Source organism: Sphingopyxis sp. H053, assembly GCF_001468225.1.
GTDB lineage: Bacteria > Pseudomonadota > Alphaproteobacteria > Sphingomonadales > Sphingomonadaceae > Sphingopyxis.
In genome coordinates this window covers 337,742-453,084 of the sequence record NZ_LNRU01000002.1, presented here as the reverse complement: position 1 = coordinate 453,084, position 115,343 = coordinate 337,742, and the positions used below count along the sequence as shown (strand labels likewise).

The following is a 115,343-nucleotide window of genomic DNA, read 5'->3' as shown; positions in this document are numbered from 1 at the left end:
GTCAGCGCTTCGCGCTGCCACCTCCCCATGCCTGCGGCACAGGGAGGATCCAATCTCCGCATTGCTGTTGCCATTCTGCCACCCCCAGGCACCAAATAACCCGCCGCCGCCGCGCCGCACTTGAACCGTAACATTCGCGCGCCTATCCGGGCCGGCTATGCTGCATCAGGCCGCCCCTCTGACCGCGGAAACACCGCCGAGCCTCCGCGCCGAATTCCGCGCGACGCTGGCGCTTGCGGTGCCGCTCGCGGCCGCGAACCTGTTGCAAATGCTCGTCCACGCGATCGACGTGATCTTCGTCGCGCGGCTCGGCGACGCGGCGCTCGCCGCCTCGTCGCTCGGCGTCGCGATTTTCGGGCTCCTGCTGTGGACCGGCTCCGGCCTCATCGGGGCGTCGGCGCCGCTGATCGCCGCCGAGCTCGGCCGCCGCAAGCATGCGGTGCGCGAGGTGCGGCGCACCGTGCGCATGGCGCTGTGGCTCAGCGCGCTGGTCTCGCTCCTCTTCATGGGCATCTGCGCCGCGGGCGGGCCGATCATGCTCGCGACGGGGCAGCCGGCCGAAACCTCGGCGCGTGCCGCGGGCTTCCTGCTGATCCTGATGTGGGGCATGTTCCCGATGATCGCCGCGGCGGTGCTGCGCATCTTCGTCTCGGCGCTCGGGCGGCCGACGATCGCGACCGCGATCACCTTCGGCGCGCTGTTCGTCAATGCGCTGGGCAACTGGGTGCTGGTGTTCGGCCACCTCGGCATGCCCGCGCTCGGCCTCCACGGCTCGGCGATTTCGAGCGTGATGACCAGCTTCCTGATGCTGATCGCCTATGTCGTCGTCATCCAGAGCGACCGGCGGCTGCGGCGCTATCATCTGTTCGGCAACTGGTGGCGGTCCGAATGGACGCGCTTTTTCGACATGCTGCGCATCGGCACGCCGATCAGCCTGACCATCCTGGCCGAGGCGGGGCTGTTCACCGGCGCCGCCTTCCTGATGGGCCGCATCGGCGAAACCGAGCTCGCCGGGCACACGATCGCGCTGCAGGTCGCGGCGCTCGCCTTCCAGATCCCCTTCGGCGTCGCGCAGGCGGCGACGATCCGCGTCGGTCTTTTCTATGGCGCGCGCGACCATCGCGGTATCGCGCACGCGGGGCAGGCGTCGCTCATCCTCGGCATCGGCTTCATGGGGCTGACCGCGCTCATCATGTGGCTGTTCCCGTCGCTCGTGCTGTCGATCTATGTCGACGTCGATGCCGCGCGCAACGCCGCGCTCGTCGGTTTCGCGATGCAGTTCCTCGTCGTCGCCGCCGCCTTCCAGCTCTTTGACGGGGCGCAGGCGGTGGCGGCGGGCGTGCTGCGCGGATTGCAGGACACACGCACCCCGATGATCATCGCGATCTGCGGTTACTGGATCGCGGGCTATGGCACCGCCATCTACCTCGGCTTCTGGACGCCGCTCGCCGGAGTCGGGGTGTGGATCGGGCTGGCCGTAGGGCTGATTGTCGTCTCTGCCGTGCTGCTGCTCCGCTGGCGGATGCGCGCGCGTCTGGGCCTGCTTCCGGCCTGACGCAAAAACTTCGCGAGAATCTTGTACCCCTGCGCTTGACGCCTATCTGACTCCCACCCATATGGCCGACTGTTAGCACTCGCGTCCTGTGAGTGCTAAACGACATCATTTCCATCTCTGGAGGGATTTCCATGCAATTTCGTCCGCTGCACGACCGCGTGCTTGTTCGCCGTATCGAAGCCGAAGAAAAGACGGCTGGCGGCATCATCATCCCCGACACCGCCAAGGAAAAGCCGCAGGAAGGCGAAGTCGTCTCGGTCGGCACCGGCACCCGCGCCGATGACGGCAAGGTGACCCCGCTCGACGTCAAGGCGGGCGACCGCATCCTGTTCGGCAAATGGTCGGGCACCGAAGTCAAGGTCGACGGCGAAGAGCTGTTGATCATGAAGGAATCGGACATCCTCGGCGTCATCGCCTGAGCGATTTCATCGAATTCAGTGTGAAGTTACGCAGTTTTCTGCGGATTTTAAAGGAACAAGCCCATGGCTGCTAAAGACGTAAAATTCAGCCGCGACGCGCGTGAGCGCATTCTGCGCGGCGTCGACACCCTCGCCGACGCGGTGAAGGTGACCCTCGGTCCCAAGGGCCGCAACGTCGTGATCGACAAGAGCTTCGGCGCGCCCCGCATCACCAAGGACGGCGTCACCGTCGCCAAGGAAATCGAACTTAAGGACAAGTTCGAGAATATGGGCGCCCAGATGCTGCGCGAAGTCGCATCGAAGGCGAACGACAAGGCCGGCGACGGCACCACCACCGCGACCGTTCTGGCGCAGGCGATCGTGCGCGAAGGCATGAAGTCGGTTGCCGCCGGCATGAACCCGATGGACCTGAAGCGCGGCATCGACCTCGCGGTCACCAAGGTTGTCGAAACGATCAAGGCGCAGTCGAAGCCCGTTTCGGGCACCGCTGAAATCGCGCAGGTCGGCATCATTTCGGCCAATGGCGACAAGGAAGTCGGCGACAAGATCGCCGAAGCCATGGAAAAGGTCGGCAAGGAAGGCGTGATCACCGTCGAGGAAGCCAAGGGCCTCGATTTCGAACTCGACGTCGTCGAAGGCATGCAGTTCGACCGCGGCTACCTGTCGCCTTACTTCATCACCAACCCCGAAAAGATGCTCGTCGAGCTTTCGGATCCGTACATCCTGATCTTCGAAAAGAAGCTGTCGAACCTCCAGTCGATGCTTCCGATCCTCGAAGCCGTGGTGCAGTCGGGCCGTCCGCTCCTCATCATCGCCGAAGACATCGAAGGCGAAGCGCTCGCAACGCTGGTGGTCAACCGCCTGCGCGGCGGCCTGAAGGTCGCGGCCGTCAAGGCGCCGGGCTTCGGCGATCGCCGCAAGGCGATGCTGCAGGACATCGCGATCCTCACTGCCGGTGAAATGATCAGCGAAGACCTGGGCATCAAGCTTGAGTCGGTCACGCTGAACATGCTCGGCCAGGCCAAGCGCGTCACGATCGACAAGGACAACACCACCATCGTCGATGGTGCTGGCGACCATGATGCGATCAAGGGCCGCGTCGAACAGATCCGCGCGCAGATCGAAACGACGACCAGCGACTACGACAAGGAAAAGCTGCAGGAACGTCTGGCGAAGCTCGCCGGCGGTGTTGCCGTGATCAAGGTCGGCGGCGCTTCGGAAGTCGAAGTGAAGGAACGCAAGGACCGCGTTGACGACGCGCTCCACGCGACCCGCGCTGCGGTCGAAGAAGGCATTGTCCCCGGCGGCGGTACGGCGCTTCTGTACGCGACGAAGGCTCTCGACGGCATGTCGGGCGTCAACGAAGACCAGACCCGCGGCATCGACATCATCCGTCGCGCGCTGCAGGCTCCGGTTCGCCAGATCGCTGAAAACGCTGGCTTCGACGGCGGTGTCGTCGCGGGCAAGCTGTTCGACCAGAACGACAGCAACTTCGGCTTCAACGCCTCGACCGACGTCTATGAAGACTTGGTCAAGGCGGGTGTCATCGACCCGACCAAGGTCGTGCGCACCGCGCTGCAGGATGCTGCCTCGGTTGCCGGTCTGCTGATCACCACCGAAGCCGGCATCGCCGAAACGCCCGACGACAAGCCCGCCATGCCCATGGGCGGCGGCGGCATGGGCGGCATGGGCGGCATGGACTTCTGACGACCCCAACAGGTCGTCACCCCGGCGAAGGCCGGGGTCGCATGCCGACTTGCCGAACGGCCAAGTCAAAAAAGAAGGGCCGGGGGAGCAATCCTCCGGCCCTTTTCTTTGTGCAACTTATCTTCATCGTCACCCCGGACTTGATCCGGGGTCCATGCCACGGGCGGCGTCATGGATGCCGGATCAAGTCCGGCATGACGAAAATGGCATGACGAAATAGGGCAGGCGGGACATTGCCAGTTCAGGCGATGCGGCATAGCTAGGGCAGCGATGATCTTCGTCCTCGCTCTCGCCCTGCTCGCCGATCCTCCGGCCGCGGCAACGCCCGCGCCGCCGCCGATCGAGCGCTGCGGCTACCGCATCGTCGAAACCTTCCCGCACGACGCGACCAGCTTCACCCAAGGCCTCTTCTGGGACGAGGGGCATCTGTACGAGGCCACCGGTCAATATGGTCAGTCCCGCGTGGCGCGGCTCGACCTCAAGACCGGCAAGGCGCTGGCGCAGACAAAGCTGCCGGCGGACCAGTTCGGCGAAGGCATCACGCGCTGGGGCGATCAGATCATCGGCGTGACCTGGCAGGGCGGCGCCGGCAATCGCTGGTCGATCAAGGATCTGAAACGCGTCGGCACCTTCAAATATGAAGGCGAGGGCTGGGGCGTGACGATGGTCGAAGGCAGCCTGGTTCTCAGCGACGGCACGACGGAGCTCCGCTTCTTCGATCCCGCGACAATGAAGGAGCAGAGGCGTGTCACGGTGCGCTTCGGCGGCCGGCCGATCTCGATGATCAACGAGCTGGAGACGATCGACGGCCAGATCTGGGCGAATGTGTGGATGACCGACTTCATCGTCCGCATCGATCCCGCCACCGGCAACGTCGTCTCGCTCGTCGACCTGACGGGGCTCAAGGCCGACGCCGGTGTCAGGGGGACCGACAGCGTGCTCAACGGCATTGCATGGGACGCGAAAACGAAGCGCTTGTTCGTCACCGGAAAATATTGGCCGAAACTTTACGAAATCGCACTCGCGGGCTGCCGTTAGGGTCCAGACCCTAACCGCCCGACAACGCCGCCTCCATCCGCGCTGCCGCGGCGTCATAGACATGCTCTTTCAATCCCGCGGTGATCGCCTTGGGCGCGCGGTCGGGATGGCCGCCGGGGAAGGGCGGCGCGGGATCATATTCGATCGCGAGCTGGATCGCCTGCGCGACCGCATCGCCGCGCAGCCGGGCAATGAGCGTCAGCGCGAAATCAAGCCCCGAGGTGACGCCGCCGCTGGTCACGACATTCCCGTCCTCGACGACGCGTGCTTTCACCGGCTCGGCGCCGACGAGCGGCAGCAAATGGGTATAGGCCCAGTGCGTCGTCGCGCGCTTGCCGTCGAGCAGCCCGGCGCGTCCGAGCAGGAAGGCGCCGGTGCAGACGCTCGTCACCCATTGCGCGCCCGCGGCCTGGCGCGCGATGAAATCGATCGTCGCGGCATCGCCCAGCGCGTCGGCGACGCCGTGCCCGCCGGGGATGCAGAGGATGTCGCCCTGCGGCGCACTCGCGAAATCATGCGTCGGCACGATCGCGAAGCCGCTGTCGGTCATGATCGGGTCGAGGCTGGCCGCGGCGCCCGCGAGTAAGGCGCCGGGCATGCGCGAAAGCGCCTGCGCGGGAGCGGTGAAATCGAGCTGGGTGATACCGGGAAAGAGCAGGAAGACGACGGTGGTGCTGGGCGTATCGGTCATGCGGATGTCCTTGCGCTGGCGATGGATCACCCAGGCGCGCGGCTCCTGTCGACCTGTCGGTCCGCCCCGCTTCCCGATGGGACTCCATCTTCAGCGCCAGTTGCGGGGCGAGAGCAGCCTAACGCCCTGATGCGGCGAGGGGAAGGCGCTATTTGACGGTCTTTTCGGCGTCGCCGTCCGGCTTGTCCGCGGCGGCTACCGGCGCGCTATCGCGGCTTTCGAGCATTTCGGCGGCATCGTCGAGCGCTTTGGCCTCGCTGACGGTCACGCCGCCGGGGCCGGGCTCATTGTCGGTACGGCTGCATCCCGTCGTCAGGATCAGCATCGCGAGCGCGGCGCTCGTCATCCGAAGGTCGATCATCGCATGCGCTCCCATGAAAAAGGGCTCCATCCGTGGTGGATGGAGCCCCCGATATCAGCCCGAAGGCGTGCCGACGACTTACTTCTTGTCGTTGGCTTCGGCCTTCTTGGTTTCTTCGGCAATATTGGCGCCGGCCTTGTCGGCGGCTTCGCCAGCGGCGTTCACGGTGCCTTCGACGGCGTTGCCGGCCTTGTCGGCGGCGGCGGCGGTCGCATCGGCGGCTTCGTCGGCGGCAGCAGCCGTCGCGTCGGCAGCGCCAGCGGCAGCATCGGCAGCGGCATCGCCAGCGGCGGCGGCGTCATCGGCGGCCGAAGTGGCGGTTTCCGAAGCGGCGTCCTGGGTCTTTTCCGAGCAGGCGGCGAGGCTGAAGGCCGCGGCGGCCATCGAGGCGATGATGATCTTGCGCATGATATTCCTTTCGAATGCAATGGCCGGGCGACGGCCATAGGGACTGAGAGTTAACGGCGGATCAGGGGCTTGGCAACTGCGCCGATTGATACCTGTCCCGAATGAAAAAGGGGCCACCGGCGAACCGGCGACCCCCCTTTGCCTGTGGCATTTCTTCGGCCTGAAAGGCCGAAAAGACGCTTACTTCTTGGCTTCTTCCATCGCGCCCTTGGCGGCGTCGGCAGCTTCCTTGGCAGCATCGGCAGCTTCGGTCGCCTTGTCGGCAGCCTTGGCAGCGTCGCCCGAGGCAGCGGCATCGCCAGCGGCGTCGGCAGCGGCGCCGGCTTCGCCAGCAGCAGCTGCGGTCGCGTCGGCAGCGCCTTCGGCCGCTTCCATCGCGCCATCAGCAGCGCCTTCGACGGTCGCGGCTGCGTCTTCGGTTGCAGCAGCCGTGTCGTCGGCAGCCTTTTCGGCGCAAGCAGCGAGGCCCATCGAGGCGGCGAGGACGAGCGACAGAGTGATCGATTTCTTCATTTGGGAATACCCCTCTCGGTTTGAACTGACCGATCGGCACAGGAACTGATCGATCCCGAAATTTGCCAATCGCGCGCAGAATTACCCCCTCGCCAAATGGCACGCAACGCCCTTTTTGCCAGAGCCCCGCTGTTTCGTCGTAATTCGGTCCCGGCTGAAGGGTGCGTGGCGGAAATAGGGGAGCGGCGCTTGGTTGACCGGATATAAAGAAAGCTTTATATGTTGCCCCATGAGCGAGCTGATCGACATTTTCCGTGCCCTCGCGGACCCGACGCGATTGCGAGTCGTCGCGCTTTTGCGCGAGATGGAGCTCGCGATCGGCGAATTGGCGGTCGTGCTCGACCAGAGCCAGCCGCGCGTGTCGCGCCATGTCCGGATCCTTGTCGAGGCCGGGATCGTCGAGCGGCGGCGCGAAGGAAGCTGGGTTTTCCTGCGCATCGCGAACGGCGGGCCGGTCGCCGACATTATCGGCCAAGCCGAAAAATGGCCCTTCTCTGCGCGCGAGACGCGGGTCATCGCGCATGATGCGCGGCGGCTGGCGGCGGTGCGCGACGAGCGCGCGGCGTCCGCCGAACGCTATTTTGCCGAACATGCCGCCGAATGGGATGCGATCCGGTCGCGCCACGTCGCCGAAAGCGAGGTCGAGGCCGCGATGCTGGCGATGATGCACAACCGCCGGCTCGGGCACTTGCTCGACATCGGCACCGGCACCGGCCGGATGGCCGAAATCTTCGCGCCGACCGCGCGCCGCATCACCGCACTCGATCGCAGCCCCGAAATGCTGCGCATCGCGCGCACCAAGCTGGCGGAGCAATCGGTTCCGGTCGACCTGCTCCAGGGCGACTTCCTGAACCTGCCGGTCGATGATGCGAGCATTGACAGCATTGTCATCCATCAGGCGCTGCATTTCGCGCACGAGCCCGACCGCGTGATCGCCGAGGCGAGCCGGGTGCTGCGCGGCGGTGGCCATTTGCTCGTCGTCGATTTCGCGCCGCACGAGGACGAAGAGTTGCGCAATTTTGCGGCGCACGCGCGCCTCGGCTTTTCGGACGCGCAGATCCGCGGCTGGTTCGCGTCGGCAGGGCTGCTGCTGGAAAATACCCAGACGCTCGAAGGCGGGGAGCTGGCCGTGAAGCTGTGGCTCGGCCGCCGTCGCAGCGATGAAGATCAACCCCCCGTCATCGGTGACGGACAAAGTAAAAGGCTTGCGGCATGACGTCGAATTTGAATTCGCTGGCAGAGGCGCGCCGCGCCGCGGCCTCGCCGCTGTTCGCCAATCTCGAAGGCGACATCGGCGTCAGCTTCGAATTCTTCCCGCCCAAGACCGAGAAGATGGAGGCGCAGCTGTGGGACACGTTCCGCACGCTCGAGCCGCTGGGCCCCAGCTTCGTGTCGGTCACTTATGGCGCGGGCGGTTCGACGCGCGAGCGCACCCATGCGACCGTCGCGCGCATCGCCGCCGAAAGCGCCGTTCCGCCCGCCGCGCACCTGACGTGCGTCGAGGCCTCGCGCGCCGAGATCGACGAGGTCGCGCATGCCTATTGGGATGCCGGAGTGCGCCATATCGTCGCGCTGCGCGGTGACGTCCCGGGCGGCGCGCCGTACCGCGCGCATCCCGACGGCTATGCCAATGCGATCGAACTCGTAGCCGGATTGAAGGCGATTGCGCCGTTCGACATTTCGGTCGCCGCCTATCCCGAAACGCATCCCGACGCCGATTGTCCGCAGTCCGACCTCGACAATCTGAAGCGCAAGCTCGACGCGGGCGCGACGCGCGCGATCACGCAATTCTTCTTTTCGCCCGACAGCTTCCTGCGTTTCCGCGACGCGGCTGCGGCGGCGGGGATCACCGCACCGATCATCCCGGGCATCCTGCCCGTGTCGAACGTGTCGCAGACGCGGCGCATGGCCGATATGTGCGGCACCGCGATCCCCGCGTGGATGATCTCGCTGTTCGAGGGGCTCGACGACCTGCCCGCGGCGCGCCAGCTTGTCGCCGCAACGATCGCCGCCGAAATGTGCCGCCGCCTCTATGCGGGCGGGGTGCGCGACTTCCACTTCTACACGCTCAACCGCGCCGAGCTGAGCTATGCCATCTGCCACCTCCTGGGCCTCCGCCCGGCGGTGGCGCCCGCGACGGAGAAAGCCGCATGATCAGCGCACGCGAAGCCCTGCAGGCAGCGGCAAAGGAACGCATCTTGTTGACCGACGGCGGCTGGGGCACCCAGATCCAGCTCCGCAAGCTGGTCGAGGCCGACTATGCCGGCTCGCTCGGCCTGACGCACGACCAGAAGGGCAATAACGACATCCTCGCGCTGACGCGCCCCGATGTCGTCACCGCGATCGGCGAAGCCTATCTGGCGGCGGGTTCGGACATCGTGTCGACGAACACCTTCAGCGCCAACACGATCAGCCAGGCGGATTATGGCGCCGAGCATCTGGTCGCCGACATCAACCATGAAAGCGCGCGGCTGGGGCGCGAAGCGGCCGATCGCTATCAGGAGCGCGACGGTCGCCGCCGCTTTATCGCGGGCGCGGTCGGGCCGACGAACAAGACTTTGTCGCTGTCGCCCGACGTCAACAACCCGGGCTATCGCGAGATCGATTTCGACGAGCTCAAGAATGTCTATCTCGATCAGGTCGTGGCGCTCGCCGAAGGCGGCGCCGACTTCATCCTGATCGAGACGATCTTCGACACGCTGAACGCCAAGGCTGGCATCGCCGCGACGCTCGAGGCCGAGGCGAAGGTCGGGCGCGAGCTGCCGCTGATGATTTCGATGACGCTCACCGACCTCAGTGGCCGCAACCTGTCGGGGCACACCGTCGAGGCCTTCTGGTATGCGGTCCGCCATGCCAAGCCGCTGACGATCGGGCTGAACTGCTCGTTCGGCGCGTCGCAGCTTCGCCCGCATGTCCGCGTGCTGTCGGACATCGCCGACGCGCTGGTGATGGTCTATCCGAACGCGGGCCTGCCGAACGAACTCGGCGAATATGACGAAATGCCCGACACGACCGCGGGGCTGGTGCGCGAATGGGCCGAGGATGGCCAGGTCAACATCCTCGGCGGCTGCTGCGGGTCGACCCCCGCGCATATCGCGGCGATGGCCAAGGCGGTTCAGGGTCTTGCGCCCCGGCATATTCCCGAGGTGCCGGTGCGGACGCGGCTCGCGGGGCTCGAGCCCTTCACCATGGCGGCCTGAACCGATGACCGACAATCCGACATGGACGATCCGGGAAGCCGGAGCCGACGATGCGTCGGCGCTCGCGCTGATCGGCGCCGCGACCTTCCTCGAAACCTTCGCGGGCATCCTCGACGGCGATGCGATCGTCGGTCATTGCGCCGCGCACCATAATGAGGCGGCGTACAAGGCCTATCTGGCGGCCGGCGCGCGCGCGTGGATCGCCGAGGCGCAGCCCGGCGGCGCGCCGATCGGTTTCGCGCTGGTCGGTAAGCCCGACCTCGCCGCGGCGCTTGAAGGCGATATCGAGTTGAAGCGCATCTATTCGCTGTCGCGCTTTCACGGCAGCGGGCTCGGCGCGGCGTTGATGAAGCAGGCGCTGGAAGCGGCGAGCGGCCATCGCCGCCTGCTTCTGGGCGTTTATGCGAAGAACGAGCGCGCGCTCGCTTTCTACCGCAAGCAGGGGTTCGCCGACCTCGGCACGCGCCAGTTCAATGTCGGCGGCAAGCTTTACGACGATCTCGTCCTCGCCCGGCCGCTCGCTGCCTAATACTCAGTTTCAGGATACCCCGATGACCACCGCCGCCTCATCCAGCTTCGTCAATATCGGCGAACGCACCAACGTCACCGGATCGGCGGCGTTCAAGAAGCTGATCCTCGCCGACGATTATACCGCGGCGGTCGAGGTCGCGCGCCAGCAGGTCGAAAACGGCGCGCAGGTCATCGACGTCAATATGGACGAGGGCCTGCTCGACGCCGAATATGCGATGACGACCTTCCTCAAGCTGATCGCCGCCGAGCCCGACATCGCGCGCGTGCCGGTGATGATCGACAGCTCGAAATGGAGTGTGATCGAGGCGGGGCTGAAATGCGTTCCCGGCAAGCCGATCGTCAATTCGATCAGCATGAAGGAAGGCGAGGAGCCTTTCCTCGAACATGCGCGCAAGTGCATGGCTTATGGCGCCGCGGTCGTCGTGATGGCGTTCGACGAGGTCGGGCAGGCCGACACCAAAGAGCGCAAGATCGAGATTTGCGAGCGCGCCTATAAATTGCTGATGACGATCGGCTTCCCGCCCGAGGATATCATCTTCGACCCCAATGTGTTCGCGGTCGCGACAGGGCTGGAAGAGCACGACAATTATGCGGTCGATTTCATCGAAGCGGTGAAGATCATCCGCGTCCGCTGCCCGCACGTCCATTTCTCGGGCGGCCTCTCGAACCTGTCCTTCGGTTTCCGCGGCAACGAGGTCGTGCGGCGCGCGATGCACAGCGTCTTCCTCTATTATGCGATCCCCGCCGGGCTCGACATGGCGATCGTCAATGCGGGGCAGCTCGACGTCTACGACACGATCGACCCCGAACTGCGTCAGGCGGTCGAGGATGTCGTGCTCAACCGCAAGGTCGAGGGCGAAGCCGAAAGCCCGACCGAACGGCTGATCGCGCTCGCCGAACGCTATAAGGGCACCAGCGCCGCGCAGGAAAAGGCCGCCGAGGAATGGCGCGGCTGGCCGGTCGCCAAGCGGCTCGAGCATGCGCTCGTCAAGGGCATCGACGCTTATGTCGTCGACGACACCGAGGAAATGCGCCTGCTGATGCCGCGCCCGATCGAGGTGATCGAGGGGCCGCTGATGGACGGCATGAACGTCGTCGGCGACCTGTTCGGGTCGGGCAAGATGTTCCTGCCGCAGGTGGTGAAATCGGCGCGCGTGATGAAAAAGGCCGTCGCGCACCTGCTGCCCTTCATCGAGGCATCGAAGGAGCCGGGCGCGAAGGGCAAGGGCAAGGTCGTGATGGCGACCGTGAAGGGCGACGTCCACGACATCGGCAAGAATATCGTCGGCGTCGTGCTCCAGTGTAACGGGTTCGAGATCGTCGACCTCGGGGTGATGGTGCCGTGGTCGAAGATCCTCGAAGCCGCGAACGAGAATGATGCCGACATGATCGGCCTCTCGGGCCTGATCACCCCCTCGCTCGACGAGATGGTGACGGTGGCTGAGGAAATGCAGCGCGCGGGCATGACGATGCCGCTGCTGATCGGCGGCGCGACGACATCGAAAGTCCACACCGCGCTCCGGATCGATCCCGCCTATCAGGGCCCGGTGCTCCACGTCCTCGACGCCAGCCGTGCGGTGGGCGTCGCGACCTCTCTGGTCAGCGATACCGGGCGCGAGGCGTATGTGCAGGGGTATAAGGACGATTATGCCCATATCCGCGACGTGCGCGCGGGCAAGGGGCAGAGCGTGCTGCACACTCTCGAAGAAGCGCGTGCCAATTATTACGACGCCTATCTCAGCGACAAGCCCGCGCCGCCGCTGCAGCCCGGGCTGCACCGCTTCGACGACTGGTCGCTCGACGATTTGCGCGAATGCATCGACTGGACGCCCTTTTTCCGCGCGTGGGAATTGCACGGCACCTGGCCGTCGATCATGGACGACGACGTGGTCGGCGAAACGGCGCAGGCGCTGAAGGCCGATGCCGATGCGATGCTCGACAAGCTGATCGCGGAGAAGTGGCTGACCGCACGCGGCGTCTGCGCCCTCTGGCCGTGCGCGCGCGACGGTGACAGCGTCACCATCCACATCGCCGAGGAGGAGCGCCATGTGACGCTTCCTTTCCTGCGTCAGCAGGTCAAGAAGAGCCGCGACCGCGCCAATATGTGCCTCGCCGATTTCATCGATCCGGCGGGCGACTGGATGGGCGGCTTCGCGGTCGGCATTCATGGCATCGAGCCGCATTCGGAACGCTTCCGCGCCGACAAGGACGATTATTCCGATATCTTGCTGAAGGCGCTCGCCGACCGCTTCGCCGAGGCCTTCGCCGAGCGGCTGCACCAGCATGTCCGCACCACCCTGTGGGGCTATGCGCCCGGCGAGCAGCTGACCAACGAGGCGCTGATCAAGGAAGAATATCGCGGTATCCGGCCCGCCCCCGGCTATCCGGCATGCCCCGACCACAGCCTGAAGCCGATCCTGTTCGACTTGCTGGCGGCCGGCGACAATGCCGGGCTGGTGTTGACCGAAAGCTTTGCGATGTTGCCGACGGCGGCGGTCAGCGGCTTTTATTTCGGGCATCCCGAAAGCCAGTATTTCGGTGTCGCCCGGATCGGAAGCGACCAGCTCGAAGATTATGCGGAGCGGCGCGGCGTCGACATCGAAACCGCGACGCGCTGGCTGCGGCCGAACCTGGACTAAGTTCCGTCGCCCCCGCGAAGGCGGGGGCCGTAGTCGTCCCGATTCGACGTTGCTTCAGGGCGCGGCGGCCCCCGCCTTCGCGGGGGCGACGATTAATTGGTGCGTTCGCGCCTGTCCGAAAGCGAGACAGGCCGGGAATTAACCAGCTTCGCCAACGACTAGGCGCGCGAAAGCCGCTATGGGCAGCGGCATGTTCAAGGCACTTCTTCGCCGGCCCTTGTTGCCGCTGCTCGCCCTCCCGCTGCTTCTCGCGCCGGTGCCGCTGCCCGCGCAGACCGGGGGCGCACCTTACAGCGTCGATGGCCGCAGCTTCGGACGGCTGCAGGACGCCGTCGATGCGATCGGCGAAGGCGAGGGCACGATTCGCGTCGCCCCCGGCTATCATCGCGACTGCGCGGTACAGACCGCGGGCCGTATCGCCTTCGTCGCGGTCGAGCCCGGCCGGGCGATCTTCGACGGCGTGACGTGCGAGGGCAAGGCGGCGCTGGTGCTGCGCGGCGCCGGCGCGCGCATCGACGGGATCGTGTTCCAGAATATGCGCGTCCCCGACGGCAATGGCGCGGGCATCCGCCTCGAAAAAAGCAATCTCGACGTCGTGAACAGCCTGTTCCGCAACAGCGAGGAAGGGATCCTCACCGCCGACGACCCCGCGGCGACGCTGACGATCGACCGCTCGACCTTCTCGCGCCTCGGCCGCTGCGACCGCGGCCTCAGCTGCGCGCACAGCGTCTACACCGGCGTCTATGGCCGCGTCGTCGTCACGCGCACGCGCTTTGAAAAGGGCAGCGGCGGCCATTATCTCAAGACCCGCTCGCCGCGCGTCGAAATCCGCGACAACAGCTTCGATGATACGCAGGGCACCGCGACCAATTATCTGATCGACCTGCCCGCGGGATCGACCGGGCGGATTGCAAACAACCTGATGATCCAGGGACGCGACAAGGAAAATTACGGGGCGCTGATCGCGATCGCAGCCGAGGCGCGCGACAATCCGTCGCGCGGGCTGGTGATCGAAGGCAATCGTGCGAGCGTTCCGCAAGGCACCGGCCGCAAGACGATCTTCGTCGCCGACTGGAGCGGCGAGCCGCTGGCGATCGGACCGAACGAACTGGGGCCGGGGCTGACCCGCTTCGAAAAGATTTAGGGCTTACGCCTCGCCGCGCGTTTCGATGAGCGACGCGGCGAGCGCCTCGGCGGGCGACTTGCCGCCCCACAGCACGAACTGGAACACCGGGTAAAAGCGCTCGCACTCGTCGATCGCGCTTTCGATCAGCGTTTCGGTGAGGTCGAGCGGCAGCGATGCGTCGGCGCCGAGCAGCATGCCGTGGCGGAACAGGATTGTGCCGCTGTTCGACCACAGCTCGAAATGACCGAGCCACAATTGCTCGTTGATCAGCGCGAGCGCCTCGTGCGCGGCGGCGCGCTTGTCCTCGACGACGCGGATGTCGGGAAAGGCGAGGAGCTGGATGACGCCGTCGTCGGCGCGCCACACCGCGCGCAGCTCATAGGTCGTCCAGCTGCCCTGCGCGGTCGCGACGATCTCGTCCTCGCCGACCATCTCGTGCGGCCAGTCGTGCGCGGCGAAATAGGACGCCAGCATCTCCATCGGTGCCGCATCCTGGCCGTCATCGTCGTCGTAAATATCGTCACTCATGCGCGCGCCTTTAGCGGCTCTCGCGCATCGTGGCGAGTCCGCGAATATTCGTCGCCCCTGCGAAGGCAGGGGCCGCTATCGGCATTGCGCAAGGTTGCCAGCGGCCCCTGCCTTCGCAGGGGCGACGCATTACTTGGCCTTCGGCTTTGCCGCGGCTTTGGTTGCCGGTTTCGCAGCAGCGGGTTTCGCGGCCGGCTTCGCAGCGGCAGGTTTCGCAGCCGCTTTCGGCGCCGCCGCGGGCTTCGCCACGCCTTCGAGCTTGTCGAGGCGCGCTTTCAGCGCTTCGGCTTCGGCGCGCGCGGTCGCGGCCATTTTCTTCACAGCCTCGAATTCCTCGCGGCTAACGAAATCCATGCGGCCAACCCATTCCTTGGCGCGGTCGCGCATCGCGGACTCGGCTTCGCGGCCGGCACCGGCGACGGTTCCGGCAATGCCGTTCACCATCTTGGCCAGATCGTCGAAAAAGCGGTTTTCGCTCTGCATGTCTCATATTCCTTCGTCGGGGTCTGTCCCCTTGCCGTCACCCTATTTGGGTGCTGGCGGCGGCGGGGACAAGGGTTTCGGCATCGGGATTGCGCTGATCGATCTGGAAATTGAGGATCGCGGCAAAGCTGAGCCAGATCATATAGGGCACGAGCAACCACGCCGCGGCCTTGCGGATCGGCGCAAAGGCAAAGGCGGTGGCGACCGTCACCATCAGGATGAAGATGATCACATAGAGCGCGGTCGTCACCTGATGCTGCCCGAAGAACAAAGGCGACCAGGCGAAATTGGCGATCAGCTGGACGAAGAAGAGCAGCAGCGCAAAACCGCGCCCCTTCGCGCCGCGGGCGTGGAGGATCATCGCGAGCGACAGGCCGAGGCAGATATAGAGGAGCGGCCAGACGGTGCCGAACACCCAGCCCGGCGGCGTGATCGGCGGCAGGTCGAGCGACGCGAACCAGCGATTGCCATAACCGCTGTTCGACAAGAGGCCCGACAGGCTCCCCGCAAGCACGATCGCCGGAACCGTGACGAGCGCCCAGCGCAGATAGGACATGCGAAGCTGCCCCGGCGTTGCGATTTCGGTCATGTCCGCATTATCCCCCACACGCGAATCCGTTGCATGGTGTCGCGATTGTGCGGCGCAGCGTCAAGCGGCTCGCTTCACCGCAGCGATCAGAAATTCCACATTGCCTTCGGGGCCGGTGATCGGGCTTTCGACAAGGTCGATAACGTCCCAGCCTTCGCCGGTCAGCCAGCCCTGCACGTCGGCGCAAACGCGCGCATGCACCGCGGCGTCGCGAACGACGCCTTTCTTGCCCACCTCATGCCGCTCGGCCTCGAACTGCGGCTTGATCAGTGCGACGATGCGCGCGCCGCCCTTCGCAAAGGACATCGGCACGGGAAGCACTTTCGACAGCGCGATGAAGCTCGCGTCGCAGACGATCAGGTCGATCGGTTCGGGGATATGTGCGGGCGTCAGGATGCGCGCGCTCGTCTGTTCGTGGACGATGACGCGTTCGTCCTGCCGCAGCTTCCACGCGAGCTGGTTGGTGCCCGAATCCACCGCATAGACGCGCGCCGCGCCGCGGCTGAGCAGCACATCGGTGAACCCGCCGGTCGACGATCCAACGTCGATCGCGACCGCGCCCGTCACGTCCCAGTCAAGATGGGTCAGCGCGTGGTCGAGCTTGATCCCGCCGCGCGACACCCACGGATGGTCGCGGCCCTTGACGCTGATCTCGGCATCTGCCGCGACCTGCTGTCCCGCCTTGTCGATCTTGCGGTCGCCGACAAAGGCGAGCCCCGCAAGGATCAGCGCCTGCGCGCGCGTCCGGCTTTCGGCGAGGCCGCGGTCGACGAGCAGCTGGTCGGCGCGCTGCTTCGCCATCAGCCGCCAACCTTGTCGGTGAGCAGGCCCGGGGTCAGAATCTGCGGCAGGATTTCGGGTTTCGCGGCGCCCGGCGCATACCAGAGGTAGAGCGGCACGCTGTTGCGGCCATGCTCGGCGAGGGTGCGCGTGATGACGGGGTCGCCATTGGTCCAGTCGCCGACAAGCGTGACGACACCCGCCTTGTCGAACGCCTCCTGCACCGCCTCGCGATTGATCGCGCCGGCTTCGTTCGCTTTGCACGACAGGCACCAGTCGGCGGTGAAATAGACGAAGACAGGTTTGCCGGTGGCGCGCGCCTTGGCGAGCGCATCTGCAGAGAAGGTCGATCCGGCGCCGTCGGCAGTGCGTTCGGCCTCGGCGACTTCGGTCACCGTGCCCGCGAGGCTGACAAGCAAGAGCAGCCCCGAGGCGTAGAGCAACCACGACCGCCGGTCGCCGCGCTGGATCGAGCCGTAATGCGTGAGCAGGACAAGCGCCATGGCGACCGCGAGGATCGGCCATATGAGCTGCTCGCCGCCGCCGAGTTGCCGCCACAGCAGCCATGCCAGCGCGAGCGTGGTGAGCCCCATCGGCAGCGCCATCCATTTGCGGAAACGGTCCATCCACGGTCCCGGCTTCGGCAGCCGGTTGCGCAGTGCGGGCACAAAGCCGATCGCGAGGAACGGCAGGGCGAGGCCCAAGCCGAGCCCGCCGAAGATCGGCAGTGCTGCCCACGCTGGCAGCACCAGCGTCGCGCCGAGCGCCGCCCCGAGCAGCGGGCCGCTGCACGGCGTTGCAACAAAGGCCGCGAGCGCGCCGGTCCAGAATCCGCCCGCCGCGCCGCCCTTGTCGACGAGCGCCTGTCCGCGGCCGAAGGACGGCAGTTCATAGGCGCCGAGCAGATTGAGCGTGATCGCCAGCGCGAGGATCAGCAGCGCGAGCACGCTCACAGGATGTTGCAACTGGAACGCCCAGCCGACCTGCTCGCCCGCCGCGCGCAGCGCGAGCAGCACGCCGCCGAGCAGCAGTGCGGTGACGATGGCACCGGCAGTGTAGGCGAGCGCCTCGATCTTCGCCGACCGCGCATCGCCGCCCGAGCGCGCAAGGCTCAATGCCTTGAGGCTCAAGATCGGGAAGACGCACGGCATCAGGTTGAGGATCAGCCCGCCCAAGATAGCCCCGCCGAGCGCGGTCCAGAACAACCCCATATCGATGCCGCCGGCTTTACCGGCGATCGTCTCGCCCGCCGCGGGGACCGCGCCGGGGTCGAGCGTCAACGACAGCCCGCGCCCGCCGCCGAGCTTCAGCAGCGCCGAAACCGGCCCTGCTTTTTCGCCCTTGAAGCGCGTTTCGACGACGATGTGGTCGCCATTGCGGCTGAAGCGTTGCGGTGCGGCATAGTCGACGACATCCTGCGTCTCGACGAACAGGTGCGGCGCGTCGATCGCGGTGCTGGCGGGGAGGGGGATGGCAAAGCGCACGATGTCGCCGCGCTTTTCCCAAGTGCCGTGGCGGTCGAGCGGCTGCGGCAGCAGCGCACGCCAGCCGTCGAAGCGGGTGCGCTCGGCGGGCGCGATCTTGCCGTCTCCTGCCTTCAGCGCGACCGAAATCACCGCTTTTTCGGGCACGCACACCTTGTCGGTGCAGGCGAGCCAGTTCGCGACCCCCGATAGCGTCAGGTCGGTCCCGGGCGCGACTCTCTTGTCGACCTGCACCTCGGCGAGCAGCGCATAGGGATGCTCATAGACATGGTTCATCATGCCAAAGAGGATCAGCGCGTCGGGCACCGGATAGCGGAACGGCGCAATCGTCACCCCCTCGGGCGCGTTCCATTCGACCGACAGGCCGAAACCCGCGTCGCCGCCATTCGCCCAATAGCCGTGCCAGGTCGGCTCGGGCGCCATCGTCAGCGCAAGTGTCGTGCTGCTGCCGGGGGCGGGCGCCGCCGACTCGGCGACCAGTTTTGGCTGGATATGCGTCGATTGCGCGTGCGCAGGGCCGACGACGACGATGGCCAGCGTCAGCAATGCCAGCACGGTTCGCCATGCGCGTGTCACAAAAGCCTCACTTGTCAAATTCATGCTCTGCCCGCGCCCGTTCATCGTTCGAAGGCTTGCCATATAGGCGGCTTTCGACGAGAGGACAGCCCGCGCTTTTTGGGGCGATGCCCCGCCATCATTTGGAGAAGCCGTCCGTGAAGCTGAAATATCTGTCCACTGCCATCGCTACCGCGCTTTGTGTTGCCGCCGCCGGAACCGGTCTCGCGCAGAATTCGGCGCCGCCGGTACAGAAAATTACCGCCACGACCCCGGCGCCGAAGCTCGTCGTGATGATCGCGGTCGATCAGTTTTCAGCCGATTTGTTCGCCGAATATCGCGGGCGTTTCACCGGCGGCCTCGCGCGGCTCGCGTCGGGCATCGTCTTCCCGTCGGGCTATCAGGCGCACGGCGCGACCGAAACCTGCCCCGGCCATTCGACGATCCTGACCGGTAATCATCCGGCGCACACGGGGATCGTCGCCAATAATTATTTCGACCTGTCGGTCGCGCGCGCCGACAAGCGCGTCTATTGCGCCGAGGACGAAACGGTCGCGGGGACGACATCGAAAAGCGGCGCATATGCGCCGTCGGTGAACCATCTGCTCGTGCCAACGCTCGGCGATCTGATGAAGGCGCGCGACCCGAAGGCGCAGGTCGTCTCGGTATCGGGCAAGGATCGCTCGGCGATCATGATGGGCGGCCGGCAGGCCGACGAACTGATGTGGCTCGCGCCCACCGGGCTCACCAGCTATCGCGGCACGACCTTGTCGCCGGCGGCGCAGCAGGCGGGCACCGCGATCGCCGCCGCGATTAACCAGCCGCGCCCCGCGCTGACGCTTCCCGCCGATTGCACCGCGCACGACATCGCGATCCCGCTCGAAAAGGGCGGCTCGGTCGGCACCGGCCGCATGGCGCGCGACGCCGGCGACTTCCGCCGTTTCATGGCGTCGCCCGAGGCCGATGGCGCGGTACTCGCGACCGCCGCCGCGCTGCGCCAGGTGCGCAAGATGGGTGAGGGTAGCGGCACCGACCTCTTGATCGTCGGGCTGGCAGCGACCGACTATGTCGGCCACAGCACCGGCACCGAAGGCAGCGAGATGTGCATCCAGATGGCGGGGCTCGACCGCGAGCTCGGCGATTTCTTTGCGCGGCTCGATGCGACGGGGATCGATTATGTCGTCGCGCTGACCGCCGACCATGGCGGCCACGACCTGCCCGAACGCAACCGCCAGAACGCCTGGCCCGACGCGCAGCGCGTCGACAAGGCGCTCGACCCCGAAGCAATGGGCAAGGCGGTGGCCGAAAAGCTCGGCCTGCCGCAGCCCCTGCTCTATGGCGATGGCGGCGACTATTATCTGGCGAAGACGCTGACCGCCGCGCAGCGCAAGGCCGTGCTCGCCGAACTGCTTCCGCGCCTTCGCGCGCATCCGCAGATCGAGGCGGTGGTGACGCGCGAAGAACTCGAGGCGCATTCGATTTCAAAACGCGCCCCTGACACCTGGACCCTGATGGACAAGCTGCGCGCCTCGTATAATCCGCAGCGTTCGGGCGATTTCATCATCGCGCTGAAGCCGCGGGTCACGCCGATCCCCGAATCGGGCATCGGTTATGTCGCGACGCACGGGTCGGTGTGGGATTATGACCGCCGCGTGCCGATCCTCTTCTGGCGCAAGGGGCTGGCCGGTTTCGAACAGCCCAACGCCGTGATGACGGTGGATATCATGCCGACACTCGCCTCGCTGATGGGCCTGGCCGTGGACGCGAACAAGATCGACGGACGCTGTCTCGACCTGTTGTCGGGGCCCGAGAGCAGCTGTCGATAAGGACAGAAAAGTAGGACCTATGACCAAAGCATTGCGGAATTTCTCCGGCCGATTCCTGTTAGTCGGCTGCGGCAATATGGCGGGCGCAATGCTCGATCGCTGGCTGGCGGCGGGTCTCGACCCGGCGCTGGTCGCGATCGTCGATCCCTATGCGGCGCCGCGCGCGGGCATCGCCCAGCACGCGTCGCTGGGTGAATGGCAGGCCGCGGGCGGCAGCGCCGACTGGATCATGCTCGGCATGAAGCCGCAGCAGCTGGGCGACGTCGCCGATGTGCTGGCGCCGCTCGCGACGGGCGGCGTTCATCTGCTCTCGATCCTCGCCGGCGTGTCGCTCGCCGATCTGGCCGCACGCTTCCCCGATGCGGGCGCGCAGGTTCGCATCCTGCCGAACCTCGCCGCGCGCATCGGCGCCGGGGTGTCGGCGGTCGCGACGCTCGGCGACGCCGACGATGCGGCGATCGACGCATTGCTCGACACATTGGGCCAGACGGTGCGGCTTGCCGACGATTCGACGATGGATCTTGTCACCGCCTTTACCGGCAGCGGCCCCGCTTTCGTCTTTCGCCTGATCGAATCCTATGCGGCCGCGGGCGAACGCCTCGGCCTGTCTGCCGAAGACGCGCTGGCACTCGCGACCGCAACGTTCGGCGGCGCGACCGCGCTCCTCGCCGACAGCGGCGAAAAGCCGGGCGTGCTGATCGCGCAGGTCGCGAGCAAGGGCGGCACGACGCAGGCGGGGCTCGACGTGCTCGACAGCGACGGCCAGCTTGCCGCGCTGTTCACCAATGTGCTGCGCGCGGCGCGCGACCGTGGGCGCGAGCTTGCCGATATCGCGCGCGGCGAGGGGTAAGGACAACGTCGCCCCCGCGAAGGCGGGGGGCGCTGTCGTCTTGGTGCCGAGGGTGCAGTATAAGCTGCTAGCGGCCCCCGCCTTCGCGGGGGCGACGCCTTTGCTCAGCCCGTATCTTTCCCCAGCATCGCGATCCGGCGGCGTTCGCGGGCGGGGACAAGCGCCTCGCTGACCTGCCAGAACCCCGTCACCGCCTGCTGCCCCGCATGGGTATAGGCGCGGCTCATCGTGTCGCGCAGCATGCCAAAGATTACCGTCTCGACGGCGCGGCCGGTATCGGTCAGGCGCAGCTCCTTTTGCCGCCGGTCGCGATTGCCGGGGCGCGTCGTCAGATATTCGCGCGCCTCCAGCTCCTTCACCACCCGGCCGAGTGACTGTTTGGTGATGCCGAGCAAGGCGAGCAGGTCCGAAATCGTCAGCCCCGGTTGCCGCGCGATGAAATAGAGCGCGCGGTAATGCGCGCGGCCCAGTTCCTTTTCGGCGAGCCGCGCATCGATCGCGCGCCACAGCGAGGCGTGGGCGAAAAAGAGGAATTCGATGCCGCGGCGCACTTCGTCTTCGCGCAAGAAAAGAGCAGAGGCGGCGGGTACTTGTGAAAGAAAATTCTCATCCGGCATAGTCGCTACCGTTGCGCGCGCCGCCGGTCTTTGGCAAGAGGCCCGCTCCACAAACCAGCAAACACAGGTGTTTTCGCATGTCCGCTCCCGCCTTCACCCATCTGCCGCACCCCAATCTGATCGCGGACGATGTACGGGCGGCGGCGATCGCCGATCCGGCATTCGGGCGCGTCTTCACCGATCATATGGTGTCGATCCGCTATACCGAGGGACAGGGCTGGCACGATGCGCAGGTGATGCCGCGCGGCCCGCTGTCGCTCGATCCCGCGACCGCGGTGCTCCATTATGCGCAGGAAATCTTCGAAGGGCTGAAGGCGTATCGCCTCGACGACGGCTCGATGGCGCTGTTCCGCGTCGAGGCCAATGCCGCGCGCTTCAACGCCAGCGCGCGCCGCATGGCGATGGCCGAACTGCCCGAGGAACTGTTCATCGCCGCGGTCAAGGAAGCCGTCGCCGCCGACGCGCACTGGTTCCCGCAGGTCGACGGCGGCGCGCTGTACCTCCGCCCCTTCATGTTCGCGAGCGAGGTGTTCCTCGGCGTGAAGCCCGCGGCCGAATATCAGTTCCTCGTCATCACCTCGCCGGTCGGCAATTATTTCAAGTCGGGCGCCCCCGCGATCTCGCTCTGGGTGTCGGAGGATTATACCCGCGCCGCGCCCGGCGGCACCGGCGCCGCCAAATGCGGCGGCAATTACGCCTCCAGCCTCGTCGCGCAGCGCGAGGCGATCGCCAAGGGGCACGATCAGGTCGTCTTCCTCGACGCCGCCGAGCGTCGCTGGATCGAGGAACTGGGCGGCATGAACATGTTCTTCGTCTTCGACGACGGCAGCATCGTCACCCCGCCGCTGACCGGCACGATCCTGCCGGGCATCACGCGCGAAACGATCATCACGCTGGCGCGCGACGCCGGGCTGACGGTGCGTGAGGAACCCTATGCGATCGACCAGTGGCAGGCCGATGCGGAAAGCGGCAAGCTGACCGAAAGCTTCGCCTGCGGCACCGCCGCCGTGGTGACCCCGGTGGGCAAAGTGACGCGCGGCAATTCAAGCTTCACCATCGGCGCCGGCGGCCCGGGACAAGTGACAACGAAGCTCAAGGACAAGCTAGTCGACATCCAACGCGGCCGCGCCGCCGATCCGCATGGCTGGGTTACCCGGCTCTGACTGGCTAGCTTGCCAAGCGGCCGAGAGGCGCTATAGACGCGCTCGCACCGGCCTGTTGGGGCGTCGCCAAGTGGTAAGGCAGCGGCTTTTGATGCCGCCATTCGCAGGTTCGAATCCTGCCGCCCCAGCCAGCCGGATCTTCGCGATTTGGCTGAAAACAGGGAGATTCCGGTGCAAAGCGGAGTCTGTCACGACGACAGTCCGCCAGGTGCGGGCCAATCGGTTGGCGCCCGAAGGCATGACGAACTCCCGCCTTTCCACCGCCGCGCCGTTAGATCGCGCCTTCCCTCAGCAGCTTGGCGGCGTGATCCGCGGCGCGCGCCGAGAGCGCCATATAGGTCGGCGACGGGTTCTGGCAGCCCGACGCCCGTCCCGCAGTAGCCGCCGGTAACCGGCTCCCTTTCGGGCCGACCAATGTCTTCGCCGATTGGCGAGGGACGTCGGCTCGCCGCGTCCGTAGCACGGCCGGGCAACATCGCATTTGGCACGCGGTCGTGCGATGCGGCACGGGCGGGCATATTTGTTCGACAGGAGCGCTTCATGCACAAATCCTTCGGCCCGATCGCAGCGCTATTCCTTGCGAGCGCGATACCGCTCGCTGGCCCCGCTGCGCAGGCGCAGGCGCCAGCGCCGGCACCTGCCGCTTCGCTGGTCGTGGGTGCCAAGGTTTATGACCAGAATGGCGAAGAAGTTGGCCAGATCGCCAAAGTGTCAGGAGACAGGGTGGCCGTGTCGATTGACGGCAACGGGCTGGTGGTTCCGAAGAATGCCTTTGTGAAGAGCGCGAAGGGCCCGGCGCTGAAGGCCCCGAAGGAGAAGATCGTCGCCGTTCTGAGGCAGGCCGAGGCCGATGCGGCGGCGGTTGACGGAGCCTTGAAACCGGGCGCCGAAGTGCGGAGCGCCGACGGTGCCGCTGTGCTCGGCAAGGTTACGGCGATGGCGTCCCAGGGCGCGGTGCTGGCGACCAGCGAAGGCAATATCACCATGCCGCGCGCCGCATTCTTCCTCTCGGAGAGAGGATTGGCGATGAAGGTCAATGAAAAGCAGTTTCTCGCGGGCGTCCGGGCTGCGCGGGCGCAGAAGAAGGGCGGTTGATCCCGCGCGCGCTTGAAGGGAAAGTGAGATGGCGCTCGAAAAGGAGCTTTATGACATCGAGCGAGGATTTTGGCTCGACGGCAAAGATCATTTCCTGAAGCATGTCGACCGCCAGTGCCTGCTCGCCTTTCCGCAGGCGGGAGAAATGCATGGCGTGCATTCGCGCGAAGAGGTCGCGGCGACGGCGACCAACGCCAACCGCTGGCGTGACCTGACGATGGGGGATCGTCAACTTCTGGATAATGACGAAGATTTTGCGATCATCAGCTACCGGGCGGATGTGACGCGCGCCGATGGCGAACCCTATGCGACGCTCGTCAGCTCAGCCTATGTGCGGCGCCCCGATGGTTGGAGGCTGGTGTTTCACCAGCATTCGCCGATATGATCGGTGACTAATCGCGGGCCATCGGTGCCCAGAGGCGGCGAAGCGGAGCATTTGGAAAGGGCGGCGCGAGAGGGACCAGTCTGCTCGCGCCGCCCCGCCGTTGCCGTGCGTGTGGGGACGCCCGGCATCGATTGATCATCTGCCCAACCGATTACGATATTCCTGCGTTCTGGTGATACGAAGGCCGGGGATGCCCGCGCGATCGATCGACCGCCGCCAGCCGGCAAGTTCCTCGACGCTCAGCCGGTATCGCGCACAGGCCTCGCTCTGGCTGAGCAATCCGCCATCGATCGCGGCCAGCACTTCGGCTTTGCGGCGGCTGACCCAGTGCGCCGTGGACGAGGACGGCAGATCGTCGAGAGTGAGCCGGCCCAGCGGCCCCATGACCGATGCCGGCCTTGTTTCATATTCGAGCACTGCGAACTCTCCATTCGCGCGGCCTGTGCCGCTTTGTGCCCCCCGCCCGACATCTGCAGGAAGGGGGTTAACAAAAACTTGCCCGAAGGCGCGCGATGCGGTGAACCGTTCGTCGCCGCTGAGGCGGACGGGCCTTGTCGTGCTTGCCGCGACCATCCTCGGCGGTGTCGCAGGCTCGAACTGCCTCAGCGTTTCCGTTCGCCGACAGGCAGCTATCGGCCGGGCGTTGCTGAAGGAGCCTAGCTATCGATGACGGGCCGGGTTGGCATTTGGATGAGGTTGGAGAACGCCATCACGACCGCGCCCTCCTGGTTGGTAACGGTCATTCGCATGGTCAGCACCCCCCGGTCCGGCTTGCTTTTGGAATGCGCGATGTCGACGACCTCGCGCGTGATGCGAAGCACATCGCCGGGCCGCACGGGTACGCGCCACGTCAGATCGTCGATTTTGAGGCCAAGAAGCGGCGTGTTCCCGAACGGGGCGGCTTCGACAAAATCGCGCATCACGACCGACGCGACGTGCCAGCCGCTGGCGATAATGCCGCCAAAGCGTCCGCTCGCGGCCGCCGCGGTGTCGATGTGCATCGGCTGGGGATCATATTCGCTCGCGAAGCGGATGATATCTGCCTCGGTCATTTCGATCGGGCCGCCATGCCATTGCTGGCCGACCTGCAAATCATCCAGGAAAAGCGATTTCGACATGGGGGCTCCGTTGTTCCCGGGGCGGTTGGGGCCCGCAGCGGGACACCGGCCGTGAGAGTTTCGCGGCCGCCTATAGTCCATGCTGGGGCCCGCCTCAATCACACAGACCCGGGCGTGTGCCACGCCTGCCTTTTCCGTTGTCGGACGGGTCGATTTTCATTCAACCCGAGCGACACCCTGGACCGCTCAACAAAAAAAGGGAGGGCCACCGGTGCCCTCCCTTTTTCTTTCGTTCGTCCCGTGTCACTTCATCCTGAAGCGCACGCCCACACGGAAGCTGCGGCCAAGCAGGTCCGAATAGGTGCTGTTCGCGGCGAGGCCGGTTTCGGGCAGCAGGATCGGGTCGGCGTCGAACACATTGGTGACGTTGACGAAGAATTCGGCGTCGCCCTTGGCCATCGCGTCGAACTTGAACGTCGCGTTGAGGTCGACGTAGGTCGCGCCGTCGATGCTGTTGTCCTCGTAGGTCGGGAACTGGTTAGTCGAGATCGGGCAGCTGGTCCCACACTCGATGCCGGTGGCATCGTACCTGCCGTCGCTCACGCCTCGCGCCGTCGCCGTCAGCGAGAAATCGTCGGTGTCGTAGGACGCGGTGAAGCGGTAGATCCACTTCGGCGTGATCGATTGCGTGCCGGTGCCGACACCCAGCGTCCCGACGGAGTTGAGCGGCACGAAGCCGGGCACCCCTGTTGTGACGATGTTGTCGATATAGCGCGTCGCCAGGCCGCGCAGGGTGAAATTGCCCCCGGCGAGGGGCATCCGATACGCCGCTTCCAGATCGACGCCGCGCATGACGAGGCTGGAGAAATTGACCGGCTGGCGGCTGATCAGGACGCGCGAAGGATTGGCTGGGTCGGGCGTGATCGCCGCGCAGAAGTCCGCCAGCCCCTCGAAACAGCGGTTGACGATGTCGTCCGCGCTGAGGCTGTCGATCGCTTGTTTCACCTTGATGTCAAAATAGTCGGCCGACACGCTGAAGCCGGGAATGAAGCGGGGTGTGAAGACCGCGCCGACGTTCCACGAATCCGCCTTCTCCGGTCTCAGATCCAGATTGCCCGTGATCGTGCCCAGGTATGAGAGGCTGGAGCCATAAGTGCCGGTCCCCGGCCCCACTCCCGGGAAGAACGGGTTGGTGACGGTGGAGGTGTTGGCGGTACCCGCCTGGAACAGCTCGTTAAGGTTGGGCGCGCGAATGTCGCGCGAGCGCGTGGCGCGCAGTCGAATGTCGTCGATGGGCTGCCAGGTCGCACCCAGCTTCCATGTCGTGACATAGCCCGAGGTCGAATAATCGGTGGCGCGCACCGCCCCGTTGAACTCGAGTCCAAAGCCCAACGGCACGACCGTTTCGAGGTAGGCCTCCTTGACGTCGTAGCTGCCCTTGCTGGGGCGGTAGTTGCCGACCGACCAATTGCTGGTCGATGCGCCGGTGGCTGGGTTGAAGACGGGTTGGAACTCGGCGGGCACGAACCCGTCGATCTCCTCCTTGCGATACTCGGCGCCGACCGCGATGCTGACGTCGCCCGCCCAGGTCGCAAAAGGCGTGAGCGACAGGTTGGCGCCAATCACTGTCTGTTCGAGCGTCTGATCCCGGAACGGATCGCCGAGGACATAATCGACCGCCGCCGGATCGGCGACGCCAATGCCCAGCAGGTTGAGCGGGCGGCAGTTGGGATCGTCGTCCGCCGCGCTGGCGTTGACGTTGATAAGGCACTGGATCGAACCGACCGGAAGACCGCGCGGGTTGCCGGCCGGCGCGAACACGGCGGCGAGCGCGTTGTTTCTCCGCACCGTTTGCTGGATATTGGTCAGTTGCTCGTGCAACTCGGCGCGGCCGTACTGGGCATAGACGTCCCAGCCCGCCGGTTTTCCGAAAGCCTCGAAATCACCCTCGGCGCCGATCAAATAGCGCTGCACCTTGCGCTCGTTGTTCGAGCCGCGGCCGGGCAAGTCGACGGCGGTCGTCGCCAACGTAACGCCGGTTATGCCCACCAGCTGTGCCGGACCGAGCGTGTTGTACAGGAACGCGTTGCACGTCGTCGGAGCCGCCGCCGCGGTCGCCGCCGTGCCGCAACCGGTCGCATTCAGCGAAAGTCCGGTCATCAGGTTCGGGCCCGCGTTGAACAAGGTCTTCTGCCGGTTATATGACGCCTGGGCGAAGAGGGTGACCCCGTCGCTGACCTCGAAGCTCAGCCGGCCGAAGAGGCCATAGCGGTCTTCTTCCGGGCTGAGGCCGATGCGGCGGCCCGAATCATTGACCTGCCAGTCGCCACCTTGCGTCAGCTGCGGCACGGCGGAGCAGGCCGGCGAAGGGAAGGTCAACGCGCCGAACTGGTACTGGTTGATCGACCCGCCCTGTCCGAAATAGGTTCCGCACAGGCGATTTGCCGTGCCTCCGGCCGAAGCGGTGATGAGGCCGCCCGGCGTCGAGTTTGCCGCGCCGACCTGGGTCCGGAGCAGGTACCGGGGCACGGTGCTGTTGGCGGTCCAGGCCGGATTCTGGATTCGCACGAAGCCGGTGTGATTCCAGTCGCGATCGACCTGGAAGATGCCATCCGTGTGGGCGATCTCGCCCGCCACGATCAGGCGGCCACGACCGTCGGCGAAGCCGAAGCCGGCGGCAATGTCCGCCGAGTAGTTGAAGCCGTCGCCCTCATCAGTCACGCCGATATCGCCGGATAATTTCAGCCCGCTAAAGTTTTTGTTGAGGATGAAGTTGGTCACCCCCGCAACCGCGTCGGAGCCATAGGCGGCCGAGGCACCGCCCGTGACCACTTCGACGCGTTCCACCAGTGACTGTGGGATCGTGTTGATGTCGACCACGCCGTTGGCGGTCGAACCCACGGACCGCCGCCCGTCGATCAGCACGAGCGTACGTACGGTGCCCAGGCTGCGCAGGTTGAGCGCATTGATGCCGGCGATGCCGTTACTGAGCTCAAGGCGCGAGTTCGACGGACGGATGGACGCCGCGAGTGCCGGCAGCTGGTTGACGAAGTCCGCGATGTTGTTGGTTGGTGAGGTGTTCTGGATATCTTCCTGCGTCAGCACCATCACCGGCGTCGGCGCCTCGAAGCCGTCGCGCGTGACGCGCGAGCCGGTGACGACGATCTGTTCAACGGGCGCCGCTTCGACGCTGTCCGGGGCGGCGGTCGCCTCCTGCGCCAACGCCGGGGCGCTATGGACCAGCGCGATGGCGGTCATAGCCACGCCGAGGCGGCCCTTGCGGCCGAGCGGTCGACGAATATGTTCAAAATTACGCATATCAGCAGTCCCCTTTTTACCCAGAGCCGAGCCGCACGCCGCCCGAGGCGTGCCCCGGCGCGGTGCCGGGCTGGCTGCCCTATTTGTCCCACCTGACCATTTGGCGGATGCTTGGCCCGCCTTCTTATATTTCGTGATGTTCGTTATACGGTCCGGCCATCGTCGCAGCCGAAGCGCGCAGACAGCCGGTTTCGTGACAACGAGGTTACAGGGTGGTTGCGGGGGGTCAACAGCTTGGCCACTAACCTGGCGATATGGACATATAGCCCGAAGATATGGCGCCGCTGAATAGCTTGTAGTTATAGGACGCAGCCCGCTTGCTATGGCCCTGCGGTGCGATGCTGCGATAGGGTCGCGTTTCGTCATTTCATATCTGATCGGGGAGGGCCTGTTGATCCAGCGCCGCGCGTTTCTGCTGGCTTCGGTCGCGCTTGTCGCGGTGCCGGGAAGCCTGTTCGCGAAACCCCGGATCAAGGGCGCCGCGCAAACGATCAGCCTGTCCGGCGCGCGCGCGCCGGTCGAGGTGGTCGAAGACGAGCTGGGCGTGCCGCATGTCCGCGCGGCCTCGCTGCACGATGCCTTTTTCGGGCAAGGCTATCTCGTCGCGCGCGACCGGCTGTTCCAGATCGACATGGAACATCGCCGCGACATGGGGCGGATGGCCGAGGCCTTCGGACCGCGTTTCGTCGCCGCCGACAAGGCGGCGCGGCTCTTTCTCTATCGCGGCGACATCGATGCCGAACTCGCGGCGCTGCCGGCGGACGTGCTCGAATGCGCGCGCGGTTATGTCGCCGGCGTCAACGCCCGGATCGCGGAACTCGCCGCCGATCCGGCGCAGCTGCCGCTCGAATATGGCATATTGGGGATCAGCCCGCTGCGCTGGGAGATGGCGGATCTCGTTCGCAATCGCGGCATCGGCATGGGCGACGCCGACGACGAGGTGCGCCGCGCACAGCTGCAAGCGCGCGGACTGCTCGACGTCGACCAGCTGATGGTGCCGCTGCGCCCCGCCTGGTCCTTCACCGTGCCCGAAGGGCTCGACGTCGCGGCGGTGAGCGACGCCGACCTCGGCGTCCTCGATCCGGCAAGCCGCCCGATGGATTTCGATCCGGTGCAGGAAGCATCGCTCGACCCCGAACAACGTTGGACTGATCGCTTCGCGCTGGGCAGCAATGCGTGGACCGTTTCGCCGTCGCGCAGCGCCACCGGACGGCCGATTCTCGCCAACGATCCGCACCTCGGCATCGGCCGCGCCAGCCCGCGGCATATGTGCCATCTGTCGGCACCGGGGCTCGACGTCATCGGCGCGGGCGCGCCGGGGCTGCCCGGCATCATGCAGGGGCACACCGACCGCTTTGCCTTCGGCCGCACGAACTTCCACATCGACCAGACCGACCTGTTCGTCCTGCGCACCAAGGAGGGCGATCCGGGCCGCTATTGGCACAAGGGCAAATGGAAGGCGTTCGAGACCTTCGAGGACGAGATATTAGTCAAGGGCGCGCCGAGCGAACGCGTGACGCTGCGCTATGCCGCGGGCCGCCCGATCGTGTCGGACGACGTCGCGCGCAATCGCGCCGTTGCGTTCGCCACGGTCAGCATGCTGCCCGGCGCCAACCAGCGGTTCGCGATCATCGCGATCAACCTGTCGAAGGACTGGGCGTCGCTGCGGCAGGCATTCAAGCTGCACGTGTCGCCGACCAACCTCCATTATGCCGACATCGACGGCAACACGGGCTGGCAGACGATCGGTTTCACCCCGCGCCGGCCGAAACATGACGGGCTGTTTCCCGCGCCGGGCGATGGCGATTTCGACTGGACGGGTATCTTGCCCGTCGAGGATATGCCCCACGTCTATAACCCGCGCGAAGGCTGGTTCGCCTCGGCAAACCAGATGAATCTGCCGGCGGGCTATCCGTATCGCGAGCGGATCATCAGCTTCAGCTGGAGCGATCCCTTCCGCTACGATCGCGTCGCCGAGGTGCTGCGCAGCCAGCCGAAGCACCGGATCGAGGACAGCATCGCGCTTCAACACGACGTCCAGTCGCTTCCGGCGCGCGCGCTGCTGAAGCTGCTCCCTACCAATCCCACGGCGGCGGCCGCCCCCGCCGCCGCATTGCTGCGGCGATGGGATTGCGGGATCGAGGCGGATAGCGCGGCGGCGCTGCTGTATGAAATGGTGATGCCGGCGCTATCGACGGCCTTTTACGACCGGATCGTGCCCGCGGGCGCGCGCGACCTGATCGCGTCGGTCAATCTGTCGGAAATGCTGCGCCTCCTCGCGGCGGCCGACAAAAGGCTGGGCGACGATCCTGTCGCGGCGCGCGACGCGCTGGTCGACGGCGCGCTGGCGGCCGGATGGACAAAGGCGGTCGAACTCGGCGGCCCCGATCCGGCGCGCTGGAAATGGGGCGACCTGCACCGCGTCACGATCGCGCATCCGCTGTCGTCGAACCCGGCGATCGCGGCGGCATTCCCCCGGATCGAGGGCGGCAGGTCGGGCGGCGACGGGACGACGCCGATGGCGCGCGGCTTCAATCTCAAGCGGGGCTTCAACGTGTCGCACGGCGCGAGCTATCTGTTCGTCGCCGACGTCGGCGCGTGGGACAACAGCCGCTTCCTGCTGCTCCCCGGCCAGTCCGCCGATCCGCGCTCGCCGCGCTACCGCGACTTTTATCCCTATTGGCTGGCAGGCGCGATGCAGCCCTTGTGGTTCAGCAAGGTAGCGGTTGACCGGCATGCCGTGGGGCGGATGATCCTGACGCCTGCGGCTGGATGAACTAAGCCACGACCAAATCCGCTCGCATCGAGCGAAGTCGAGATGCCCCTCGGCCTTACGCGACCCCGACCAGTGTCTCGACTTCGCTCGACACGAACGGATACAAAATGGTTGCCTAAAGCGCCTCGGCGATCGCCACGAGCGCGCGGTCGACCGCGGCGGTGGCCTGCGCATCGGTGTCCTCGGGCATGTCGTTCGCCAGCGCCGAGAAGATCAGCGTCTTGCCGCTGCGCGTCGTCAGATAACCCGACAGCGCGCGCGACGCATTGAGCGATCCGGTCTTGGCGAACAATTTGCCCTCCAAAATCGTGCCCTTGAAACGGCTCTGCAGCGTCCCGTCGCGCCCGGCGATCGGCAGCGTTCCGCGCCACGCCATGCCCCACGGCTGGCGCGCGATCCAGCCGAGCAGGCCGACCGCGGCGCGAGGGGTGATGCGATTATACGACGACATGCCCGAGCCATCGGCAAAGAAATAGCCGGTCGCGGGCAGCCCCGCCTGCGTCATCACGCGATGCATCACCGCCTGCCCGTCGGCGATCGAGCCGCTGCCCGCCTGCCGCGCGACGCGGCGCAGCATCAGTTCGGTGTGGAGATTCTGGCTCTCCTTGTTGATCCGCACCATATTTTCGGCGAGCGACGGCGCGGGCAATTCGGCAAGCATCGCGGGTTCGGCGGGCAGGGTGGCCGTCGTGCCCTTGCGGTTCTCGGGATCGTCGGCGGGCGTCAGCGGCCGGTGGCGTGCTTCGATTTGGCCATCGACGCGTACACCGCGCGCGCGCAGCAATTCGCCAAGGCGCCACGCGGCATAATGCGCCGGATCGTCGATGCCATAGCGCAGCGTCAGGGGCGCGACCTCGGCGCCGACGGTGCCCGTCAGGCGAAGGACACGGCTGTTCGGCATGCGGTCGGCCTCGATCGCCTCTTCCTTGCCCGCGACGGTCGTGACCCGATTTTCGATGATATAATAGCCCGATGCCTGCACACCCGGCGCGGCGCCGACCACGCCCGGCGTCAGCTTCACCACCAGCTCATTGTCGTCGAGCGTCAGCGCCGAGGTGCCGGTGCCGTAACGCGACTGGATATTGTTCCAGCTCATCCCCGGGCCCCAGCGCTCGTCGGGGAACCAGCTGTCGTCGCCGATGATGTTGCGGACCTGGCGCGTCTTCGCCGCGACCGCGTCGGCGAGCGTCTGAAGGCAATCGACCTTGCAGTCGTCGACGCTCGACAGCAGCGCGTCGCCGCGGCCGTGCAGCACGACGTCGACCTTGCCATCGGCGCCCGTTTCGAGCCGCACGCCGGTGCCCTTTGCCGTCCGCTGGAGCAACGGCAGCTCGGCATAGGCGATCGCGGTCGTGAACATCTTGGTGTTCGAGGCGGGGATGAAGCGCTGGTCGGGAGCGATCGACAGCAGCACTTCGCCATCGAGCGTGGTGACGAGCAGGCCGAAGCGCGACCCCGCGGGTCCCTCGGCCAGTTTCTGTTCGACCGTCGTCAGCAGTGGCAGGGGCGCCGGGGTCGTCTGTGCGTGGGCCGCGGTCAGCGAAAGCGACAGCGCGAGAGCCGATGCGAGCGCGAAGCGTCCAATCGATGTCGTCATATTAATTTCGTTCGTCCCAAGCTGTAATGACCCGCTCGCCCACCGCGGGGCGCAGGATCGTGATGCCGCTGTCGGCGTGGCGGGTCGGATGGACCCGGTTGGTGAGTAAGGTCCACGCAACGCCGCGCTCGAAATCGATCCACAGCCCGGTGCCGGTAAAACCCGTGTGACCGATCGTGTCGGCCGAACAGGCATCGCCGCCATGCCATCCGGCAAAGGCGCGCTCCCACCCACAAGTGCGATGGCGTTCGTCCGCTGTGCGCACCTCGGCCAACATCGCGGGCGACAGCATCGAGCCATCAAGCATCGCGCGCGCGAACCCCAGCACGCCATCGACCGTGCCGAACAGCCCCGCATGACCCGGCGCGCCGCCGAGCGCGAACGCATTTTCGTCGTGCACCTCGCCCTTCATCACGCGCCCGCGCCAGCTGCAATCCTCGGTGGCGACCGCCGGGCCGGGCGGCGGGCCAAAGCCGAGCCCCGCGCCGAACGGCCAGTCCGACAGCGGCGCGCCCGTGAGGCGCTCGATCGCGATGCCGAGCAGGATGAAATTGATGTCCGAATAGACCGGCGGTCCGTGCCGCCATTCGCGCTGCAGGACAAACGCGCGCAGCCGCGCCGGATCGTCGCCATAGGTGTATATGGGCTCGACCGCGGGCAGGAAGGTCCTGTGCATCAGGCAGTCGCGAAAAGTCAGCCGGCGTTCGGCAGCGCCCGCGACGTCATATTGGCGGAGATCGGGGATCGCATCGGTCAGCGGCCGGTCGAGGTCGAGGCGTCCCTGTTCGGCGAGTTTCATGATGATCGTGGTCGTCGCGATCACCTTGCTGAGCGAGGCGAGGTCGAACCAGTGATCGCGTGTAAGCGCCTCGCGCTCGGAGACAAGCGCGGCCATTCCGGCGAAGTGCACCGCGCGCTCGCCGTCGGCGGACACGATCCCCAGCGCAGCGCCGGGAATGCGGCCGCTTTCGACCGCTTCGAGCGCGGGCGCAAAGCCCCCTTCGCAAATCGCCTCGATCGTCATGTCGGCACGCGGCCTTTCACCCGCACGATGATGGGTAGCAGGAAGATCGCGGCAAAGCTCAGCGCGCCCGAAAGCAGAAAGAAGCCGTCATAGCCGATCTGCGTCTGCATCGAGCCCGACGCGCCCGCGAGCAGACGCGGGAGCAGGAAGGCAAAGCCCGACAGCAGCGCATATTGCGCGCCCGGATAGGTCGGGCTGACGAGCATCGACAGGTAAACGACGAACACCGCACCCGCGAACCCGTTGCCGAACTGGTCGACCGCGACCGAGGTATAGAGGACAAAGGCCGACGGCTCGCTGTGCCACAGCCAGACATAAATCCAGTTGCCCGCCGCCGCCGTCACCGCGCCGATCCCGAGCGTCCAGCCGAGCGACAGCCGCGTCGACAGAAAGCCGCCGAGTGCGACGCCGAGCATGCTTGCGGACAGCGCGACGACGCCATCGGCAATGCCGATCTGGTGCAGGCTGTAACCCTTGTCGTTCCACAGCGGGTGCGACAGCGTCAGCGTGAGTACGTCGCCCATGCGATAGAGCGAGACGAAGGCGAGCACCGCGAGCACGGGCGTGCCATAACGCCAGAACAGTTCGACATAAGGCGCGGCGAAGGTCGATACGTTCGAAAGGGCATCGGCGGGCAGGCGGCGAATGCGCGGCAAGGCGAGCGCCAGCGCGACGAAGGGCAGCAAGGCGATCGCCAATACAAACGGCGTGACGTTGGTCTTCGCCGAAATGCCCGCACCTTGGACCGCCGAGAGCAGCGCCCAGCCGATCACAGCGGTGACGATTGCGGTGGCGAGTATGACGAACAGGCTGGTGAGCGTTCCCGCGACGAGTGCCTGCGTCCGGCCCCCGGTGCCTTCGCGTTCGGGCCGCATCGCCGCGAGGATCGGGAAGGGCAGGAAGGCGGCGACAGCGATCACCAGATAGGCCCAGGTCCAGTCGGCCCACGCCGCAACGAGGATCGCGCCGCTCCCCGCCGCGACCATCGCGCTGCGATAGCCCCACAGGTTCGCGGCGACGATTGGCGCCTGTTCGGCCTGCGTCGGCGCAAGCTCGATGCGCCAGCCGTCGGCGGCAACCTCCAATGTCGTTGTCCAGAAGGCGAGCACGACCGCGAACAGCGCGGTCAGCGGCAGGCTCTTGTCGCTCGAGGTGAAGGCCATCGCGACCATCGACAGGAAGATGCCGAGCTGCGACAGCATGATCCACCCGCGCCGGCGCCCCCAGAAACGCGAAAATCCGGGCACGTCGTAGCGCTCGATCAGCGGCGCCCAGGCGAATTTGAACGTCGGCAGCAACGCGATCCACGCGAAGAAGCCGATGATGACGATATCGACGCCGTGCCGCGCGAGGCGCAGCGTCAGCACCGCGTTGAACATGTAGAAAGGCAGCCCCGCCGAAAAGCCGAGCAGCAGGTAAAGGCCGAGCAGGCGCCGTGCCGATGGCCTGGCGGGCAGGTCGCCTGCGAGGGCCCCCGCCACGGCCTCGGCCGCCGCTGTGGTCACGCCTTTTCCTCCGGCTCGACGGCTTTTTCCCAGCGCGCGACGACGCTGGTGATCGTGAGGTTCGCACTCGCGCTTGCGACGGTGCGCGTCATGTCGAGCAGCCGGTCAAAGGGCAGGACGAAGCCGACGACGAGAGCGGTCTGCTCGGGCGAAACTCCGGCTGCGGAGAGGACGGCGGCGAGCATGAAGAGCGATGCCGACGGGATCGGCGCCGTGCCGAACGCGGCGAGCGCGCCGGTGAGCAGGACGATCGCGAGCATCGGCAGGTCGGGTTCGACGCCGACCGCCTGCAACGCGAAAATGCTGAGCAGCCCGACGTACATCGCGGTGCCGTCCTTGCCGATGCTCGCACCGATCGGCAGCACGGTCTTGGCGACCCCGGGCGCGATCCGCAAATCCTCGAGCGCGATGCGGAGCGCGACGGGCAGCGTCGCGGCCGAGGAGGCGGTCGAAAAGGCGACCGCCAGCGCGTCGATAATCGTGCGATAGAAACGGAGCACCGGCCGCCGCGCGACAAAGGCGATCAGCGGCACGTGGACGAGCAATATCTGCAGGATGACTCCCGCCGCGACCCCGACTGCCAGCCAGCCGATGTTGGCGAACACCGCAACGCCATTGTCGGCGACCGCCTTCGCGATCAGCGCCAGCACGCCGAACGGGGTGATTTCCATGACGATCCGCACCAGCTGGAACAGCACTTGCCCTGCCGACTGCAACAGGTCTGCCATCGGGCGCCCCGGCTCCCCCGCGAGAATGACGCCAAAGCCGAAAAGCATGGAAAAGAAGATGATCGCGAGCATGTCGCCTGCAACGAGCGCCTCGACGATATTGACGGGGACGATGCCGATCAATTGGTCGTGCAGCGACTTGGGCTCACCCAGCGCGTGCGGCGTGGCGGTGCCCAGCGCGGCGCCCTGCCCGGGTTCGAGCAGCAGGCCCACGATCATGCCGATCGACACCGCGCAGAAGGTGGTCGCCGCGAACAGGCCGACCGTCCGCGCGCCGACCGACCCCAGCTTTCGCGGGTCGGCGAGCGCGGTGACGCCCGACGCGATGCTGATGAAGACGATCGGGACAACGAGCATCCGGATCACGCGGACGAACAATTCGCCGATGAAGGCGATCGCGCCCGTCGCGGCAGGCCACAGGAGCCCCAGCAGCACGCCGACGACCATCGCGCCCAATACGCGTTGCCACAGCGGCACTGCGAACCAGCCGCGAAGAAACCCCGTCATCCGTCCCCCTGTTTTATCGTATCAAATACCGCCCCAGAAACCGGGCCGCGGCGGCGCCATGATACCGTTCGCCGCGCTGACCCCGCCCGAGCGATCCTCTGCAAGCCAGAGCGGTCCGTCAAGGTCGACGAAGCTGCTCGTCGCCGCGATGGCCCAGGCGGGCGCGATCGAGAGCGACGAACTGATCATGCAGCCGGTCATCACATCGAGCCCGCGCGCGCGCGCTGCTTGCGCGAGATCGAGCGCGGCGGTGAGCCCGCCGGTCTTGTCGAGCTTGATGTTCACGACGCCATAGCCGTCGGGCAGGCTGTCGAGATCGGCCGCGACATGCACCGCCTCGTCGGCGGCAATCGGGATCGCCGACCGGAAACCGATGAGGTCGCGGTCGGCGTCGGCGGGGAGTGGCTGTTCGAGCAGGTCGATGCGCAGATCGGTCATCAGCCCCTGCAAGTCGCGGACCTCCGATATGGTCCAGCTTTCATTGGGATCGACGATCATTTTCGGCTTGGGCGCCGCAGCGCGGACGGCCCCCAGCTGTGCGGCCGGATCGCTGCGGTCGACCTTGACCTTGACCAGCGGCGCGTCTGCGAGTGCGGCGGCAGCAACCGCCATGCGGTCGGGGGTGTCGAGGCTGACCGTCATTGCGGTGACGATCGGACGGAGCGGCTTTTCAAGTCCCAGCGCCGCCGCGAAATCGCTTCCCGCGAGGCGCAGTTCCAGATCCCACAGCGCGCAGTCGACCGCGTTGCGCGCGGCACCCGCGGGCATCAGTTGCAGCAACTCCTGCCGGCCCACGCCGCGCTCGATCGCGCCGCGCGCCGCTTCGATCGCAGCGATCGTGCTTTCGACATTCTCGCCATAGCGGGGGTAGGGGACGCATTCGCCGCGGCCGGTGACCCCATCCTGCGCGATGGCGACGGTCACGACCTCGGCGGCGGTCTTGACCCCGCGCGAGATGCGAAACGGCGTGTGCAGCGGCAGGGTCTCGCCGGCGACGGTCAGGATGCGGGGCATCGCCGGGCGATCAGACGGTTTCGGCGGTGGCGGGCGCGTCCAGCAACCGGTCGAGGATTGCCTCGACCCCGAAGCGATAGGGATCGCTGGTAGGCAGCCCGAATTCTGCTTCGGTTCTCGCGCACAGCGCCTTCGCTTCATCTTCGGACATCGCCGAGGTGTTGAGCGCGATGCCGACCACTTGCACGTCGGCATTGGTCAGCCGCGCCACGCGCAGATTGGCCTCCAGCGTTTCGGCAATGCCGGGCAGCGGATAGTGCGGCAGGCCGCGCATATGCGGGCGCACCGGGTCGTGGCAGAGGACGAGCGCGTCGGGCTGCGCGCCGTGCAGCAGCCCCGTCGACACGCCGGCGAAGGAGGGATGATAGAGCGAGCCCTGCCCTTCGATCAGGTCCCAGCCGTCGTCGCTGCGCGCGGGCGAAATTTGCTCGATTGCGCCCGAAATGAAGTCTGCGACCACGGCGTCGAGCGGGACGCCGTCGCCCGCGATCAATATGCCGGTCTGCCCGGTCGCGCGGAAATCGGCGGCCACGCCGCGCTTTTCGAGTGCGCTGGCGAGGCAGAGCGTCGTGTACATCTTGCCGACCGAACAATCGGTGCCGACGGTCAGCAGCCTTTTGCCCGCGCGCGGCTTGCCGTTGCCGATCGGAATGTCGGGCCGCGGGTCGCGCACGTCGTGGAGCTTGCGGCCGAGCCGCGCCGCGGCTGCAATCAGGCGCGGTTCGGCGTTCAGCCGGTGGTGGAGCCCCGATGCGATGTCGAGCCCGGCGTCCATCGCGGCGAGCGCATCGACGATCAGATCCTCACCCAGCTTGCCGCCCGCATTGGCGATGCCGAGCACTAGCGTCCGCGCACCGGCGTCGTGCGCTGCGGCGAAATCCATGCGTGGCAGGTCCAGAGTCAGCGGGCAATCGTCGTGGCGATATTCGCCGATGCTGATGTCGGGCCGGAACACCGCGAGCCCGCGCGAGGTCTTGATGTCGGCGGGGTCGCTCGAGTGGCCGAGGTAGAGAAGATAGGGCGTTTCGATCATGGATCCGGGAAACCTGCGAGATGATGAGAGGCCGATATTATCCCTTGCTGCCGTAACGCCCCAATATCTAGCGCCCCATATCCTATAGCTTGACGCTATAGCCCCTCGATCACCGTCGCGAGCACCGCGAGGAACGCCGACGCCGTTCGCGACGGCGGGCGGTTCTGCAGATAGACCGCGTTGATGTCGAAGGTGATCGCGGGCTGCAGCGGCCGGCTCGATAGCCCGGGGGGCAGCGCGGCATGCGCGGTGAAATTGTCGACGATCGCCATGCCGACCCCCGCACCCACCAACGCCGCGGCGACATAATAGGTGCGCGCCGAAACGACCTCGTCCAGCTCGACCTCGAGTCGGCTGAGCTCGCTCGACAGCATCCGTCCGATCGGGCCGCCTTGCACCGGGCTGATGAACTTGTGCCCGCGCAGCTCGTCGAGGTGCAGGCGCGGCGGTGCGCCGGGCATGTCCCCTTCACGATAGATGACGACCAGCTCGCCCTCGCCGATCACCTGATGCGCGACGGGCGCCGACAAGGGCACTTCGAAACTGATCGCGATGTCGGTTTCATGCTCATAGAGTTTGCGCACCATTTCGTCGTGATGCAGCGTCTGGAGGTCGAACATGATGTCCGCATGATCGCCCATGAAGCGGGCGACGGCCTCGGGTATCGCGCCGAGCCCGAGCGAGGGAAGCGCCGAAATGCGGAGCAGCCCGCCGCGCCCGTGGCGCAAATTCTGGCACGCCTGGCGCAGCGAGCGCACCCGGTCCTGAATGTCGGAGACTTCGGCGAACAGCGTGTGCGCGTCCTGCGTCGGGATCAGCCGCCCCTTCGACCGTTCGAACAGGGTCAGGCCGATCGAGCGTTCGGCATGGCGCAGCACCTTGGTCACCGACGGCTGCGACACGTTGAGCGACCGCGCCGCGGCGCTGACCGTGCCGTGCAGGAAGACCGCGTGGAATATCTCGATCTGGCGCAGGTTCATTCCATTAGGATCCCGAAGTTGCGACACCGGGGCGTGCGATTGCCCCTTGTTTTGGCCGGATATTGTTGTGGCTTTGATCTCTATGCCATCGGGTTATAGGGGGTGCAACAACGCTGTCTGGACGCGGGACGTGCAATCGAGACATCTTCGTCCCTGATAAAAGCTCCATGGAAGGATCACGCCGATGCCCCAACCGCTTGCTTCGCTTTCGGTTCGCCGCACGATCGGTTCGCTGTCGGTGGCCGCAGCGCTGCTCTGCGTGGGCGGAGCGGCGGCGAAGGCGGATCAGACGGTCGATGTGATCATCCGCGGCGGCACGATCTACGACGGCGGCGAGGGCAAGCCCTTTGTCGGCGATGTCGCGATCCGCGGCGACCAGATCGTCTATGTTGGCAAGTCGGGCCGCCATAAGGCGGGCAAGGTCATCGACGCCAAGGGCATGATCGTCGCGCCGGGCTTCATCGATCCGCACACCCATGCCGACAGCTTCATCCGTTCGCCCGACAAGGCGGTGCGCGTCAATGCGGCGTGGCTCAATCAGGGCGCGACCACCGTGATGATCGGGGTCGACGGGTCGGGTACGCCCGATGTTGCGGAGGATGCCGGCAAGCTCGCGGCATCGGGGATCGGCACCAATATCGTTCCGTTCGTCGGGTTCGGCCCGGTTCGCCAGCGCGTGCTCGGTCAGGATGCGCGCGCGCCGAGCCCCGCCGAACTCGACCGGATGAAAGCGCTGGTGGCCAAGGGCATGTGCGAAGGCGCCGTCGGCCTGTCGACCGGCCTCTTCTATGCGCCGCAAAGCTTTTCTATCACGGACGAGGTCGTGGCGGTGGCGCGCGAGGCCGCGCGCCACGGCGGCGTCTACGACACCCACCAGCGCGACGAATCGAGCTACAGCATCGGCCTGCTCGGGTCGGTGCAGGAAGCGATCGACATCGGGCGGCAGGCGGGAATGCCCGTCCATTTCGCGCATCTGAAAGCGCTTGGCGTCGATGTGCATGGACAGGCGGGCGCGGTGATCGACGCGATCGACGCCGCGCGCAAGTCGGGGGTCGATGTGACCGCCGATCAATATCCCTGGCTGGCGTCGGGATCGAGCCTCGATGCGTCGCTGCTGCCGCGCTGGGCGGTCGACGGCGGCGGGCCGGCCTTGCTGAAGCGGCTCGATGATCCCGCAACGCTGGAACGGATTCGCGGCGAGATGCAGGAGAATCTTCGCCGGCGCGGCGGCGCGAGTGCGCTGCTGCTCATCGCGCAGGGCTTTCCCTGGACCGGCCAGACGCTCGAACAGGTAGCAGACACGTGGAAGCTCGACAGCCGCGACGCCGCGCTGCGCATCATCCGGCAGAGCATCGAAGCGGGCGAACAGAAGAGCGGCGGCACCGCGGTCGCGTCGTTCAACATGGCGCAGGCCGACGTCGACCTGCTGATGAAGCAGCCGTGGATGGTGACATCGTCCGACGGCTCGGACGGCCATCCGCGCATGTTCGCGACCTTTCCCGAAAAATATGTGCGCTATGTCCGCGAGCGGAAGGTCATCGACCTCGCTACCTTCATCCGCCAGTCGACGGGGCGCACCGCCGACATCTACAAGCTCGACCGGCGCGGCTATCTGCGTCCCGGCTATTTCGCCGATATACTCGTCTTCAACCCCGACCAATATGCCCCGCGCGCCGATTATGTGCGCCCGCGCGAGCTGAGCGTTGGCGTCAGCAAATTGTTCGTCAACGGCGCGCTGGCGGTCGACGACGGCCGGACGACCGGCGTCGCCGCGGGCCGTGCTTTGCTGCGGCCCCGTCCGGCCGGATGCCCATAGCCGACAACCACGCTTCAACCTGATCGCTGCACAGCCTTAGCGCCCGTCATTGACAGGAGGGCGTTGCTCCGCTTTATCTAAATTCGAATTATTAAAGCGCCTATGCTTTATGAATCGAATCTGTTTGGCGGGGGGCGCCGGGCATTCGGATCAGTTTGAAGGACAATCCAGCGATGGCCCTTAATCTTCCGGGTCTTGACCGGCGGCAACCGACGAAAAATGGTCCAGAGGCGCGCGACGCGCGGCTGACGCTCAGCCTATCGGGCACCAATCTGGAGCGCGCGGGCGACTATAATCAGCGGATCGTGCTGCAGGCTATTCGCCTGACCGACGAAACGACGCGCAGCGACCTGGCGCGCGTCACCGGGCTGACGCCGCCGACGATCGTCAATATCACCAAGCGGCTGATCGACCTGGGGCTCGTCAAACCGGCGGGACGGCTGCAGGGCAAGCGCGGCCAGCCCGCGATGCGGATCGTGATCGATCCCGACGGCGCCTTCTCGATCGGGCTCAACATCGACCGCGACCATATCACGCTGGTGACGCTCGACCTCGCGGGCAAGATTCGCAGCCGCCACACGCGCGAGATTGCCTTCGCGCTGCCCGGAACGGTCGTCGATCATGTCCGCGACATCCTGCCTGGACTACTCGAAGAGGGCGGCGTCGATCGGGGGCGCATCCTTGGCGTCGGCGTCGCGCTGCCCGACGATCTCGGGCGGATTTCATTGCCGCACCGGCCGACCGAATATGACGCGTGGGACGATATCGACCTGGGCGCGCTGCTCGGCGAAGTGCTGCCCTGGCCGCTCCACGCCGACAATGATGCCGCGTCGGCGGCGCTCGGCGAAGTCCATCTGGGCAACGGCATCGCGCTGCCGAGTTTCTTTTACCTGCTGATCAGCGCGGGCCTCGGCGGCGGGCTGGTGATCGACCGCAGCTACGTACGCGGCGCCGATTCGCGGTCGGGCGAGATCTGGGCGCTGCCCGATCCGGCGCGCGGCGAGGGGGCGAATGTGCAGGACACGGTTTCGCTGTCGGCGCTTTACGCCCGGCTGGAAGCAGCGGGGCATGTCGTCGACGGGCCCGAGGCGCTGATCGACGGCCCGGCGGCGCAGGAGGCGGTGATCGTCCAATGGCTCGACGATGCCGCCGACGTGCTGGTCCAGCCGCTGATTGCGGTCAATTGCCTGATCAATCCGGCCGCGATCCTCATCGGCGGGCGGCTTCCGGGCAAATTGGTCGACGCGCTCGTCGAACGGCTCAATGCGCGGATGGCGGGGCGCAAGCTTCCCGTGGTGGCGCCGGTGCGACGCGCCGAGGCGGCCGACGATGCGTCGGCGATCGGCGCCGCGATCATTCCGTTCCTCGACAATGTCCTGCCGTCCGAATCGATCCTGATGCAGGCGGGGCGCTGACGCTTTACTCGATCCGCTCCGCCATCTCGTCGAGGTCGACACCCCGCGTTTCGGGGAAGATCGCCGCGACGACGACGAACTGGACGACCATCGCGGCGGCGAAGATCGCGAACGGCGCGCCGGGCGACCACGCCACCAATATCGGGAAGATACCGGCGATCAGCGCGTTCATCAGCCAATGCGTGCTCGCGCCAAGCGCGCTGCCGCGCGCGCGGACGGGGGTCGGGAATATCTCCGAAATATAAACCCAGATGACCGCGCCCTGGCTCGTCGCGAAGAAGGCGATGAAACCGATGAGCGCGGGGAGCATCAGGCCGTTGTCGAGCGCGCCGTAAAGGACCCCTGCGGCGGCGGCGAGGCATAATGTCATGCCCGCCGCGCCCGCGAGCAGAAGCGTCTTGCGCCCGATCCGGTCGATCAGCGCCATGCCGACGAGCGTGAACACCAGATTGGCGATGCCGATCAGCACCGCCTGCCGGTCGGGCGATAGCGAACCCGCGCGCGCGAAGATGTCGTTGAGATAATAGAGCACCGCGTTGATGCCGGCGAGCTGGTTGAACATCGCGACGAGGATCACGAGCATTATCGGCCGCCGATGGCGGCGCCACGACAGCTTCTCCCCCGGCGGGTCGCGTTCGAGCGCCTGCTCGACGCGGCGGAGTTCGGCTTCGGCGGCATCGGGCGCGGTGCCGATCCGCGTCAGCGCGATGCCCGCTTCGTCCCGGCGTCCCTTGGCGACGAGCCAGCGCGGGCTGTTGGGGATCGCGAACAGCAGAACGAAGAACAGCAGGGCGGGGGCGGCGGTGACGCCCAGCTTCCACCGCCATGCCGCGTCGCCGCCGACCAGCCCCGCGATCGTCGCGTTGCTCAGATAGGCGACGAGAATGCCGGTCACGATCATCAGCTGGAACAGGCCGACGAGGAACCCGCGGTGCCGCGGCGGCGCGATCTCGGCGATGTAGACGGGCGCAAGCACCGACGAGCCGCCGATCGCGAGCCCGCACATGAAACGGAAGATGAGGAAGGCCGGCCAGCTCGATGCCAGCGCGCAGCCGATTCCCGCGATGAAATAAAAGGCGGCGAGGATCCGCAGGCTGTCGCGGCTGCCGAACGCATCGCCCGGCTTGCCCGCGAACAGCGCCCCGACGAGGGTGCCCCAGAGCGCGGCCGCTACGGTGATGCCGAGCGTTTCGGGGGTGAGCGCGAAGAGATGGGTGAGGTCACCCGTCACCCCTGCGATCACCGCGGTATCGAATCCGAAGAGAAGACCCGCCAGGGCCGCCGTCCCGATCGCGGCGGCCAAAGTACCGCGACCTCCCGTGCCGCGCCCTCCCGGACGTTGCGGTGCGCCGGGCACCCGAAATGCTTCGCTGTCGTGCTTGCCTGTCATCCACTCTCTCCGACGGATCGGGCATCGGCGCCCGTCCTGATTGCCGACAGCCATGCCACAACGGCGATTTCGATCAAATAAATTAATTTTCATTATTATCTTGACGAGGGGCGTCCGGCCGGGGCAGTTTTTGCAAACCAGACCCGGAACGGCGGCTGGGAAACAGGGAGAGGTTTGTGCCGGCGACATTGCTTGCGACCCATCGCGTGGAAAAGCCCTGGGGGCGCCACCAGCTATGGGGGCCGTTTCGCGATTCGCCCGCGGGCGGCGAGCCCGTCGGCGAAATCTGGTTCCAGGCGCCCGGCGACAGCACGCCCGATCTTCTGATCAAATATCTCTTCACCAGCGAAAAACTGTCGGTGCAGGTGCATCCCGACGACGAACAGGCGCATGCACGCGGGCTGCCGCGCGGCAAGGACGAATGCTGGCTGATCCTGGGCGCCGCGCCCGATTCGACGATTGCGCTGGGAACGAAAGCGCCGGTCGACACGGCGGCGCTGCGCGACGCCGCGCTCGATGGCAGCATCGAGCAATCGCTCGACTGGAAGTCCGTGAAGGCAGGCGATTTCTTCTACGTCCCCTCGGGCACGGTGCACGCGATCGGCGCGGGTCTGACGCTGATCGAGGTGCAGCAGAACAGCGAGACGACGTACCGCCTCTATGACTATGGGCGCCCGCGCGAGCTGCATCTGGAGGACGGCATCGCGGTGTCCGATCCGCAGCCCTATGCCGCCTATCCGTCCCCCGGCCGCATCGCCGACGACCGCACGATCCTTGTCGACGGGCCGAAGTTCGTGCTCGAACGGTTGGCCGGTGGGACGCGCACGATCGCGCTGCCCGATGGCGTCACCGCATGGCTGATCCCGGTTTCGGGCAAGGGCACCGTCGACGGGGTCGCTTTCGCGGCGGGCGAGTGTCTCGCGCTCACCGGCTCGGTGCAACTCGATGCCGAGGCCGGGGCCGACCTGTTGCTCGCCTATCCGGGCGCGGAGAGACTCGCATGACCGCCAGCCGCTCGGGCACCGCCTGGACCTTCGGCTATGTCACCATGCTCTTCTTCGTCTGGGGCGCGGTGACCGCGGTCAACGACATTTTGATCCCCGCGGTGAAGGCGATCTTCGCGCTCAGCGATACCGAAAGCTTCCTCACCCAATTCGCCTTCTTCATGGCCTATGGTGTCGTCTCGCTTCCTGCGGCGGCGATCATGGGGCGGCTCGGTGCGGCCAATTCAATTATCGTGGCGCTCGCGACGATGATCGCCGGCTGCCTGATCATGCCGCTGGCGACCGTCGTGCGCGAATATTCGATCGTGCTCGTCGGCCTGTTCGTGATCGCGTCGGGGATTACGCTGCTGCAGGTCGCGGCGAACCCGCTGTCGGCATCGCTCGGCCGTCCCGAACGCTCGCATTTCCGGCTGGTGCTCAGTCAGGCGTTCAATTCGTTCGGCACCGTTATCGCGCCCTATCTCGCGGCGCGGACGCTGCTGCAGGGCGGATTGTTCGAAGACGGGCCGGTGACCGAGGCGAAGATCGCCTATTCGCTCGGCCGGATCGACGTCGCTTATGTCTTCATCGCGGCGGTGATCGCAGTGCTCGCGATGTTCCTGTATCGCGTCCGCCACGAGATCACCGCGGCCGCGCCGCCGGTCGAGACGGGCGCGCGCGTGTCGAGCGCCTTTGCATCGCCGTGGGCGCTCGCCGGCGCGCTCGCGATCTTCCTCTATGTCGGTGCCGAGGTCGCGATCGGCAGCGCGATGGTCAATTTCCTCGAACAGCCCGATGTGTTCGCGATCAGCGCGGTACAGGCGGGGAGCTTCGTCAGCCTCTATTGGCTCGGCGCGATGATCGGGCGCTTTATCGGCTCGGGTCTCCTCTACAAGCTGCCCGCGGGTCCGCTCCTCGCGGTGGCGGCGGTCGCCGCGGCGCTGATCTGCCTGACGATCAGCCAGATCAGCGGGCCGGCGGCGGGCGTGCTCGCGATCTCGGTCGGGCTGTTCAACTCGATCATGTTCCCCGTGATCTTCTCGCTGACGATCGAGCGTTCGACCGCGCCCGCGTCGGCGACGTCGGGGCTGCTCTGCATGGCGATCGTCGGCGGCGCGCTCGTGCCGCTCGTCTTCGCGCAGGTCGCCGACGCGAGCGGCAGCCGCTTCCTCGCCTTTCTGGTGCCGATGGCCTGTTACCTCGTCATCGCGCTGTTCGGCTGGCGCGCGGCGCGGGAGCCGGCGCGGACGACCAGCTTCGCAACTTCGCTGCACTGACCACGCAATCAACGAAAATATTCAGGGAAGAGGGTCGCAATGGATATCGACAGGAATGTGAACCGCGGGTGGAAATTTGGCGCCATGCTGGCGTCGTCGGCGGCGATATTGCCGCTCATGCTCGCCTTATCGCCCGTGGCGGCGCAGCCAAAAGCCGGTCAGTCGCCGGTCGATCTCGCCAACCCGCTCGTCGGCACCGCGCCGCTCGACGATCCCGCGGTGATCGGCAATGCGCCTCCGCCGGGCGAGCCTGTCTATTCGGGGCAGACCTCGCCGGGCGCGCGCCTGCCGCACGGGTCGGTCGAAGCGGCGCCGGTGAACAATAATATCGAGCTTCTCTATCCGAACGGCGTCCCCGTTCCCTATTATTACACCAACCCGACGATGATCGGCTTCACCGGCGGCGGCGGCTCGACCTATGGCGGCGGCGCCGAGCCGTTCATCATGCCCGTCGTCGGCGACTGGTCGCCGCCGCCCGCCTACAGCCAGTCCTATTATGACAAGTCGCGCGAAAGGGCGTCGCCGGGCTATTATTCGGTCTATCTCGACAGCTTTCGCACGCAGGCCGAACTGACCGCGACGCGCTGGGCGAGCGTCATGCGCTTCACCTTCCCCGCGAGCGAGCGGTCGAACATCATCGTCAACCTGCCGCGCCACGGCGGCTCGGTCGAGGTGGTCGGCGACCGCATCATACGCGGCATATCGAACGACAAGGACAGCGCCGACGGCGGCTATTTCGTCGCCGAATTTTCGAAGCCCTTCGCCGCGCTCGGCACCTTCCGCAAATCGCCGGGCGACAATGCGGGCTGGGGCATCGGCACCAGCGATGTGAAACCCGGCGGGCGCGAAATGACGGGCAGCTATGCCGGCAGCTATGTGACCTTCAAGACGAAAGCCGGCGAGCAGGTGCTGGTGAAGATGGCGCATGGCACCAGCTATGAGCAGGCCGCGCAGCGGCTCGCCGCCGAAGTGCCGGGATGGGATTTCGACGGCGTCCATGCGGCAGCGCGCGATACCTGGGCGCAGCTGCTGAACCGCGTCCGCGTGACCGGCGGCACCGACAAGCAGCGGGGGCTCTTCTACTCGACGCTGTTCCAGTCCTTCGCCTCGCCGCGCCTGATCGCGCAGACGGGCGAGAAATTCGCCGACACCAACGGCAAGGTCCAGACCGCGACGCACGACCGTTACGGGCCGGTTCCTTTCTGGGACACGGGGCGCAACCAGATCGTCCTGCTCGAACTGATGGAGCCCGAGGCGGTCCAGAATATCATGGCGTCCGAACTCGCGATGGCGCGCGAGAAGGGCTATATGAACACCTCGTTCCACGGCGACAATGCGGTGTTCCTGTTCCTCGGCGCGTGGGAGCGCGGCATCGAATTCGATTATGAAGCCGCTTATGAATATCTGCGCAAGAACGCGACCGACCCGAAGGGGCCGCGCGGCTATCTCGCAGAATATATGGAGCAGGGGTGGATTTCGGACATCGTGCCCGATCATAATCCCAGCCCGCCCTACGCCGGCGGCAAGGCGGGCGCGGACAAGACGCTCGAATATGCGTGGGACGATTATGCGCTCGCGCTCTACGCGAAAAAGCTCGGCAAGGACGCCGACCACAAGATGTTCCTGAAGCGCGCGGGCAACTATGCCAATGTGTTCGACAAATCGATCGGCTTCATCCGCGGGCGCACCGCCGACGGCAAGTGGATCGCGCCCTTCGACCCGCAGGAACCCTATTACAATTTCATGATGAAGGAGGCGTCGGGCTGGTCGACCTTGTGGCTCGTCCCGCACGACGTAGAGGGGCTGATCGGCCTCATTGGCGGGCGCGACGCGTTCAATGCCAAACTCGACGAGTTTTTCACCAAGCCTTACAATCCGACGGGCATCTGCCGCGACTGCACCGGCGTGATCGGCCAATATGTGCACGGCAACCAGCCCGACCAGCAGGCGCCCTATTATTACAACTGGAGCGGCCAGCCCTGGAAGACGCAGGCGCTGGTGCGCCAGATCCTCGACAAGACCTACGCCAGCGATGCCGCGGGTTACGGCTATCCGGGGATGGACGATCAGGGCGCGACCTCGTCGTGGTACGCCTTGAGCGCGCTCGGCTTTTACCCGGTCGATCCGTCGAGCCAGGATTATATCATCGGCAGCCCGGTGTTCGACGACGCCAGCCTCGACATGGGCAATGGCAAGACGCTGCGGATCGTCGCGCGCAACAATTCGGCCACCAACGTCTATATCCAGTCGGCGACGCTGAACGGCAAGCCGTGGAACAAGCCGTGGTTCCGCCACGACGATGTGAAGGACGGCGCGACCTTCGTCTTCACGATGGGCGCCAAGCCGAACAAGGCGTGGGGCGCCGCGCCCGGCGCCGCACCGCCGTCGATGTTGCGAAAACACTGACCCAGCCCCTCGCCCCCGCGCCCTCCGCGGGGGCGCGAGCCCAGGACCCGCCCCATCCCCCTAAGGGTCCTGGGCTCCCCCATTCAACAGGACAAATCCCATGCGCAGCCTTTTGATCACCGCATCTTTTCTCGCTCTAGCGCCGGTCGCGGCATACGCGCAGACTGCCGCGCCGCCCGCGGAGGGCGCCGTCTATACCAGCGAGCTGATGACGCGCTGGGGCAAGGAGGTGACGCCCGAAAACGCCTGGCGCCTCTATCCGCGCCCGCAGATGGTGCGTGATCGCTGGGTCAATCTCAACGGCCTGTGGGACTATGCGATCGCGCCCAAGGCGGCCGAGCGGCCGGCGGCGATGGACGGCCAGATCCTCGTGCCGTTCCCGGTGGAATCGAAACTCTCGCGCGTTGCGCGCAAGGTCACGCCCGACGACCGCGTCTGGTATCGCCGCAGCTTCACCGTCCCCGCCGACTGGCGCGGCCAGAATGTCATGCTCAATTTCGGCGCGGTCGACTATGAAGCGACGGTGCGCGTCAACGGGTCGGTCGTCGGGTCGCACAAGGGCGGCTTCGACGCCTTCGGCTTCGACATCACCCCCTATCTGAAAGCGGGCGCGAACGAGCTGGTCGTCGAGGTCACCGACCCGACCAGCGCGGGAACGCAGCCGCGCGGCAAGCAGATCCTCGATCCCGCGGGTATCTGGTACACCGCGGTCAGCGGCATCTGGCAGACGGTGTGGATCGAGCCGGTGCCCAAGCTCCACATCGCCGAGGTGCGCGCGACCCCCGACATCGACCGCGGCACCGTCGACGTCGCCGTGGCGCTCTCCGGCTGGGCGAACGACAATGACGCGGTGCGGCTGACCGCGAGCGCGAAGGGCAAGGTCATCGCCTCGACGATCATTCGCGCGAACCGGCAGGCGACGCTCGCGATCCCGAACGCGCATCTCTGGTCGCCCGACGATCCCCATCTTTATGACCTCAAGGCCGAGCTGGTGACGATCGCCGATCCCTATGCGGGCGAGGCCGAGCGCGACCGCAAAGCCTATGACTCGCGCTTCACCGACCATGAAAGCCGCGTCTATGCGAAGGCAAAGGTTCAGGGCGCACCGCGCGACAGCGTTGCCGCCTATTTCGCGATGCGCAAAGTGTCGATCGGCCCCGGCCACGTCACGGGGCAGCCCGCGATCCTGCTCAACAACAAACCTTTGTTCCAGCACGGCACGCTCGATCAGGGCTGGTGGCCCGACGGGCTTTATACGCCGCCGTCGGAAGAGGCGATGAAGAGCGACATCGTCTTCCTGAAGAAGGCGGGGTTCAACATGCTGCGCAAGCATATCAAGGTTGAACCCGCGCGTTACTATCACGACGCCGACCGGCTCGGCATGCTGATCTGGCAGGACATGCCCTCGGGCGGCGGCGAGGATCAATATCTCGCCGGCACCAGCCAGTACCAGGCGATCTTCCCGTCGGAGACGCTGGCCGAGCAGCAGAAACAATTGTCCGAAATGATCGGCGAACTGCGCGCCTTCCCCTCGATCGTGACGTGGGTCGTGAACAACGAGGGGTGGGGCCAATATGATTCGGCGACGCTGACGCGTTTCGTGAAGGGAATCGATCCGACGCGGCTGGTCGACGCCAATTCGGGCTGGCTCGACGTCGCGCCGAAGGATTCCGACATGCTCGACATCCACACCTATGAGGATGTGCCGAAGACGCCGCCGCTGCAGGCCGACCGCGCGATCGTACTCGGCGAATATGGCGGAGTCGGTTTCCCCGTGCCGGGGCATATCTGGAAACCGGGCAAAGGCAATTGGAGCTATCAGGTCGCACAGGACGAGAAGGAATATCTCGTCCGCTTCCGCCGCAAGATGGAAGGCGTGATCCGGCAGGCGAAGGAGAATGGCCTCAGCGCGTCGGTCTACACCCAGACGACCGACGTCGAGGACGAGATCAACGGGTTGCTGACCTATGACCGCGCGGTGCCGAAGGCATCGGCGGAGGCGTTGGCGGAGATCGCCGCGCCGCTTTGGAAGACTCCGACTCCGGACTGACCCGGAGCGGGCGAAAGCATGATGGCACCTGCCGTCCCCGGAGTCGGGGATGGCGGGCGCGGTGGTCTGCGGCCGCGAGTCTATATCCACGCAAAACTGGGAAAAATTGTGTCTTTATGACGAGTCCGTAACGATTCATCGCGTCCCGCCACCGGCTCGAAAAATTTATTTTGACAAATTGTTTTTTATATTCTGATAGAGGCTCAACGGGTCCGATGATCCGCTGCTCGGCGACTCCGAAAGCGCCGAATAACGAGTGGGGGCGAGCAGCCCCTCGAACAGGGAGGTCGATGTGATGAAGGCAGGACAAATCCATTCAGCGAAAGCGGCGCGGCGCGCGGCGCTGGTCCGCGAACTGATGCTGGGCGCGGGCACGCTCGCAGCGCTGTGCAGCGCCGGGCAGGCCTATGCGCAGGCAGCGCCGGCACCGGCGCCGCAGCCGCCGGCGGATGAAGCGGCAGAGGCGGCACCGGGCGACGCGATCGTCGTCACCGGCTATCGCAAGTCGATCGAGCAGAGCCTCGAACAGAAGCGCGAAGCCAACTCGCTGATCGAAGTCATCACCGCCGAAGACATCGGCAAATTCCCCGACAAGAACGTCGCCGACGCGCTGCAGCGCGTCCCCGGCGTGATCATCACCCGCGACGGCGGCGAGGGCAGCCGCGTCAGCATTCGTGGTCTCCAGTCGGACCTGACGCTCACCCTGCTCAACGGCAATTTCATCGCCGGCGCCGACAGCGGCGATCCGTCGCGCTCGTTCAACTATGTCCTGCTGCCGTCGAATTTCATCGCCAGCACCGAAGTGTACAAGTCGGCCGAAGCGCGGCTCGAAGAGGGCGGCGTCGGCGGCACCGTGATCCTCAACACCCGTCGTCCGTTCGACCTGCCGGCCTGGTCGGGCTTCGTCTCGGCCGAGGGCACCTATTCGGACACGACCAAGAAATTCGATCCACAGATTGCCGGCCAGATTTCATGGAAGGACCCCGAAGAGCGGCTCGGTTTCCTGATCGGTGCGACCTATCAAGAACGTTCGAACCGCGAGCTGCGCGGCTCGACCGAAACCTGGCGCTGGTGGAGCGACCGCGCCCCGAACGGCGACATCATCACCCCCGCGACCGACGTCAACGGCAATCCGTTCGAGAATGACGACGCGATTTCCTATTGGCCGGGCACGGGCGTGACGGGGCAGGACGGAAAGCATTATTCGGGCTATTGGGCGCCGCAGTCGGTCAACGCCGAAGTCTTTTCGCAGCAGCGCAAGCGTCTCGGCATCCAGGCGACCGCGCAGATGCGCCCGATCGAAAACCTGACCGTCACCGCCAATTATTTCCGCTTCGATTACAAGAGCAACTGGCAGAGCAATGTGCTGAAGATCCCCGAATGGGGTTATGGCAATTTCTTCACCGCGCCGACCTTTGACGAGAGTGGCACGATCTTCCAGTCGGCGAATTTCCAGGTGCCCGCCGCGGGAACCGGCTGCCTTACCAGGCCGACACCCTGCACGATGGAAACGCCGCAGATTGCGGGTTCTTACAGCCGCGAAAAGCAGGTTTCGAACACGTTCGAGACCGAGGTCGCCTGGAATCAGGACAATTTCGACGCGGTGCTGAAATTCGGCAAGACGAAGGCGACCGGCGGTCCGTCGATGCGCTTCGGCGTCGCCGTGAAGCCGCGCCTGACGATCCCCGGGCAGGAGCAGAACGGCAATTTCCTGAGCGCGTGGGATTTCACCGGCGGCAATCTCAACATGGAATTCTCGCCCGAGCTGCAGGAAAATATCAAGAACGGCATCGCGCAGATTGACGTCGGCTCGACGGGCTCGGGCTTCACCAACAGCGCGATCTCGCAGCGTTATGCGCAGCTCGATCTCGTCCGCCGCTTCGACAGCGTCCTCAGCGCGTTCCGCGTCGGCGGCAAGTGGCGCGAGATGAGCATCCACCGCGAAACCGGCCGCAATGAATGGTACGCCGATCCGGCGACCAAGCGGCGCTATCAGGACACGCCCGAGGGCGCGGTCGCGCGGCCCGAATATTTCTATGACAATCCGATCGGCAACATCGCCGGCGGGTTCGATGCAAGCTCGTTCCCGGGCATCAACTTCAGCAATTATCTCGACTACATCAACACGACCTATGGTCCGTCGGTGCGCGTGCCCGAGCCGAACAACACCTATGACCTGAAGGAGAAGGTGTTCGCCGGTTATGTGCAGGCCGATTTCGAGGCCGGTCCGCTGCGCGGCAACATCGGTGTCCGCGTCGCGCACACGAAGCAGTCGGGCCTGACCTCGGATCGTCTGCAATTCCTCAACGATTATTGCGTCGACGGCCCGGGCGGACCGTTCGATCCGAATGTGCCGCTCGCTCCCGACGGCAATTGCCAGGTGCGGCCGCTTGCCGAGCGCGAAGTGATCGTCAACACGCAGATCGATCAGTCGAAGAGCTACACCGACTGGCTCCCCAGCCTGAACGTCGTCTATGAAGTCACCCCCGACATCGTCGTTCGCGGCGCCGTCGCCAAGGTGATCGCGCGTCCGTCGTTCAACGATCTCGGCTCGCAGCGTTCGCTCACTTATCGCTCGGCAGCTTACGCCTTCGACCGCGGCCAGTTCGGCGAGTTCGAGGGCTGGTCGGGCAGCGGCGGCAACGCCGATCTCCAGCCCTTCTCGGCATGGCAATACGACCTTGGCGTCGAATGGTATTTCAAGCGCGGTTCGGTGCTCGGCGCCGGTGTGTTCCGCAAGGAAGTCTCGGACTTCGTCGTGCCGCTCGTGCTCGACGTGACGCGCGAAGTGAACGGCGAGCAGGTGCTGATCCAGCCCTATTCGACGGTCGCCAACGGTTCGAACGCGGTGTCGCAAGGCGTTGAAGTCTATGCCCAGCACACGTTGGACTTCGGCCTCGGTGCGCAGGTGAACTTCACCTATAACGACACCTCGGTCGCCGACATCACGCTCGATGGCGAAACCGTCGGCAAGTCGGCGCTGGTCGGCAGCGCGAAGACGCAGGTCAACGCGTCGGTCTTCTACGAAACCGACAAGTTCCTCGTCCGCGCCTCATACAACCGCCGCGGCGAAGTCGTCGGCGGGCTCCAGTCGGGCCTCAACGTCTACACCGACCCCTATGAACAGGTCGACATCAACGCCTCGTACGAGCTGATGGACGGGCTGATGCTCACCGCTTCGGTCATCAACCTGACCAAATCGGAAGAGCGTCAGCACCTTGGTAACGACACCAAGGACCGCTTCGTCCGCAGCAACTATTTCGGCCGCCGCGCTTACGTCGGCGTTTCGTACAAGTTCTGATGGGGCCCATACCCCAGCTCTCCCCCTTGGGTGGCTCCGCAAGGAGCCACCCACCTCTTTCCGGGCGAGCGGGTATGACTATGGTAATGAGCGAAACGGGGAGCGACGCAGGGTGCGTGTCTGGTTGAAATCGCTGGTTTTCGGTGCGGTGCTGCTGACAGGCGGCGCGGCCGCGGCAGAGAATCCGATCGTTCCCGGCTGGTACGCCGATCCCGAAATTCGTGTTTTCGGTGACCGTTACTGGATCTATCCGACCTATTCGGACCATGGCGAGACGCCCGATCTCTCGCAGCATTTCAATGAGCAGCAGAAGAAGCTGCGCGAGCAAAAGACGGTCAGGCCGTCCTATCATTTCCAGACCTTCTTCAACGTCTTTTCATCGCCCGACCTCGTCCACTGGACGAAGCATAGCCACGCCCTCGACGTCGAGAATGTCGCCTGGGCCGCCTATGCCGTGTGGGCGCCGTCGGCGATCGAGAAGGACGGCAAATATTATCTCTTCTTCGGCGCCAACGACATCCAGTCGGACGACCAGCGCGGCGGCATCGGCGTCGCGGTCAGCGACCGCCCCGAGGGGCCGTTCAAGGACGCGATCGGCAAGCCGCTGATCGACGCCTTCCACAATGGCGCGCAGCCGATCGACCAGTTCGTCTTCCGCGACGATGATGGGCAGCATTATCTCTATTATGGCGGCTGGAAGCATTGCAACGTCGTGCGTCTCGGCGACGACCTGACGTCGATCGAGCCGTTTGCCGACGGCACGACCTATAAGGAAATCACGCCCCCCGGCTATGTCGAGGGCTCGTTCATGGTGAAGCGAAAGGGCGTCTATTATCTGATGTGGTCGGAGGGCGGCTGGACCGGCCCCGACTATTCGGTCGCCTATGCGATGGGACCGTCGCCGACCGGCCCGTTCAAGCCGATGGGCAAGATATTGAGCCAGGATTTCAAGATCGCGCGCGGCGCGGGGCACCATTCGGTGGTCAATGTGCCCGGCACTGACGACTGGTATATCGCGTACCATCGCCGCCCGCTCGACGAGACGAGCGGCGAGCGCCGTCAGCTCGCGATCGACCGCATGATCTTCAACGCCGACGGCACGATCGCTCCGGTGATAATGACAAATAAGGGCGTCGCAGCGCGCCCGCTGCCGGCACGAACGGCGAACAGGGGAGAGACGAAGTGAAGACGATCCGCAAGACGATGCTGAGCGCCGCCGCAAGCGCGCTCGTGCTCACCAGCGTCGGCACGCCGGTTGCGCTCGCGCAATCGGGCACGCAGCAGACCGCGCTCGTCGATTATGTCAATCCGCTGATGGGCACCGATTCGAGCTATCGCCTGTCGTACGGCAACACCTATCCCGCGGTCGCGGTGCCCTTCGGCATGAACAGCTGGACCCCGGTGACGGGCGAGCCCGGCAGCGGCTGGGGCTATACCTACGACGGCGAGAAGATCAGCGGCATCAAGCAGACGCACCAGCCGAGCCCGTGGATGAACGATTATGCCGCTTTCGCGCTGATGGCGGAAACCGGCCCGGTGAAGGTCAAGCAGCAGGAACGCGGCAGCTGGTTCAGCCACAAGGCCGAGGTCGCGCGCCCCTATTCGTACAAAGTCTATCTCGCCGACTATGATGTGACCGCCGAGGTCGCGCCGACCGAGCGCGCTGCGCAGTTCCGCTTCACCTTCCCCGAAAGCGACGACGCGCACATCCTGCTCGATGGTCTCGCGGGCGGATCGATGGTCAAGGTCGACGTCAAGAACCGCCGCATCACCGGATATGTCCGCAACAACAACGGCGGCGTGCCCGACAATTTCCACAATTATTTCGTCGCCGAATTCGACCGCGACTTCACGCTCGCGCGCACCTGGGCCGGCGACAACGCGCCGACGAACGAACTCGCGCGCGAGGGCGATCATGTCGGCGCGGTGCTGAGCTTCAAGACTAGGAAGGGGGACAAGGTCCATGTCCGCGTCGCCTCCTCGTTCATCAGCCCCGAACAGGCGTTGCTGAACCTGCGCAGCGAAATCGGCAGCGACAGCTTCGGTGCGACGCAGGCGAAGGCGAAGGCGGCGTGGGAGAAGGAACTGTCGCGCATCCGCGTCACCGATCCCGACCCCGAAAAGATCCGCACCTTCTATTCGTCGCTCTACCGGATGCTGCAATTCCCGCGCGTCTTCTATGAAAAGGACGCGAACGGAAAGATCGTCCACTACAGCCCGTACGACGGCAAGGTCCACGACGGCTACATGTTCACCGACAATGGTTTCTGGGACACGTGGCGCGCGGTCTTCCCCTTCTTCGCGTTGATGTACCCCGACCTCGACAGCCAGATCATGCAGGGGCTGGTCAACACCTATAAGGAAGGCGGCTGGCTGCCCGAATGGGCGAGCCCCGGCTATCGCAACGTGATGATCGGGTCGAACTCGGCGAACCTGATCGCCGACGCCTATTTCAACGGCGTGCGCGGTTTCGACGTCGAGACGCTCTATGAAGCGATGATCAAGAATGCGACGACGAGCGAGGGCCGGCCCAAGGATAAGGCGGGCAAGGTCATCGCCGCGGTCGGCCGCGAGGGCGCCGAATATTACAACCGGCTCGGCTATGTCCCTTACGACGTCGGCATCAACGAAAATGCCGCGCGGACGCTCGAATATGCGACTGCGGACTTCTCGATCGCGCAGCTCGCAACTTTGCTCGGCAAGGAAGCCGATGCGAAGAAATATACCGAGCGCGCGCTCAATTACCGCAAGCTCTATGACAAACAGAGCGGCTGGATCCGCGGCCGCAACAAGGATGGATCGTGGGCGACGCCGTTCAACCCCTACAAATGGGGCGACGCCTTCACCGAGGGTAACGCGCTCCATTACAGCTGGGCGGTGATGCAGGATGTCCAGGGGCTGATGAACCTGATGGGCGGGCGGCAGAAATTCGTCGAGCGGCTCGACGCGATCTTCACCACCGCGCCGATCTTCGACGAAAGCTATTATGGTCAGGTGATCCACGAGATCCGCGAGATGCAGATCGTCGACATGGGCCAATATGCCCATGGCAACCAGCCGATCCAGCACATGCCCTATCTCTATAATTGGGCGGGCGCTCCGTGGAAGACGCAGCATCATGTGCGCGACATCATGGCGAAGCTCTATTCTTCGGCGCCCGACGGTTATCCGGGCGACGAGGATAACGGCCAGACGTCGGCCTGGTATGTCTTCTCGGCTTTGGGCTTCTATCCGGTCGCCTCGGCGACGGGCGAATATGCGATCGGCAGCCCGCTGTTCCAGAAGGCGGTCCTGACAATGCCGAACGGCAAGACGCTGACGATCAACGCCGCGAACAACAGCGCGACGAATATCTATCTCCAGTCGGTCGCGCTCGGCGGGAAGCCGCAAACGAAGACCTATTTCACCCATCGCGCGCTGTCGCAGGGCGGGACGGTCGACTTCGTCATGGGCGCCCAGCCCAACAAGCAATGGGGCACCGCCCCCGCCGATGCGCCCTTCTCGATCAGCGCACGTGGAAAGTAGGATGAGCATGACCCCCAACCGCCGCGAGATCATGGCCGGTGCCGGCGCACTGGCGCTGGCGGCCGCGATGCCCACCGCCGCACGCGCCGCCGGTGCCTTCACCAGCAAGCGCCCGGCGCCCGCCCAGCGCGCCTTCACCAGCCCCGCGATCGAGGCCGAGATTTCGCGCGTGAAGGCGAAGATTGCAGACCCCGAACTCGCCTGGCTGTTCGAGAATTGCTACCCGAACACGCTCGACACGACGGTGCAGACGGGCACGCTCGATGGCCGCCCGGACACCTTCGTCATCACCGGCGATATCGAGGCAATGTGGCTGCGCGACAGCTCGGCGCAGGTGCAGCCCTATATCCACCTCGTCGCCAAGGACGCGAAGCTGAAGCGCCTGTTCCAGGGGCTGATCCAGCGGCAGGCGCGCTGCATCCTGATCGATCCTTATGCCAATGCGTTCGACAAGGACCCGACCGCGCCGTCGAAACTCGAATGGTCGCAGACCGACAAGACCGAGATGAAGCCGGGGGTCGCCGAGCGGAAATGGGAAATCGACTCGCTCTGCTACGCGATGCGCCTGTCCCACGAATATTGGACGCGAACGAAGGACAAGGCGCCGTTCGACGACACATGGTCGCGCGCGATGAAACTCGCGGTCGCGACCTTCCGCGAACAGCAGCGCAAGGACGGCCCCGGCCCGTACAGCTTCCAGCGCCCCGCGCTCCAGCCGACCGACAGCCTGATGCTGAGCGGCTACGGCGCACCGACGAGGAAGGTCGGGCTGATCCACTCGATGTTCCGCCCGTCGGACGATGCATGCCTCTATCCCTTCCTGATCCCGTCGAACCTGTTCGCGGTGTCGGTGCTGCGCAAGATCGCCACCGTTCACCGCGAGGCGCGCGGCGACAATGCCGCAGCGACCGAAGCCGAAGCGCTCGCTGCCGAGGTCGACGCCGCGCTAAAGGCGCACGCGCTGATCGACGACGGCAAGGGCGGTCAGGTCTGGGCCTATGAGATCGACGGCTTCGGCAACTGGGTGTTCATGGACGACGCCAATGTGCCGAGCCTGTCGGGGCTGCCGCTGATAGACGTCGTCGACAAGAACGACCCGATCTTCCTTCGCACCGCGGCGCTCGCCTGGTCCGACCGCAATCCCTATTTCTTCAAGGGCACGGCGGCCGAAGGGATCGGCGGCCCGCATATCGGCCTCGACATGATCTGGCCGATGTCGATCATCACCCGCGCGATGAACGCCGACGACGATGCGACGATCCTGCAATGCCTGCGCTGGCTCAAGACGACGCACGGCGGCACCGGCTTCATGCACGAAAGCTTCCACAAGGATGATCCGAAGAACTTCACGCGGAGCTGGTTCGCGTGGGCGAACGCGCTGTTCGGCCAGCTGATCGTCGAGGTCGCCGACAAGCGCCCGGCGCTGCTGTCGCGGCCGCTGTGATGAGGGATAGAATGATTACCACGAGCCGCCGCCAGCTTCTCGCCACCACGGGCCTGCTCGCGCTCGGCGGCGCGATCCCTGCCGGCTGCTCGCGCGCCGCGGGCGAAGCGCTCGCCCTTGGCAAGCCGAACCTCTTCATCGGCACCGGCGGGCACGGCCACACCTTTCCCGGCGCGTCGCTGCCGTTCGGGATGGCGCAGCTCAGCCCCGATACGAACACGCATGGCTGGGATGCCTGCTCGGGCTATCATCAGAAAGATGGCTCGATCATGGGGTTCAGCCACACGCATCTGTCGGGCACCGGCATCGGCGACATGCTCGATATTCTCGTGGTGCCGACGCGGCGCGAGCTGAAGCTCGAACCCGGCACGGTCGAAAAGCCCGGCGAAGGCTATCGCCAGCGTTATTCGGACGAACATGCCGAGCCCGGCTATTACCGCGTGAAGCTCGAGACCGGGGTGCTCGCCGAACTCACCGTCACCGAACGCTGCGGGCTGCACCGCTATCGCTTCGGCCAAGGGCCGGGGCATATCCTGATCGATTTCGCGCACGCGATCGAGGATGACTGGGACAAGGGTATCGTCGTCGAGAATGCGTCGCTCGACCTCGGCGACGACGGCATGCTGACCGGCGGCCGGCAGGTCAATCGCTGGGCCAAGGGCCGCCGCATCCATTTCGCGATGCAGATGTCGCGGAGGCCCGATCGCGTCCAATTTTTCGGCGACGACGGCACCCCCGCCCCCGACGGCGCGAAGTCGATCAAGGGCAACAAGCTCAAGGTCGCCTTCTTCTTTGACGATGCCGGTGGCCCGCCGGTCCTGATCAAGACCGGCCTCTCGGCGGTCGATGTCCAGGGCGCGCGCGATGCGCTGGCGCAGGAGGTTCCGGCCTGGGACTTCGACGGCGCGGTCAAGGCCGCGCGCGGCACCTGGGCGAAGGCGCTTGGCGGCATCCGCGTGTCGGGCGGCACCGAGGCGCAGCGCACGATCATGACGAGCGCGCTCTATCACGCGCAGCTCGCGCCGACGCTCTTCACCGATCGCGACGGGCGTTATGTCGGGCTCGACCGGCAGGTGCATGAGGCGGCGAAAGGCGAGGAGGCGTTCAGCACTTACTCGCTATGGGACACCTATCGTGCGCTCCATCCGCTGCTGACCTTGATCGATCCTGATCGCGCCGCGCTGCTCGTCCGCGACATCTGCCGCCAGACGGCGCAGAGCCCGGCAGGGCCGCTCGTCTGGCCGCTGCAGGGGGTCGAGACCGCGTGCATGATCGGCTGGCACGGCGTGTCGGTGCTCGCCGAGGCGCACGCCAAGGGCATCAAGGCCGATTATGCCGCCGCCTGGCCGAACATCCGCCGCCGCGCCTTCGACCGCGATTACAAGGATATCGACAGCACGCTCGGCCGCGGCTTCTATTACGACCTCGGCTATATCCCGTGCGACGAGGTGTGGGAATCGGTCAGCCGGACGCAGGAATATGCCTATGACGACTGGGCGATGGCGCATCTCGCCGATGCGGTCGGCGCGAAGGATGACGCGGCGGCGCTGCGGAAACGCGCGCAAAACTACCGCGGCGTCATCGACCCCGAAACCCGCTTCGCGCGCCCGCGCTTCAAGGACGGCAGCTGGTGGAAGGATTATGACCCCGTCCAGATCGGCCACAACGTCAAGAAATGGCGCGACTATACCGAGGCGAATGGCTGGCAGGCGACCTTCCTCAATCAGCACGACGTCTATGGCCTGATCGAGCATTTCGGCGGCGACGCGGCGTTCGAGAAGCAATTGGACGCGCTGTTCAATGCGCCCTCGACCTTGCCCGACAATGCGCCGCCCGACATCTCGGGGCTCGTCGGCCAATATGCGCACGGCAATGAGCCTAACCACCATGTCGCCTATATGTACGCCTATTGCGGCGCGCCCGCGAAGGCGCAGGCGATGATCCGGCGCTTGCTCGTCGAAATGTACAAGAACGACCCCGACGGCGTGATCGGCAACGACGACTGCGGCCAGATGAGCGCGTGGTTCATCCTCTCGGCGCTCGGCTTCTATCCCGTCGATCCGGTGAGCGCGATCTACGTCTTCGGATCGCCGCTGTTCGACGTCGCCGAGGTGACGGTGGGCGCGGGCAAGACGCTGACCGTCCGCGCCGAGGGCAATGGCGCCGACCGGCCCTATGTTCAGTCGGTCACCTGGAACGGCAAGCCGTGGAGCAAGAACTGGATCGCGCACGCCGACCTGATCGGCGGCGGCGAACTCGTCTTCGAAATGGGCGCCAAGCCGTCAGCGTTCGGCACCGCGAAGGCCGACCGTCCGCCCTCCTTCGGTTCTGCCCCCGCGTGAAGCAAATTGGCGACAAGTTTTTGGTAACGAAAATAAAATGATAAGAACGGAATGCGTTGTGAAATCTCTCCCAATCCCGACACGTTCGGCCTTGCGCTGCGGCCCGGCACCCTTCAGAAACCTCAGCGATCGAGCGAAGGGGTGGCGCTGATGGATGGTCCCGCAAAAGACCGCGGTGAAGCGCGCCTGTTCGCCGGCGTCGAGCTCGGCGGCACCAAATGCATCGTCACGCTCGCCGCGGGGCCGGGCGACATTCGCGACCAGCGGACGATCGCGACCACCGTGCCGTGGGAAACGCTGCCCGCGATCAAGGCGGTGCTCGACGAGTGGGCCGGGTCGCACGGTTTCTGCGGGCTCGGCATCGCATCCTTCGGTCCGATCAGGCTCGACCCCGCCAAGCCCGGCTATGGTCAGATCGGCGCGACGAACAAACCCGATTGGGAGGGCGCCGACCTGCTCGGGCCGCTGCAATCGGCCTTCGGCGTTCCGATCGGGTTCGACACCGACGTCAACGGCGCCGCACTCGCTGAAATTCGCTGGGGCAGCGGCCGCGGTCTCGACGATTTCGCCTATGTCACCGTCGGAACCGGCGTCGGGGTTGGGTTGATCGTCCATGGCAAGCCGACGCGCGGCTTCAGCCACAGCGAGATCGGCCATGTCCTGGTGCCGCGCCTGAAGGGCGACGAGACGCCGAGCGTGTGCCGCTTCCACGACGATTGCGTCGAGGGGCTCGCCTCGGGCACCGCATTGAATGCGCGGCTGAACGGGCGGCCGATGGCGGACGTTGCGGCCGACGACCCGGTCTGGGAACCGATCGTGCACACGCTTGCGTCGATGGTTCATTCGCTCGCCTGCACGACCGGCCCGATGCGGGTCGCGATGGGCGGCGGTGTGCTTGCCGGCCAGCCGCAATTGCTTCCCCGGATCAACGCGAAGCTCGAAGCGAGCCTCTCGGGCTATATGCAGATTCCGGGTGACGGTGCTTATGTCACCGCACCCGAACTCGGGACGATGGCGGGACCGCTCGGTGCGATCGCGCTGGCGATGGACGCGGTGGGCGCGCCCGCATGAGCAGCGACGGCGGCGTAGCGATATCTGTCCTTTCGCCGTTGGACAGCGCGCGCGCCCGGCGGCACAAGGGCGCGATGAAACGCCTGTCCGCCGCTGCCGCGCTGCTCGCCCTTATGCCGATCCAGTCCTTCGCCGAGCAGCCGGCGCCCGATCCGCTGGGCTTCGTCGATCCGATGATCGGCACCGGCCCCGAAGGCCATACTTTCCCGGGCGCGACCGCCCCCTTCGGCATGGTCCAGCTGTCGCCCGACACCGACGCGACGTGCCAGATCCGCGACTGCTACGATCACGCCGCGGGTTACAGTTATAACGACCCTACGATTCAGGGGTTCAGCCACACGCATTTCTCGGGCGCGGGCCATTCGGACCTCGGCGATATCCTCGTCATGCCGCAGGCGGGTGGGGTCAAGCTCGATCCGGGCGATCCGAAACAGCCCGGCTCGGGTTATCGCCAGCGCTTCGACCATGCGACCGAAAAGGCGAGCCCTGGCTATTACGCCGTCACGCTCGCCGATAGCGGCATCCGCGCCGAACTCACCGCGGGCACGCGCGTCGGCGTCCACCGTTACAGCTTCCCCGCGGGCAAGCAGGCGCACCTGCTGCTCGACCTCCGCTCGTCGCTCTACGACTATCCGGGCAAGATCCTCTGGTCGGGTCTGCATCTCCGCCCCGACGGCACGCTCACCGGCTTCCGCGAGACGCGCGGCTGGGCGCCGGGGCGCAAGCTCTTCTTCGCGATGCGCTTCTCGGCGCCGCTCAAGACCCACGCCTTCATCGATCGCGACGAGAAGGTCGCGTATAAGGGCTTCCAGGCGCCCGGCCGCGGCAGCGACGCGCTCGCCGAAAAGCTCGGCAAGGCGCTCGAAGCGCGGCTCGATTTCGGCGCGCTCGGCGGCCCGCTCGAAGTCCGCGTTGCGCTCTCTGGGGTCGACGAGGCGGGTGCTGTCGCCAATCTCGATGCCGAAAGTGCCGACTTCGATACCGTCCGGTCGCGTACCGAAGGCGAATGGCGCAAGGCCTTGGGCGCGCTCGAAATCGAAGCGCCCGCGCCGATGCGCACCAATCTCTACACCGCGCTCTATCACAGCCTGCTCGCGCCGAGCGTGTGGAGCGACGTCGACGGGCGCTATCGCGGCCCCGACGATCAGGTCCACGCTGCGAAGGATTTCACCTTCCGCTCGACCTTTTCGCTCTGGGACACGTTCCGCGCGCAGCACCCGCTGCTGACGCTCGTCCAGCCCGATGCGATGAACAGCGACATCGTCAAATCGCTCGTCGCGAGCCGCAAGGCGAGCCCGCACGGCATCCTGCCCGTGTGGCAGTTCCACGGCCGCGAGACCTGGACGATGATCGGCTATCATGCCGTCCCGGTGATCGCCGACGCCTATATGAAGGGCGTGGGCGATTTCGACGCGAACGAAGCGCTCGACGCGATGGTCGCGAGCGCCGAATATGCCCCCTATGGCGGGCTCGGCGATTATATGAAGCTCGGCTATGTCGCGATCGACCGCGAGCCCGAGGCAGCGTCGAAGACGGTCGAATATGCCTATGACGACTGGACGATCGCACGCATGGCCGAGAAGATGGGGCGGAAGGACATTGCCGACCGCTTCTACAAACGCGCGGGTTACTGGCGGAACAGCTTCGATGCGAAGACCGGCTGGCTGCGCGCGCGCAAGGCCGACGGCAGCTTCCGCACCCCCTTCGATCCGACCGCGATCAACTATGGTTCGGACTATACCGAGGGCAATGCATGGCAATATAGCTGGTTCGTTCCGCAGGATCAGGCCGCGCTCTTCCGCATCCTCGGCGGCGACGCGAAGACGATCGCGAAGCTCGATGCGATGTTCGATTATGACAATAGCAAGCTCGACTATAGCCATGCCGAGGATATTGCCGGGCTGATCGGTCAATATATCCACGGCAACGAACCGAGCCATCACGTCGCCTATCTCTACGCCTATGCCGGCGCGCCGTGGCGGACGCAGGAGCGGCTGAAGCAGATCGTCGACAGCCAGTATAAGCCGACCCCCGATGGCCTGTCGGGCAACGACGATCTCGGCCAGATGTCGGCGTGGCTCGTCTTCACCGGTCTTGGTTTCTATCCGGTCGCGCCGGGGTCAAACCAATATGTGATCGGCCGGCCCTTCGTCGACCGTGCGGTGCTGAATCTGCCCGGCGGCAAGCGCTTCACCGTCGAAACGGCGGGGCTTTCCGATGCGAACCGCTACGTCGGCAAGGTCGAGCTCAACGGCAAGCCGCTGACGCGCAGCTGGATTTCGGACGCCGAAATCCGCAGCGGCGGCACGTTGCGCTTCACGATGCAGGCAAAGCCCGACACCGCGTGGGGCAAGGCGCCGGGCGCGCGGCCCTATTCGCAGTCGACCGCGCGCTAGAGCGTTTTCAAGTCAGGTGGAATCACCTGACGACTCAGAAAACGCGGTAAAACTAGAATCTAGAGTGCCGGTTTTGATTCAATCAAAACCGAACGCACTCTAGGTCTGTTCGCCGAACTGCAGCGTCATCGCCAGTTCCTCGACGTCGAGGTCGCGTTCGAGTTCGTGAAGAACCTCGTCCTCGATCAGCCCGGCGCGATGGATACGGAGCAGCTCGGCGCGCCCGGCGGCGATCGCCTGCAGCAGGACGTCGAAATGCGAGCGTAGCCCGTCCATCGCGGTGCTGGCGTCGGCCTCGTACCGCTCCATGAAATTCATCCGCTTGCGATGTTCTTCGAGCATCATCGGATGGATCAGCGTGCCATTCTCGTCATAAGCGAGCCGCTCGATCACCGCGAACCGCGCGCGCGCCATCGCGGCTTCGGCGGCGGGCAGCGCCATTTTTGCGGGCGGATCGGTGTCGATCGGCTTCACCGCGCGGATGAGCATCCCGAGGCTCGACCCCTGCGCGACGACGGTCACGAAGATCACCGCGAACGCGCAAATCAGCATCAGGTCGCGCCCGGGCATGTCGACGGGCAGGGTCAGCGGCACCGCCAGCGTCACGACGCCGCGCATCCCGGCCCAGCTCAGCACCGTCGCTTGCCGCCAGCCCAGCGGCCGCGCGCGTTCCAGTCCGACCTTGCGGGCGATACCCAGAAGCGCCTCCGACCCGAAAATCCAGACGAAGCGCGCGATGGTAACGGTGATCACGACCGCGGCGATCACGATGGTCCACGACAGCGGCATCGCCTCGATCCCGCCGATCCGTTCGATCACGCCGCGCAGCGAAAAGCCGATCAGGATGAAGACGAGCGCTTCGAGGACGAACACCATGATGAACCACCCCGAATTGGCGCGGAGGCGGACGTCGGCGGACAATATCTCATGCTGATACCAGCCCATCGCAAGGCCCGCGGTGACGGTCGCGATGACGCCTGACACATGCACGGCTTCACCGGCGATATAGGCGGCCCAGCACAGCAGGATCGTGACGAGCATGACGAGCATGCGGTCCTGGAGGCGTTTGGCGAGAAAGATCCAGCCCGCGGCGACCAGCGCGCCGACGATCACCCCGCCGATCGCGACGAAGGCAAAGCTCTGGATCGCCTCGCCGGTGTGGAACACCCCGCTGAGCGTCGCGGCGACCGCGAAGCGGAAGAGGATGAGGCCGGTCGCGTCGTTGAGCAGGCTTTCGCCTTCGAGCAGGGCTTCGAGCCGGCGCGGCAAATGGACGCCCTTCAGCACCGCGCGCGCCGACACCGCGTCGGGCGGCGAGACGATCGCGCCAAGCGCGAAGCACGCCGCCCAGGGCAGTTCGGGCAAGATCATGTGGACGACCACGCCGACGACGAGCGTCGTGAACACTACCGCGCCCACGGCCAGCGACAGGATGCCGGGAAGGTGGCGGCGAAACCGGCCGAGCGCGGTAAAATAGGCGCCGTCCATCAACAGCGGCGGCAGGAACAGCACAAGCGCGAGTTCGGGGTCGAGCGAGATCGCCGGCAACCCCGGGATGAAAGCGAGCGCGCCGCCGCCGACAAGGAGCGCGGTCGCGGGCGGCCAGCGCAGTTTCAGCGCCAGCCAGTGCAGCCCGATGACGAGCGCGAGCAGCCCGAGGACGAGTTCGAAGGTTTCGACGGGGTGCATCGGATCAGGTCCGGTCCATGGCGAGGTCGAACGATGGTGTCATATGGAGGCCCCTCATTTTTCGCCTAATCCGGCACCATCATTTGTGACGGTGTTCGCATCCGCGATCAATGCTGGAGATTGTGCCAGCGCAAAAGCCTAACGGCCTTTCGCGGGGGCATTGGCCACCGGTCCGAGAGGGCGGACGGGGGAATGCAAAAGGAGGAACCTTTATCCCCCGCCCGCCGCGCTCGGCAGCTGCGACGGGGGATGAGGTTTGGTGTGCACAAGAGAACATTAGGAGAACAAAATATGTTCGTCAACCTGTTTCTTGCGGTTTTTCAGCGGGGCCGCGCGTCCGGTTGACGCGAACGTCAATCAGGGTCAATGCATAGCAAACGAAGGAAAGGGAGTGTGATGGCGGAACAACCGAAATTCGACCTGACGGGACGCGTGGCGCTGGTGACCGGGGCGTCATCGGGCCTCGGTGCGGGCTTTGCGAAGGCGCTGGCGGCGGCGGGAGCGAAGGTCGTGCTTGCCGCGCGGCGCGCCGACAAGCTCGCGGAACAAGTGGCCGCGATCGAGGCGGCGGGCGGGCAGGCGATCGCGGTCAGCATGGACGTCACCGACGAGGCATCGACGATCGCCGCCTATGACGCCGCCGAGGCGGCATTCGGCACCGTCGACACGATTGTCGCCAATGCCGGGGTCGCGACCGAGAAGATGGCGATGAGCCTGTCGGTCGCCGACGTCGACTTCCTGCTCGCGGCCAATGTCCGCGGCGTCTTCCTGACCGCGACCGAGGGCGCCAAGCGGCTCGACAAGGCGGGCAGCCGCGAGAAGCAGCATGGCCGCATCGTCCTCATCGGCTCGATCACCGCCGAAAAGGTTTTTCCCGCGACCTCGGTCTATGGCGCGACCAAGGCGGCGGTGCGCCACCTCGGGAAAGCGCTCGCGCGCGAATGGGCGCGGCGCGGGATCAGCGTCAATGTGATCCAGCCCGGCTATTTCGAATCCGAAATGACCGCCGAATTGTTCGAGGGCGACGTCGGCGCGGCGATGGTAAAGGGCTTCCCGCGCCAGCGGATGCGTCCGCCGAGTGACCTCCACGCGCCGCTGCTCCTCCTCTGCTCCGACGCCGCGATGGGCATCACCGGCAGCGTGATCACCGTCGACGACGGTCAGACATTGTGACCGAGCTGCTGATCGAGGCGCGCGGCGCGGTCGAGATCGCGACGCTCAACCGCCCCGAACGCCTCAATGCGCTCAACGAGGCGCTGGTCGACGAGCTCAACGCCTATTTCGGCGGGCTTGCCGAGCGCCCCGACGTGCGCGTCGTCATCCTGCGCGGCGCGGGGCGCGGCTTCTGCGCCGGGCTCGATATTCAGGAGGACCGGTCGAGTGACGAAACGCCAGTGCTCCGCACGCTGCGCATCCAGACGCGCATCGGCAATATCTATCGCAAGATGCGCGCCTGTCCGCAGCCGATCATCGCGCTCGGCCATGGCGCCGCGGCGGGGGGCGGCCTGTCGCTGCTGCTCGCATCGGACGTGCGCTATGCCTCGCCCTCGTTCAAGGCGAACGCCGCCTATATCCGCATCGGCCTTGGCGGCTGCGACATGGCGTCGAGCTATTTCCTCCCGCGCCTCGTCGGCGCGAGCCTCGCGTCCGAGATGATCTTGACCGGCCGCTTCATCGATGCCGGGCGCGCACTGCGCGCGGGCCTCGTCAGCGAGGTCGTCGACGAAGAGGCATTACTCGGCCGCGGCCTCGCGCTCGCCGACGAGATGCTGGCGACGTCGCCCTATGGCCTGCGCCTCTCGAAACAGGCGCTGAACCTCAACCTCGATGCGCCGAGTCTCGACGCGGCGATGGCGATCGAGGACCGCCAGCAGGTCATCCTTTCGGCGACCGATGACCACCGCGAAGCGCTCGCCGCCTTCCTCGAAAAGCGCGCTCCCGACTATCGCGAGCGATAAGGTTAAGGCTTCCGTATCACCCCCATTGACTCGCGAATATATTGACATAGTAAGTGCCATATCCCGAGGGGGTGGGAGTGATGGCAGTACGCAGGAGGACCACTAAATGCCGGGTCGCTTAGGCGGGTCCCGGCGTGCTGCCATCATCATTATCGGCGCCCTGATCACCATCGCGCCCGCGCAGGCGCAGCGCGCTCCATCCGCGCCAAAGCACCCCAACATCGTTATCCTGCTTGCCGACGACTGGGGCTTTTCGGACGTCGGTTCGTTCGGTTCCGAAATCGCGACGCCGAACATCGACGCACTGGCAAAAGCGGGGATGCGCTTTTCGAACTTTCATGTCGCGGGGTCGTGCTCGCCGACACGCGCGATGCTCCAGACGGGGGTGATGAATCACCGCAATGGGCTCGGCAACATGCCCGAGACGATCCCCGACGAGCATCGTGGCAAACCCGGTTACGATACGGTGATGAACCTGCGCGTAGTCACGATCGCGCAGCTTCTGAAGGCGGCGGGCTATCGCACCTACCTCACCGGCAAATGGCACCTCGGCAGCGACGCGAAGCGCCTGCCGCACGCGCGCGGCTACGACCGCGCCTACAGCCTCGCCGATGCCGGCGCCGACAATTTCGAACAGCGCCCGATCGAGGGCATGTACGACAGCGCCGCATGGACCGAGAATGGCAAGCCCGCGACCTTGCCCAAGGATTATTATTCGTCGCGCTTCGTCGTGCAGCGGATGATCGACTATATCGAGGCGGACCGGAAAAGCGGCAAACCCTTCCTCGCGTCGATCAACTTTCTTGCCAATCATATCCCCATCCAGGCGCCCGACAGCGACATCGCGCTTTATTCGGCGATGTACAGCGACGGCTGGACAGCGCTCCGCGCCGCGCGGGCGAAGCGCGCCGCGGCGCTCGGCACCGTGCCCGCGGGCGTGCCGATCGTGACGATGGCGACGACGCCCGATTGGAAAAAACTCGACGCCGAAGAGCGCGCCGCCGCGGTGCGCGTGATGCAGGCCTATGGCGGGATGGCGACCGCGATGGACCGCGAGGTCGGCCGCCTCGTCGCGCATCTCAAGGCCACGGGCGATTATGAGAACACGATCTTCGTCTTCCTCTCGGACAATGGCGCCGAGCCGACCAACCCCTTCAACAGCCTGCGCAACCGCCTGTACCTCGATATGCAGTACGACCTCGCGACCGCAAACATCGGCCGGCGCGGCAGTTTCGCCGCGATCGGTCCAGGCTGGGCGAGCGCCGCGGCGTCGCCCCTGTCGGGGTACAAGTTCAGCGCCGCCGAAGGCGGGCTGCGCGTTCCGCTGATCATCGCCTGGCCGGGCCACGCCGAGATCCGCGCGGGCGCGATCAGCAACGGCCTCGCGCATGTCACCGACATTATGCCGACGCTCACCCAGCTTGCCGGCGTGCCGGACCACGGCGGAAGCTGGCAGGGCAAGGCGGTCGAACCCGTCACCGGGCGCAGCCTTGTCCCCATGTTGAAAGGCGGGGCGGGCAGCGTCCATGGCGACGCGCCACTCGGCTATGAATTGTCGGGCAATGCGGCGCTGTTCCGCGGCGATTACAAGCTGGTGCGCAACCTCGCGCCGACCGGCGACGGCAAATGGCGCCTGTTCAATCTCAAGGTCGACCCCGGCGAAACACGCGACCTTGCTGCTGCCGAGCCCGAGCGTTTTGCAGCGATGATGACCGACTACCGCGCCTATGCGAAGGCGAACGGCGTGCTCGACATGCCCGCGGGCTACACCGCCGACGAACAGATCAACGCCTATGCCTTCGAGCAACAGGGCAAGCCGCGGCTGATCCGCCTCGGCCTGAGGGTTGGCGGGATCGCCGTGCTGCTGTCAGCGCTTGTCTGGGGCCTTCGCCGCCGGCGCCGGGCGCGCCGTATCGATCAGGCGAAAGCCGATATGGTCGGTGCCTAGGCTGCGTTCCTGGAACTGGCGCGCCGCGGGACGATAACGCGCGCAATAATTGGCGGCACACAGGAAGCTGCCGCCCTTGATCACATTGCTCTCGCCGCCCGCCTTGTTCGTCGTCCATTCCCACACATTGCCGATCAGGTCGTGGACGCCGTGCCGGTCGGCGGGGAAGCAGGCGACCGGCGCGCGACCGGTAAAGCCGTCGGTGCCGAGGTCGCGCGCCGGAAAGGCGCCCTGATAATAATTGGCCAGCGGCTTGCCCGCCTTGTCGACCGGGACATTGCGGTCGGCGCCGCCGGTTGCGGCGGCAAGCTCCCACTGCTCCTCGCTCGGCAGCGCCTTGCCCTTCCATTTGGCATAGGCGAGCGCATCGTCATAACCGATCTGCACCACCGGGTCGCGGCCTCGTCCGTCGATATTCGTCTTGGGGCCTGCCGGATGCCGCCATTCGGCGCCGACGACCCAGCGCCACCAGTTCGGATTGCCGTCGGTCGGCGCGGTGAACACCGCCGAGCCCGGGATCAGCATTTCGGGCGGTGCGCCGGGCAGCTTCGGCGGGTCCTGCTCGGCGAGCGTCTTGTACCCCGTCGCTTTCACGAATTCGGCGAATTCGGCGTTGGTGACCTCGTGCGTCGACATCCAGAAACCCGCGACGGTCGCGTCGCGCGCCGGGCCTTCTTCGGGCAGGTGTGCGTCGGCGCCCATCGCAAAGGTCGCGCCGGGGATCCACACATAATCCTCTGCGGGGATCGCCGGACATTCGGGCGCCTTCGCTTCGGCAAGCGGTGCGTCCTTCGCCTCGCCGCACGCCGCGAGCGCGCCGAGCATTGCGAGCGACAACAGGACCGAAGCTTCGCGCATCAATCTTCTTCGACGATCGTGGTCATCACCGCGTCGACCATCTGCCCCATCACCGCTCCGGCCTCCTCGGCCGACAGGCTCTGGTCGTGGCGCAGCGTGCGCCAGGTCTGGAAAGACAGCGCGGCGCACAAAGCCTCGACGCCGATCCGGTCGGCGCGGACCGAAGCGGGGAGCAGGCGGACGATCAGCTCGCGCTCGAGCATCACGACGCGGCTATATTGTCCCATCAGGAAGGGCGACTGGTACCGCTTGATGTTGGCGGCAAGGCGGAAGGGCAGCGTCGCCTCGAACACGTCGACCCGCCGGCGGACGAGTTCCCCCATATTGGCGCGCCACGGCTGGTCGGGATAGGGCGCCACGACGATCGGCATCACGCGCTCGGTGATTGTCGCCGTGATCTCGGCATAAAGCGCGTCCATATCGTCGAAATGGCGGAATACGGTGCGCAGACCGATGCCCGCCTCTTCGGCGACGCGCGCCGCGCTCGGCGACAGGTCGCCCGCGACGATCAGCTCCATCATCGCCTCGACGATGCGCTTGTGGCTCGACCGCCCGCGTTCGCGGCGGCCGTCGACTCTGCCGGGCTCGATCTTTGGCGCGTCTATCTTCTTCACCCCTGTCGTCATGACCTCTCTGCTGGCCCGGCTTGGCGCCGGGGTCAAACAATCTTGCGTATCGGCCAATATAGTGACACATATAGTGTCAATAGTTTTGGAGCAAGCCGAGCGCAGGGAATAGGGGCCGAAGATGAAGAAAACATGGGTTGCTCTGTGCGTAGTGGCCGCCGCGGGCGCGGGTGGCTATTGGGCCTATGAGGCGAATAAATACAAGCTTCCGGGTATCGTTCAGGACTGGAAGGATCCGGTGCAGCCGAACCGCGCGGTCGTGTGGCAGCAGGGTCCGGCGAAGGCGCATGCCACTCCGCCGGGGGGCAAAAGTCCGCCCAACATCATCCTGATCGTCGCGGACGATCTCGGTTACAACGACATCAGCCTCAATGGCGGCGGGGTCGCGGGCGGGATCGTCAAGACGCCGAATATCGACGCGATCGCGCGCGAAGGAATCAACTTCACCACCGCCTATGCCGCGAACGCGACCTGCTCGCCGTCGCGCGCGGCGATGATGACGGGACGCTACCCGACGCGCTTCGGTTTCGAATATACGGCGGTGCCGGTCGAGTTCGCCGAAAGCGTTTCGCACGGCGAGGGGGTCGGGCCGCACAAGGCGATCTTCCACAAAGACCTGATCACGCCCGACATCCCCGCCTATCCCGACATGGGCGTGCCCGCAAAGGAAGTGACGATCGCCGAGGCGGTCAAGGCTGCGGGTTATCACACGCTCCACATCGGCAAATGGCATCTGGGCGAGGCGCCGGCGCTGCAACCGCACGCGCAGGGCTTCGACGAAAGCCTTGCCGTGCTCGGCGGCGCGGCGATGTTTCTGCCCGAGGATGACGCCGATGCGGTGAATGCGAAGTTGCCGTGGGACCGCATCGACCATTTCCTGTGGGCCAATTTGCGCCATGCGGTGACCTTCAACGGCGGCAAACGCTTCCATCCCAAGGGGCATATGACCGATTATTTCGCCGATGAGGCGATAGCGGCGATCGCGGCGAACAAGAACCGGCCCTTCTTCCTCTATCTCGCGTTCAACGCCCCGCACACGCCGTTTCAGGCGACAAGAGCGGACTATGCAAAGCTGCCGCAGATCAGGGACCACAAGACGCGCGTTTACGGTGCGATGATCGCGCAGCTCGACCGCCGTATCGGCGACGTGATGGCAAAGCTGAAAGAAGCGGGGATCGACGACAACACCCTCGTGATTTTCACCAGCGACAATGGCGGCGCTTGGTACACGGGCATCGACAACTTGAACGCACCCTATCGCGGATGGAAGGCCACTTTCTTCGAAGGCGGCATCCGCACCCCCTTCTTCATGCGCTGGCCGGGGCATCTCGCGCCCGGATCGACGCGCGCCGATGCAACGGGGCATATCGACCTGTTCTCAACCATAGCGGCCGCGGCGGGCGCGAAGGTGCCGGCCGACCGGATCGTCGACAGCGAGGATATCTTGGCGGGCCCCGCAAAGCGTACGGCGCTCTATTGGCGCTCGGGCGATTATCGCGCCGTGCGCGCCGGCGACTGGAAGCTGCAGGTGACGAAGCGGCCCGAAAAGGCGCGCCTCTATAATCTCGCGGTCGATCCGACCGAACGGCGCGACCTGTCGGCAAGCGAGCCACAGCGCGTCGCCGAGCTTCGCGCGATGATCGACGCGCAGAACAAAGGCATGGCCAAGCCCATCTGGCCGGGGTTGGTCGAAGCGCCGGTGCGGATCGACGTGCCCCAGAATGCGCCGTGGAAAGACGGCCAGGATTATGTCTACTGGACGAACTAAAGCCCGGTGCCCTGTAGCGCCCGCTCGATCATCTCGCGTCCGCTCGTCGCGGCAAAGGGGAAGGATCGCAGGAAAGTCCCCCGCGACACTTGCGGGTCGAGTTGCCGCGCCCGCCCGATCCACTGCGCCGCGCGCTCGTGATTGCCCGACGCCTCGGCGGCGATCGCCGCGATCACCGCGATATGCTTGTGCGCGCCGGGCGACTGCGCGGCGCGCTCGCCCCAGTCGATTGCGCTCTGATAGTCGCCGCGCATCAACGCACTGACCGAGCGCACCCCCAGCATCGCATAGCGCAGCGGATCGAGCGGGCTCAGGCGCAGCGCCAGTTCGGCATGTTCGTCGCTGTGGCCGATGTCGCATTGCGTCATCTCGGCCCAGGCTTTCGAATAGATCGCCTGCGCATAATTGGGGCTGAGCGCGATCGCCGCCGACAGCCGCTCCATGCTTTCGGGCACCGCATCGGCAAACCACAGCGAGCGGCCGAGGTTGAGGTGCGCGAAGGGATCGAGCGGATCGAGCTGCACCGCGCGCTCGGCAAGCGACCGCGCCTGCTCGGCCATCGCGTCGGGGTCGTCCGAATATTGCAGGAAGCAATCCTGAAAGCGCGTGAAGGACAGCCCCGACAGCGCGCGCGAGAAATTGGGGTCGCGTGCCAGCGCCTGCGCGAACAAATCTGCCGCGCGCGCATTGTCCGACCGGTTGAAGCGGAACATATGGTCGAGCCCGAGGTGATAGGACGACCAGGCGTCGAGCCCGGACTCGGGCATGCGGCGCGCGCGCTCGACTTCGTTCTGGACGATCCGCGTTTCGAGGTTGGCGATCACGGCGCCAAGCACCTCGCAGCGCAGCTCGTGCATTTCGTCGCGGCCGGCGGTGAAGCGGTCGGCCCACACCACTGCGCTGTCGCTCGTCCGCGCGAGCGTGACCGACAGGATGACGCGTCCGGCGGCTTCCTCGAGCGTCCCGGTCAGGCAATAACGGACACCCAGCGCGGCGCCGACCTGTTCGCAGCTCACCTCCTGCCCGCGAAAGCGGAAGGTCGAGGTGCGCGCGATCACCAGCAACCAGCGCAGCCGCGACAAGTCGCCGATCAGCTCATCGGCCAGCGCATCGGCGACAACCGACAGCGGGCCGGGACCGCCGACGAGATGGAAGGGAAGGACCGCGATCGACGGCCGTTCCTCGGCGGCGGGGGCGGGGGCTGATCGATCGGCGGCGGGTTCGGCGAACCGCCGCACGGGAGCAGGCGCCTGTTCGAACAGGACCTGCGCACCGAACCGAAAGCCCTTGCCGTGGACGGTGCGGATGAAGCGCTGTTCCTTGCCGTCGTCGCCCAGCGCCTGCCGCGCCGCCTTGACGCGCGAGGCGACCGCGGCTTCGGACACGATCCGGCCGCCCCAGATCTTCTCGATAATCTCGTCCTTGCTGACGAGGCGGTCGGCATTGCTCGCGAGCAGGATCAGCAGCGACAGCACCTGCGGCTCCAGATGCTTCGCGTGCCCGTGCTCGCGCAGCTCGAACTTGCCCGGATCGAGCTCGAAGCCTGCAAAGCGGTAGATCAGGGCGGCGCCGAACGACAAGCCAGCATTTCTCCATAACTTCTCCATGCCGTCTTCAAGCATGGGACCACGGAAAGCCTATTCAGCGTCATATCGAACCGGCACCCGGTTTCGTTCAAGGAGGCTATCGTGACGCTCGCAACAACCAGGCCGGAAACGGCGCCTACCGCGCCGCAAACCGAAAATCTATCAACGACGGGTAACCCGAACAAGGCTCTTTGGGAGAAGGGGGATTTTACCCGTCTCGCCGCGTGCATGCGCGAAAGCGGCGATGCGCTGATCGAGAGCCTCGGCGTGCATGCCGGGCTCGACGTGCTCGATCTCGGCTGCGGTGACGGCACGACCGCGCTGCCGTCGGCCGCCCGCGGCGCGAAGGTGCTCGGCGTCGACATCGCATCGAACCTTGTTGCCGCCGGCAATGTCCGCGCCCGCGAAGCCGGCCTGTCGAACCTGCGCTTCGAGGAGGGCGACGCCTCGCATCTCGATGGACTCGCCGACAACAGCTTCGATCTCGTCGTCAGCATCTTCGGTGCGATGTTCGCGCCGCGGCCGCTCGACACCGCTGCCGAAATGGTTCGCGTGACGCGCCCCGGCGGGCGCATCGTGATGGGCAACTGGATCCCCGGCGATCCGACGCTCATCGCGCATGTGCTCAAGATTTCTGCCGCCTACACCCCGCCGCCGCCCGAAGGCTTCGTCAGCCCGGTGACCTGGGGACAGGAAGAGGCGGTGCGCGAACGTTTCGCCGCCGCGGGCATAGCGCAGGACCGGATCATGTGCGAACGCGCGACCTACACCTTCCGCTATGCGGGAAGCCCGCGCGAATTTCTCGCGATCTTCCGCGACTATTACGGCCCGACGATGAACGCCTTTGCTGCCGCCGAGGCAAGCGGCCGCCGCGCCGAGTTGCAGACCGAACTCGAACAATTGTTCGAACGCGAAAATTGCGGCGGTGCCGATCGCACCGAAATTCCGGCGACCTATCTCAAGGTCACCGTCCGCAAATAGGACCCTGCCGATGCCGCTCCTGCATTCTCCCGGCGGGGGCGGCGTCATGCATTCTTCTCTTCGAACAATGGCTTCCAAGGTAATTGGCCAACCGCCGGCTTTGTGGCAGGTGAGGGGTATCCAACCCTTTCCGTCCCGGAGCCCCCATGCGAACCTTGCTGCTTTCGATTGTTCTTCTGGCGTCCGCCGCACCCGTCTTTGCACAGGACGCCGTCGTCGACACCCACGTCCATCTGCACAAGGGCGAGGCGTCGGTCGCAGAATATCGGGCGCAGCTCAAAGCGTCGGGCCAGTCGGTCGACGCCTTCGGCGCGATGTGGTTCGGCGGCCCCAACCAGGCGCTTGCGGGCAACCCCGCCGACATTCGCAAACGCAACGACGAACTGATCGCGCTCGCGGCAAAGAACCCCGATATGATCGCGATCGCGACCGTCCACCCCTATGACGGCGACGCCGCACTCGCGGAGGTCGACCGCGTGGCCGCGCGCGGCGTCAAGCTGCTCAAGATTCACCCACACACCCAGAAATTCGACGCCGCCGACCCGCGCGTGCTGACGCTCGTCAAGCGAGCGGGCGACCGGGGCATGATCGTCGTCATGGACAACGCCAGCATCGTCCCCAGCGACAATGAGAAACTCTTCAACCTCGCGCTCGCGGCGCCGAAGACGAAATTCATCTTCGGCCATATGGGCGGGCTGGGTTTCCGCTTCTGGAACATCCTCGCGCTCGCGCGCACCGCCGAAAATCTCTTTGCCGACAATATCTATTTCGACATTTCGGCGAGCGTCATCCTCGCCGCGGATTCGCCGATCGAGGCCGAATATGTCTGGACGATCCGCAACGTCGGCGTCGACCATGTGCTGATCGCGTCGGACTTCCCGCAAATTTCGCTACCCAAAACGCTTGAAGCCTTCGCCAAGCTCGACCTGACCGACGAGGAGCGCGCCAGGATCCGCTCGGGCAATGCGCGAAAGCTGCTCGGGCTTTAGACGATCGCGAGCGCGAAGAGCAGCGACACGGCAAAGCTCGCCAGCGATGCCAGCAGCACCGGAACGCCCGCGCGCCAGCCCATGTCGAGCAGCAAGTCCATCCGCGTCCGCATCGCGGTCGCGGTCACCGCGAGCAGCAGCAGCGCCTTCGACGCGGTCAGCGCGCCGCCGCGCACCGCATCGGGGATCGGCGCAAGGCTGTTCAGCGTCACCATCGCGAAGAAGGCGACGATGAACCAGGGCAGGGCAAGGCGCCGCCAGATGCGCCCGTCGCTGCCGTCCTCGGGCTTGAGCAGCAGCCCGACGAGCGCCACCACGGGGGCGAGCAGCGCGACGCGCGCGAGCTTGACGATCGTTGCGCTCGCCCCCGCCGCGTCGGAAAAGGCATAGCCGCCGCCGATCGCCTGCGCGACGTCATGGATCGACGCGCCGATCAGGAACCCCGCCTGCGCATCGCTGAGCCCGAAGCGTGCGGCGAGCAGCGGATAGATGGTCATCGCGAGCGCGCTGGCGAGCGAAACGCCGACGAGGGTCAAGGCGAACTGCGCCTGCGACAGCCGCTGCCGCCCGATCACGCCATAGAGCGCCAGCGCCGCGCTCGCGCCGCAGATTGCGGTCGCACCGCCCGCGAGCAGCCCAGCGTAGGCGGATTGTCCCGAAATCCGCGCGCCCAGAAATCCCGCGCCCATCGTCAGCGTCATGATGATGATCAGCGCCGCGAACGGCACCGGCCCGAGCACCGCGATCTGCAGAAAGGTCACCTGCAGCCCGAGCACGACGATCCCGATGCGCAGGAAGGTGCGCGAAGCGAAGTCGAGCCCGCGGTGCGTCGCCTCGTTCGTCGCGATGAAATTGAGCGCCAGCCCGACGAGCAGGCCGAGCAGGATGATCGGAAAACCATAATGGTCGGACAGCCATGCCGCGGCCGCCGATGCCACCGCGCAGGCGGCGAGACCCGGAAACAGGCGGCCTTTCGGCGCCGTGCCGGCCCTGGTCTGCGCGAGATGCAATTCGCCGAACAGGTCCCCGCCGCTGGGCAAATTGTTCCAATGCGCATGGCGCATCGATGTCAGATCGTTTCTGTCTAACGCTGTCATAAGATCGCGCCATATCGCCAACGCGGGTGCTGGCGCAAGGCTTCTCTTGCGGCGCGCGGCGCGACGCGCCAAAGCAGACAGCGCCAAAGAAGACAGCGGTGGTCAACAGGCCGAACGGGGAGATGCGCAGCCGTGACGAGGATTTTCCAGCCGGGTGCGGAGCGCAAGCGCGCATGACCCGGGCGACGATCAAGGATGTGTCGCGCGTCGCCGGCGTGTCGATCAAGACCGTCTCGCGCGTGCTCAACAAGGAACGCTATGTCAGCGACGACATGCGGCAAAAGGTCGAGGAAGCCGTCGCGCGCCTCAACTATCACCCGAGCCAGGCGGCGCGCACGCTCGCCGGAAAACGCTCGTTCCAGATCGGGCTGATCCACGACAACCCCAGCCCCTATTATATCTTCAACATGCAGGCCGGGGTCGGACAGCGCTGCCGCGAGGCCGACTTTCGCATGATCGTCCAGCCGTGCGACATCAACTCGCCCGGCCTTGTCGACGACATCGGCGCGCTGATCGATCAGGCGCAGCTCGACGGCATCATCATGACCCCCCCGGTGACCGACGTCGGCACCGCGCTCGCCGAGCTGTTCCGCCGCAAGATTCCTGTCGTGCGCGTCCAGCCGGGCACCGATTTGACCGCGACATCAGCGGTTTACATCGACAATGTGCAGGCGGCCGACGACATGACCGCGTACCTCATCTCGCTCGGCCACCGCCGCATCGGCTTCGTCACCGGGCACGGCAATTATTTCGCGAGCGGCCAGCGGCTGACCGGATATCGGCAAGCGCTCCAGCGCGCAGGCATCGGCTTCGACGCGGCGCTGGTCTTTCCGGGCCAGTTCGATTTCCAGTCGGGGACCGCCGCGGCCGAGGCGCTGCTGGCGCTCGACCAGCCGCCGACCGCGATCTTCGCGAGCAGCGACGATATGGCCGCGGGTGTCCTCGCCGCCGCGCACCGGCTGGGGGTCGCAGTGCCCGACCGGCTATCGGTTGCGGGCTTCGACGACACCGACCTCGCGCAGGTCGTCTGGCCGTCGCTGACCACGATCCATCAGCCGATCCGCGACCTCGGCTACGCCGCCGCCGACCTGCTGCTCGAATTCGGCGAGACGATCGAGCGCCGGCAGCTTCCGCACAAGCTGGTCGTGCGCGGCTCGACCGCGGCGCCGAAAGGCTGAGCGGGAGGGGCCGCCGCGGCCCGCCCATCGGGCGGAAAAGTCAGGACTTGCCAAGCAGATGGCAGGCCGGTACACCGGCCGTCCGTTCCAATGCGAAGAAAGGAGGGCGCAATGAAATTTTCGATCGCAGCATGCCCTCCCGGAAGGTTTAGAGCCTTCGAGCGCTTCGACCACTAGGTCCTGAAGCCTCCGTGATCCGGTTTTCCGACCCGATCGCCCCCTGATACAACGCTTTGGAGACGGCGCTTTCGCGCCGGTTCATGATATGACATCGACACCCGACACGGGCCGCGCGAATTCGATTCGCCGCGTCCTCGACTTCACTTTCCGCCACTGGGCCGTGCAGCGCGGGCGCGCCGCCTTCATCGCCCTGTTCATCACCGTCGCGACGGTCACCGAGATTTTCGTGCCGCTGTACGCCGGCCGGCTGATCGACGCGCTCGCCGCCGGCCGGCGGGACGGCGCGCTCGCGCTTTTCGCGGCGATGGCGGCGCTCGGCCTCGCGATGGTGATCCTCCGCCATTTCGCGTGGGCGGGCATCATCCCCTTCACGCTGCGCATGATGCAGGGCGTGACGCAGGGCAGCTTTCACCGCGTCCAGCGTTTCTCGACCGACTGGCACGCCAACGCCTTCGCCGGTTCGACGGTGCGCAAGATCACGCGCGGCATGTGGGCGTTCGACACGCTCAACGACGTGCTGCTGCTGCAGCTGCTGCCGTCGGCCGTCGTGCTTGTCGGCACGATGCTCCTCCTCGGCTGGCACTGGCCGGTGCTCGGGCTCGTCATGGGCATCGGCGCGGCGCTCTATGTCGCGATGACCGTCGCACTCGCCGCGCGCTGGGCCTCGCCCGCGGCGACGCTGTCGAACGCATGGGACACAAAGCTTGGCGGCCTCCTCTCCGACGCGATCGGTTCCAACGCCGTCGTCAAGGCGTTCGGCGCCGAGGACCGCGAGGAAGCGCGTGTCGGAACATTGCTCGCCAAATGGGCGAAGCGCACGCGGCGGACGTGGATGCGCTACACCTGGTCGGGCAGCGCCCAGATCCTGCTCCTCTGGGTTGTGCGCAGCGCGATCACCGGCGTGGCGCTGTGGCTGTGGTGGCGCGGCGCCGCAACGCCGGGCGACGTCGCCTTCGTGCTCACCAGCTATTTCGTCGTCCACGGCTATCTCGTCGACATCGGCTTCCATATCCATCACCTGCAACGCTCGGTGAACGAGATGGAGGAACTCGTCGATCTTCACGACCAGCCGCTGGGGATCGAGGACCGGGCGGACGCCGCGCCGATCCGGATCGGCGCCGGCGAAATACGCTTCGACGATGTCACCTTCCGCTATGGCGGGCACGAAACGCCGCTCTACGAACATCTCGACGTCCTGATCCGGGGTGGCGAGCGGGTCGGTCTTGTCGGCCATTCGGGATCGGGCAAGACGAGCTTCGTCAAACTCATCCAGCGCCTCTACGACGTGAACGAGGGGCGGGTGACGATCGACGGGCAGGATGTTTCGCACGCGACCCAACAGTCGCTGCGCGCGCAGATCGCGATCGTGCAGCAGGAGCCGATCCTGTTCCACCGCAGCCTTGCCGACAATATCGCCTATGCCCGTCCCGGCGCGACCCGGGCGGAGGTCGAGGCGGCGGCACGGCTCGCCAACGCGCACGACTTCATCGCCCGGCTCCCGCGCGGTTACGCGACGCTTGTCGGCGAGCGCGGGGTCAAGCTGTCGGGCGGCGAGCGTCAGCGCGTGGCGCTCGCACGCGCCTTCCTCGCCGACGCGCCGATCCTGATCCTCGACGAGGCGACGTCGAGCCTCGATTCGGAAAGCGAGGCGCTGATCCAGCAGGCGATGGACCGGCTGATGAAGGGGCGCACCGCGATCGTCATCGCGCACCGGCTGTCGACAGTGCGCACGCTCGACCGAATCCTCGTGTTCGATCAGGGGCGGGTGATCGAGGATGGCAACCATGAAGCGCTGCTGGCCGATCCCGACGGTCAGTATCGCCGGCTGTTCGATCGGCAGTCGGGCAATATCATCGACGAGGATGACGAGGATCCGGCGTTGATCGACGCATAACGCCAAGCGGGCAGGCCACCGGTCGTTGTCCTTCGGGAAATGATCGGGAGCCTGCCCGCACCCCAGAATCAAAAAACCGCTGTCCATTCCGATATGACAACGTTATCTCATCCGCCGGACAGATAGATTCGGGGAGAGACGATCTTGGCGCAAATCGCCGATAAACGCCGCTGGCTCGTGGTGGGACTCGTCTTCATCGCGATCGTCCTCAACTATGTCGATCGCCAGATTCTCGCGCTTTTGAAGCCGACGCTCCAGCTCGAGTTCGACTGGACCGACCGGGATTACAGCCACATGGCGTCGGCCTTCCAGTTCGCCGCCGCGCTCGCCTTCCTCGGCACCGGCTGGTTCATCGACAAGGTTGGCCTCCGCTGGGGCTTCGCGATCGGCGTCGGCGTGTGGAGTCTCGCCGGCATGGCGCACGCCTTCGCCTCGACCGTTTCGGGCTTCGTCGCATCGCGTGCCGTCCTCGGCGCCGCCGAATCGATCGGCACCCCCGCCGCGGTGAAGACCGCCGCGACTTACTTTAACGCGAAAGAACGCAGCTTCGTCCTCGGCCTCGGCGGCATCGCACCCAACGTCGGCGCGATCCTGACGCCTTTGCTCATCCCGCTGATGGCGCTGATGTGGGGGTGGCAGGCGACCTTCCTGATCGCGGGCGGGCTCGGCCTTGTTTGGGTCGTGGTCTGGCTGATGGTGCGCATTCCCGAACAGCCGAACGCCGCGCGCGACGCCGCGGCGCCGAAAATCGCCTGGAGCAGTCTGCTGCGCGATCGCCGCCAATGGGCGGTCATCCTCGGCAAAGCGCTGACCGATCAGGTGTGGTGGTTCCTGCTTTTCTTCATGCCCGACCTGTTCCACCGCGTCTTCGGGCTGACGCAGGGCACGCTCGGGCTTCCCGTCGCCTTCGTCTATTTCATGGCCGCGCTCGGCGGCATCACCGGCGGTTATCTACCCTCCTACCTGATGGGGCGCCGCGGCTGGACCGTCAACGCGGCGCGCAAGACGACGATGCTCATTTACGCGCTGCTCATCCTGCCGGTGCCCTTGCTCGTCGGCGTCGACAGCGCATGGACCGCCGCGATGATCCTCGGCCTCGCGCTCTTCGCGCATCAGGGTTTCTCGACCAATCTCTTCGGCCTCACCACCGATGTCTTCCCCGCGCGCATCGTCGGCTCGGCGATCGGCATCGGCGCCTTTGCCGGGAACCTCTCGGGCATGGCGATGATCGAGTTCGCGGGCTGGTCGCTCGATACGGGGCGCGGCTATCTGCCGATGTTCCTCGTCTGCGCCATCACCTATCTCGTCGCGCTCGCCGCGATCCACCTCATCCTGCCGCGCATCGTCGCGGTGGATGAGGAGGAGGATGGCGAGGTGCAGGTGCTGGCGCATTGAATAATTTCCTCGTCATTCCCGCGAAAGCGGGAACCCAGTGTGGAGTAAGCCGACGCACGCTCTGGGTCCCCGCTTTCGCGGGGATGACGAAAGAAAGAGATTAGCTCGCACCGCATACGAAACCCGCTTCCCTCGTCCCGAATTATGGAGTATATGACAGCGATGTCAGATTTTCTTCCCGCTCCCGCCAATGTGACTCTCGCCGGTCATGAGGTTTCACCCATCGCATGGGGCATGTGGCGCTTCGCCGGCGTCGACGTCGCGACTGCTCGCGCCCGCATCGATGCTGCGTTCGAAGCCGGCGTCACCCTGTTCGACACCGCCGATATCTACGGCTGCGATACTCCCGGCGGTTTCGGCTCGGCCGAGGCTTTGCTTGGCGACGTTTTCGCCGAAGCCCCCGCCATGCGTGACAAGATGGTGCTCGCGACCAAGGGCGGGATCATCCTCGGCGTACCCTATGACAGCAGCGCGCCCTATTTGACCTCGGCCATCGACATCTCGCTGAAACGCCTGCGCACCGACCATGTCGAGCTGTGGCAGATCCACCGCCCCGACCTGCTCACCCATCCTCAGGAAATCGCGCGCACGCTCGAGGAGGCGCACCGCGCGGGCAAGATCGGCGCGATCGGCGTCTCGAACTTCACGCCTGCCCAGACCGCGGCGCTCGCCAAATTCCTCCCCGTTCCGGTGGTCAGCCACCAGAGCGAATTTTCGCCGCTGCATCTCGCCCCGCTCTTCGACGGCATCTTCGACCAGTCGATGGCCGAGGGCATGCGCTTCCTCGCCTGGTCGCCGCTCGGCGGCGGCCGGCTCGGCGATCCGGCCGACGAGCGCACGCGCGCAGTCGCCGGACTGCTCGATGCGAAGGCCGCCGAATACGGCGTCTCGCGCGCCGCCGCGACCTACAGCTGGGTGATGGCGCATCCCGCGCGCCCGATCCCGATCGTCGGCACGCAGAATGTCGAACGCATCAAGGAAATTCCGCAGGCCTTCGCCCCGCGCTGGACGCGCGCCGAATGGTACGCGGTGCTGCAAACATCGATGGGGGAGAATCTGCCATGACCGACCGCAGTTGCGAAGTCAGCTGGTTTTCGGCGCTCTGCGACGACGACTATGAATTCCTCGGCGTTCCCGACCCGATGCTCAAATCGAGCTGGGAACATTGCCGCGACATCGTGATGCAGGCGGACTCCTTGGGGTTCGATAATATCCTGCTCCCCTCGGGCTATGCGCTTGGCATCGACACCACCGCCTTCGCTGCCGCGGTCGCGACGATGGTCAAGAACATCCGCTTGCTGATGGCGGTGCGCATCGGCGAAAGCTGGCCCCCGCAGCTCGCGCGCCAGATCGCGACAATCGACCAGATCCTCGGCGGCCGCCTGACCGTCAACATCATCTCGTCCGACATGCCCGGCGAGACGATGGACTCCGAACCGCGCTACCGCCGCACGGTCGAGGCGATGCATATCCTCAAAACCCTGCTCAACGGCGAGGCACTCGACCATGACGGCGAGTTCTGGAAGCTGCAGGTCGCCCCCGCGCGCGTCGGCACCGTCTCGGGCAAGGCGCCGCCGCTCTATTTCGGTGGCCTCTCGCCCGCTGCCCGCGATGCCGCCGCGAAGGGTTGCGACGTCTTCCTGATGTGGCCCGACCGCGAAGAGGTGGTGAAGGAGATCATCGCCGACATGACGCAGCGCGCCGCCGCCTACGGTCGCACCCTCAAATTCGGCTACCGCGCGCACATGATCGTGCGCGACACCGAGGCCGAAGCGCGCACCGCCGCCGACCGCCTGCTCTCGAAACTCGACGCCGCGAAGGGCGCCGAGATCAAGGCCAAGTCACTCGACTCGCAGTCGTTCGGCGTCAACGCGCAGGTCGCTTTGCGCGAGGCCGCCTCCGACGACGGCTATGTCGAGGACAATCTGTGGACCGGCGTCGGCCGCGCCCGCTCGGGCTGCGGCGCCGCGATCGTCGGCGACCCCGATCAGGTTCTCGCAAAGCTGAACCGCTATCAGGACATGGGCATCGAAGCCTTCATCCTCTCAGGTTATCCGCACGCCGCCGAAGCCGATCTCTTCGCGCGCCATGTGCTGCCGAAGATGAAGCACGGGCCGCTGGAACTCTGACGACCTCGAATCCCCTCAATTCGTCACCCCGGACTTGATCCGGGGTCCCGCTTTCAACGTCGCTGAGCGGATCCCGGATCAAGTCCGGGGTGACGTCGGCTTTATGAGGATGCCCCGCCCCCACGTTTGAGACGTAGGAGAGAAGGAGGCGGGGCGAGCGCGCTTAAGCAGCGTTCGCCTTACCTGTCGATGAACAAAAGATTTTATCCAGCCCAAACCTGCGCATAAAGCGTCGCCATCTCCTCCGCATCGGGCACGCGCGGATTGTTCGCCGGCGACCCCGACGCCGCCGCCTGCGCGCACATCGTCGGGACCAGCGCATCCCAGCGCGCCGCGTCGATCCCCCACGCCGCCGGACCCGGCACTTCCAACTCGCGATTGAGCGCCGCCAACTCATCGAGCAACCGTGCCACCGCCGACTGGTCACCCTCGGCTTCGTCCGCCGCCCCCATCGCGCGCGCGCAATCGGCATAGCGATGCAGCGCCGCGGGCGCCGACCAGGCGGTCACCGCGGGCAGCAGCATCGCGTTCGACAATCCGTGCGGCACGTGGAAATGCGCGCCGATCGGCCGGCTCATCCCGTGGACCAGCGCGACCGAACTGTTCGAGAAAGCGATCCCCGCCTGCGTCGCACCCAGCATCATCGCCTCGCGCGCCGCCGCATCCATCGGATCGCTGCACACGCGCCGCAAATTCGGTGAGATCGCGCGCATCGCGAGCAAGGCCATGCCGTCGCTGAACGGGTTCGCGCGCTTCGACACATAGGCCTCGATCGCGTGCGTCAGCGAATCAATCCCGGTATCGGCGGTCAACCGCACCGGCTTGGTAAAGGTCAGCTCATAATCGACGAGCGCCGCAACCGGCAGGTAGGCGAGCCCCGGGCACAGCATCTTTTCGTCGGTCGCCTCGTCGGTGATGATCGTGAAGCGCGTCGCCTCCGACCCCGTGCCCGCGGTCGTCGGGATCGCGATCACGGGCAACCCCGGCGCATCCTGCACATGCGGCGCCTTGTAATCGGCCATCGCCCCGCCGAACCGGCCGAGCAGGGCAATCGCCTTCGCGCTGTCGAGCGGGCTGCCGCCGCCGAAGCCGACGACGCAATCATGATCGCCTTCGAGGAGGAACGCGACCCCAGCATCGACCGACGCCACCGTCGGGTCGGGCACCGTGTCGGCGAACACCCGCGCCGCGATCCCCCCCGCCGTCAGACCATCGACCAGTTCGGCAACCCGCCCGCTGCTGACCAGCCAGCCGTCGGTCACGATCAGCGGCCGCGCCAGACCCAGCGCGCCAAGCACCTCGGCCAATTGCTTCGATGCGCCGCCGCCGATGCGGAAGATGCGGGGCAGGGCGATACTCGCGATACTCAACTCACCATCTCCTCGCGGATCGAACTCCGCGCCATCCAGAATAGCGCCGAGGCGAGCGCGCCGAAGAGGATGAAGATCATCAGCGACCAGCGCACGCCTTCCGCCGACCCTAGCCCCATCGGGCCCGAGAGGAAATCGCTGACCACACCCACCCCGAGCGGGCCGAGCCCAAGCCCGAGCAGGTTGATGATGAACAGCAGCACCGCCGACGCCGTCGCGCGCGTCTGCGGCCGCACCAGCCCCTGCACCGCGGCGAAGCCCGGCCCGTACCAGAGCGTGTTGAGCACCGGCGGAAAGGCGAACATGATCAGCGCGAACACCGCCGAATCAGCCATCAGCCCCGCGATGTAGAAAGGGATGCCGAGGAAGGTCGAAACCGCCGGGATCGCCACATAAGCGCGGAGGTCGCGCGCGCCATATTTGTCGGCCAGCTGCCCGCCCATCCAGGTGCCGAGCGCGCCTGTCAGCCCGAGCACGATGCCGAGCGCAACGCCGAGAAACCCCGTCAGCCCCAGCCCGAAATCGCTCGCGATCGCGGTCAGCTCCTCGGCGTGGTTGCGAAAAAAGAAGGGCGCGAGGAAGGCTGCGGCGCCATAGCCGATGAACGCCTTGATCGCGGCGGCAAAGGCGATCAGCCAGAAGGTGCGCTTGCCGCGGATCTCGGCCATCGCGGTCTTGAAGTCGGGCCGCGCCGCCTTGAGCGCCGCGAGATCGCCGTGCATCTGCCGCCGCGGTTCCTTCAGCGTCGTCCACGCGATCAGCGCCATCAGCACCCCCGGCGCCCCCGCGAACAGGAATGCCGTCCGCCATCCATAAGCATCGGCGATCAACCCGCCGAGCGCGAGCCCAAACAGCCCGCCGAGCGGGATACCGAGCGAATAGAAGGCGAGGGCTGAAGCGCGTTTCTCCTTCGGCGTGTAATCGGTGATCAGCGAATGCGCGGGCGGCGTGCACCCCGCCTCGCCAATCCCGACCCCGATCCGGCACAGCACCAGCTGCACGAAATTCTGCGCAAAGCCGCACGCGACGGTGAACACGCTCCACAGTCCCGCCGCCACCGCGATGATCCGCGGCCGGTCGCCCGTCTCGGCAAAGCGCGCGATCGGAATGCCAAGCACGGTGTAAAAGAGTGCGAACGCGAGCCCCGTCATCACCCCCAGCTGCCAGTCGGCCAGATGCAGCTCATTCTTGATCGGCTCGGCGAGGATCGAGACGATCTGCCGGTCGAGGAAGTTGAGGATATAGATGATCAGCAGCACCGTCAGCGCATAGCGGCGATACACCGGGGACACCGGCGCAATGACGGGCGGGGCGGGGGCTTCGGTTGTCATTTCATCCTCTCACGATCTTTTCTCTTCTTCGCTGTCCCTCCGTGATCCCCGGCGAAAGCCGGGGCCCACGAAGGCGAGCGCGGTCTTCCAATTCTGGGCCCCGGCTTTCGCCGGGGATCACGATGCGGCGCCCCACAAGACCAATTGACTCCCGCTCCCGACGCGATATGACAGCGTTGTCTGAAAGGAAAACCGTTGCCCGAATTGCTCGTTCTTCAATCGGTCTGGGGCCTCGACAAATGCCCCGGTTTCGACATCGAAAACCGCCTCGACGAAGCGCTCGGCCAGGTCGTTGCCGCGGGCTTCGACGGCGTCGGCGTCAACCTCGCACGCACCGCGCGCACCGACGGCGTCGCGCGCGTGATGAACCCGCTCGGCCTCGCATGGGAAGGGCAGGTGCTCGTCCACGACGCCGACCAGCTCACCCACTGGATCGGCGAAGCCCACCGTCTCGGCGCGCATCACCTCAACGTCCAGATCGCCGGCCCGACCGCCGATTTCCGCGCCGCGCTGCGCCTGATCGACAGCCTCGTCGCTGCGGCGAAGGATGCGCCGCTCCCGGTCTGGTTCGAAACCCACCGCGGCCGTCTCACCAACGATTTGCTCTTCACGCTGCAATTGATCGAGGAACGCCCCGGCCTGCCGCTTACCGCCGACCTGTCGCACTATCCCGTCGCCGGCGAGATGGAACTGCCGCTTTCGGGCGACCAGCTCGCGGCGATCGAGACGATCCTGCAGGGGAGCCATAATTTCCACGGCCGCGTCTCGACGACGCATCAGGTACAGGTCGCGCTCGATGCGCCGCAGCACGCGGGCTGGCGCGACCAGCATATCGCCTGGTGGCGCCGCGGCTTCGAACTCTGGCTCGAACAGGCGCGCGCGGGCGACGCGCTGACCTTCATGTGCGAACTCGGGCCTCCACCTTACGCGATCACTGCGCCCGACGGCCGCGAACTGACGAACCGCTGGGACGAGGCGCAGCGCATGCGCGACATCGTGCGGGGGCTGTGGAGCGAGGTGAGCGGTTCCTAACTTCAATACTACCGTGCCCCTGCGAAGGCAGGGGCCCATCACCGAATCTTTCGTTGCCAAGCCGACGTTGCCGGAGGGATGATAGCTCAGGTGATGGGCCCCTGCCTTCGCAGGGGCACAGGGAAGGGCAGGCATCACACCGCCACCGCATCCCGCCAGCGCGCGAACGCCGCATCGACCTCATCGCGCCCGACCTTCGGCAGAAACTCGGCATCGTATCGCGCCAGCCGCTTCAGATCGCTCTCGCCGAACAGTCCCGCGCCCATCCCCGCCGCCAGCGCAGCGCCATAGGCGCTCGCTTCGCGTACCGCATGGCGCCGCACCGGTCGCTGCAGCGCGTCGGCCTGCAACTGCATCAGCGTATCGCTCGCCGACAGCCCGCCCGCGACGGGCAGCGCCTCCGGGACCGGCAAGGCGTCGGCAATCACATCGGCGATCTCGCGAAAGCGGAATGCGATACCCTGCAACGCCGCGCGCGCGACCTGCCCCGGCCCGTCGGCAAAGCTCAGCCCCGCGATCAGACCGCGCGCCTCGAATAGCCCATGCGGCGCGCCCATCCCGGCGAGCGACGGCCGCACCACGACCTTGCCCGCATCGGCGACCGAAGCCGCCGCCGCTTCCATCGCCGCGGGCGACGCAAACAGGCCGAGCCCGCCGCACAGCCACTCGATCATCGATCCGGTGGTGATCACCATGCCCTCGACGCAGAAGCGCGCCCTCCCGCCCGCAAAGGCCAGTGCCTCGGCGGGCATGCTGTTGTGGATCGTCTCGGGCGCATCGCCGGTCCCCGCCATCAGCACGCCCGACGTGCCATAGGTCGCCTTCCAGTCGCCGCGCTCCAGCGCGCCATGCGCGACCATTGCAGCCTCCTGATCGGCGATCAGCGCGGTGATCGGCACCTGCGCGCCGATCACCGCGGGATCGCTCTCCGCTATCGCACCCCAGCTGTCGACCTGCGCCGGAAACATCGTCGGGGGCAGTTTCTGGTGCGCGAGCAACGCCGCATCCCACCCGCTGCCCTTCGCATAGTCATAATAGCCCGTCAGCCAAGCCGCCGAGGCATCGGTCACATGCGCGCCGCTCAGTTTGTAGGTCAGCCAGCTGTCGAGCGTGCCCCATTGCAGATCTTTGGGATCGCGCCCCGACAGCGCAATCGCCGCGGGCAGCTTCGCCGAAGGCACCTGTGGCCATCCGGTGAACCCCGCCGCCCGCAGCGCCCTAAATTCCTCCATCCCGCGCAGATCGCTCCACACGAGCATCGGCGCGACCGGCTCACCCGTGGCCCGGTCCCACAACACGATACTCGCGCGCTGCGTCGTCACCCCGATCGCCGCGACATCGGCGATGCTGCGCCCCGCCGCCGTCAGCGCGCCCTCGATCACCGTGCGGCAGATGGTCCAGACTTCGGCCGCGTCCTGCTCGACAAACCCCGGAGCAGGGAAGTGGCTCGCGATCGCCCGTTTGTCGACGCCCAGCACCGCGCCCGCCGGATTAACCAGCATGGCGCGGGCGCCCGTCGTGCCCGCGTCGAGCGCGAGCAACAGCTCAGGCATCGGGTATCAGATTGCCCGGGTTCATGATCCCCTCGGGGTCGAGGCAATTCTTCAACCGCCGCAGCAACACGACGCCGCTCTCGCCCAGATCATGGTGCAGATACGGCTTGCGCAGGCGTCCCGCGCCATGATGGTGCGCGACGCCGCCGCCATGCTTGGCGGTCGCTTCCATGATCGCGCGCCAGCCGGCGAAATAGGCGGGCTCCATCTTCGCGCTGTCCTCAAAGGTCGCGGCGAAGCTGAAATAGAGGTTGATCCCCGACCGGTACACGTGGCTGCTGTGCGCCGACGCGTTGATTACGCCGGGAATTTCGTTGAGCGCCGCGATGCTGGCGTCATAGATTGCGCCGATCTCGCTCCAGCGCCCCGAAATCTCGACCGTGTCGGCGACATAGCCGCGCTCGAACATGTCGCGCCAGCTCGGCACATGGTTGCGCCGCTCGATCCACTGCTTCGCCGCCATCGGATCGCCCGCTTCAAGGCCCGCCGCGCCGCAAATCTCATGCATCGCCGCCAGTTCGACGTCGACCCGCGCCTTCGGCCCCTCATGCACCATCAACAGCATCGCCTTGCCGTTGCGCTCATAGTCGCGGAACAGCCGCCGCACCTCGCGCCCGTCATATTGACGCATCACCGGCGGGCGCCAATCGGCACGCACGACCTGACGCTGCGCCTCGAACCCGGCGCGCATATCGTCGGCGTAGAAGATGCTGTAATCGCGGTGCGGCGCTTTCGCACGCAGCGAGAAAGTCACCCCGGTGATGACGCCCATCGTCCCCTCGGCACCCATCAACAGGTGGCGGAGGTCGGGTCCGGCTGCGGCGCGCACCGCCTTTCCGAGCGTCACCAGTTCGCCGTTCGGCAGCACCGCCTCGATCGAATGGATGATGTCCTCGATATTGCCATAAGCGGTCGAAAACTGTCCCGACGCGCGCGTCGCCACCCAGCCGCCGACGCTGCTGATCGCGATCGACTGCGGCCAGTGCCCGATCGTCAGCCCGTGCGCCGCGACCGCCTCCTCGGCCTCCATACCGTTGAGGCCCGCATCGAAGCTCGCGAGCAGATCGTCGCTGTCGATATACCGGACGCGGTTCATGGCGCTCATGTCGAGCAGGATCGCATCCGGCGTCGGCTCGATCCCGCCGCACACCCCGCTGCCAAGGCCAAAGGGGATCAGCGGCACGCGTTTCTCGGCGGCGAGGCGCACGACCTTCTGCACATCCTCGACCGACTGCGGCCGCACGACGCAGCCCGGTGCGGGCACTGCTTCACCGCGCCAGTCGCGCAGATGCTTGACCGCCCACTGGTCGTAACGCCGCGCGTTGAGCGCCTCGGCGTCGCTCGCGACGCGGTCGGCGCCGATCATGCTGACAAGGGCTTCGGTTATCGAACGCATCTCACTCTCCCAAAAGCCTGCGGCTCTCATCGTTAATCCGGCGGCAATGCGCGATCTGCGCTGCCTTCATCGCGTCATCCCAGCCGAGCAACGCGCCCATCGCCTCGGCGGCGGGCGCCAGCGCGGCGAGGCCCGCGCCATGGTCGAACCAGGCGCGCGCGCTCCGCCGCACCCAATAATCTTCGAGGGTGGCGGCGCCCTCATGCGTCACCGCGCGCACCGCCTCGGCAGCGACATCGCCGCCCGCGATCAATATCTCGTTCGCCTCGTCGCCATAAAGCCCCGCCAGCCGCTCGGCGGCCAGCGGATCGAGCCCGTCCAGCTGCACCGCGCGCGATCCGCCCGGCAATGTCGCATCGGCGGTCGAACAGGGCAGGGCGGTCGTGCCCAGCCGCTCGACCACCAGATCGACGACGCGCTCGGCCATCGCGCGATACGCGCTGAGTTTCCCGCCCGCGATCGACACCAGCCCGCCCGGCGAAGTCCATATCTCGTCCTTGCGCGACACCTCGTTCGCCTTCTTCCCCGGCTGCGCGATCAGCGGCCGCACCCCCGACCACAAAGACACGATCTCGGCATCGCGGATCGGATCGATGGTCAGCGCCGCCTCGGTCGCGCGCAGCAGATAGTCGATGTCCTCGCGCGTCGGCGTGGGCCAGTAATCGGCGCCGTCGTGGAACACGTCGGTCGTGCCGACATAAGTGAACGCCCCGCGCGGCACCGCAAAGATGCTGCGCTTGTCGGGCGCGCGGATGATCAGCGTCGAATTGATCGGCAGCCGCTCGCGCGGCAGCACCAGGTGGATACCGCGGCTCAGCGACATGCGCGTGTCGCTCTCGCCCGCCTCGAGCCCGCGCACCTTGTCGACCCACGCGCCCGCTGCGTTCACCACCAGCTTCGCCTTGATCCGCGCGCCCAGCCCGTCATCGAGCGTCGACGTCGCCACCAGCCCGTCACTAGTCAGCTCCGACGCCGCCGCATGGTTCACCACCACCGCTCCGGCACCCTGCGCACTCCGCACATTGGCCAGCACCAGCCGTGCATCGTCGGTCAGGAACTCGGGGTACAGCACCGCGCCGTTGAGCCGGTCGGTGCGCATCAACGGCTCGCGGCGCTGCAGTTCCGCCAGCCCGATCACCTCATGCTTTTCGGCCTCGGGCACCCCGCCCAATTTCTCGAAGGTCCAGAGGCCCGTGCGCAGCTTCGCGGTCATCGCCATGTTCGTCGTCGGGATCAGAAAGGGCGACAGTCGCGTCAGGTGCGGCGCGATCCGCCGCAAAATCTGCCGCTCCGACGCCGCTTCCTTGACCAGCGCGATGTCGCCCTGCGCCAGATAGCGGAGGCCGCCATGGATCATCTTCGACGACCGGCTGCTCGTCCCGCTCGCATAGTCGCGCGCTTCGACCAGCGCGACCGCCAGCCCGCGCATCGCCGCATCGCGCGCGATCCCCGCGCCGGTAATTCCGCCGCCGATCACCGCGAGGTCGAACGTCCGGGCTTCCAGCTCAGCGAAAACCTCCGCGCGCCGCCGCGCATCGAGCGCGGTATCGGTCACGCGGCGACGATCCCGCCAAACAATGCCGCATCCGCCGACTCCGCGCGGTAAAATACCGGCGGCTCGCCGAACGGCGCCGCCACCGTTACATCGCTACCGCCTGCGTAAGTCTGCCCCGACCAGACATGCACCCACTCGGGCCCCGCGGGCAGATAGGTCGTCCACTCGCTCTTCCCCGCCGCGATCACCGGCGCGACGAGCAGATCGGGTCCGAGCAGATAAGCGGTCTGGATCGCATAGGTCTGCGGATCCTCCTCGAAATGCAGGAATAGCGGCCGCTGCACCGGCAGTCCCGTCTCCGACGCCTCGTGCGACAGCCGCCGCAAATAGGGCGCCAGATGCGCATAGATCCGCGTCATTTTCGCAAAATGTGCGAGCAACTCCGGGTCATCGTCATATTGCACATTCTGCCGCGGCCGGTTGCCCTCGTGCGTGCGCATCATCGACGTAAACGCCGACATCTCGGCCCAGCGCATCGCGAGTTCGGTATCGCGCGTGGTGTCGAACAGGCTCGTGTAACCGCCGCAGTCGCTGTGATGATGCGCGTTGCCCAGCATCCCCGCCGACAGTGCCGCGCAAATCACTGTGCCGATCCCGTCGTGCCGCGAAAAATCGACCGCCTGATCGCCCGCCCACAGCATCGGGCAATGGCCTTGCACGCCGGCCGCGCCCGAGCGCATGAACACCATCATCTCGCCCGTCTGCCCGCGCCCGGCGATGCCCTTCGCATTGACTTCGCCCCACAAAGCGGGCCAGCGATTGTGCGCGGTCATCCCGCTCTCGCCATTCGCCAGCCGGACATCGACCGGCAGATATTCGCCGAAGTCGGCCATCCAGCCCGACAGCCCGAAATCGATCATCTTCTCGCCGATGATCGTGTCGGCGAACCATGCGACGGCATCGGGATTGGTGAAATCGACATGCCCGCAATCGAACTCGCCGAAGTCGATCACATAGGGCTCGTCCTTCTCGGGATGCATCACCATGAACCCCTGCGCCGCCGCCTCGGCATAGAGCGGCCCGTCGACCGCCAGATAAGGATTCACATAGCCGAGAAAGCGAATGCCGCGTTCCTTCAGTTCGGCGATCCGCGCGGGCAGCTCAGGATAGCGGTCGGCATTCCACTGCCAGTCCCAGAACAGCCGATTGCCGAAGCTGGTGATGCGCAAGCCCACCCAGTCCTCGCACCACAGCCCCGACACCGCGACCCCGGCATCCTCGTAAGCCTTCAATCGCGCAAAACTGTTGTCGCCGTCCTTCAGCCCGATCACCGCACCCTTCAGCAGCCATTCGGGCAGCGGCGGCTGGCGCCCGAAACGGTCCGATAGCGCCGAAACCAGCCCGGCAAAACGCGGCCGCGCCCACAGCTCGATCCTTGCCGGGATTTCCCAAACCTCGACCTCGTGAAAATCCCGCTCGCGGAAATCGAACGCCGCATAGGCAAAGCTGTCGACATGCAGCGCATAACGCCGCGAGCTGATAAAGGTCGGCTGCGGATAGTTGGTGTGGGCATAGCTGCCGCCGCCACCCTTGCGATGCGCCTCGACCTGCTGGAACAAAGGCGAGGCTGGATCGCGCCCGACGCCGGGCTCGCTCGACCAGAGCGGGAAATGCCGGCCCCTGAGGTCGAAGTAGGAGAATTGCTCGCCGCCCCCCCACACATGCTCGCCCGCCTCGGCGGGCACGCGCAGCCACAGCCGGTTGAGCGCCGGGTCGAGCGCCTTCAGCGCGATCACCGCATCGTCGCCGTCACCCGAAACCGTCGCTTCGAGCAGCCAGCGCGCGCCCACGCTTTCGGCAAAGCGCACCATATCGCCATCGGCCTCGACATGCCCCAGCGCGATCCGCTCGATCACCTCCTGCGCCACATCGAAATGGCCGAGTTTCGAATGAACATGCGGCACACCGCGCCCGACGAAGAAACAGGGCGACCCTGCACTATGCGTCAGGATCGTCTGCCCGCCGAGGCGGAGCGCAAAGCCGGTGTCGAGCGCATCGAGCGCCATGGGGAGATCCTTTCGCACTAGCCATACAATCCTCCCTGTCGCGAAGCGATGGGGAGGGGGACCGCGCCCGCAGGGCGTGGTGGAGGGGCCGCGACGTTAGCGCCAGAACCCCTCCGTCCGCGGCTAAAGCCGCTGCCACCTCCCCATGGCTTCGCCACAGGGAGGATTTATCGTCAGAAATTCATCCGCGCGGTCACCCCGAAATAACGCTCGGCATCGCGCGGCGTGATCTGGCGCATGAAGCTCGTCCCGTTCGGGATGCGCTGGATCACGAACTGCTTGTCGGTCAGGTTCTTGGCGATGAACGACAGGCTGTATTTGTCGTCGTCGGTGCTCACCTTGATCCCGGCATCCCAGATTGCATAGGCGCTCTGGAACGCATTGGGGTTCTGGTTGATGTCGAACTGCGTGCGGCTCTGATAGACAAGCGAGCTGTTCAGATCGACGTTGAACCCGTCGATATTGAGCGGCAGGCGCCAGTCCATCGTCACCGTCCCCTTATACTTCGGCGCAAAGGGCAAAGGCTTGCCGTTGATCGCGGCGGCGCAGGTCACCGCGGCGCCCGGCGGGCAGATGAACTCGTTGATATGCGCGTCGGTGTAGTTGAACCCGCCCGACAGCGAGAAATCGTCGGTGATCGCGGCGTTGAAATCCATCTCGATACCGCGCGTCGACACCGTCCCCGCATTGGTCAGGCGCGTGACGACCTGCCCCGCGACGATGTCGAGGAAGTTCGCCTGATAATTGTCGTACTTGGCATAGAAGCCCGCGAGGTTCAGCGTCAGGCGGCGATCGAACAGTCGGGTCTTGAGGCCGACTTCATAGGCGTCCGACTTTTCGGGATCGATGCGGCCGGTGTCGCGCGCCAGCATGTTGAAAAATACGTTGAGCGCCGGCCCCTTATAGCCGCGCGTATACGTCGTATAGGCGACGACGTCGTCGGTCACGTCGTACTGCAGGCCGGCATTGCCCGACCAGCCATTGTCCTTGATCGACCCCGCCGAAGCGAACGCCGGGTTCACGCCGGAGAAGGCCGCGAGCGAGGTCGAGCGGCGCGCAAAATCATAGCTCACCTTGTCCTCGGTATAACGCAGCCCGAGGATGCCGCGGAATGCGTCGGTGAAGTTGAGCGTGCCCTGACCGAAGGCCGAATAGCTCGTCAGCTTGGTCGTGAAATCGGCGTTGCCTTCGTTGGTGACAAAGGTCGACGACCCCGCCGCGCACGGCGTCAGCCCGCCGACGGTCGGCAGCGTCGACGCGGTGCAGGCGGTCACCGTGCGGTTGAAGAAATCGACTTCCTTCGTGTGGTAATAATAGAGCCCCGCAACATATTCGAAGAATTGCGGATTGGCCGACGCGATGCGCAACTCCTGTGTGAACTGGTCGAACTTCAGGTCGCCGCGGTCGTGCGAACGCACGTCGCCCGCCGCGGTGCCGGTGTTGACATAGCGCGGCGCGTCCGACCGGAAATCGCCGTCGCGCTGCTGGAAATTATACCAGTGGCGATAGGCGGTGATCGAGGTCAGCGTAACCCCGCCGAGGTCGAGGTCGATCTGCCCCGAAACGCCGCTGTTCTTGTCCTTGGTATAGGGATCGAGGTCGTTGTCGATATCCTTGTTCTTGCCGTCGAGCACCAGCGGCGCGAGGCTCGGGATGAACACCGCGTTGTTGAACGCCGAGGGGAAGACGGTGCCGATGCTGTCGGCAAAACCATTGTCGCTGTTCTTCGAATAATCGGCGATCAGCGTGATCTTCAGATTGTCGGTCGGCTCGGCGATCAGTTTGCCGCGCACGCCCCAATGTTCGTACCCATTGACCTTGTGGTTGTTGAACACGTTGCGGGCGTTGCCGTCATATTGCGACCAGAAACCGGTGAGCGAGGCGCGGATGCCGTCGCCGAGCGGGCCGCCGATGCTGCCGCGGATGCGATATTCATTGCCCTCGTACCAGGCCGCGTCGACATAACCGCCCAGCTCGTTGCCGGGCTCGCGCGACACGATGTTGATCACGCCGGCGCTGGCATTCTTGCCGAACAGGCTGCCTTGCGGGCCGCGCAGCACTTCGATGCGCTCGACGTCGAGGAAGTCCGACGTCTGCTGGCCGGTGCGCGCATAGACGACGCCGTCGATTACCGTCGACACCGACGGCTCGACACCCGACGAGAAGCTGATCGTGCCGACGCCGCGGATTGAGAGCGCGGAGTCCTTGTTGGTGTTGCCCTTGCGGAAGGTCAGCGTGGGCACGCGCTGAAACAATTGTTCGGCCGAATTGACGTTCGAGCGTTCGAGCTGCGCGCCCGACACGACCGAGATCGCGACCGGCACGTCCTGCAGATTCTGTTCGCGCTTCTGCGCGGTGACGATGATGTCGGTCGATGCGAAGGGCGCGTCGGCTTCGGCCGGGGCCGGCGCGGCGGCGTCCTGGGCTGCGGCGGGGGCGGCGATCAGCGCCATTCCCAAGGCCGTCGTGATTGTCAGATAGGCTTTGGCTTTCGACGAAACCATATTCAGATCCTCCCTTGATGCGCTGCCGTCGGGTATGTCAATTAATTCAATTGACAATTACGAGCCGACCCATGCGCGCAATTATTTTTGTGGTCCAATAGAGAAATGTCGCGATGCCATGTCCGAATGCTATGGCTTGCGGGACAGCGTAAGGCGCAGGCTGCTGCGCTCTGATCTGGTGTCGGCCCTGTCATCGGCAACCCTTCCCTTGTCATCGCGGATCGTGCGTCCGCTTCGACATCGGGCCGCGAACCTTTGTCGCGCGCGGCCTCGAATCGGCTGAAAGGCGCCATGCCCATCAGCCGCCCTAGGGATGCGCGTCAAAATCATTGCAGTCTAATCGAGAAATGTCGGTAGATTATGTCCAAATGCTATGACTTGGATCGCGCCCACTTTCCGGCAGCAAGGCGCCCGGGCTCAGCGGATGGGGCTGGCTTCGGCGACCGCATCCGCTGCCGATTTAAGGACGACCGGATCGACACCCAGAGCACGGAGCGCGCGCGCCGCCACGCCATGCGGCATGGCTGCGACAATTCCGACGACATGGGCACCGAGCAGCGGGCTGTGATCCTTCCGGGTGGCGGCCAGTTCCTGCATGATTTCCCGGCCTGAGGATGTCGTCTGATAGACGCCGGGATTTGCCGGCATCGGCGCGCCGGCCACTATGTCGGCTTTCAGGCCGATCGAGCGAAGCGCATCGGCATATTGCCGTTCGATCGCGGGTCGCAGCGCGTCGGGCTCCACACCCGCCTGCTCGAAGGCGAGGCGCGCGGTGCCGTCGGGCAGGTCGAGCGCCGCCAGCAGGAAATGCTCGGCCCCCGGTTCGCGCTGCTGGTCCTGCAAGGCGTAGGTTTCCGCCCGTTCGCAAAGACGCTTGATGGTGCTCATATTGTCGAGCTTCGATCTGATTGCCTGGAACATCGCAATTTCCTTATGCAGAACCATGGTTTGCCGCGACGTCCGAAAGTCGCTTGTGCGCCGCCTGTTTGCTGATCCCGAGGGCTTGGGCGATCCGCGACCACGACCAGCCCTGGTGCAGGGCCGAGTGGACGGCCTCGCGTTCGATGTGGTCCGCCAGCCGGCGCAAGGCGACGACCGCGGCGAGCGCTTCGTCAGGGTCGGTCGGAACGACAATCTCGTGCGGGTCGATCATGCGTCAACTTTAGTTGACGATTTGGGCGGTGTCAACAAAAGTTGACGGCGGCTTGCGATAGCCTTTTGCCGTCGGCATGTCTGCTGACGACCGTTTGCGGACCCCACACTCTCGTCACCCGGACTTGATCCGGGGTCCCGCTTGAGGTCCAAGCCAGTTGATACCTCAAGAAGCGGGATCCCGGATCAAGTCCGGGATGACGAAGGACAAGGACGCTACGACCGTTTTCTAACCCATACCGCCCATGCGCAGACTTTCGTGCGACCGGCTATTTCGACGCCACCACCCGCTTCACATGCGCCAGACACGCTTCCGTTTCACGCGCCACGTCGGCGTTGAGCCACGCCACAATCTCGGGCGTCGGCCCGATATCGGGCTCAAGCAACGCGAAATCGAGATACACCGGCGGGGAAATCGGGCGGACCGCGACGCCCAAGCGGTGGAAACGCGGCGCACTGAACGGCTCGGCGATCGTCACGCCCAGCCCGGCTTCGACGAAGGCATATAATATCTGCGAATGCTGCGTCTCCAGCCGCCGCGATACGCTGATGCCCGATTCTTCCAGCGCGGTGTCGATGCCGGTCCACAGCGCATCGGCCTCGTGCATCGGGCCGACAAACTCCTCGCCCGCCAGATCGGCGATCTCCAGCCGTTCGCGCGCCGCGAGCGGGTGGTTGGCGGGCAGGATGCACACATATTCGGCGCGCGCGAGCGGCGTCGACCTGATGCCTTCGCGCCCCTGCATATCGACCCCGACGCCAAGATCCGCCTGCCCCAGGAAGACGCGCTCCTCGATCGCGCGCTGGCCGAGCGATTCGACGATGATCTTGATGTCGGGATAGAGGATGCGGAAGCGCGCGATCACCGCGGGCAGGATCGCCATCGCGATCGCCGCGAGCGCCGCGATGCGCACCGTCCCAACCGGATGCGCGCGAATGCGCCGCGCCGCCTGATCGAGCAGGTCGAGCCCCGCATAACTCCGCCGCACCGCCTCATACAGCGCCTGCGCCTGCGCGGTCGGGTGCACGCGCGCGCCGCGCCGGTCGAAGAGGCGAAAGCCCACCGCGCGCTCCATATCGGCGATCAGCCGGCTCACCGACGGCTGGCTGATATTCAGCATCGTCGCGGCGGCCGTAATGCCCCCGCTCATCATCACGGCGCGAAACGCCTCGACCTGTCTCATTCGCATCGGTCATAGTATAGACGTATGATCGCGCGATGCAATTCGATTGGATACGATGGCTGACCTCTGCGATATGCGTGAAGATCGAAAAGATACGGAGAGTGAAGATGGATTTCTCGGCCCAGCGCGAACAATTCGCCACCGAAGGCTATGCCGTGTTCGAACGCATCCTCGAAGGACCGCTGCTCGACCTGCTGCGCGCGGAATGCGGCCGCGTCATCGACCGCGAAGACGCGCGCCTCGACAGCCTCGGCGTCGAAGTCGACGGCATCAGCCACAAGGGCAAGCGCTATTTCGCCGGCGAATGCCAGCGCCAGCAACCCGATCTCCGCAAGATGCTGTTCAGCGAAACGATGGCCGACATCTGCCGCGCGACGCTCGGCGACGACGCCTATTTCTTCTACGACCAATATGTCGTGAAGGGCGCGAGCGAAGGCATGCCGTTCAGCTGGCACCAGGATTCGGGCTATGTCGTCGGCAACGGCGGCCCGGTGGATCACAAGCCGTACCTCACCTGCTGGTGCACGCTCGACGACACCACCGTCGCGAACGGCACCGTGCGCATCCTGCCTTTCTCGCAGGCCCCCGAAACGCGGGGCGGCATCGTCCCGCACATCCGCCAGCCGGGCAGCAACGACCTCGTGGGCTACACCGGCAACAGCGAGGGCGTGACGCTCGAGGTTCCGGCAGGCAGCGTCGTCGCCTTCTCCAGCCTTGCGCTCCACGCGACCGGATCGAATTCGACCCCGAACATGCGCCGCGTCTATCTCGCGCAATATTCGCCCGAACCAATCCTCAATCCCGGCACCAATCACCTCCGCCGCAACGCGATCGCCTTCCTGCGCGGCGGCAGCCAGGTGACCTTCAACTAAGGGAGACTGCCATGACCGCGCGCCCCTGCATCGTCGCACTCGGCGGCAACGCGACCGCCGGCGGTTCGGCCGAACGTCTGCTCCGCCACGCCCTGATGCGCTGCGAGGCGTTGGGCGCCGAAACGATGCTGTTTGCTGGCGAAGCGATCGACCTGCCCATGTATGCCCCGCACCGCAGCGAACGTTGTTCGAAGGCGCAGGCGCTGATGGCCGCGCTGCGCGAGGCCGACGGTATCATCGTCGCCTCGCCCGCCTATCACGGTACCGTGTCGGGCGTGGTCAAGAACGCGCTCGATTATGTGCAGGATCTGGTGTCCGACGCGCAGCCCTATTTCGATGGCCGTGCGGTTGGCCTCATTGCGGTCGCGGGGGGATGGCAAGCTGCGGGCAGCACGCTCGCGACGATGCGATCGATCACCCATGCGCTGCGCGGCTGGCCCACACCGATGGCGGTCACGGCGAACAGCAGCCAGCCGCTCTTCGACCCCGACGGGATGCTGACCGATCAGGGTATCGCGTCGCAACTCGACATCATGACCGGACAGGTCGTGACCTTCGCGCGCATGAAGAGCGCTTATGCCGATGCGGGCAGGGCCGCCTTGACGGCCTGACGTCCGCCGTCCCGGGAGGCACCTTGCGATGCCTTCCGGTCCGTACGGAGCATATCAGAACTTCACGCTCAGTCCGGCCGTGATCCGGCGATCGGTGAGGCCCTGGAAGCAGAGCAGCGCCTTGTCGTTCACGCAATACTGGTTCTGGTCGCCGCGCAGCAGGTTGATGCCCTCGACCCCGACGTTGATATTATCGGTGATGTCATAGTTGATGCTGGCGTTGAGCTGCCCGCGCGCTCCGTTGATCAATGGCAGCCCGAAAAAGAAGGGATCGTTCGACACATAGCTCGAGCGCCACGTGTAGCGCAGGCGCGCGTTCAGCCCGTATTTGTCGTAGAACAGCGTCGTATTATAAGCATATTTCGACAGGTTGGTCAGCGAGATGAGGTCGCGCGAACCCGGAAATCCGAGCTGCGTGAACACCGTCCGCGGACCGTCGGCCACGCGATACTCGCGCGCCGAACCGCCGGCCTTCTGATAGGTGAAATTGCCGATGAAGCCGAAGCCCGAGGCGAAACCGAGCGTGTCTTCCCATGCCGACAGATCGTGCTGGAAGGCGACCTCGATACCCGTCTGCGTCGTGGTTCCGGGAACGTTGAAGGTCGAGCTGCGCGGGACGCAGATGCCGACCCCTTGGATCGGGTTGTTGATGTTGCGGTTGGCGATCGGATTATAGATGCCGCCGCCCGGGCACGACGGATCGATCGAGATATTGAGATTGCCGTTGGCGTCGAGGTTGGGCGCCGGATCTTCCTGCCGCTGCGCGAACAGGTTCGTGCGGCTCTTGTGGAAGAAGCCGATGCTGATCAGGCTCGACGGGGCGAAATAATATTCGCCCGAAAGGTCGAACGACCACACCGCTTCGGGGACGAGGTCGGGGTTGCCCACCGCGACCGGCGTGTTCGCGCCAGTGCCGAAGGAAAAGGACGTCGACAGCGTGTCGAAGTTCGGGCGGCGAATGTCGCGCGCGATGCCCGCACGCACGAGCAGCTTGTCGGCCGGCTCGAGGACGAGGCTGAAGCGCGGCAGCAGGAAATTGTACGAGCTTTTGGCGACCGTCTGTCCGGTCACCGTGCCGTTCGCGATATTGTTGCCCGTCGACGACAGCTTGGTGTGCAGCCAGCGGAAACCGGCATTGCCGCGCACCGGCATGCCGGCGATTTCGCCTTCCATATTCGCCTGAAAATAGGCGGCGTTTGTCGTTTCCTTGATGCTGAAGAAGCCCGCGAAGGATTCGGTCGGCGTGACGAGCGAAGCGACAGCGGGCCCCTGCGTCCGTGCAGCGTTGCTCGCCGCGATTGCCTTGTTCAGCGATTCCAGCACCTTCGCCGGGTCGCGGAAGGACAGGCCGCCATCGATCAGCAGGAAATCGGGGAAATAGAGCCTGCGCTTGTCGGCCGCATTGAAGTTGCTGGGCCCCGGAATCAGGACATCCGAAAACAGGTCGCCCGATGGCCGGTTCCACGCGCTGGTTGTGTTGGTCAGGCTGACATTGTTCGAAAATTCGCTGTTCTCGGCCGATGTCCGGTTCCAGCGATAGCCGAAATCGAGCGAGGTGACGAACGGGTTGAGGTTGGTGGTGTCGTAAGAGAAATCGAAGCGCGCCGCCCTTTCCTCATTGTCGGTCGAATTGGCGCCCTGCGTGACCTGCTGCAGCTGATAGTTCGCGGGGTCGAGCAATTGCGCCGTCGTCGGCGCAAAGGGGCTCGCCTGATCGATGCCGAATTGCAGCGTGCCGCCGCGCAGGTCGAATTCGATCGGTACGCCATTGTCGATGCTGCGCCCGATCACCGGCTGGGGGCCATTGGGATTGATGAAATCGAGCGTCGTCGAGAAGTTCGGGAAATCGGATTTGGAGGTCGACAGCGACACTTCGGCGCGCACCTTCAAATTGTCGGTCGCCTGCCAATCGATCCCCAGATCGAAGACGCGGCTCTTGGTGACGCGCGCGCCGGTGTCGCTCGACGTCCGAAGATTCGGGTCGATCACGCTTCCGGTCGTGCCGCCGATGCCGATAGTGCCGGCCACCGCAGCCTGAACGCTGCCCAGATCGATGGGGCCATTCGGTCCGTCGAGCCGCCCGAAATCGACCGTCTCGAAATCGGTGTTGTTCATCGCATCGACGACCGAAGGCGTCGCGGTGCCCGAAATCTGGACGCGGTGGCTCTGCTGCCCGCGGCGCTGGTTGTTCAGCGTCGCGTCGAAATAGAATTTCAGATCGTCATTCGGTTTCCATTCGAGCGCGGCCGTGCCGTTGTACGTCTCATATTCGTAGTTCTCGAGCCCCTGTTGCAGGAACTGGATGCGCAGGAAGGGGAAGGCTTCGGCGCTCGGGCCCGAGCCGGGCATAACGAGCGCGTCGCGGTCGACGCGCGGCTTGAACGATGCGACATCCTGCCGCGCATAGCTGCCGCTCAGGACGATGCCGATTTCGCCGATGCCGGTGTCCCACCGGTTGCCGAGCGTCGCCGACAAGCGCGGCAAGGTCGATTTCGACAGGTCGCTGTTTTCCATTTGCGCGCGCGCGGCGATCAGCGGATCCTTGAGGTCGAGCGGGCGGATCGTGCGGAGATTGATCGTGCCGCCGACCGACCCTTCGATCGTCTGCGCGGTTGGAACCTTGGTGACCTCGACCGAGGCGATCAGTGCGGCGGGCAGATCTTCGAAGCTGATCCCCGAGCGGCCGGCGCCCGATCCCACGGTCGAAACGCCGTTGATTTCGGTGCGGTTCGCGTCGGTGCCGCGGATCTGCACCGCGTTGCCAACCCCGGCTTGCCGGGTGATCTGAACCCCGGTGACATTTTCCAGCACTTCGGCGAGGTTCTGGTCGGGCAGCTTGCCGATGTCTTCGGCCTGGATGACCTCGACGATATTGTCGGTGGCGCGCTTTTCGCCCAGCGCGGTTGCAAGGGAGCTGCGAATGCCCGTCACGACAATCGCATCGTCACCCGTGTCATCCGCGGACGCTGTCGCGCTATCCTGCGCGGCGGTGTCCTGCGCAAAGGCCGGCGTGCCCAGCATCGCCAGTGCCGTGGTGCCGAGCAGCACCGCCGCAAGGTTCATTTTGCCGGCGCCCGATGCGCGAACGATGCTGCCCCGAATCATCCCACTCTCCCTGTTTGATCTTGTTTGGAGAGAAGCTCGCTTTGTCAGACCAATATGTCAACCCATGTTGTATACCGATATCGGGTTGATATTGTCCTACCTCTTGTATAGTCCAATGAGCAAGAATCATAAAAAGGGTGAGGCGCAGTGCAGATAAGGGCGTTTTTGACGGTAGCGATGCTGGCCTCGGCGGCCCATCCCGCGCTGGCGCGCGACCTGCTGGTGGCCGATCAGGCGCAATATAAGGCAGCGGTGAAAAAGGCGCAGCCGGGCGACACCATTATCCTCGCCGACGGCGAATGGCGCGATTTCCAGATCGTCTTCACCGGCCATGGCAGCGCCGCCAAACCAATCACGCTGACCGCGCAGACTAAAGGCAAGGTGACGCTCACCGGCCAGTCCAATCTGCGCATCGGCGGCCAGCACCTGCTCATTTCGGGCCTTGTCTTCAAGAATGGCGCCAGCCCGACCGCCGAAGTGATCAGCTTCCGCCGCGATTCAAAGACGCTCGCGACCGACACGCGCGTGACCGAGGTCGTCATCGATGGTTTCAGCAAGGCCGACCGCCGCGCCGAGGACATCTGGGTCGCGCTTTACGGCACCGGCAACCGCGTCGACCATTCGCATTTCGAGGGCAAGACGAACAGCGGCGTGACGCTTGCAGTGATCCGCCGCGCGGGTGCTCCGCTTGATAACCGGCACCGCATCGATCACAATTATTTCGGCCCGCGCCCGCCGCTCGGCTCGAACGGCGGCGAGACGATCCGCATCGGCACCAGCGAGGAGTCGCTCTCGGCGTCGAACAGCATCATCGAGCGCAACATCTTCGACCGCACCAGCGGCGAGGTCGAGATCGTCTCGATCAAGTCGGGCGGTAATATTATCCGCGAAAATCTGGTGCTCGAAGCGCAGGGCGCCTTTGTGCTTCGCCATGGCAACGGCAACCTCGTCGAACGCAACATCTTCCTCGGCAAGGGCGTGCCCGACACCGGCGGGGTTCGCGTGATCAACCGCGACCAGATCGTGCGCGGCAATTATTTCGAGGGGCTCGCGGGCACTTCGTTCAAGAGCGCGCTCAGCGTGATGAACGGCGTCCCCAATTCGGTGATCAACCGCTACCACCAGGTCGCAAACGCGCGGATCGAGGGCAACAGCCTCATCGACAGCGCGCGGATCACGCTGGCTGCCGGCGCCGATGCCGAACGCTCGGCGTCGCCGACGGACAGCCGGTTCGAACGCAATCTGATCGTCGGCGCAAAGGGGCAGGATCCGTTCCGCGCCGAGGGCGAAATCGGCGGGATCGCGCTCGCGGGCAATGTCGAGGCAAAGGTCGCGAAACCGCTGCTAGCGGCCGGCGTCGAACAGCGCGACGTGACCCTCAAACGTGCGGCTAATGGTTTGCTTTACCCGACCGATCCGGCGCTTGCCGCGGTCGGTGCGCCGCGTGATCTGAAGCCGGTAACGCGGGCTGAGGTTGGCGCCAGTTGGTATCGTGGCGATGCGCCCGAAGCGGCATTCGGCAGCGGCAGCAAGCGGCCCCTGATTGCAGGCGCGTCACTCGCGCAGGCGGTCGCCGATGCGAAGGCGGGCGATACGCTGACGCTCGCGACCGGCACCTATGACGTCGCCGCGCCGCTAACGGTGCGGCACCGGCTGATCATCGCGGGCGCGAAGGACGCGAAGCCCGTGCTGCGCGTCGCGTCGAGCCTTGCGCGGATCGAAGGCGGCGGAGGATTGCGGCTCGAAAATCTGGCGATCGACGCGAGCGGTGCTTCCAGCGAGGGCGCGCTGATCGCGGTCGCGCCAGGAGTTGCGCCCAACTATTCGGTCGCGTTCGACCGCGTCTCGGTGCGCGGACCCGGCAAGGGCCGTCTCGACGGCATCGCCATGGCGCCGGGCACTTTCGCCGATGATGTGACGATCCAAAACAGCGACTTTGCGGAGATGGGCGTCGTAGTCGCCGCGACCAGCGAACAGGAACCCAAGGGCTGGTATCCGATGGAGCGGCTGACGATCACCGGGAGCCGCTTTGCGCGCGTCGCGATGGTCGCCGACCTGCTGCGTAAGGGCACCGATGAAAGCACTTTCGGCCCCTGGTTCGCGATGACCGGGTCGAGTGTCGCGGGCAGTGGTGCGGGTGGCGCGTCGCTGCGCATCTCGGGCGCCCAGCACGCCGACATCGTACAGAATAATTTCGCCAAATCGGAAGGCATAGTCGTCATCCATTCGGTCGGCGCGCCCGAAACGCGGATCGCGTCGAACGCCTTCGCCGCGACGCCCGCGCCGCGCATCGAGGAACTCGCGTGGAATGGTCCGCCGCGCGGGCTGATCTCCGGAAATATCGTGGAGGCGCGCCCGTGACCCGCACTCTCGCGCTTCTGCTGGCTGCCGCCGCGCTGCCGGCCATCCCCGTTTCGGCGCAGACCCCGCCCGCCGCTTCGGCGCAGGCGTTCGCGCCGCTGTTCGCCGCCGAGATCGAGCGCGCCAAGGCAGGCGTCGAGGCATCGATCAAGGCAGGCATCAACGTGCCGGTGCCGAAGGACCCCGGCGGCGGCTTCACCCATGAACAGCATAAGCGCAATTACCGCGTCATTTTCGAGGGCGGCCAGCTCTTCAGGCTGACGGGCGACGTGCGCTATCGCGACCATGTCCGCGATCTGCTGCTTGCCTATGCCGATCTCTATCCGAAGCTCGGGCCGCATCCCGCGGCATCGAACCAGGTGCCGGGCCGCCTCTTCTGGCAGAGCCTCAACGACAGCGTCTTCCTCGTGAACGCGGCGCAGGGCTATGCCGAGATCCGCGATGCGCTATCCGCCGCCGACCGCAAGCGCATCGACGATCGGGTGATCCGCCCGATGGCGCACTTCCTGTCCGACGGCTCGCCCGAGGTGATCAACCGCATCCACAATCACGCGACCTGGGCCGCGGCGGGCGTCGGGCTGTCGGGCTATCTGCTCGGCGACCGCGACCTTGTCGACAAGGCGCTGCTCGGGCTCGACAAGAGCGGCAAGGCCGGGTTCCTCCGCCAGCTCGACTTGCTCTTTTCGCCCGACGGCTATTATGCCGAGGGCCCCTATTATCAGCGCTACGCGCTGCAACCTTTCGTCGTCTTCGCAGCGGCGATCGCGGCGAACGATCCGGGTCGCAAGATTTTCGAGTATCGCGACGGCATCGTACTCAAGGCGATCCGTACCGCGATCGACGTGACGCACGACGGCTATTTCCTGCCGATCAACGACGCGATGCCCGACAAGAGCCTGCGCACCGAGGAACTCTATCACGCTGTCGCCATCGCCTATGGCGCGACGAAGGATCCGACCTTCCTGTCGATCGCCGACTGGCAGGGACGCACCGTGCTGACGCCGGCCGGGCAGGCGATGGCCGCCGATCTCGCCGCGGGCAAGGCGAAGCCTTGGCCCTTCGGCTCGCGGCTGCTTTCCGACGGCCCCGACGGCAAGGACGGCGCGCTCGTCCTGCTGCGCACCAAGCCCGATCCGACCGGTCCGCTGCTCGTCGCCAAGAACACCGTACAGGGCATGGGGCACGGCCATTTTGACCGCCTCGGCTGGCTCTATTATGACGAAACCGGCGCGGTCGTAACCGACTACGGCGCGGCGCGCTTCCTCAACGTCGAGGCAAAGCGCGGCGGGCGCTATCTCCCGGAAAACGACAGCTGGGCCAGCGCGACAATCGCGCACAATACGCTGGTTGTTGACGAGCAAAGTCACTTCGCAGGCGACTGGAAGGCCGGCGAAAAATCGGGGACGCGCCAGCTCGCAGCGTCGCTCGCAGGACCGACGCGCTACGCGATCGGAGAAATCGACAGCGCGTACAAGGACGTCAAAATCCGCCGCGCGCTATTGCTGGTCGAGGTCCAAGGCCTCGCCAATCCCCTTACGCTCGATATCCTCCACGGGACTGGCAGCGGCAGGCATCGCTATGACCTGCCGCTGCATTTTTCGGGGCAGATCATCGACAGCGATATCGCGTTCGACCGCAAGCTCGCCGAGCGGCCGGTGCTCGGCAAGGCGAATGGCTACGAGCATCTGTGGGTCGACGGCGAGGGCACGAAAGCCGGCAAGGCGCGGCTGACATGGATGCAGGGCAGCCGCTTCTACTCATATCATATGCTCCCGCCCGCAGGGGCGCGCTTCATCGTCGCCGAAAGCGGCGCGAACGATCCCGAATTCAACCTGCGGCGCGAACCCGCGCTGATCCAGCGCATCGACGGCGCGGCGGACGCGACTTTCGTCAGCCTGCTCGAACCGCACGGCGCCTATGACGCGTCGGCGGAAACCGTCGTCGCGAGCAGCGCGCGCGTGTCGGGACTCGAGCATCGCAGGGAAAAGGGCGTCGATCTTGTTCTGATCACGCTCGTCGACGGCCGCCGCATCGCCATCGCCGTCGCCGACGATGTCACCGCCGGCGCCAAACACAGCGTCGCCGTCGATGGTCGCACCCTCGCATGGACCGGCCCCGTCGGTCGCCTCGACCTCGCCAAAACCGGAGCGAAGAAATGAGCAATATCAAGGGCCGCTTCCGCTGGTGCGTCATCGCGCTGATCGCGCTCGCGACGGTGATCAATTATATCGACCGCAACGCGCTTGCGGTGATGTGGCCCGAAGTGTCGAAAGAGATCGGCGCCACCAAGGAAGATTATGCGCTGCTGGTGACGATCTTCATGATCTTCTACGCCTTTGGCCAGTCGATCTTCGGGCGCATCTTCGACGCCATCGGCACGCGGATGGGCTTCACCATCTCGATCGTCGTCTGGTCGCTGTCGATCGCCGCGCACGCGCTGGTGCGCACGATGCCGCTGCTGATGGTGCTGCGCGCGACGCTGGGGATCAGCGAAGCCGGCAACTGGCCCGGCGCGGCAAAGGCGAACGCTTTGTGGTTCCCGTCGCGCGAACGCGCGCTGGCGCAGGGCGTCTTCAACGCCGGGGCATCGCTCGGCGGCATCATCTCGGCGCCGCTGATCGCGCTGCTCTTCGTCCAATTTGGCTGGCACGGCACCTTCCTGTTGATCGGTGTGCTTGGCTTTATCTGGCTCGTGCCCTGGCTCTGGTTCTACAAGGCCGATCCCGAAAAGCACCCTGGCCTCAGCGAAGAAGAACGCGATTATATCCTGACCGGTCGCACCGAGGCCGGCCGCGACGACAGCCGCCGCGTGCCGCTCGGCGAACTGCTGCGCTATCGCCAGAGCTGGGGCGTCATCCTGTCGCGCTTCTTTCTTGACCCCGTGTGGTGGCTCTTTGTTTCGTGGCTGCCGATCTATCTCGCCGAAACCTTCGGCTTTGACGTCAAACAGATCGGGCTTTTCGCCTGGGTGCCCTTCGTCGGCGCGATGCTCGGCAGTCTGTTCGGCGGCTGGCTGGCGGGGCGGATCATCAGCAAGGGCGGCGGCGTGCACAAGGCGCGCACGCTGACCATCGCGATCGGCTGCGCGATCATGCTACCCTCGCTGCTGTTTACGATCGGCGCGAGCGAGCCGCTCTCCGCGGTGCTGCTGATCGCGTGCATCCTCTTCGGGTTCCAGATGGCGATCGGCAATATCCAGACGCTGCCGAGCGACTATTTCGGCGGCGGTGCGGTCGGCAGCCTTGCGGGGATCAGCGGCACCGCCGCGGTCGCCGGTACGCTGATCACCACCTGGCTCGTCCCCGTGCTCACCAAGACGAGTTACGCGCCGATTTTCGCGCTCAGCGCGGCGATCGTGCCCGTCTCCTTCCTCTGTTTCTGGCTGATCGGCGGACGCGTCGAACCGGTCGTCACCCAACCCACCAACACCCAAGAATAAGGAATAGCATCACATGAACCTCCAGGGGAAAACCGCGCTCGTCACCGGCGGCGGACGCGACATCGGCCGATCGGTCTCGATCGCGCTCGCGCGCGCCGGCGTGCGCGTCGCGATCAACTACAACAGCGGCCGCGAAGCCGCCGAAGAAACGCTGAAGACGATCAAGGACGCGGGCGGCGACGCCTTCCTGATCCAGGCCGACGTCACCGACAGCAATGCCGTGAAGGCGATGCTCGACGAGGTCGGCATCGCGTTCAGCGGCCGGCTCGACATCCTCGTCAACCTTGCGGGCGGGATGATCGCGCGCAAGACGCTGAGCGAGATGGACGAGGCTTTCTTCGACCAGGTCATGACGCTCAACCTGAAATCGGTCTTCCTCGTCCTGCAGGCGGCGCAGCCCTTCCTCGGCGAAGGTTCGGCGGTCGTGAACGTGTCGTCGCTCGCTGGCCGCGACGGTGGCGGCCCGGGCGCGTCGGTATATGCGACCGCAAAGGGCGCGCTGATGACCTACACGCGCTCGATGGCCAAGGAGCTCGGCCCGCAGGGCATCCGCGTCAACGCCGTCTGCCCCGGCCTGATCGGCACGAGCTTCCACGACATTTTCTCGAAGCCCGAAGGCCGCGCCGCGACCGCGGGCAATACGCCGCTGCGCCGCGAAGGCCATCCCGACGAGGTCGCCGACACGATCGTCTATCTCGCGTCGCCGGCGGCGAGCTTCCTCGCGGGCGTCTGCCTCGACATCAACGGCGGGCTGGGCTTCTCCTGATGCGCCGGCTCGTAGCGACGGCCATCGTTGCCCTGCTTGCGAGCGGGGCGCAGGCCCAGACCCGCGAACGGACCGACGCGCCGCCGCTCGAGCCGTACAAGATCATCCTGGTCGGCGATTCGACGATGGCGCCGCACAGCGGATGGGGCGGGGCGTTCTGCGCGCGCCACGTCAAATCGTCGGTCGCGTGTGTCAACGCCGGCCGCGGTGGGCGCAGCACGCGCAGCTATCGGCAGGAAGGCGGCTGGGACATCGCGCTCGCCGAGGCGAAGGTGCCCGGCTATCGCGGCACCTGGGTGTTGATCCAGTTCGCGCACAACGACCAGTCGTCGAAGTCCGAACGCTGGACCGACGAGACGACCGAGTTCCCCGCCAACCTCCGCCGCTTCGTCGAAGAGGTGAGGACGGCGGGGGCGACTCCGGTGCTCGTAACCCCGCTGACGCGCCGCGAGTTCAAGGACGGCAAGCTCAGGAACACGCTCGCGAGCTGGTCCGATGAGGTGCGCGGCGTTGCCAAGGCGATGGACGTGCCGCTCGTCGATCTGAATGTGCTGAGCGCCGCGCAGGCGCAGGAAATGGGCGCCGAGATGGCGACCAAGCTCGCGCAAGAGCCGCCGACGGCCGAGGAACTTGCAGCGGCGAAGGCGGGCACGACGCTGACCGCGCGCCCTGCACCGCCCGAACCGGCGCCGATTACCGGTGACGGCGCGCGCGGACAGGTGACTCGTAAGTTCGACTACACGCACCTCGGCGACATCGGCGCCGAGGTCACCGCCAAGCTGGTTACGCAGGCGCTCGCGCGCGCCGTGCCCGAGCTGCGGAGCCAGCTCGTTCGCTGACAAAGATGTGTATGGCAATTTGGACTAACCAATTTGCCATACACAGTGGTTGACAAGATGGCCGACATGCTCGACAGCGTCGGGCAGAACAGAATCGATATTTGGGAGAGACGACGTGAATTCTCGTAATCAGATCCGTGCGCGGATGCTGCGCGCCGCGTTGCTGGCCGGCGCCGGCTCGACGCTGCTGATGGCCGCGACACCAACGATGGCGCAGGACGCGCCCGCACCGCAGGCCGAGCCCGAAGAAGACGCAATCGTCGTCACCGGTATCCGCGAGACGATCCAGAATTCGATCAACACCAAACGCGAAGAGACAGCGATCGTTGACGCGCTGTCGTCAGACGATATCGGCGATATCCCCGCCATTTCAGTGGGGCAGGCGATCCAGACGATTACCGGTGCAACCACGCACCGCGAAAAGGGCGACGCGTCCGAAATCGCGCTGCGCGGCCTTGGCCCCTTTCTGTCGAACGCGACCTTCAACGGCCGCGACGCATCGAACGGCAGCGGCGACCGCTCGGTGAACTTCAACCAGTTCCCCTCCGAGCTCGTCAACAATATCAAGATCTATAAGACGCAGCAGGCAAGCCTTGTCGAAGGCGGGGTCGCGGGCACGATCGAGATCGGTACGCTGCGCCCGCTCGATTTCGGCAAGCGCCGCCTGCAGGGCGAGGTAAAGGCGCAGTTCAACCCCTATGGCGACCGCATCACGGGCGGATCGGGCGGGATCGGCTGGCGCGGGACGCTGAGCTATGTCGACCAGTTCGCGAACGACACGATCGGCATCGCGATCGGCGTCCAGCGCAACGATACGAACAACCCCGAGGAAACCTACGCCGCGTCGACCACCTGGACCGCGTGCCAGGCCTCGCCGGTCGTCGCGAACAACAATTGCAACGAATATGAGCGCGGCGAATATCGGCAGAACCTGCCCTTCTACCTCGTTCCCAACGCCTATACCTTCCGCCAGATCAGCGAGAGCGACAAGCGCGACGCGGTGTTCGGCGCGATCCAGTTCCGCCCGACCGACACCCTCGACATCAATCTCGACGTCCAATATTCGGACCGGACCTTCGTCGAGAGCCGCCGCGACCTCAACCTGTCCGAAGGTCGCGTCGGCCTGACCAACGTCGTCTATGACGAAAATGGTATCATCCAGAGCCTGAACGGCTTGTCCGCCATCGAATCGAACGGCTCCGAACTGTCGCGGTCGGAGGAATATCTGGGCGGCGGCCTGTCGGTCGACTGGGAAGCGAGCGACCGGCTGACGATCAAGCTCGACGGCAGCTATTCGCGCACGATCCGCAAGGAAGTCGAACGCAACGTCCGCCTGCGCACAGCGGCGACCGACGTCAATGGCGTGCGCACCGTGTTCAACAACCGGCGCATCCCCTATAAATATGAGATTGCGCCGGGCAGCTTCGTCCCGACGATCACGATCGACCCGCGCTTCGACCTCAACAATCACGACCTCTTCTGGGAGGACGCCCGCTTCCGCCGCGACGAGGCCAAGCGCCACAACGAGATTTTCGCCGGCCGTTTCGACGCGACCTATGAACTCGACGGCTTCCTGAAGACGATCTCGGCCGGCGGCCGCTGGTCACAGCTTACCTATCGCGACTACGACCTGCGCAACGAAGATCCCAGCCTGGTCACTCCGACCGCGACCGACAAACGGATCAACAATATCTGCCGCCAGGCCTTCCCGCAGACCGACTTCCTCTCGGCGGCGAAGGGCAACAGCATCAACAGCTGGGCGACCTTCGACGTCGACTGCCTGTTCCGCGAATATCTGGGCACCGAGGACCCCGGCTTGCCCGACGAGATGCGGTCGGTCGCGAGCCGCGACGTCAAGGAAAGCACGCTCGCGGGCTATGTGATGGCCGATTATGAAGGCGACCTTGGCAGCATGCCGGTACGCGGCAACATCGGCGTGCGCGTCGTCAACACCCGGGTCACCTCGAAGGGGCTGCGCAGCGACCTCATCCTCGTCCCCGATCCCAGCGGGGATGGTTCCTTCGGGCTCGACGAGACCGGCAACTTCGTGACCGAGACGATCAAGAGCAGCAACACGCGCGTCCTGCCGAGCGTCAACGCGATCTTCGAGGTCGCGCCGGACACGCTCGTTCGTCTCGCGGGCTATCGCGCCATGTCGCGTCCCAACCCGAGCGCGCTCGGCGCCGGCCGCACGATCACGCTCGAGGGCGGTGAGGAGTTCACGTCGATCGAGGATGCGATCGATAATATCCGCGCTAACGGCAGCCCGCGCCTGAAACCGCTGATGTCGTGGAACGGCGATTTGTCGGTCGAATGGTATCCGAACAAGGACAGCCTCCTCTCGGCAACCGTCTACTACAAGCAGTTCAATGGCGGCTTCCAGCCGGTCGTGTTCAACGAGGATTTCACGATCAACGGCGAGACGGTGTCGATCCCGGTGGCGCAGACCCGCAACAGCCCAGACAAGTCGCGCATCTATGGCCTCGAACTGA

86 protein-coding genes, 1 tRNA gene and 1 riboswitch (1 of these 88 cut by a window edge) are annotated in these 115,343 nt (G+C 65.7%); of the genes, 50 read left to right on the top strand and 37 right to left on the bottom strand.

Annotated elements, in window-relative coordinates; genetic code table 11:
• Positions 1–157 precede the first annotated feature (157 nt).
• From ATE70_RS05205 to ATE70_RS05190, 4 genes are all read left to right on the top strand, one after another.
• Positions 158–1,555: an MATE family efflux transporter gene (locus tag ATE70_RS05205; protein ID WP_058536850.1), complete on the top strand. Its 1,398-nt coding sequence runs from the start codon at positions 158–160 to the stop codon at positions 1,553–1,555.
• Positions 1,556–1,686: 131 nt separating this feature from the next.
• A complete protein-coding gene (gene groES / locus ATE70_RS05200; protein WP_037514464.1) occupies positions 1,687–1,974 on the top strand; it encodes a co-chaperone GroES in 288 nt (95 codons plus the stop codon).
• Positions 1,975–2,037: 63 nt separating this feature from the next.
• Positions 2,038–3,681, top strand: a complete 1,644-nt coding sequence (gene groL, locus ATE70_RS05195) for a chaperonin GroEL (RefSeq protein ID WP_058536849.1) — start codon at positions 2,038–2,040, stop codon at positions 3,679–3,681.
• Between the two features lie 270 nt (positions 3,682–3,951).
• Complete coding sequence (locus ATE70_RS05190; protein WP_058536848.1) at positions 3,952–4,719, top strand: glutaminyl-peptide cyclotransferase; 768 nt, start codon at positions 3,952–3,954, stop codon at positions 4,717–4,719.
• A 10-nt stretch (positions 4,720–4,729) separates the two neighbouring features.
• On the opposite strand, the gene ATE70_RS05185 is transcribed toward ATE70_RS05190, so the two are convergent.
• The 4 genes from ATE70_RS05185 to ATE70_RS05170 all read right to left on the bottom strand — a co-directional run bounded on the left by ATE70_RS05185 (position 4,730) and on the right by ATE70_RS05170 (position 6,692).
• Positions 4,730–5,410, bottom strand: coding sequence for a DJ-1/PfpI family protein (locus ATE70_RS05185; protein WP_058537021.1), 681 nt, complete (start codon positions 5,408–5,410; stop codon positions 4,730–4,732).
• A gap of 21 nt (positions 5,411–5,431) precedes the next feature.
• A riboswitch (ZMP/ZTP riboswitch) is annotated at positions 5,432–5,524 on the bottom strand.
• Between the two features lie 34 nt (positions 5,525–5,558).
• Entirely contained in the window at positions 5,559–5,771 is a 213-nt protein-coding gene (locus tag ATE70_RS05180; RefSeq protein WP_156419758.1) for a hypothetical protein, read from the bottom strand.
• Between the two features lie 78 nt (positions 5,772–5,849).
• Positions 5,850–6,179, bottom strand: coding sequence for a hypothetical protein (locus tag ATE70_RS05175; protein ID WP_037514457.1), 330 nt, complete (start codon positions 6,177–6,179; stop codon positions 5,850–5,852).
• Positions 6,180–6,359: 180 nt separating this feature from the next.
• Positions 6,360–6,692 carry a hypothetical protein gene (locus ATE70_RS05170; protein WP_058536846.1) on the bottom strand — a complete coding sequence of 111 codons (333 nt, stop codon included), beginning with the start codon at positions 6,690–6,692 and terminating at the stop codon, positions 6,360–6,362.
• Positions 6,693–6,921: 229 nt separating this feature from the next.
• Here ATE70_RS05170 and ATE70_RS05165 point away from each other — a divergent pair, with 229 nt between their 5' ends.
• The 6 genes from ATE70_RS05165 to ATE70_RS05140 all read left to right on the top strand — a co-directional run bounded on the left by ATE70_RS05165 (position 6,922) and on the right by ATE70_RS05140 (position 14,206).
• Positions 6,922–7,908: an ArsR/SmtB family transcription factor gene (locus tag ATE70_RS05165; protein ID WP_058536845.1), complete on the top strand. Its 987-nt coding sequence runs from the start codon at positions 6,922–6,924 to the stop codon at positions 7,906–7,908.
• Positions 7,905–8,846: a methylenetetrahydrofolate reductase [NAD(P)H] gene (gene metF / locus ATE70_RS05160; protein ID WP_058536844.1), complete on the top strand. Its 942-nt coding sequence runs from the start codon at positions 7,905–7,907 to the stop codon at positions 8,844–8,846. Before ATE70_RS05165 ends, metF begins: the two co-directional genes overlap by 4 nt.
• A complete protein-coding gene (locus tag ATE70_RS05155; protein ID WP_443028787.1) occupies positions 8,843–9,892 on the top strand; it encodes a homocysteine S-methyltransferase family protein in 1,050 nt (349 codons plus the stop codon). The genes metF and ATE70_RS05155 overlap by 4 nt, the downstream gene beginning before the upstream one ends.
• Positions 9,893–9,896: 4 nt before the next feature.
• A complete protein-coding gene (locus ATE70_RS05150) occupies positions 9,897–10,421 on the top strand; it encodes a GNAT family N-acetyltransferase (RefSeq protein ID WP_058536843.1) in 525 nt (174 codons plus the stop codon).
• A gap of 22 nt (positions 10,422–10,443) precedes the next feature.
• A complete protein-coding gene (gene metH / locus ATE70_RS05145; protein ID WP_058536842.1) occupies positions 10,444–13,062 on the top strand; it encodes a methionine synthase in 2,619 nt (872 codons plus the stop codon).
• A gap of 190 nt (positions 13,063–13,252) precedes the next feature.
• Positions 13,253–14,206, top strand: coding sequence for a right-handed parallel beta-helix repeat-containing protein (locus tag ATE70_RS05140; protein ID WP_058537019.1), 954 nt, complete (start codon positions 13,253–13,255; stop codon positions 14,204–14,206).
• Between the two features lie 3 nt (positions 14,207–14,209).
• Here the strand turns inward: ATE70_RS05140 and ATE70_RS05135 are convergent, their stop codons facing one another.
• The 5 genes from ATE70_RS05135 to ATE70_RS05115 form a co-directional block, all read right to left on the bottom strand.
• On the bottom strand, positions 14,210–14,716 hold the full coding sequence (locus ATE70_RS05135) for a YbjN domain-containing protein (RefSeq protein ID WP_058536841.1): 507 nt from the start codon (positions 14,714–14,716) through the stop codon (positions 14,210–14,212).
• Between the two features lie 129 nt (positions 14,717–14,845).
• Complete coding sequence (locus ATE70_RS05130; protein ID WP_058536840.1) at positions 14,846–15,199, bottom strand: accessory factor UbiK family protein; 354 nt, start codon at positions 15,197–15,199, stop codon at positions 14,846–14,848.
• 37 nt (positions 15,200–15,236) lie between these two features.
• Positions 15,237–15,788, bottom strand: a complete 552-nt coding sequence (locus ATE70_RS05125; RefSeq protein WP_037514445.1) for a TspO/MBR family protein — start codon at positions 15,786–15,788, stop codon at positions 15,237–15,239.
• Positions 15,789–15,848: 60 nt separating this feature from the next.
• Entirely contained in the window at positions 15,849–16,589 is a 741-nt protein-coding gene (locus tag ATE70_RS05120; RefSeq protein WP_058536839.1) for a TlyA family RNA methyltransferase, read from the bottom strand.
• Complete coding sequence (locus ATE70_RS05115) at positions 16,589–18,652, bottom strand: protein-disulfide reductase DsbD family protein (RefSeq protein WP_058537018.1); 2,064 nt, start codon at positions 18,650–18,652, stop codon at positions 16,589–16,591. Before ATE70_RS05115 ends, ATE70_RS05120 begins: the two co-directional genes overlap by 1 nt.
• 83 nt (positions 18,653–18,735) lie before the next feature.
• Between ATE70_RS05115 and ATE70_RS05110 the strand changes: the two genes are divergently transcribed.
• Together ATE70_RS05110 and ATE70_RS05105 are read left to right on the top strand one after the other, a co-directional pair.
• The gene (locus ATE70_RS05110; RefSeq protein WP_058536838.1) at positions 18,736–20,433 is read left to right on the top strand and encodes an alkaline phosphatase family protein; all 1,698 of its coding nucleotides are present in this window, start codon (positions 18,736–18,738) and stop codon (positions 20,431–20,433) included.
• 19 nt (positions 20,434–20,452) lie between these two features.
• The gene (locus ATE70_RS05105) at positions 20,453–21,283 is read left to right on the top strand and encodes a pyrroline-5-carboxylate reductase family protein (RefSeq protein WP_058536837.1); all 831 of its coding nucleotides are present in this window, start codon (positions 20,453–20,455) and stop codon (positions 21,281–21,283) included.
• A gap of 104 nt (positions 21,284–21,387) precedes the next feature.
• On the opposite strand, the gene ATE70_RS05100 is transcribed toward ATE70_RS05105, so the two are convergent.
• Positions 21,388–21,900: a MarR family winged helix-turn-helix transcriptional regulator gene (locus ATE70_RS05100; RefSeq protein WP_058536836.1), complete on the bottom strand. Its 513-nt coding sequence runs from the start codon at positions 21,898–21,900 to the stop codon at positions 21,388–21,390.
• Between the two features lie 77 nt (positions 21,901–21,977).
• On the opposite strand from ATE70_RS05100, the gene ATE70_RS05095 reads away from it, so the two are divergent.
• From ATE70_RS05095 to ATE70_RS05080, 4 genes are all read left to right on the top strand, one after another.
• Positions 21,978–23,063: a branched-chain amino acid aminotransferase gene (locus ATE70_RS05095; protein ID WP_058536835.1), complete on the top strand. Its 1,086-nt coding sequence runs from the start codon at positions 21,978–21,980 to the stop codon at positions 23,061–23,063.
• 56 nt (positions 23,064–23,119) lie between these two features.
• Positions 23,120–23,194: transfer RNA gene (locus ATE70_RS05090), tRNA-Gln, on the top strand.
• A 523-nt stretch (positions 23,195–23,717) separates the two neighbouring features.
• Complete coding sequence (locus ATE70_RS05085) at positions 23,718–24,158, top strand: hypothetical protein (protein ID WP_156420176.1); 441 nt, start codon at positions 23,718–23,720, stop codon at positions 24,156–24,158.
• A 28-nt stretch (positions 24,159–24,186) separates the two neighbouring features.
• Positions 24,187–24,543: a hypothetical protein gene (locus tag ATE70_RS05080; protein ID WP_058536833.1), complete on the top strand. Its 357-nt coding sequence runs from the start codon at positions 24,187–24,189 to the stop codon at positions 24,541–24,543.
• A gap of 135 nt (positions 24,544–24,678) precedes the next feature.
• On the opposite strand, the gene sciP is transcribed toward ATE70_RS05080, so the two are convergent.
• The 3 genes from sciP to ATE70_RS05065 form a co-directional block, all read right to left on the bottom strand.
• Complete coding sequence (sciP, locus tag ATE70_RS25360) at positions 24,679–24,960, bottom strand: CtrA inhibitor SciP (RefSeq protein ID WP_269433268.1); 282 nt, start codon at positions 24,958–24,960, stop codon at positions 24,679–24,681.
• 239 nt (positions 24,961–25,199) lie between these two features.
• On the bottom strand, positions 25,200–25,661 hold the full coding sequence (locus tag ATE70_RS05070; protein ID WP_058536832.1) for a MaoC family dehydratase: 462 nt from the start codon (positions 25,659–25,661) through the stop codon (positions 25,200–25,202).
• A 243-nt stretch (positions 25,662–25,904) separates the two neighbouring features.
• The gene (locus ATE70_RS05065) at positions 25,905–28,919 is read right to left on the bottom strand and encodes a TonB-dependent receptor plug domain-containing protein (RefSeq protein ID WP_058536831.1); all 3,015 of its coding nucleotides are present in this window, start codon (positions 28,917–28,919) and stop codon (positions 25,905–25,907) included.
• Positions 28,920–29,310: 391 nt separating this feature from the next.
• On the opposite strand from ATE70_RS05065, the gene ATE70_RS05060 reads away from it, so the two are divergent.
• Entirely contained in the window at positions 29,311–31,695 is a 2,385-nt protein-coding gene (locus ATE70_RS05060) for a penicillin acylase family protein (RefSeq protein WP_058537016.1), read from the top strand.
• Positions 31,696–31,810: 115 nt separating this feature from the next.
• On the opposite strand, the gene dacB is transcribed toward ATE70_RS05060, so the two are convergent.
• The 7 genes from dacB to ATE70_RS05025 form a co-directional block, all read right to left on the bottom strand.
• A complete protein-coding gene (gene dacB, locus ATE70_RS05055; RefSeq protein WP_058536830.1) occupies positions 31,811–33,292 on the bottom strand; it encodes a D-alanyl-D-alanine carboxypeptidase/D-alanyl-D-alanine endopeptidase in 1,482 nt (493 codons plus the stop codon).
• A gap of 1 nt (position 33,293) precedes the next feature.
• Positions 33,294–34,316: a serine hydrolase domain-containing protein gene (locus tag ATE70_RS05050; protein WP_058536829.1), complete on the bottom strand. Its 1,023-nt coding sequence runs from the start codon at positions 34,314–34,316 to the stop codon at positions 33,294–33,296.
• Positions 34,313–35,821 carry a permease gene (locus ATE70_RS05045; protein WP_231732820.1) on the bottom strand — a complete coding sequence of 503 codons (1,509 nt, stop codon included), beginning with the start codon at positions 35,819–35,821 and terminating at the stop codon, positions 34,313–34,315. The genes ATE70_RS05050 and ATE70_RS05045 overlap by 4 nt, the downstream gene beginning before the upstream one ends.
• Complete coding sequence (locus tag ATE70_RS05040; protein WP_058536828.1) at positions 35,818–37,056, bottom strand: dicarboxylate/amino acid:cation symporter; 1,239 nt, start codon at positions 37,054–37,056, stop codon at positions 35,818–35,820. The genes ATE70_RS05045 and ATE70_RS05040 overlap by 4 nt, the downstream gene beginning before the upstream one ends.
• 21 nt (positions 37,057–37,077) lie before the next feature.
• On the bottom strand, positions 37,078–38,070 hold the full coding sequence (gene dgcA, locus ATE70_RS05035; protein ID WP_058536827.1) for an N-acetyl-D-Glu racemase DgcA: 993 nt from the start codon (positions 38,068–38,070) through the stop codon (positions 37,078–37,080).
• 10 nt (positions 38,071–38,080) lie between these two features.
• Positions 38,081–39,103, bottom strand: coding sequence for an N-acetyltransferase DgcN (gene dgcN / locus ATE70_RS05030; protein ID WP_058536826.1), 1,023 nt, complete (start codon positions 39,101–39,103; stop codon positions 38,081–38,083).
• 95 nt (positions 39,104–39,198) lie between these two features.
• The gene (locus ATE70_RS05025; protein ID WP_037512146.1) at positions 39,199–40,083 is read right to left on the bottom strand and encodes a LysR family transcriptional regulator; all 885 of its coding nucleotides are present in this window, start codon (positions 40,081–40,083) and stop codon (positions 39,199–39,201) included.
• A 184-nt stretch (positions 40,084–40,267) separates the two neighbouring features.
• Between ATE70_RS05025 and ATE70_RS05020 the strand changes: the two genes are divergently transcribed.
• Both ATE70_RS05020 and ATE70_RS05015 read left to right on the top strand, forming a co-directional pair.
• Positions 40,268–41,899: an N-acyl-D-amino-acid deacylase family protein gene (locus ATE70_RS05020; RefSeq protein WP_058536825.1), complete on the top strand. Its 1,632-nt coding sequence runs from the start codon at positions 40,268–40,270 to the stop codon at positions 41,897–41,899.
• Positions 41,900–42,072: 173 nt separating this feature from the next.
• Entirely contained in the window at positions 42,073–43,314 is a 1,242-nt protein-coding gene (locus tag ATE70_RS05015) for an ROK family transcriptional regulator (protein ID WP_058536824.1), read from the top strand.
• Positions 43,315–43,318: 4 nt separating this feature from the next.
• Here the strand turns inward: ATE70_RS05015 and ATE70_RS05010 are convergent, their stop codons facing one another.
• Positions 43,319–44,704, bottom strand: a complete 1,386-nt coding sequence (locus tag ATE70_RS05010) for a sugar porter family MFS transporter (protein ID WP_082639645.1) — start codon at positions 44,702–44,704, stop codon at positions 43,319–43,321.
• Positions 44,705–44,880: 176 nt separating this feature from the next.
• On the opposite strand from ATE70_RS05010, the gene ATE70_RS05005 reads away from it, so the two are divergent.
• From ATE70_RS05005 to ATE70_RS04955, 11 genes are all read left to right on the top strand, one after another.
• A complete protein-coding gene (locus ATE70_RS05005) occupies positions 44,881–45,708 on the top strand; it encodes a class I mannose-6-phosphate isomerase (RefSeq protein ID WP_058536823.1) in 828 nt (275 codons plus the stop codon).
• Positions 45,705–46,964 carry a sugar MFS transporter gene (locus ATE70_RS05000; protein ID WP_058536822.1) on the top strand — a complete coding sequence of 420 codons (1,260 nt, stop codon included), beginning with the start codon at positions 45,705–45,707 and terminating at the stop codon, positions 46,962–46,964. Before ATE70_RS05005 ends, ATE70_RS05000 begins: the two co-directional genes overlap by 4 nt.
• Positions 46,965–47,003: 39 nt before the next feature.
• Positions 47,004–49,370 (top strand): GH92 family glycosyl hydrolase, encoded by a 2,367-nt coding sequence (locus ATE70_RS04995; RefSeq protein WP_231732821.1) that lies wholly within the window; start codon positions 47,004–47,006, stop codon positions 49,368–49,370.
• 100 nt (positions 49,371–49,470) lie between these two features.
• On the top strand, positions 49,471–51,420 hold the full coding sequence (locus ATE70_RS04990; protein WP_197411388.1) for a glycoside hydrolase family 2 protein: 1,950 nt from the start codon (positions 49,471–49,473) through the stop codon (positions 51,418–51,420).
• 295 nt (positions 51,421–51,715) lie between these two features.
• On the top strand, positions 51,716–54,721 hold the full coding sequence (locus ATE70_RS04985) for a TonB-dependent receptor (RefSeq protein WP_231732744.1): 3,006 nt from the start codon (positions 51,716–51,718) through the stop codon (positions 54,719–54,721).
• Between the two features lie 112 nt (positions 54,722–54,833).
• Positions 54,834–55,907, top strand: coding sequence for a glycoside hydrolase family 43 protein (locus tag ATE70_RS04980; RefSeq protein ID WP_231732743.1), 1,074 nt, complete (start codon positions 54,834–54,836; stop codon positions 55,905–55,907).
• 17 nt (positions 55,908–55,924) lie between these two features.
• Entirely contained in the window at positions 55,925–58,246 is a 2,322-nt protein-coding gene (locus tag ATE70_RS04975; protein ID WP_058537010.1) for a GH92 family glycosyl hydrolase, read from the top strand.
• 7 nt (positions 58,247–58,253) lie between these two features.
• Complete coding sequence (locus tag ATE70_RS04970) at positions 58,254–59,690, top strand: glycoside hydrolase family 125 protein (RefSeq protein ID WP_058537009.1); 1,437 nt, start codon at positions 58,254–58,256, stop codon at positions 59,688–59,690.
• Between the two features lie 11 nt (positions 59,691–59,701).
• A complete protein-coding gene (locus tag ATE70_RS04965; protein WP_058536820.1) occupies positions 59,702–62,032 on the top strand; it encodes a GH92 family glycosyl hydrolase in 2,331 nt (776 codons plus the stop codon).
• A gap of 51 nt (positions 62,033–62,083) precedes the next feature.
• On the top strand, positions 62,084–63,103 hold the full coding sequence (locus ATE70_RS04960) for an ROK family protein (protein WP_331458515.1): 1,020 nt from the start codon (positions 62,084–62,086) through the stop codon (positions 63,101–63,103).
• Positions 63,104–63,177: 74 nt separating this feature from the next.
• Entirely contained in the window at positions 63,178–65,499 is a 2,322-nt protein-coding gene (locus ATE70_RS04955; RefSeq protein WP_082639655.1) for a GH92 family glycosyl hydrolase, read from the top strand.
• Between the two features lie 99 nt (positions 65,500–65,598).
• Here ATE70_RS04955 and ATE70_RS04950 read toward each other — a convergent pair whose 3' ends face one another.
• Positions 65,599–67,188: a Na+/H+ antiporter gene (locus ATE70_RS04950; RefSeq protein ID WP_058536819.1), complete on the bottom strand. Its 1,590-nt coding sequence runs from the start codon at positions 67,186–67,188 to the stop codon at positions 65,599–65,601.
• A gap of 396 nt (positions 67,189–67,584) precedes the next feature.
• On the opposite strand from ATE70_RS04950, the gene ATE70_RS04945 reads away from it, so the two are divergent.
• The 3 genes from ATE70_RS04945 (at position 67,585) to ATE70_RS04935 (ending at position 71,094) form a co-directional block, all read left to right on the top strand.
• Positions 67,585–68,361: an SDR family NAD(P)-dependent oxidoreductase gene (locus tag ATE70_RS04945; RefSeq protein WP_058536818.1), complete on the top strand. Its 777-nt coding sequence runs from the start codon at positions 67,585–67,587 to the stop codon at positions 68,359–68,361.
• Positions 68,355–69,146, top strand: a complete 792-nt coding sequence (locus ATE70_RS04940) for an enoyl-CoA hydratase/isomerase family protein (protein ID WP_058536817.1) — start codon at positions 68,355–68,357, stop codon at positions 69,144–69,146. The genes ATE70_RS04945 and ATE70_RS04940 overlap by 7 nt, the downstream gene beginning before the upstream one ends.
• 106 nt (positions 69,147–69,252) lie before the next feature.
• Positions 69,253–71,094 carry an arylsulfatase gene (locus tag ATE70_RS04935; protein ID WP_058536816.1) on the top strand — a complete coding sequence of 614 codons (1,842 nt, stop codon included), beginning with the start codon at positions 69,253–69,255 and terminating at the stop codon, positions 71,092–71,094.
• On the opposite strand, the gene ATE70_RS04930 is transcribed toward ATE70_RS04935, so the two are convergent.
• Positions 71,014–71,952, bottom strand: coding sequence for a formylglycine-generating enzyme family protein (locus ATE70_RS04930; RefSeq protein WP_058536815.1), 939 nt, complete (start codon positions 71,950–71,952; stop codon positions 71,014–71,016). The genes ATE70_RS04935 and ATE70_RS04930 overlap by 81 nt on opposite strands.
• Positions 71,952–72,578, bottom strand: a complete 627-nt coding sequence (locus tag ATE70_RS04925; protein ID WP_058536814.1) for a TetR/AcrR family transcriptional regulator — start codon at positions 72,576–72,578, stop codon at positions 71,952–71,954. The genes ATE70_RS04930 and ATE70_RS04925 overlap by 1 nt, the downstream gene beginning before the upstream one ends.
• 121 nt (positions 72,579–72,699) lie before the next feature.
• Between ATE70_RS04925 and ATE70_RS04920 the strand changes: the two genes are divergently transcribed.
• Complete coding sequence (locus tag ATE70_RS04920) at positions 72,700–74,346, top strand: sulfatase-like hydrolase/transferase (RefSeq protein ID WP_058536813.1); 1,647 nt, start codon at positions 72,700–72,702, stop codon at positions 74,344–74,346.
• Here the strand turns inward: ATE70_RS04920 and ATE70_RS04915 are convergent.
• Complete coding sequence (locus tag ATE70_RS04915) at positions 74,343–75,926, bottom strand: winged helix-turn-helix domain-containing tetratricopeptide repeat protein (protein WP_058536812.1); 1,584 nt, start codon at positions 75,924–75,926, stop codon at positions 74,343–74,345. The genes ATE70_RS04920 and ATE70_RS04915 overlap by 4 nt on opposite strands.
• 108 nt (positions 75,927–76,034) lie before the next feature.
• Between ATE70_RS04915 and ATE70_RS04910 the strand changes: the two genes are divergently transcribed.
• Both ATE70_RS04910 and ATE70_RS04905 read left to right on the top strand, forming a co-directional pair.
• A complete protein-coding gene (locus tag ATE70_RS04910; protein WP_231732742.1) occupies positions 76,035–76,913 on the top strand; it encodes a class I SAM-dependent methyltransferase in 879 nt (292 codons plus the stop codon).
• A gap of 146 nt (positions 76,914–77,059) precedes the next feature.
• Complete coding sequence (locus tag ATE70_RS04905) at positions 77,060–77,902, top strand: amidohydrolase family protein (protein ID WP_058536810.1); 843 nt, start codon at positions 77,060–77,062, stop codon at positions 77,900–77,902.
• Here the strand turns inward: ATE70_RS04905 and ATE70_RS04900 are convergent.
• Positions 77,899–78,966: a YeiH family protein gene (locus ATE70_RS04900; RefSeq protein WP_058536809.1), complete on the bottom strand. Its 1,068-nt coding sequence runs from the start codon at positions 78,964–78,966 to the stop codon at positions 77,899–77,901. The two genes, ATE70_RS04905 and ATE70_RS04900, sit on opposite strands and share 4 nt — an antisense overlap.
• Before the next feature lie 206 nt (positions 78,967–79,172).
• Between ATE70_RS04900 and ATE70_RS04895 the strand changes: the two genes are divergently transcribed.
• The 5 genes from ATE70_RS04895 (at position 79,173) to ATE70_RS04875 (ending at position 85,775) form a co-directional block, all read left to right on the top strand.
• A complete protein-coding gene (locus ATE70_RS04895) occupies positions 79,173–80,177 on the top strand; it encodes a LacI family DNA-binding transcriptional regulator (RefSeq protein WP_058536808.1) in 1,005 nt (334 codons plus the stop codon).
• A gap of 265 nt (positions 80,178–80,442) precedes the next feature.
• The gene (locus tag ATE70_RS04890) at positions 80,443–82,251 is read left to right on the top strand and encodes an ABC transporter ATP-binding protein (protein WP_058536807.1); all 1,809 of its coding nucleotides are present in this window, start codon (positions 80,443–80,445) and stop codon (positions 82,249–82,251) included.
• Positions 82,252–82,395: 144 nt separating this feature from the next.
• A complete protein-coding gene (locus ATE70_RS04885; RefSeq protein WP_058536806.1) occupies positions 82,396–83,646 on the top strand; it encodes an MFS transporter in 1,251 nt (416 codons plus the stop codon).
• A 162-nt stretch (positions 83,647–83,808) separates the two neighbouring features.
• Complete coding sequence (locus tag ATE70_RS04880) at positions 83,809–84,711, top strand: aldo/keto reductase (protein WP_156419716.1); 903 nt, start codon at positions 83,809–83,811, stop codon at positions 84,709–84,711.
• Entirely contained in the window at positions 84,708–85,775 is a 1,068-nt protein-coding gene (locus tag ATE70_RS04875; protein ID WP_058536805.1) for an LLM class flavin-dependent oxidoreductase, read from the top strand. The genes ATE70_RS04880 and ATE70_RS04875 overlap by 4 nt, the downstream gene beginning before the upstream one ends.
• A gap of 203 nt (positions 85,776–85,978) precedes the next feature.
• Here ATE70_RS04875 and ATE70_RS04870 read toward each other — a convergent pair whose 3' ends face one another.
• A complete protein-coding gene (locus tag ATE70_RS04870; RefSeq protein ID WP_082639643.1) occupies positions 85,979–87,145 on the bottom strand; it encodes an iron-containing alcohol dehydrogenase in 1,167 nt (388 codons plus the stop codon).
• Complete coding sequence (locus ATE70_RS04865; RefSeq protein ID WP_058536804.1) at positions 87,142–88,476, bottom strand: spinster family MFS transporter; 1,335 nt, start codon at positions 88,474–88,476, stop codon at positions 87,142–87,144. The genes ATE70_RS04870 and ATE70_RS04865 overlap by 4 nt, the downstream gene beginning before the upstream one ends.
• Before the next feature lie 195 nt (positions 88,477–88,671).
• On the opposite strand from ATE70_RS04865, the gene ATE70_RS04860 reads away from it, so the two are divergent.
• Positions 88,672–89,508: a sugar phosphate isomerase/epimerase gene (locus ATE70_RS04860; protein ID WP_058536803.1), complete on the top strand. Its 837-nt coding sequence runs from the start codon at positions 88,672–88,674 to the stop codon at positions 89,506–89,508.
• A gap of 134 nt (positions 89,509–89,642) precedes the next feature.
• On the opposite strand, the gene ATE70_RS04855 is transcribed toward ATE70_RS04860, so the two are convergent.
• From ATE70_RS04855 to ATE70_RS04820, 8 genes are all read right to left on the bottom strand, one after another.
• Positions 89,643–91,061, bottom strand: coding sequence for an FGGY family carbohydrate kinase (locus ATE70_RS04855; protein WP_058536802.1), 1,419 nt, complete (start codon positions 91,059–91,061; stop codon positions 89,643–89,645).
• A complete protein-coding gene (locus ATE70_RS04850) occupies positions 91,054–92,457 on the bottom strand; it encodes an FAD-binding oxidoreductase (protein WP_058536801.1) in 1,404 nt (467 codons plus the stop codon). The genes ATE70_RS04855 and ATE70_RS04850 overlap by 8 nt, the downstream gene beginning before the upstream one ends.
• 1 nt (position 92,458) lies before the next feature.
• Entirely contained in the window at positions 92,459–94,012 is a 1,554-nt protein-coding gene (locus tag ATE70_RS04845; RefSeq protein WP_058536800.1) for a glycerol-3-phosphate dehydrogenase/oxidase, read from the bottom strand.
• A complete protein-coding gene (locus tag ATE70_RS04840) occupies positions 94,009–96,018 on the bottom strand; it encodes an alpha-glucosidase (RefSeq protein WP_058536799.1) in 2,010 nt (669 codons plus the stop codon). Before ATE70_RS04840 ends, ATE70_RS04845 begins: the two co-directional genes overlap by 4 nt.
• 173 nt (positions 96,019–96,191) lie before the next feature.
• Positions 96,192–98,522: a TonB-dependent receptor gene (locus ATE70_RS04835; RefSeq protein WP_058536798.1), complete on the bottom strand. Its 2,331-nt coding sequence runs from the start codon at positions 98,520–98,522 to the stop codon at positions 96,192–96,194.
• Between the two features lie 417 nt (positions 98,523–98,939).
• Entirely contained in the window at positions 98,940–99,443 is a 504-nt protein-coding gene (locus ATE70_RS04830; protein ID WP_058537004.1) for a Clp protease N-terminal domain-containing protein, read from the bottom strand.
• 10 nt (positions 99,444–99,453) lie between these two features.
• Entirely contained in the window at positions 99,454–99,675 is a 222-nt protein-coding gene (locus tag ATE70_RS04825) for a hypothetical protein (RefSeq protein WP_058536797.1), read from the bottom strand.
• A gap of 268 nt (positions 99,676–99,943) precedes the next feature.
• Complete coding sequence (locus ATE70_RS04820; RefSeq protein ID WP_058806199.1) at positions 99,944–100,864, bottom strand: LysR substrate-binding domain-containing protein; 921 nt, start codon at positions 100,862–100,864, stop codon at positions 99,944–99,946.
• A gap of 101 nt (positions 100,865–100,965) precedes the next feature.
• Here ATE70_RS04820 and ATE70_RS04815 point away from each other — a divergent pair, with 101 nt between their 5' ends.
• Positions 100,966–101,730 (top strand): phytanoyl-CoA dioxygenase family protein, encoded by a 765-nt coding sequence (locus ATE70_RS04815; protein ID WP_058536795.1) that lies wholly within the window; start codon positions 100,966–100,968, stop codon positions 101,728–101,730.
• Positions 101,731–101,741: 11 nt separating this feature from the next.
• Positions 101,742–102,341, top strand: a complete 600-nt coding sequence (locus ATE70_RS04810) for an NADPH-dependent FMN reductase (RefSeq protein WP_058536794.1) — start codon at positions 101,742–101,744, stop codon at positions 102,339–102,341.
• A gap of 54 nt (positions 102,342–102,395) precedes the next feature.
• On the opposite strand, the gene ATE70_RS04805 is transcribed toward ATE70_RS04810, so the two are convergent.
• Positions 102,396–105,446, bottom strand: coding sequence for a TonB-dependent receptor (locus ATE70_RS04805; RefSeq protein WP_082639640.1), 3,051 nt, complete (start codon positions 105,444–105,446; stop codon positions 102,396–102,398).
• A 177-nt stretch (positions 105,447–105,623) separates the two neighbouring features.
• Between ATE70_RS04805 and ATE70_RS04800 the strand changes: the two genes are divergently transcribed.
• The 6 genes from ATE70_RS04800 to ATE70_RS04775 all read left to right on the top strand — a co-directional run.
• Positions 105,624–107,807, top strand: coding sequence for a polysaccharide lyase 6 family protein (locus tag ATE70_RS04800; protein WP_058536793.1), 2,184 nt, complete (start codon positions 105,624–105,626; stop codon positions 107,805–107,807).
• Positions 107,804–109,966, top strand: a complete 2,163-nt coding sequence (locus ATE70_RS04795) for a heparinase II/III domain-containing protein (RefSeq protein WP_058536792.1) — start codon at positions 107,804–107,806, stop codon at positions 109,964–109,966. Before ATE70_RS04800 ends, ATE70_RS04795 begins: the two co-directional genes overlap by 4 nt.
• Complete coding sequence (locus ATE70_RS04790; protein ID WP_058536791.1) at positions 109,963–111,246, top strand: MFS transporter; 1,284 nt, start codon at positions 109,963–109,965, stop codon at positions 111,244–111,246. Before ATE70_RS04795 ends, ATE70_RS04790 begins: the two co-directional genes overlap by 4 nt.
• A gap of 13 nt (positions 111,247–111,259) precedes the next feature.
• Positions 111,260–112,012 carry an SDR family NAD(P)-dependent oxidoreductase gene (locus tag ATE70_RS04785; RefSeq protein ID WP_058536790.1) on the top strand — a complete coding sequence of 251 codons (753 nt, stop codon included), beginning with the start codon at positions 111,260–111,262 and terminating at the stop codon, positions 112,010–112,012.
• Positions 112,012–112,851 (top strand): rhamnogalacturonan acetylesterase, encoded by an 840-nt coding sequence (locus tag ATE70_RS04780; RefSeq protein ID WP_156419717.1) that lies wholly within the window; start codon positions 112,012–112,014, stop codon positions 112,849–112,851. The genes ATE70_RS04785 and ATE70_RS04780 overlap by 1 nt, the downstream gene beginning before the upstream one ends.
• Positions 112,852–112,966: 115 nt before the next feature.
• On the top strand, positions 112,967–115,343 hold the 5' portion of the coding sequence (locus ATE70_RS04775; protein WP_231732740.1) for a TonB-dependent receptor. Its footprint extends 488 nt past the window's final position; 2,377 of the gene's 2,865 nt are visible here — the first part of the coding sequence; its start codon is at positions 112,967–112,969; the stop codon falls past the right edge of the window.

Bases quoted from the DNA above. Each gene is read 5' to 3' on its own strand.
- ATE70_RS05205 (WP_058536850.1), top strand. From the start codon at position 158: ATGCTGCATCAGGCCGCCCCTCTGACCGCGGAAACACCGCCGAGCCTC.
- groES (WP_037514464.1), top strand. From the start codon at position 1,687: ATGCAATTTCGTCCGCTGCACGACCGCGTGCTTGTTCGCCGTATCGAA.
- groL (WP_058536849.1), top strand. From the start codon at position 2,038: ATGGCTGCTAAAGACGTAAAATTCAGCCGCGACGCGCGTGAGCGCATT.
- ATE70_RS05190 (WP_058536848.1), top strand. From the start codon at position 3,952: ATGATCTTCGTCCTCGCTCTCGCCCTGCTCGCCGATCCTCCGGCCGCG.
- ATE70_RS05185 (WP_058537021.1), bottom strand. From the start codon at position 5,410: ATGACCGATACGCCCAGCACCACCGTCGTCTTCCTGCTCTTTCCCGGT.
- ATE70_RS05180 (WP_156419758.1), bottom strand. From the start codon at position 5,771: ATGATCGACCTTCGGATGACGAGCGCCGCGCTCGCGATGCTGATCCTG.
- ATE70_RS05175 (WP_037514457.1), bottom strand. From the start codon at position 6,179: ATGCGCAAGATCATCATCGCCTCGATGGCCGCCGCGGCCTTCAGCCTC.
- ATE70_RS05170 (WP_058536846.1), bottom strand. From the start codon at position 6,692: ATGAAGAAATCGATCACTCTGTCGCTCGTCCTCGCCGCCTCGATGGGC.
- ATE70_RS05165 (WP_058536845.1), top strand. From the start codon at position 6,922: ATGAGCGAGCTGATCGACATTTTCCGTGCCCTCGCGGACCCGACGCGA.
- metF (WP_058536844.1), top strand. From the start codon at position 7,905: ATGACGTCGAATTTGAATTCGCTGGCAGAGGCGCGCCGCGCCGCGGCC.
- ATE70_RS05155 (WP_443028787.1), top strand. From the start codon at position 8,843: ATGATCAGCGCACGCGAAGCCCTGCAGGCAGCGGCAAAGGAACGCATC.
- ATE70_RS05150 (WP_058536843.1), top strand. From the start codon at position 9,897: ATGACCGACAATCCGACATGGACGATCCGGGAAGCCGGAGCCGACGAT.
- metH (WP_058536842.1), top strand. From the start codon at position 10,444: ATGACCACCGCCGCCTCATCCAGCTTCGTCAATATCGGCGAACGCACC.
- ATE70_RS05140 (WP_058537019.1), top strand. From the start codon at position 13,253: ATGTTCAAGGCACTTCTTCGCCGGCCCTTGTTGCCGCTGCTCGCCCTC.
- ATE70_RS05135 (WP_058536841.1), bottom strand. From the start codon at position 14,716: ATGAGTGACGATATTTACGACGACGATGACGGCCAGGATGCGGCACCG.
- ATE70_RS05130 (WP_058536840.1), bottom strand. From the start codon at position 15,199: ATGCAGAGCGAAAACCGCTTTTTCGACGATCTGGCCAAGATGGTGAAC.
- ATE70_RS05125 (WP_037514445.1), bottom strand. From the start codon at position 15,788: ATGACCGAAATCGCAACGCCGGGGCAGCTTCGCATGTCCTATCTGCGC.
- ATE70_RS05120 (WP_058536839.1), bottom strand. From the start codon at position 16,589: ATGGCGAAGCAGCGCGCCGACCAGCTGCTCGTCGACCGCGGCCTCGCC.
- ATE70_RS05115 (WP_058537018.1), bottom strand. From the start codon at position 18,652: ATGAATTTGACAAGTGAGGCTTTTGTGACACGCGCATGGCGAACCGTG.
- ATE70_RS05110 (WP_058536838.1), top strand. From the start codon at position 18,736: ATGCCCCGCCATCATTTGGAGAAGCCGTCCGTGAAGCTGAAATATCTG.
- ATE70_RS05105 (WP_058536837.1), top strand. From the start codon at position 20,453: ATGACCAAAGCATTGCGGAATTTCTCCGGCCGATTCCTGTTAGTCGGC.
- ATE70_RS05100 (WP_058536836.1), bottom strand. From the start codon at position 21,900: ATGCCGGATGAGAATTTTCTTTCACAAGTACCCGCCGCCTCTGCTCTT.
- ATE70_RS05095 (WP_058536835.1), top strand. From the start codon at position 21,978: ATGTCCGCTCCCGCCTTCACCCATCTGCCGCACCCCAATCTGATCGCG.
- ATE70_RS05080 (WP_058536833.1), top strand. From the start codon at position 24,187: ATGGCGCTCGAAAAGGAGCTTTATGACATCGAGCGAGGATTTTGGCTC.
- ATE70_RS05070 (WP_058536832.1), bottom strand. From the start codon at position 25,661: ATGTCGAAATCGCTTTTCCTGGATGATTTGCAGGTCGGCCAGCAATGG.
- ATE70_RS05065 (WP_058536831.1), bottom strand. From the start codon at position 28,919: ATGCGTAATTTTGAACATATTCGTCGACCGCTCGGCCGCAAGGGCCGC.
- dacB (WP_058536830.1), bottom strand. From the start codon at position 33,292: ATGACGACATCGATTGGACGCTTCGCGCTCGCATCGGCTCTCGCGCTG.
- ATE70_RS05050 (WP_058536829.1), bottom strand. From the start codon at position 34,316: ATGACGATCGAGGCGATTTGCGAAGGGGGCTTTGCGCCCGCGCTCGAA.
- ATE70_RS05040 (WP_058536828.1), bottom strand. From the start codon at position 37,056: ATGACGGGGTTTCTTCGCGGCTGGTTCGCAGTGCCGCTGTGGCAACGC.
- dgcA (WP_058536827.1), bottom strand. From the start codon at position 38,070: ATGCCCCGCATCCTGACCGTCGCCGGCGAGACCCTGCCGCTGCACACG.
- dgcN (WP_058536826.1), bottom strand. From the start codon at position 39,103: ATGATCGAAACGCCCTATCTTCTCTACCTCGGCCACTCGAGCGACCCC.
- ATE70_RS05025 (WP_037512146.1), bottom strand. From the start codon at position 40,083: ATGAACCTGCGCCAGATCGAGATATTCCACGCGGTCTTCCTGCACGGC.
- ATE70_RS05020 (WP_058536825.1), top strand. From the start codon at position 40,268: ATGCCCCAACCGCTTGCTTCGCTTTCGGTTCGCCGCACGATCGGTTCG.
- ATE70_RS05015 (WP_058536824.1), top strand. From the start codon at position 42,073: ATGGCCCTTAATCTTCCGGGTCTTGACCGGCGGCAACCGACGAAAAAT.
- ATE70_RS05010 (WP_082639645.1), bottom strand. From the start codon at position 44,704: ATGACAGGCAAGCACGACAGCGAAGCATTTCGGGTGCCCGGCGCACCG.
- ATE70_RS05000 (WP_058536822.1), top strand. From the start codon at position 45,705: ATGACCGCCAGCCGCTCGGGCACCGCCTGGACCTTCGGCTATGTCACC.
- ATE70_RS04995 (WP_231732821.1), top strand. From the start codon at position 47,004: ATGGATATCGACAGGAATGTGAACCGCGGGTGGAAATTTGGCGCCATG.
- ATE70_RS04990 (WP_197411388.1), top strand. From the start codon at position 49,471: ATGCGCAGCCTTTTGATCACCGCATCTTTTCTCGCTCTAGCGCCGGTC.
- ATE70_RS04985 (WP_231732744.1), top strand. From the start codon at position 51,716: ATGAAGGCAGGACAAATCCATTCAGCGAAAGCGGCGCGGCGCGCGGCG.
- ATE70_RS04975 (WP_058537010.1), top strand. From the start codon at position 55,925: ATGCTGAGCGCCGCCGCAAGCGCGCTCGTGCTCACCAGCGTCGGCACG.
- ATE70_RS04970 (WP_058537009.1), top strand. From the start codon at position 58,254: ATGACCCCCAACCGCCGCGAGATCATGGCCGGTGCCGGCGCACTGGCG.
- ATE70_RS04965 (WP_058536820.1), top strand. From the start codon at position 59,702: ATGATTACCACGAGCCGCCGCCAGCTTCTCGCCACCACGGGCCTGCTC.
- ATE70_RS04960 (WP_331458515.1), top strand. From the start codon at position 62,084: ATGCGTTGTGAAATCTCTCCCAATCCCGACACGTTCGGCCTTGCGCTG.
- ATE70_RS04955 (WP_082639655.1), top strand. From the start codon at position 63,178: ATGAAACGCCTGTCCGCCGCTGCCGCGCTGCTCGCCCTTATGCCGATC.
- ATE70_RS04950 (WP_058536819.1), bottom strand. From the start codon at position 67,188: ATGCACCCCGTCGAAACCTTCGAACTCGTCCTCGGGCTGCTCGCGCTC.
- ATE70_RS04945 (WP_058536818.1), top strand. From the start codon at position 67,585: ATGGCGGAACAACCGAAATTCGACCTGACGGGACGCGTGGCGCTGGTG.
- ATE70_RS04935 (WP_058536816.1), top strand. From the start codon at position 69,253: ATGCCGGGTCGCTTAGGCGGGTCCCGGCGTGCTGCCATCATCATTATC.
- ATE70_RS04930 (WP_058536815.1), bottom strand. From the start codon at position 71,952: ATGCGCGAAGCTTCGGTCCTGTTGTCGCTCGCAATGCTCGGCGCGCTC.
- ATE70_RS04925 (WP_058536814.1), bottom strand. From the start codon at position 72,578: ATGACGACAGGGGTGAAGAAGATAGACGCGCCAAAGATCGAGCCCGGC.
- ATE70_RS04920 (WP_058536813.1), top strand. From the start codon at position 72,700: ATGAAGAAAACATGGGTTGCTCTGTGCGTAGTGGCCGCCGCGGGCGCG.
- ATE70_RS04905 (WP_058536810.1), top strand. From the start codon at position 77,060: ATGCGAACCTTGCTGCTTTCGATTGTTCTTCTGGCGTCCGCCGCACCC.
- ATE70_RS04900 (WP_058536809.1), bottom strand. From the start codon at position 78,966: ATGCGCCATGCGCATTGGAACAATTTGCCCAGCGGCGGGGACCTGTTC.
- ATE70_RS04895 (WP_058536808.1), top strand. From the start codon at position 79,173: ATGACCCGGGCGACGATCAAGGATGTGTCGCGCGTCGCCGGCGTGTCG.
- ATE70_RS04890 (WP_058536807.1), top strand. From the start codon at position 80,443: ATGACATCGACACCCGACACGGGCCGCGCGAATTCGATTCGCCGCGTC.
- ATE70_RS04880 (WP_156419716.1), top strand. From the start codon at position 83,809: ATGTCAGATTTTCTTCCCGCTCCCGCCAATGTGACTCTCGCCGGTCAT.
- ATE70_RS04875 (WP_058536805.1), top strand. From the start codon at position 84,708: ATGACCGACCGCAGTTGCGAAGTCAGCTGGTTTTCGGCGCTCTGCGAC.
- ATE70_RS04865 (WP_058536804.1), bottom strand. From the start codon at position 88,476: ATGACAACCGAAGCCCCCGCCCCGCCCGTCATTGCGCCGGTGTCCCCG.
- ATE70_RS04855 (WP_058536802.1), bottom strand. From the start codon at position 91,061: ATGCCTGAGCTGTTGCTCGCGCTCGACGCGGGCACGACGGGCGCCCGC.
- ATE70_RS04850 (WP_058536801.1), bottom strand. From the start codon at position 92,457: ATGCGTTCGATAACCGAAGCCCTTGTCAGCATGATCGGCGCCGACCGC.
- ATE70_RS04840 (WP_058536799.1), bottom strand. From the start codon at position 96,018: ATGGCGCTCGATGCGCTCGACACCGGCTTTGCGCTCCGCCTCGGCGGG.
- ATE70_RS04835 (WP_058536798.1), bottom strand. From the start codon at position 98,522: ATGGTTTCGTCGAAAGCCAAAGCCTATCTGACAATCACGACGGCCTTG.
- ATE70_RS04830 (WP_058537004.1), bottom strand. From the start codon at position 99,443: ATGTTCCAGGCAATCAGATCGAAGCTCGACAATATGAGCACCATCAAG.
- ATE70_RS04825 (WP_058536797.1), bottom strand. From the start codon at position 99,675: ATGATCGACCCGCACGAGATTGTCGTTCCGACCGACCCTGACGAAGCG.
- ATE70_RS04820 (WP_058806199.1), bottom strand. From the start codon at position 100,864: ATGCGAATGAGACAGGTCGAGGCGTTTCGCGCCGTGATGATGAGCGGG.
- ATE70_RS04815 (WP_058536795.1), top strand. From the start codon at position 100,966: ATGGATTTCTCGGCCCAGCGCGAACAATTCGCCACCGAAGGCTATGCC.
- ATE70_RS04810 (WP_058536794.1), top strand. From the start codon at position 101,742: ATGACCGCGCGCCCCTGCATCGTCGCACTCGGCGGCAACGCGACCGCC.
- ATE70_RS04805 (WP_082639640.1), bottom strand. From the start codon at position 105,446: ATGATTCGGGGCAGCATCGTTCGCGCATCGGGCGCCGGCAAAATGAAC.
- ATE70_RS04800 (WP_058536793.1), top strand. From the start codon at position 105,624: ATGCTGGCCTCGGCGGCCCATCCCGCGCTGGCGCGCGACCTGCTGGTG.
- ATE70_RS04790 (WP_058536791.1), top strand. From the start codon at position 109,963: ATGAGCAATATCAAGGGCCGCTTCCGCTGGTGCGTCATCGCGCTGATC.
- ATE70_RS04785 (WP_058536790.1), top strand. From the start codon at position 111,260: ATGAACCTCCAGGGGAAAACCGCGCTCGTCACCGGCGGCGGACGCGAC.
- ATE70_RS04780 (WP_156419717.1), top strand. From the start codon at position 112,012: ATGCGCCGGCTCGTAGCGACGGCCATCGTTGCCCTGCTTGCGAGCGGG.